Origin of the sequence: Shewanella xiamenensis (assembly GCF_014647135.1) — a bacterium.
Taxonomy (GTDB): Bacteria; Pseudomonadota; Gammaproteobacteria; order Enterobacterales; family Shewanellaceae; genus Shewanella; species Shewanella xiamenensis.
Genome location: NZ_BMOP01000018.1, coordinates 1 through 84746 on the forward strand (window position 1 = coordinate 1; position 84746 = coordinate 84746).

General features: G+C 49.9%; 60 protein-coding genes. 21 read left to right on the plus strand and 39 right to left on the minus strand.

The window, feature by feature from the left end:
* Positions 1-564: 564 nt before the first annotated feature.
* The 12 genes from hemB to rraA all read right to left on the minus strand — a co-directional run bounded on the left by hemB (position 565) and on the right by rraA (position 11281).
* A complete protein-coding gene (hemB, locus tag IEY09_RS14665) occupies positions 565-1575 on the minus strand; it encodes a porphobilinogen synthase (protein WP_037422636.1) in 1011 nt (336 codons plus the stop codon).
* 9 nt (positions 1576-1584) lie between these two features.
* Positions 1585-3462: a sensor domain-containing diguanylate cyclase gene (locus IEY09_RS14670; protein ID WP_037422639.1), complete on the minus strand. Its 1878-nt coding sequence runs from the start codon at positions 3460-3462 to the stop codon at positions 1585-1587.
* Positions 3455-4258 (minus strand): TatD family hydrolase, encoded by an 804-nt coding sequence (locus IEY09_RS14675; protein WP_037430960.1) that lies wholly within the window; start codon positions 4256-4258, stop codon positions 3455-3457. The genes IEY09_RS14670 and IEY09_RS14675 overlap by 8 nt, the downstream gene beginning before the upstream one ends.
* A complete protein-coding gene (locus IEY09_RS14680) occupies positions 4258-4788 on the minus strand; it encodes a hypothetical protein (RefSeq protein WP_188871633.1) in 531 nt (176 codons plus the stop codon). The genes IEY09_RS14675 and IEY09_RS14680 overlap by 1 nt, the downstream gene beginning before the upstream one ends.
* Before the next feature lie 44 nt (positions 4789-4832).
* Positions 4833-5582 carry a twin-arginine translocase subunit TatC gene (gene tatC, locus IEY09_RS14685; protein WP_037422645.1) on the minus strand — a complete coding sequence of 250 codons (750 nt, stop codon included), beginning with the start codon at positions 5580-5582 and terminating at the stop codon, positions 4833-4835.
* 3 nt (positions 5583-5585) lie between these two features.
* Entirely contained in the window at positions 5586-6035 is a 450-nt protein-coding gene (gene tatB, locus IEY09_RS14690) for a Sec-independent protein translocase protein TatB (RefSeq protein WP_037422648.1), read from the minus strand.
* A gap of 6 nt (positions 6036-6041) precedes the next feature.
* The gene (gene tatA / locus IEY09_RS14695) at positions 6042-6290 is read right to left on the minus strand and encodes a Sec-independent protein translocase subunit TatA (protein ID WP_188871635.1); all 249 of its coding nucleotides are present in this window, start codon (positions 6288-6290) and stop codon (positions 6042-6044) included.
* A gap of 59 nt (positions 6291-6349) precedes the next feature.
* A complete protein-coding gene (ubiB, locus tag IEY09_RS14700) occupies positions 6350-7999 on the minus strand; it encodes a ubiquinone biosynthesis regulatory protein kinase UbiB (RefSeq protein WP_037422654.1) in 1650 nt (549 codons plus the stop codon).
* Positions 7996-8616, minus strand: a complete 621-nt coding sequence (locus IEY09_RS14705) for a ubiquinone biosynthesis accessory factor UbiJ (RefSeq protein WP_088586589.1) — start codon at positions 8614-8616, stop codon at positions 7996-7998. Before IEY09_RS14705 ends, ubiB begins: the two co-directional genes overlap by 4 nt.
* The gene (gene ubiE / locus IEY09_RS14710) at positions 8616-9371 is read right to left on the minus strand and encodes a bifunctional demethylmenaquinone methyltransferase/2-methoxy-6-polyprenyl-1,4-benzoquinol methylase UbiE (RefSeq protein WP_037422660.1); all 756 of its coding nucleotides are present in this window, start codon (positions 9369-9371) and stop codon (positions 8616-8618) included. The genes IEY09_RS14705 and ubiE overlap by 1 nt, the downstream gene beginning before the upstream one ends.
* A gap of 241 nt (positions 9372-9612) precedes the next feature.
* A complete protein-coding gene (locus tag IEY09_RS14715) occupies positions 9613-10665 on the minus strand; it encodes a formimidoylglutamase (protein WP_188871637.1) in 1053 nt (350 codons plus the stop codon).
* A gap of 130 nt (positions 10666-10795) precedes the next feature.
* Entirely contained in the window at positions 10796-11281 is a 486-nt protein-coding gene (gene rraA, locus IEY09_RS14720) for a ribonuclease E activity regulator RraA (RefSeq protein ID WP_037422666.1), read from the minus strand.
* 323 nt (positions 11282-11604) lie between these two features.
* On the opposite strand from rraA, the gene IEY09_RS14725 reads away from it, so the two are divergent.
* The 4 genes from IEY09_RS14725 to IEY09_RS14740 all read left to right on the plus strand — a co-directional run bounded on the left by IEY09_RS14725 (position 11605) and on the right by IEY09_RS14740 (position 15414).
* Positions 11605-11853, plus strand: a complete 249-nt coding sequence (locus IEY09_RS14725) for a YgjV family protein (protein ID WP_011073879.1) — start codon at positions 11605-11607, stop codon at positions 11851-11853.
* A 351-nt stretch (positions 11854-12204) separates the two neighbouring features.
* Positions 12205-12717 carry a phosphatase PAP2 family protein gene (locus IEY09_RS14730; protein ID WP_188871639.1) on the plus strand — a complete coding sequence of 171 codons (513 nt, stop codon included), beginning with the start codon at positions 12205-12207 and terminating at the stop codon, positions 12715-12717.
* A gap of 73 nt (positions 12718-12790) precedes the next feature.
* A complete protein-coding gene (locus tag IEY09_RS14735; protein ID WP_188871641.1) occupies positions 12791-13831 on the plus strand; it encodes an MJ1255/VC2487 family glycosyltransferase in 1041 nt (346 codons plus the stop codon).
* A 140-nt stretch (positions 13832-13971) separates the two neighbouring features.
* Complete coding sequence (locus IEY09_RS14740) at positions 13972-15414, plus strand: thioesterase (protein WP_144376563.1); 1443 nt, start codon at positions 13972-13974, stop codon at positions 15412-15414.
* A gap of 63 nt (positions 15415-15477) precedes the next feature.
* Here IEY09_RS14740 and IEY09_RS14745 read toward each other — a convergent pair whose 3' ends face one another.
* The 4 genes from IEY09_RS14745 to IEY09_RS14760 form a co-directional block, all read right to left on the minus strand.
* Positions 15478-16089 carry a DedA family protein gene (locus tag IEY09_RS14745; protein ID WP_069454161.1) on the minus strand — a complete coding sequence of 204 codons (612 nt, stop codon included), beginning with the start codon at positions 16087-16089 and terminating at the stop codon, positions 15478-15480.
* A 168-nt stretch (positions 16090-16257) separates the two neighbouring features.
* Entirely contained in the window at positions 16258-17178 is a 921-nt protein-coding gene (locus tag IEY09_RS14750) for a manganese-dependent inorganic pyrophosphatase (protein WP_188871642.1), read from the minus strand.
* Positions 17179-17308: 130 nt separating this feature from the next.
* The gene (locus IEY09_RS14755) at positions 17309-17770 is read right to left on the minus strand and encodes a NanQ anomerase/TabA/YiaL family protein (RefSeq protein ID WP_188871644.1); all 462 of its coding nucleotides are present in this window, start codon (positions 17768-17770) and stop codon (positions 17309-17311) included.
* Between the two features lie 127 nt (positions 17771-17897).
* Entirely contained in the window at positions 17898-20291 is a 2394-nt protein-coding gene (locus IEY09_RS14760) for a TonB-dependent receptor plug domain-containing protein (protein WP_188871647.1), read from the minus strand.
* A gap of 306 nt (positions 20292-20597) precedes the next feature.
* Here IEY09_RS14760 and IEY09_RS14765 point away from each other — a divergent pair, with 306 nt between their 5' ends.
* From IEY09_RS14765 to IEY09_RS14780, 4 genes are all read left to right on the plus strand, one after another.
* Entirely contained in the window at positions 20598-21653 is a 1056-nt protein-coding gene (locus IEY09_RS14765; protein ID WP_188871649.1) for an alpha/beta hydrolase, read from the plus strand.
* 141 nt (positions 21654-21794) lie between these two features.
* Positions 21795-22370, plus strand: coding sequence for an LON peptidase substrate-binding domain-containing protein (locus IEY09_RS14770; RefSeq protein WP_188871650.1), 576 nt, complete (start codon positions 21795-21797; stop codon positions 22368-22370).
* Between the two features lie 52 nt (positions 22371-22422).
* Positions 22423-23340, plus strand: coding sequence for a pseudouridine synthase (locus IEY09_RS14775; RefSeq protein WP_188871652.1), 918 nt, complete (start codon positions 22423-22425; stop codon positions 23338-23340).
* Positions 23341-23487: 147 nt separating this feature from the next.
* Positions 23488-23844, plus strand: coding sequence for a hypothetical protein (locus IEY09_RS14780; protein WP_188871654.1), 357 nt, complete (start codon positions 23488-23490; stop codon positions 23842-23844).
* A gap of 1 nt (position 23845) precedes the next feature.
* Here the strand turns inward: IEY09_RS14780 and IEY09_RS14785 are convergent, their stop codons facing one another.
* A complete protein-coding gene (locus tag IEY09_RS14785; RefSeq protein WP_188871675.1) occupies positions 23846-25693 on the minus strand; it encodes an alkaline phosphatase D family protein in 1848 nt (615 codons plus the stop codon).
* Positions 25694-25873: 180 nt separating this feature from the next.
* Here IEY09_RS14785 and IEY09_RS14790 point away from each other — a divergent pair, with 180 nt between their 5' ends.
* The 4 genes from IEY09_RS14790 to IEY09_RS14805 are packed head-to-tail and all read left to right on the plus strand — an operon-like array spanning position 25874 to position 29135.
* The gene (locus IEY09_RS14790) at positions 25874-26794 is read left to right on the plus strand and encodes a dTDP-4-dehydrorhamnose reductase family protein (protein WP_188871656.1); all 921 of its coding nucleotides are present in this window, start codon (positions 25874-25876) and stop codon (positions 26792-26794) included.
* A gap of 2 nt (positions 26795-26796) precedes the next feature.
* Complete coding sequence (locus IEY09_RS14795) at positions 26797-28080, plus strand: sensor histidine kinase (protein ID WP_088586598.1); 1284 nt, start codon at positions 26797-26799, stop codon at positions 28078-28080.
* Positions 28077-28622: a response regulator transcription factor gene (locus tag IEY09_RS14800; RefSeq protein ID WP_037422708.1), complete on the plus strand. Its 546-nt coding sequence runs from the start codon at positions 28077-28079 to the stop codon at positions 28620-28622. The genes IEY09_RS14795 and IEY09_RS14800 overlap by 4 nt, the downstream gene beginning before the upstream one ends.
* Positions 28623-28658: 36 nt before the next feature.
* Positions 28659-29135 (plus strand): hypothetical protein, encoded by a 477-nt coding sequence (locus IEY09_RS14805; protein ID WP_037422711.1) that lies wholly within the window; start codon positions 28659-28661, stop codon positions 29133-29135.
* A 44-nt stretch (positions 29136-29179) separates the two neighbouring features.
* Here IEY09_RS14805 and IEY09_RS14810 read toward each other — a convergent pair whose 3' ends face one another.
* From IEY09_RS14810 to IEY09_RS14850, 9 genes are all read right to left on the minus strand, one after another.
* The gene (locus tag IEY09_RS14810; protein ID WP_099457368.1) at positions 29180-29890 is read right to left on the minus strand and encodes an SDR family oxidoreductase; all 711 of its coding nucleotides are present in this window, start codon (positions 29888-29890) and stop codon (positions 29180-29182) included.
* A gap of 25 nt (positions 29891-29915) precedes the next feature.
* Positions 29916-31481, minus strand: coding sequence for a cryptochrome/photolyase family protein (locus IEY09_RS14815; RefSeq protein WP_188871657.1), 1566 nt, complete (start codon positions 31479-31481; stop codon positions 29916-29918).
* Positions 31482-32175: 694 nt separating this feature from the next.
* Positions 32176-32943 (minus strand): hypothetical protein, encoded by a 768-nt coding sequence (locus IEY09_RS14820; RefSeq protein WP_188871659.1) that lies wholly within the window; start codon positions 32941-32943, stop codon positions 32176-32178.
* 531 nt (positions 32944-33474) lie between these two features.
* On the minus strand, positions 33475-34062 hold the full coding sequence (locus tag IEY09_RS14825; protein ID WP_037428954.1) for a DMP19 family protein: 588 nt from the start codon (positions 34060-34062) through the stop codon (positions 33475-33477).
* A 79-nt stretch (positions 34063-34141) separates the two neighbouring features.
* A complete protein-coding gene (locus IEY09_RS14830) occupies positions 34142-34528 on the minus strand; it encodes a gamma-butyrobetaine hydroxylase family protein (RefSeq protein ID WP_011073858.1) in 387 nt (128 codons plus the stop codon).
* 154 nt (positions 34529-34682) lie between these two features.
* Positions 34683-36011 (minus strand): ATP-dependent protease ATPase subunit HslU, encoded by a 1329-nt coding sequence (gene hslU / locus IEY09_RS14835; RefSeq protein WP_055648059.1) that lies wholly within the window; start codon positions 36009-36011, stop codon positions 34683-34685.
* 18 nt (positions 36012-36029) lie between these two features.
* Positions 36030-36554, minus strand: coding sequence for an ATP-dependent protease subunit HslV (gene hslV / locus IEY09_RS14840; protein WP_011073856.1), 525 nt, complete (start codon positions 36552-36554; stop codon positions 36030-36032).
* 152 nt (positions 36555-36706) lie between these two features.
* Complete coding sequence (locus IEY09_RS14845) at positions 36707-37294, minus strand: type II secretion system protein (RefSeq protein ID WP_047540133.1); 588 nt, start codon at positions 37292-37294, stop codon at positions 36707-36709.
* 424 nt (positions 37295-37718) lie between these two features.
* On the minus strand, positions 37719-38321 hold the full coding sequence (locus IEY09_RS14850) for a response regulator transcription factor (RefSeq protein ID WP_037422732.1): 603 nt from the start codon (positions 38319-38321) through the stop codon (positions 37719-37721).
* Between the two features lie 208 nt (positions 38322-38529).
* On the opposite strand from IEY09_RS14850, the gene IEY09_RS14855 reads away from it, so the two are divergent.
* Positions 38530-40335, plus strand: a complete 1806-nt coding sequence (locus IEY09_RS14855) for a sensor histidine kinase (protein ID WP_086902265.1) — start codon at positions 38530-38532, stop codon at positions 40333-40335.
* Between the two features lie 78 nt (positions 40336-40413).
* Here the strand turns inward: IEY09_RS14855 and IEY09_RS14860 are convergent, their stop codons facing one another.
* Positions 40414-41325 carry a LysR family transcriptional regulator gene (locus IEY09_RS14860; protein WP_055648056.1) on the minus strand — a complete coding sequence of 304 codons (912 nt, stop codon included), beginning with the start codon at positions 41323-41325 and terminating at the stop codon, positions 40414-40416.
* 111 nt (positions 41326-41436) lie between these two features.
* Here IEY09_RS14860 and IEY09_RS14865 point away from each other — a divergent pair, with 111 nt between their 5' ends.
* The 3 genes from IEY09_RS14865 to IEY09_RS14875 are packed head-to-tail and all read left to right on the plus strand — an operon-like array spanning position 41437 to position 44218.
* Complete coding sequence (locus tag IEY09_RS14865) at positions 41437-42573, plus strand: alkene reductase (RefSeq protein WP_047534577.1); 1137 nt, start codon at positions 41437-41439, stop codon at positions 42571-42573.
* Positions 42573-43217 (plus strand): ester cyclase, encoded by a 645-nt coding sequence (locus tag IEY09_RS14870; protein WP_188871661.1) that lies wholly within the window; start codon positions 42573-42575, stop codon positions 43215-43217. Before IEY09_RS14865 ends, IEY09_RS14870 begins: the two co-directional genes overlap by 1 nt.
* The gene (locus IEY09_RS14875) at positions 43214-44218 is read left to right on the plus strand and encodes a polysaccharide deacetylase family protein (protein WP_037422742.1); all 1005 of its coding nucleotides are present in this window, start codon (positions 43214-43216) and stop codon (positions 44216-44218) included. Before IEY09_RS14870 ends, IEY09_RS14875 begins: the two co-directional genes overlap by 4 nt.
* A gap of 60 nt (positions 44219-44278) precedes the next feature.
* On the opposite strand, the gene IEY09_RS14880 is transcribed toward IEY09_RS14875, so the two are convergent.
* The 10 genes from IEY09_RS14880 to IEY09_RS14925 form a co-directional block, all read right to left on the minus strand.
* Positions 44279-45439: a putative sulfate/molybdate transporter gene (locus IEY09_RS14880; RefSeq protein WP_188871677.1), complete on the minus strand. Its 1161-nt coding sequence runs from the start codon at positions 45437-45439 to the stop codon at positions 44279-44281.
* Positions 45440-45698: 259 nt separating this feature from the next.
* A complete protein-coding gene (locus tag IEY09_RS14885; RefSeq protein ID WP_188871663.1) occupies positions 45699-56576 on the minus strand; it encodes a VCBS domain-containing protein in 10878 nt (3625 codons plus the stop codon).
* Entirely contained in the window at positions 56548-67224 is a 10677-nt protein-coding gene (locus IEY09_RS14890) for a VCBS domain-containing protein (RefSeq protein ID WP_188871665.1), read from the minus strand. The genes IEY09_RS14885 and IEY09_RS14890 overlap by 29 nt, the downstream gene beginning before the upstream one ends.
* A gap of 12 nt (positions 67225-67236) precedes the next feature.
* Positions 67237-68562: an HlyD family type I secretion periplasmic adaptor subunit gene (locus tag IEY09_RS14895; RefSeq protein WP_050991409.1), complete on the minus strand. Its 1326-nt coding sequence runs from the start codon at positions 68560-68562 to the stop codon at positions 67237-67239.
* A complete protein-coding gene (locus IEY09_RS14900; protein ID WP_144344806.1) occupies positions 68555-70639 on the minus strand; it encodes a peptidase domain-containing ABC transporter in 2085 nt (694 codons plus the stop codon). The genes IEY09_RS14895 and IEY09_RS14900 overlap by 8 nt, the downstream gene beginning before the upstream one ends.
* Before the next feature lie 2 nt (positions 70640-70641).
* Positions 70642-72291, minus strand: coding sequence for an ABC transporter transmembrane domain-containing protein (locus IEY09_RS14905; RefSeq protein WP_188871667.1), 1650 nt, complete (start codon positions 72289-72291; stop codon positions 70642-70644).
* An 814-nt stretch (positions 72292-73105) separates the two neighbouring features.
* Complete coding sequence (locus tag IEY09_RS14910; RefSeq protein ID WP_037422350.1) at positions 73106-74494, minus strand: tetrathionate reductase family octaheme c-type cytochrome; 1389 nt, start codon at positions 74492-74494, stop codon at positions 73106-73108.
* Positions 74495-74541: 47 nt separating this feature from the next.
* Positions 74542-76272, minus strand: coding sequence for a DUF3373 domain-containing protein (locus tag IEY09_RS14915; RefSeq protein WP_188871669.1), 1731 nt, complete (start codon positions 76270-76272; stop codon positions 74542-74544).
* A gap of 179 nt (positions 76273-76451) precedes the next feature.
* Positions 76452-76781 (minus strand): c-type cytochrome, encoded by a 330-nt coding sequence (locus tag IEY09_RS14920; protein ID WP_011718452.1) that lies wholly within the window; start codon positions 76779-76781, stop codon positions 76452-76454.
* 493 nt (positions 76782-77274) lie between these two features.
* Complete coding sequence (locus IEY09_RS14925) at positions 77275-78006, minus strand: SDR family oxidoreductase (RefSeq protein ID WP_069454180.1); 732 nt, start codon at positions 78004-78006, stop codon at positions 77275-77277.
* A 159-nt stretch (positions 78007-78165) separates the two neighbouring features.
* Here IEY09_RS14925 and IEY09_RS14930 point away from each other — a divergent pair, with 159 nt between their 5' ends.
* A complete protein-coding gene (locus tag IEY09_RS14930) occupies positions 78166-79005 on the plus strand; it encodes a LysR family transcriptional regulator (RefSeq protein ID WP_188871671.1) in 840 nt (279 codons plus the stop codon).
* Between the two features lie 64 nt (positions 79006-79069).
* On the opposite strand, the gene IEY09_RS14935 is transcribed toward IEY09_RS14930, so the two are convergent.
* The gene (locus IEY09_RS14935) at positions 79070-80608 is read right to left on the minus strand and encodes a tetratricopeptide repeat protein (RefSeq protein WP_188871673.1); all 1539 of its coding nucleotides are present in this window, start codon (positions 80606-80608) and stop codon (positions 79070-79072) included.
* A gap of 236 nt (positions 80609-80844) precedes the next feature.
* Here IEY09_RS14935 and IEY09_RS14940 point away from each other — a divergent pair, with 236 nt between their 5' ends.
* On the plus strand, positions 80845-81327 hold the full coding sequence (locus IEY09_RS14940; RefSeq protein WP_037422362.1) for a hypothetical protein: 483 nt from the start codon (positions 80845-80847) through the stop codon (positions 81325-81327).
* A 415-nt stretch (positions 81328-81742) separates the two neighbouring features.
* Positions 81743-82918, plus strand: coding sequence for a type III PLP-dependent enzyme (locus IEY09_RS14945; RefSeq protein ID WP_037422364.1), 1176 nt, complete (start codon positions 81743-81745; stop codon positions 82916-82918).
* Positions 82919-82980: 62 nt separating this feature from the next.
* Here the strand turns inward: IEY09_RS14945 and IEY09_RS14950 are convergent, their stop codons facing one another.
* Positions 82981-83193: an HP1242/YdcH family protein gene (locus tag IEY09_RS14950; RefSeq protein ID WP_037428200.1), complete on the minus strand. Its 213-nt coding sequence runs from the start codon at positions 83191-83193 to the stop codon at positions 82981-82983.
* A gap of 413 nt (positions 83194-83606) precedes the next feature.
* Between IEY09_RS14950 and udp the strand changes: the two genes are divergently transcribed.
* Both udp and IEY09_RS14960 read left to right on the plus strand, forming a co-directional pair.
* On the plus strand, positions 83607-84365 hold the full coding sequence (gene udp, locus IEY09_RS14955; RefSeq protein WP_037422367.1) for a uridine phosphorylase: 759 nt from the start codon (positions 83607-83609) through the stop codon (positions 84363-84365).
* A 146-nt stretch (positions 84366-84511) separates the two neighbouring features.
* On the plus strand, positions 84512-84746 hold a 235-nt coding region (locus tag IEY09_RS14960; protein ID WP_186293712.1), incomplete at its 3' end, for a transposase domain-containing protein.

Consider the following 84746-nt stretch of genomic DNA (forward strand, 5'->3'; position numbering starts at 1 on the left):
AGGTCAGGTGTGTAAGCGTTGTGAGGCGTTGAGCTAACTGATACTAATGACTCGAGAGGCTTAACCATACAACCCAGATGGGTTTTGCTAAGTAGCACTTAGCTTGAATATGAACACTTAAGAAGTGTGAACTCAAAACAGCTTTCTAAATTAACAAATAAAGGTTAATTACGCAGGTAATTGTACGGCAGACAAAGCCGTGACGAGCGAAGGGCGGAGTGTACGGTAGTACATGAGTACTGGAGTGAGGAAACAATGCCGTCAGACGTAGAATTAACCAGTAAGAATTTGCTTGGTGACAATAGCATTTCATCGCCAAGCGCCTAATTAAACAATGAAGCCAGCTGAATAAGCTGGCTTTTTTGTTTTAGCCGTTTGTAATTTCATTCTCTCTATTACTACTTCCTATTCATTACTTCCTTTTATTCACTTCTGCGATGACGATAGTTATTACCTACATATCGATTTGACCGACAGAGCAATAGTTTCAAAGGCTTTCTTCGAGCTAATAAAAAGGGCAGCGTTTGGCTGCCCTTTATGCTTAGAATTGGTTTCTAATCTCGATTATTTAGCTTCTTTTAGCCACTGTGCTGCACGTTTGGCGAAGTAGGTAAGGATGCCATCGGCACCGGCACGTTTGAAGCATAGTAGCGATTCCATGACGATAGCCTTTTCAGCTAACCAGCCATTTTGGATCGCGGCCATGTGCATGGCATATTCACCACTCACTTGGTAAGCAAAAGTAGGAACAGCTAACTCAGTTTTAACACGATGAACGATGTCGAGATATGGCATACCTGGTTTTACCATCACCATATCAGCACCTTCTTGGATATCGAGCGCCACTTCGTGTAGTGCTTCATCACTGTTAGCTGGGTCCATTTGATAGCTATGCTTATTGCCACCTTTTAGGTTGCCTGCTGAGCCAACTGCATCACGGAATGGGCCATAGTAGCTCGAAGAGTATTTGGCTGAATAGGCCATGATCTGGGTATTAACATGGCCAGCTGCTTCCAGTGCTTGACGGATCGCGCCGATGCGGCCATCCATCATATCCGATGGCGCAACAATATCAGCGCCTGCTTCGGCATGGGACAAGGCTTGTTTAACTAAAATTTCTGTAGTGATGTCATTCAGGATATAGCCTGTTTCATCAATAATGCCGTCTTGACCATGGGTCGTGAAAGGATCGAGAGCCACGTCCGTCATAATGCCAAGTTGTGGGAAGGCTTTTTTGAGTTCACGTACAGCACGTTGCACTAGTGCGTCAGCATTGTAAGCTTCTTCTGCCATGAGAGACTTTTTCTCTGCAGGCGTGACAGGAAAGAGGGCAATTAAGGGGATGCCTAATTCAACAAGTTCTTCTGCTTCTTTGAGCAGTAAGTCGATTGAATAACGCTCCACACCTGGCATTGAAGCGACTTTTTCGCTGCGATTACTGCCTTCGAGCACAAACATAGGATAGATTAGGTCATTCACTGTTAGGTGATTCTCTGCCATCAGGCGACGGCTAAAATCATGTTTGCGCATGCGGCGCATTCTGCGCTGTGGGAAGGCACTGGTAATGATATTCACATTAGACTCCTAATTAGGTTCTGTTTGCGCTGGCGCATACAATTTCACTTGATTGCGTCCGCTATTTTTTGCTTGATAGAGGGCTTTATCTGCCTGCTCTAATAATTCGGTACTGTGTTGTTCATTTAAGATTACGTCGGCACTCACGCCGATACTGACGGTGAGTGGTATGGGTTTTCCTTCCCATTCAAGGCCGATACTAGTCACTGCATCTCTTATATTTTCAGCGACTTGAAGCGCACCATCCGCGTTGGTATTGGGGAGAATAATAGCAAACTCTTCTCCACCAAAACGTGATACTAGATCCGTTGGTCGTTTTAAATGCTGCTGCAATGTCTTCGTGATAAGTTTTAGGGCTTGATCACCCGCTAAATGGCCAAATTGATCATTGATAGATTTAAATCGATCGATATCGATCATTAATAGTGCTATTGGCGTTTCTTGACGACGACTTATACGGCTTTCTGCTAATAGGCGTTTATCGAAGGCACTGCGGTTTTTAGCCCCCGTTAAGCTGTCTATAGTGCTTTGTTCTGTGAGCTTTTGATTAACTTCATGCAATTCGCGCAGGGTAATTTCAAGTTCCAAAGTGCGCTCTTGCACCATTTGTTCCAGTCTTTCGTTAGTTTCTGCTTCTACTTTTAATGCATCTTCACGTGCGCTACGAATTTTTTGTGCTTGTTTTAGTGCTTCTTGTTGAATGCGTTGTTTGGCTTTACGTTCGTCGTTATAGCGGATAGCAAGCACGAGTGACATAAAGATGATTTCAAAGGTTAACCCCAGCATTACAGGTGTCTGAGGTTTGATATTCAGCTCGATAACGCCTAAATACAGTAAGCTACTCAGGCACGCACCTGTCAGCATACTCACCCAGCCAACAGTATAAAGTTTGGCTAATTTTTGCCCTCTAGCGGCTTGAATAATTGCGAGTATCATCATAATGATACTGAGCACGACAACCGAGATAATCTCAATATAAAGTACAGTGCCATAACGCAAAAAGGGAACTAATAAACAGATTAAAAGGATATAAACGGCACTATAACGGCACATCAATAGCATGCGGCGATTATAGTATTTTAATTGTAAAATTTTTTCGGTAAACATTAAGGCGAAAGCCATAACCAAAGGGAGTAGCACAGGAACCATTAGTTGCTGCAATGTTGGCCAATTAGGCCAGAGGAAGCGGAATGCGAAACCATTAATCGTGGCAACTAAGAGAGTCATGCTAAGGACGTAGCCGGAGTAATAGCTGTAACTGAATGAACCAGAAGCTAACGCGATAAATAGACTGAATATACCGATGGCGGCGAGTACCCCAAGCTGAAATCCATGTTCGACAGCTGTTGATTCCGCTATTTGTGCCAAATCGTTGGCTGACCATAAATTTAAAGGAACGGCCGCATTGCCTTCGGTTTCAATATGTATATAAAAGGTATGTTGTTCATTGGTGTTAATTTTAAAAGGGTATAGAAAAATATTACTCAGCAGTGGACGCTGTTTATAGGGAAGTGTATCTCCCATATACGTTGTGTTGACGAGTTGGTTATCTACAAGATGGTAAATAGTTACTTTATCTAATAAGGGATTATCTAAGGCAAGAATGCGTGAAAGGCTTTCGTTGTTACTACTAAGATTAACAGACAGCCAAAAATTATGCAGGCTAAGACGTTGAATATCCTTACTGGTAAACTTATGCCATTGTGCCTTGGGAAGTGCTTCAATGTCCGCTAACTGACTTTCAGAATGGGGATGAGTCACCATTAGCCAAGGTGTTAGACTGAGCGGCGTCGGAGTGTGTTCATTGATGTTGATTATGCTTGCGAAGCTGCCCGATGATATGAGCATGCTGATAAGCAAAACCAATAAGCAACTTAATTTAGCCATTCTGTTGACTCAAATTAAAAAACGCTAGGCTATTTTGATAGCATTGTTTTGCAAATTCAGCCGGATCTTCTCCGCGTAGATTGGCAATATACCGAGCAATATAAGGCAAATATTCGGGTTTATTTTTACTGGATTTAGGCTTAGGACGCATGCTACGCGGCAGTAGATAAGGACTATCTGTTTCGATCAATAAGCGATCTTTTGGAATAAATGGCACTAGCGCTGCTAATTCTTGGCCGCGTCTTTCATCACAAACCCAACCTGTAATTCCTAAGTGTAAATCGAGATCGATATAAGCTTCCATTTGTGCTTGGCTGCCAGTAAAGCAGTGTAACAATGCGCCGCGAAGATGTGGGCGGTACTCACTAACGATGCTTAAAAAATCACTATGGGCATCTCGCTCATGCATCAGAACGGGTTTTTGAAGGTCAATCGCCTGTTCTAATTGGGCGATAAATGCTTGGCGCTGAGCCGGACGGGGGGAAAAGTCTCTATTGTAGTCTAGCCCGCACTCGCCTACAGCAACAACCTGTGGTGCTTCACATAAATTTGCGTGAATTTGTTTGGAATCAGTTTGCCATTCGCTAGCATGGTGGGGATGCACGCCTGCGGTGCAATAAAGCTGGTTAGGGTAGTTTTGGCATAATTGAATTGCTGCCGCGCTTTCACTTAAATCACTGCCAATAACAATTAACGGCGAAACCCCTTGGTCCGCCGCCGCTTGTATGATTTGCGCTATGTCTGGTTCGAGTGCGCTGCCAAGCAAGTTGACAGCGATATCTATATAAGATGACATTATTTTAGGCGTTTTACCCTCACCTTAGCATTACGACTTTCTGTGCCCATTAAGAAAGAGCCAAGCGCAGCTTTTTCGATAAATACTTTTTCACCGACTTTGAGATTGAATTTACGGTTTTCGGTTTGTTTCCAAACTTGGCCATTGGTAAAGGTAATTTTTAAAGCACCGTAGGCATCTTCTGCTATTGACCCCACATCGAGATAAATTTTATCAGTCGTATTCTCTTGAACGCGTTTAACTTCCATACCGAAATTATCTTCGACATTGGTCGCGGCGGCAGCAACAGGAGCTGCAGTCGCCACAGCTGCAGGGGCCGCTACGGGAGTGACAACGGGGGCGACAGCTATCGGTGCCGTGGTGTTATTGGTCACTGTGGTGACTTGAATGCTTGCTGCGAGGTTGTCATAGCATACCAAGCGCTCGAGCTTGTCCGTTATCCCTGCACATTGAGTTAATTGCTGCTCAATACCGGCATTAGCCTGTGCAGATACCAGTAACACTGCACCAGTCAGTAGAGTTAAACGCATCCCAGTTTCCTTATTATTATTTTCCTCTAATGCCGATTGAGGCATTAGTCATTCGTTGGTTGTTCTTCGTCGGTCTCGTCATCAGGTTTACTGTAAAAACGAGCCGCAAATAATCCGCCTTCGAACAATAACAGCATTGGCACGGCAAGCATAGTTTGGGAAATAACATCAGGTGGTGTGAGCAGCATACCCACCACGAATGCGCCGACAATAATATAGGGGCGTTTTTGCTTGAGATCTTCAGGTGTTGTCACACCGGCCCAGCAGAGTAAAACAACGGCAATCGGGATCTCAAAGGATAAGCCGAATGCAAAAAATAATTTCAGTACAAAATCAAGATAGCTGCTGATATCGGTTGCAACTTGTACTCCCTCTGGAGCAGTGTTGGCAAAAAAGCCAAATACAACTGGGAATACAACGTAATAAGCGAAGGCTATACCTAAGTAAAATAGCACTGTGCTGCTAAAAAGTAGCGGCATAACTAAGCGTTTTTCATGCTTATACAAACCCGGTGCTACGAAGGACCAAATTTGAAAGAGCACATAGGGTACGGCCACAAAAAATGACAGAACTAATGTCAGTTTAAAAGGGGCGAAGAAAGGTGCGGCCACATCGGTCGCAATCATACTGCCACCTAAGGGCAAAGACTGCATTAAAGGGATTGCCATGTAATGGTAAATATCATTTGCCCAATACACACTACAAATAAATACAATCAATACACTGGCAATGGATTTAAGCAGCTTGGACCTAAGTTCAAGCAAATGGCTGATAAGTGGCTGCTGTTGCGACATGAATTATCCGTTAGCTTTCGGGTTAGAACGGGTATCCTCGCCCTGAATGGACTCACTATGTGGGGCGGAGGAAGCCGAAGTTGGACTCGCCTCGGTAGAAACCGTTTGGCTTGCAGGATTGTGGATCTGGTTTTCCTGTGCACTGGGAATATCTTGCACTTGGTAAGGACGATTCACTGACTGCGCGGCTTGCTTCAATTGATCGATTGACTCTTGCAGCTCGGGAGAGAGGTTAGATAAACCTTTGCTCTCCGCTTTTTTGAGGTCGGCGTGCAACTGCTCGATCTTTAGCTCTTGCTCAAGTTCTTCTTTGACTGAGTTGGCCATGCGTTTCATCGCGCGGATCCAACTGGTTACTGAACGTACTGCAACCGGTAGACGTTCGGGGCCAAGAACGACCAGCCCCAGAACACCGATCAGCAGCAGCTCCATAAAGCCGATACCGTCAAACATAAAGAGTTACGCCTGTTCTTTGTGAGACTCAGGTTTCTTTTCAGTCGCCTGTTGAGTTGGTTGTGCGGTTTGCACTGGTTTTGCCGCTTCAGTGTCTTCTAGCGCCTTTTTATCTTCTTCTGAAGACATGGCGTTTTTGAAGCCCTTAACAGCACCACCTAAGTCACCACCCAAAGAGCGTAATTTCTTAGTTCCAAACAATAAGACAACGATTAACGCGATGATAAGAAGTTGCCAAATACTAATGCCACCCATGAAGGTATCCTCTTAATTGATATCGGTTCTATTATGAACCTCTGATTAATTAGTGCTAGCTAAAATTTACGATTCTTTGGCCTAGATCGCCATCCGATAATCCACAGTACCGTACCTGAAATCAGGCACACGTAAGGGCTCAACAGTGTAGCGTCTTGGTTGAACAATAACGTGCCACAGATCAATAAAATTGCAGAAGTGATGAGTAAGTAATTACTCTTATGTGCTTGCTGCTGGTATTTCAAATACTTATCTAGCATTTGTTGCTGAGAACTCAGCAATTTCCTACCTAATTTAAGGTTGTCATAAATTAGTTCAGGGAATTCCGGAAGTTTATCAGACCAATATGGCAGTTTTGTGGATACCTTTTTAAACATGGCTTTAGGTCCCACTTGCTCGGCCATCCACTGCTCTAAAAAGGGTTTAGCGGTCTGCCAGAGATCCAGCTGCGGATAGAGCTGACGGCCTAAACCTTCAATATACAGCAAAGTCTTTTCGAGCAGCACGAGCTGAGGCTGCACGACGATATCAAAATGCCGTGCGGTACGGAACAGCTCTAACAACACATGCCCAAAGGATATTTCATCTAAGGGCTTGTTAAACATGGGTTCACACACGACCTTGATGGCTTGTTCAAAAGCTTGCAGATCGGTTTTTTCCGACACCCAGCCCGACTCAATATACAGTTGCGCGATGCGGTGATAATCACGATTGAAAAACGCGAGGAAGTTTTCCGCGAGATAGCGCTTATCGACCTCGCTGAGCGTGCCCATAATGCCGCAATCAAGGCCGATGTAGTAAGGATTTTCGGGATGTTCGCGGGAGATAAAAATATTTCCCGGATGCATATCCGCGTGGAAAAAGTTATCGCGGAACACTTGGGTGAAAAATAGCTCTACGCCCCGTTCGGCTAGCAGTTTAAAGTTTGTGCCTTGTGCCTTAAGTGCAGCGATATCCGATACTGGAATACCGTAAATCCGTTCCATCACCATCAAACGTGGATAACAAAACTCTTCATATACATAAGGAATATAGAGCGCGTCTGAGTCGAGGAAGTTATTACGTAGCTTAATGGCATTGAGGGCCTCAAGCTTAAGGTTGAGCTCCCCTAAAATGGTGACGCGGTAATCTTCAATTACCTCGGCTGGGCGTAGTCGGTTACCTTCGCCAAGAAGATAATCGATGACCTTCGCCGTTTGCGACATCAGCAGGAGATCAGCCTGGATTTTAGTTTCTACGTTCGGGCGCAGCACTTTTAATACCACGGCCTTGCCATTGGATTTAAGCGTGGCGGTATGCACCTGAGAAATCGAAGCCGAGGCTAATGGCGTTTCATTAAAGTCATCAAAGAAGGTCTCGATTGGTGCTTTAAGCTCAGCTTCTATCGCGAGTCGGGCGAGTGCGCCATCGAAGGGAGGGACTTTATCCTGCAACATGGCAAGCTCTGTCGCCCATTCATCACTCAGTAAGTCACGGCGGGTGGAGAGCATTTGCCCTAGCTTGATATACACAGGGCCAAGCTCTTGCATTGCTAGCTTTAAGCGCTCGCCACCGGATTTACCTTTGTGTTTATTACGGATCCAAAACAGACTATTGCGGGCGAGTTTAAAGTACCAAGGGGTCATCTTTGGCGGTAAAACATCATCTAACCCATATTGCAATAGGGTCTTAATCACATGATAACCGCGGCGGATACTGGCAAGGGTCATGGCTTAATTGAGTCTCTTAATTGGGCAATCCGTTGTTCGAGCGCGCGAGTGTCGGTAACTAAGTCATTTATTTGATCGCACAAATGAATAAGCTCAATCCGATGGGGCGCAAGCCGATACTCTTCGATAGCGAGTTGCCCCAAATGGGAGCGGGTTTTACGCAATACTTCAAGTGCAAAACCTTTTGCCTGATGGCTTGTACTGATGAGCTTGTGAGTGGGGCCGTCACCCAAATAACGCGAAATGGGCTCGGCAAAATCAAACTCTATGCTACGTAGATATTGGCTAAAGCTTTGCAATAAGTTCAGATCGCCTTCGAGCTTGAGCTTATCTTGCTTGATAAGTTCAGTCAGGTTGGCACCTTCGGACACGCGATAAAGTGTGGTTGCATCAGCGTGCAGACTGACATCGACATCACCTTCATAGCGACTCAGTACTTGGATTTCTTTGGCAAAGACCAAGTAAATTGGCCAGTTGAGTTGCGTTAATTGAATACGAAATACTTTGCCATGTAGCTGGCGCTGGCGCGCATAGGCGTCGCCCGCTTGGGTCTGAAGTTGTTTCAGACCCATCTCAATAGCGGCGCAGGCAAGTAACACCACTTCTTGCGGCATCATTAGAATTTATAACCACGGTGCAGGGCGACAATGCCATCGGTCATATTGGTGTAATCGACCTGTTCAAAGCCCGCATCCACCATCATTTGCTTAAGAGTGTCTTGATCTGGATGCATCCGAATGGATTCGGCCAAGTACTCATAGCTGTCAGCGTCTTTAGTAATGAGTTCACCCATCTTTGGTAAGACTTTGAAGCTATATAAATCATACACTTTACGCATGATTTCATGCTGGGGCTTAGAAAACTCTAATACCAATAACTTACCACCAGGCTTAAGTACGCGGTTCATAGAACGAAGCGCTGCGTCTTTGTCTGTTACGTTACGCAGACCAAAGGCGATGGTGATGATATCGAAGTGATTATCGGGGAAGGGCAGTGCTTCAGCATTGGCTTGCACGTAGCTGACATTGTTGACAATGCCTTTGTCACGTAGCTTAGTGCGGCCCACTTTTAGCATAGAATCGTTGATATCAGCTAAAACCACTTCGCCTTTATCGCCCACTAAGTGAGAGAATTTAGCGGTTAAATCGCCCGTACCACCGGCAAGGTCAAGCACCTTCATACCCGGACGAGCGCCAGATACTTCAATGGTGTAGCGTTTCCAAAAACGGTGAATACCGAAGGACATAACGTCATTCATGATATCGTACTTGGCGGCAACCGAATGGAACACGCCAGCAACGAGATCGGCCTTTTTATCCGCCTCTACGGTTTTATAACCAAAGTGGGTATTTTTAGATTCACCCTCAGACATCAATGTATTCCTATTGTTTTGCAAAGTATTAGTGGCGAGTGTAAGCCATCGCCTGCATTTGCTGAATCTTTGATCTATCACTCTGTGATCGAGCTAGTAAACTCTCCTCAAGGCGTTAGCTTAAAGAGTTTGGCTTTTGCCAGTGTTTAGTGTGCCGACCCGATAAAATGGACTGGCATTAGACCACAATATCAGGATTTGGTGAATAGCTTCGCGCCCGTAAGGACACAAGCAAACGAGGCTATCGGGCTAAAAATTGGCATCTTGCTTGTACATAGGCATAAATTAACTCGCTGATACTTTGACCCACGTCCCTAAAGCCCGCCTCTATGCCGGCCTCATGACAGCTTGGGGCGGCTTCGGCTAAATGTAAATAAGCACAGGGACATCGGCTGGCGATATAGCTAATGTAGTGGGCGGCATCGAGTAGGGGAATTCCCGCAGCTGTAGAGGCACTGCTCGGCATTTTTGCGATGGCATCGACATCCAATTCTAGCGCTACTGGGAGCGCTGTTTGGTTAAGTTTGTTAGCAATATCCTGTAGCGCCTGCGTCAGGCTAATCTCTCGGCGAATCCAAATTTGTTGCAGACTATGCCAAGTGCCACCAAACTCAGTGAGTTGTTGTAAATTGGCCTCGCTGTTTTTGAGCTCGTGCAAACCTAGCACATGGTAATAACCCAGCGCGCCGCGATTGGCGGCGTAACTAAAGCCATTACCGCTGTGACGCCCTTCGAGCAGGCGAAAATCACTGTGCGGATCTAAATTCACTGCGGCAACTTGGTGTTGATAATGGGCCGAGGTCGCCATTAACAGGCCATAGGCATTGTTGTGGCCGCCACCAATCACTATGGGTTCAAGCCCTGCCGCTTGTATGGCGCTGACTAGTTTAATCACCCGTTCATCGAGCCGCTCAACTGCTTGGCGTAGATGGGTTAGGCTCGCGCCTTCGCCATCCTGTGCCTGTAATTGCAGATCCGCCGTATGAACTTGCCCTAAAATCAGGCATTCGGCGCCCGAAAGAAAACGATTCGACTGTAAATTCAACCACTGGCGCATGCTGGTGGTAAAGGCGTCGGTGGCACCGCCTCTGCCTAGGTTAGCCCGTGGGCCGATATCTTCACCCACTCCGACAATGGCAAATTGTGCACCATGGGCTTTAGCGGTGGTGAGTATCGTTTCTAATGGATGTTCATGGTTAGCCAAGTGTACGCATTGGCCTATTTTGGTCTCACCGGCTCGCGGGCTAACGAGACTGGCGATATCGGCTTGGGTAAATGGGATAAATTCAGACATAGATTAGTATTCTTATCGGGTAGGGACAGGGATATTGTGGCGTACCCAAGGACGAATATTCAATGGTACTTAATGGTATCTGCCAATAAAAAAGCCAGCTTAGCTGGCTTTCTTTCGATGTTATTTAGCATTACTCGATATCGAGTGGTTCTGGCGATAGAATGACGCCAGTGTTATCGGCATAGATATGATCGCCTGGGAGGAAGGTCACGCCGCCAAAGTTGACCGGGATATCGACTTCACCCACTGAATTGCCATCGGCGCCCACAGGAATTGAAGCAAGGGCTTGAATGCCGATGTCTAATTCTTCCAGCGCATCCACATCGCGTACTGAACCGTAAACGATAATGCCTTCCCAGTTGTTGTTGACTGCGATTTCTGCGATAGATGCATCGATCAGGGCGCGGCGTAATGAACCACCACCGTCAACCAGCAAGACTTTACCTTGGCCATCTTCTTGTAAGACCTCGGTGATTAGGCCGTTGTCTTCAAAGCACTTAATGGTGCTGATAGAACCGCCAAAAGAGCTACAACCACCGTAGTTACTGAACATGGGCTCGACTACATCTACGACATCTAAGTACATGTCACATAGTTCTGAGGTGTTGTATTCCATATTTACACTCCTATTGATCCGCGTTGCGTACAGTTTAGCGAGTTTACGCCAGTATAAAAGGGATTCCTGAAAAGAAAAGTGTTATCAATCACGGTATTGTTGCACTTGGACGTTAACACTTATGTTGTAAACTTTCGTCACTTAACAGGTGTTTATCCTCAAAACTTGATATCGGTCATTAAATAACGGTTTTTTATTACAACTCTGTTGCGCGTTTTGGTATTATATCCCAAGTTTAAATTAACTTACTTAACTTAATTTGCTTTAGGGGCAAGGACCCCCCGTTACGCTTATGGACGGTAGAGGGCCTTCGAGAGGTGCCTATGGAAGCTGTAAACACGATTGAAATTATTGGTTATTTTGCCTCAGTAATGGTGGCAATTTCACTTATGATGAAGAATATCATCTGGTTAAGATGGTTAAACTTTGTCGGTTGTACCTTGTTTGTTATCTATGGCGTATTTATTTCAGCCTGGCCTGTTGCGGGGATGAACGCCTTTGTTGCCTGTATCAATATTTACCATTTGACGAAAATTTACCGCGCTAAAGCGCTGGAACAAGCTGTCGCTTGAAGGTTTTCTGACAGTGCTGCCCGTTCATAGCAACTGGGCAGCACTGTATTCTCCCCGTACGTTTTCCCTCTTGCTCCAATTGATCGCTTCATTCCTCGCCATTTTCGCCACAGGTGTCATAAAACTTTAGGCCTGATGTCACTTTACCGTCATCGGCAGTTCTTAGTCTCACCTTAACACTGAGCACTTAAGCCATCTCTGTTTAAGTTGTCGTAGGTTTAGCGTGGGGTTCTATCGTGAAATAGTCGTCTGACAGGGCGTTAACACATGCAGACGCTAACGGCTGTCGAGAGAATGCACTCATTAACATCGCCATGATACTCGCTGGCATGCCAGCAAGGAGCCTGTTTTATGTTGAGTTACATTACAGACTTAGATAAGCGCATGTTTTATCGCATTGTAGGTTTGAGCCAACGTCACGGTGTTTATGACTGGGCGAAGCGGATATCGGCAACTGGAGATGGGCATGTGTATCTGTACCTTGCCGTCGGGTTGATGCTGACACACGCCCAAGGACAGAACCTATTCAATCTGCTGTTAGCGAGTTTTTTGATTGAATTGCCGCTGTACTTATTACTCAAAAATAGCATTCGCCGCACTCGACCCTGTCATGCCTTGGTTGGGTTTGAAAGCGGCTTTGAACCCTCAGATCGTTTTAGCCTACCTTCGGGACACACGGCGGCCGCCTTTGTGATGGCCACAAGTGTGGCGCAGGTGTATCCCGTGGCTGCGCCTTTTGCTTACGTATGGGCGCTCTGTATTGGTGCCTCACGTATTGTGCTTGGGGTGCATTACCCCTCAGATATTGTCGCCGGTGTTCTGTTAGGTACGGGTGCTGTGCTGCTGGTACATCCCGTGATTTAACCCAAATCAGGCGCTTATTCGTTGGGTATCTCCTTGATTCACAAATATTTCATTCACAGTTAAAGGATAAGTAATGCGAATACTCTACGGAGTTCAAGGCACAGGGAATGGCCACCTAAGTCGTGCTCGAGTGATGGCAAAAGCCTTAATTGAACACAATATTCAAGTCGACTTTTTGTTTTCGGGGCGTAAGCCTGAGCATTTTTTCGATATGGAATGTTTTGGGGAGTATCGCGTACAGGCGGGAATGACCTTTGCAACCCACTCTGGGCGGGTGAATGTGCCGCAAACGGTAAGACAAAATTGCTCCTTATCGTTGCTTAAGGATATTCAAGCACTAGATTTGAGTTGCTACGACCTAGTACTGAATGATTTTGAACCCGTATCCGCATGGGCGGCGAGGCGTCAAGGCGTCCCCTCCATTGGGATAAGCCATCAAGCGGCCTTGACGCATCCTGTGCCTAAGTTGGGGAGCACTTGGTTTAATGAGTTACTACTCAACTACTTTGCGCCGGTGGATGTGGCACTGGGGTGTCATTGGCATCATTTTGGTTTTCCGATCTTACCTCCTTTTGTCGAAGTCGATGCCAGTCCCATTGAACATACCCATCAAATTTTGGTGTATTTACCCTTCGAAGAGGCGGATGCGATCGCCGCATTTTTTAAGCCATTTACGGATTATCAATTCTTGGTGTACCACGCTAAGCAGCCGACTGCACCGCTTGCCGACCATATTCTATGGCATGGTTTTAACCGTGACGGATTTAAACAGCACTTAGCGACTTGCGGCGGTGTGATTGGTAATGCGGGATTTGAGCTGGCGAGCGAGGCGCTGACCTTAGGGAAAAAGTTGTTGGTCAAGCCGCTGATTGGTCAATTTGAACAGTTGTCGAACGTGGCAGCGCTCCAATTATTGGGCGCGGGTGACAGTATGATGAGTCTGGATACGGGCGTGGTCAAACGTTGGCTCAAGGCGGCATCGCCAAATCCCATCGCCTATCCACAGGTGGGCGATGCCTTAGTGAAATGGATAGGGAGTGGTCAGTGGCAGAATACTACACCATTGTGCGCCGATCTTTGGAGCCAAGTGAAATTGCCAGACACATGGCGCTAAGATTGATGTGAGCACTGTGATAAAAGGTTATTTCCGCTCTAGCTGGGAATCTGGGGTTAGCGTATAATTTGGCCAATTTGCTGTTAGCCCCAGCAGCGTGTCTTTATTGGCCTAGTCTGGCCACAATTTAGTTGTCATAAATGAGCCTTAAGAAGTTTACTCAGTACAAGTTACTGTTTTTAATGTTGTTGTCCCTCGGTATTTTGCTTCCTTTTATTCCCGACCAAGCCTACCACATGCCCGGCCCTGATACAGCCAAGCAAAATCTGCATGTGATTGAATTTAACGATCAAGGCCAGCCCCACAATGATGGACAATGGCAAGCGCTTAAGGCGCGGATTTTACAACCCAATAATGGCACTGCGCCTGAGTTGCTGATTTTTGTCCATGGCTGGCACCACAGTGCCAATCCCAAGGATGAAAACTTTGTCGCTTTCGAACAGTTTTATCAGCAAATGGCGGCCTCTGATTCTCAACGAAACTTGCTCGGCTTATACATCGGCTGGCGGGGAGATAAGTACGATCCTTTCTGGCTCGATGGTTCAGATGATGCTACTAGTTGGATTGAACCATTGGATTTCCCGACTATTTTGCAGCGTAAAGCCGTAGCAAAACGCATAGGGCAAACGGGTTTATCGCAGTTACTGGATAAATTGGATGGATTGGTCGCTGAGCATCAGCTACTGCGTTATACCGTTATCGGTCATAGTCTTGGTGGCTTAGTCGTGTTGCACGCCAGCAAAGATAGAATTAAGGCGGCTATCGATACTGAGCAAGATAACCCGAATCTATTCTTACTGTTAAACCCCGCCGCGCCAGCGCAGGATTTTAAGCCGCTCGATACTTTGATGAGCTTAGATAGGCAAAAACCGAGTATGGTGGTGTTGCAATCTAAGGGCGATTTTGCGGTAAAAGAGGCGTTTAATTACATAAAAGATGGCGAACGGGCACTGGGTAACTCTTGGGCAATAACCCATGATATCGATAAATGTTCAGGCGGTAACTGTGCTACGCCGATGAAAATGCCTTCAGCATTAATGGCTCACGATCAGCTTCCCGGTTGTATGATGACGTTGCCGCATTCGGGCTGGAAAATTCGAGCCCGCTTACAGGCAAGGCGCAGTGTGCAGACCTGTCCCGATGCCAATATGCAGGCGGTTTGGGTGCTCGCTGTGTCCGATGAAATTGTCTCTGGGCATAATGGGATCTTAACGTCGGATCACGCTAAGGCGCTGTCCGAGGTGATGGGTATGATTGATTTATATCGAAATCAATTGCCTAAACATGCGGTTGAAAGCCCAGCGAATGAAGATTTAGCCACCCTTGCGCCAGAGCCTGAAGCCACAAATACAACCAGTGGCCAAACGAGTACTCCAGACGAGCCTGTGGTTATTGTTGAACCTGTTGCTGAAGCTGAAAACCCATCACAGCAACCAGAGCCTCCAGTACCGATTAAGGCAGAATCAACCTTGGAATTGCCACAGCGGGAAGGTGTAAAGGAAGAATCGCCACAGGCTAATCCAGCGAATGAGCATCAACCGCTAGAGGAAACGCCACCTCGACCTAAAGTTGAGAATGAGTAACTCATTACTACAATTGGGTTACCACAATCTCGGCGGTAAAATGAGCATATGGAAGTGCGCACTTTATTGATTTTTCATTTGCCATTTACGCCAACTTAGCAGCAGTAACGAGATTAGCAACAGGCTAACGATCGCCCATGTAGGGTATTTATGTTGATGATAAAACGCGAGTATTGGGGCGATTTCATCGCGGATTAACACTGGCCCTAGACTAAAAAGAGTCACCCAAATGCTGGTGGCGAGTAGGTTGCCCATCACAAATTGTTTAAAAGGCATCTTGGCCAGCCCACAACCTATAAACATAAATTGCTTAAGCCCTTCGACAAAGCGGCTGAGCACTAAGGCTGCAATGCCATATTGGCCAATCACATCATGAATTTTGTCTTCTAGTTTGGGTTTTATCCAACCTTTTCGCAGCAATACCTCGCCAAAGCGTCGACCAATAAAATAACCCAATGTATTGCCACACAGGGCTGCACCGCTGGCTACGATCAAAACTAATGAAAGTGACATTTGCCCCGTAGCCGCCAGTAAACTGGCAACAATGAGTAAGGATTGTCCTGGGGCTGGAATGCCAAATCCCTCGACGGCAATAGCGATAAACAGAAGCAGATAACCGTATTGCTGCAACCAAGGGGTCATTTCGGTAATAAGGTGTTGTAAGACTTCTGGCATGATGAAAACAGGGAGCAGGAATGAATAATCCCATCTTACTCGGCACTGCCAAATTTAGGGTAGCTTTATGAGCAAAGTTTCATACTGATTTTATGGAATGGAGCATATCGAAGGCACAAAAAAGCCGAACTGAGTTCGGCTTTTTAGGCATTACGACTTAATGGTCGCCTAAGCGAAAGCGGCCTGCAGTTGTGGTACAACTTGCTTCTTACGGCTTAATACACCGTCTAACCACACTTTGCCATCAACTGGAGTTTTACCGTAGGCGCGGTTAATCAGATCGGTATCGTCAGAAACCACTAACAGTTCTGAGCCTTCTTTCATAATGTCGGTCAGCAGTAACAGTACGCTGTGGCGGTTACCTTCAACCTTCAGTGCTTTGATATCGGCTTCTAGTTCGGCTTTGATTGCATCAAATACTGACAGATCAATTACTTCTAATTGGCCGATACCCACTAAGTTACCGTTCATGTTGAAGTCTTTAAAGTCGCGCATCACGAGGTCGCGTGCTGGCGTGCCTTCAACAGCCGATTTTACCTTGAACATTTCCATGCCCAGGGCTTTAAAGTCTTCAACGCCAGCGATTTCAGCTAAGGCTTCAACACAGCGAATGTCCGCTGTGGTGCAGGTAGGGGATTTGAAGATCACTGTGTCGCTCAGGATGGCGCACATCATGATGCCAGCGATATTTTTAGGGATGGCGACTTGGTAAAAGTCGTACATCATCTTGATGACTGTGTTGCTGCAACCAACAGGGCGGATCCAGCACTCTAAAGGCGTATCAGTGGTCAGATCGCCTAATTTGTGGTGATCCACAATACCTACGATGGTCGCTTGAGCGATATCGTCCGGTGCTTGAGTCAGTTCTGAGTGGTCAACAATGTAGACCTGCTCGCCAGCATAGCTGGTTTTGTATTCTGGCGCTTCAAAGCCAAAACGCTCCAGAATGAAAGCGGTTTCGGGTGATAATTCACCTAAACGTGCGGCAACGGCTTCTTCACCGATTTGGTTTTTTAGATAAGCTAACGCGATAGCACCACAGATTGAATCAGAATCGGGGATTTTGTGACCGACAACGTACATAGGCATTTCAGGGACTCTCCTTTAAATTTGTGGCAATTTTAACAATATTTCGTCCGATTCGGAAATAGCCAAAGCGCATATCACTGCGCCTTAAGCGGCTATTTCTGTCAAAACTTAGGCATTGTTGACTCAGATTTTAGATTTTCACTTTTATCACGACTTTACGCACCGCTGTCGGTGTATCACTCGTGCCGGGCATATGCATATCGCCGGGGAAAAATAATGCGAACATACCTGCCTTTAGTTGAATGTAGGAGGCGTTGGCTTTATTCGACTCGTAATCGAACTCGGCGTAATCGTGCTTTTCGAAATAAGGTTTTGATGGGGTTTGGTCGACCAATGGTAGATAGCCAAACTCTTCTTCGCCACTGACCACATACTGCACATCGATGTATTTTTGATGTACTTCAAAGGGTTCGGTCGATTGTGGTTTGGTGTGGTAATCGTTGACTATCACGAAAATATCTTCGCCATCGAGGGGATAATTGCCAACGGGCAGTTGGCTAAAGTCAGTGCTGGCAAGATGCGCTAATGCCGTGGCAATGCGCGGGCTGAGTGATTGATAAATATGGCGATTAGCTAAGGTATCGACAATCATGGGGTACTCGATATGGCGTAAGTAAATGAGTGAATTGTAAAGATTATAATCAGTTCACCGCCGTTAGAACATAAGCGATAGACATAAAAAAACAGGCCATAAATGGCCTGTTTTCATTGTTTGCGGCTTAGTAAGTGTACTTGGCCTCGAGGAAGTAGTATCCCCCATTAAATCCAAACGGTGTATTGGTTAACGGATAGACGAAAATACCATTGAAGTTATTGTCATCTGGGCGTTTTTCAGGATACACATCAAACAAGTTTTGCACGCCAGCGGTGAAGCTTAAAGCATCGGTTGCGGCGTAGCGCACGGATAAATCCATCACCCATTGGTCGCTGTAATTCACATCACCCGTTGAGTAACCCACAGTGTAATCGCCGAAATAGCTGAGGCGAATATTAGTCTTAAAGTTACCTAATTCATGGGTCAGACCTAGGTTACCCGTATTGTGCGGCGTGGCCGAGGTCATGCGGGTTTGTTCGATATTATCGAAGAGTTTAGGGCCGAGTCCGTCCAAAATTTCAGGGAAATGAATATCTTGGATTTCAGTTTTGTTATAGGCGTACGCCAAGTTAGCGCGTAAATCGCCCCAGTTGCCGAGATCAAAATCTTGGCTCACCACTAGATCGACGCCGCGAGTTCGGGTATCGACGGCGTTAATAAAGAAGCGCGCCGATTCCGCATTGGTATTGGCCAGCGCCGCTGCAACTGCGGGCGAGTCGTTTGGCGTCACTGAGCTTGAGAGGATAATCCTGTCATCGATTGAAATCTGATAGGCATCCAAGGTCAGGGCTAGACCCGTATCATTGGTGTAGACCAAGCCTAAACTGAAGGATTGCGACAGCTCTGGGTCGAGCTCGTTAATGCCTAGCGCCTTAGTCACAGGTGATAAGGTGTTGAAAGTGCCTGATTCTGTTGGCACTAACTGGCCCGTAGTCGGATCAGGATTAAACAGGGTCGAGATATTGCTGAAGTACAGTTGTTGTACGCTCGGCGCTCTAAAGCCTGTGTTCACTGTGCCGCGCAGGGCTAAATGGTTGGTGAAGTCGTAACGGCCTGCGAGCTTCCAACTGGTGTTGCCACCAAAGTCAGAATAGTTTTCGTAACGAAGCGCCGCCGCCCAATAAAACTCTGTGGTTAATTGGTTTTCAAGTTCGACATAAACACCGGTATTGTCGCGAGTCTCATCGACTTCTGATTCAGGCGTAAAGCCAGTGAAGCCTTGGCTGCCCGCGGCACGGTTATCATAACCGCCATTGATATAAGAACCCGGTTCGCCCGCCTCAATCTGATAACCGTTTTGGCGCCAAGAGACACCCGTTGCCACTAAGATCTCTGAGTCATTGGCAAAGTTATAGTAGCGCGAGATATCGATGTTCAGGTTTGCTTCGCTGGTGGACAGGGTGCCCGCATCGAATTCCGTCGGGCTATCTGGGCCGAGTGATGCGTTTAGGGTGTTTACAATGTTGTATTCGAACGAGTTTCCGCCATAGCCCGCTGAAGTATCGATATTCCACTCGCCGAGATTGAACTCATAGCCCAGCACGAATGATGAGTCGATGATCTTAGGATTGATCTGCGGTAAAAAGCCGTCGGGATAAAGCTCGGTCAAGTTACGGGCATCGAGCGCGCGGCGATAAAATGCGCCAGATTTGGTTTCACGTTGGCTAATGCCACCAAAGGCATAGAGTTTACTGTCGTTTGAGAAAGGCTGGGCCGCGTTGATAAATAAGCCTAAGTTATCGTATTCGGCGTCGCCCACTTGGTGGCTCTTACGGTTGAAAGTCGCTTCGCGTGGATCAGCAGAACCATCTGGCAGCTTAGGATATTGTTGGCGTGGATCTAAGCCTGCGCGGTTGGTGCTGTCTTTATGGTGAGCTTCAACGCCAATATTCACAAAACCGTCGTTGTTTAAACTGATCCCGTGGTTCACACCTACGCGCCATTGTTCACCGTCACCCAGATAGGTTTGGCCCGCTTGAGCCGAGACGCTACCGCCTTGGTCGTTGTCTTTTAAGACTACGTTGATAACACCAGCAATCGCATCTGAGCCGTATTGTGCCGAGGCGCCATCACGCAGGATTTCAATGCGTTTAATGGATGTCATCGGGATTGCGTTCAAATCGACGTTAGATGAGCCCTTGCCGACAGTGCCGCTTAAATGCACCAGCGCCGAACCATGGCGGCGTTTACCGTTTACCAGTACTAGCGTGTGGTCTGGCGACAGGCCGCGTAAGCTGGCAGGACGAACCGCATCTGAGCCATCGGTCACCGATGAGAAGGGGAAACTGTAACTTGGCGCGGCAAATTGCAGCGCCTTAGCGGTTTCGGTCATACCTGTGGATTCGAGTTGCTCCGCGGTAATGATATCGACGGGGGCAACGCTGTCGGTTGCGGTGCGCAGAGCGATCCGCGAGCCGACGACTTCAATTTTCTCAACGTTGCTGGCCTGTTCTTCTGCGTGTACGACAGGAAAAACCAAAGTTGAAGATACTGCTAATGCGATAACGGCTGGACGCATAAAACCTCTCAATGTGGATTAACCTTAAGCTGGAACGAAAACATTGAACCAACGAAAGTAACAATTCGATAGGGCGAAGGTTATCACTGTAACAATTGTTACATCTAGACAGAAAAGAACTAACTCAGAGCTTACTGTTCTAGATAATCATTTAAAGCTAGTCGAATATGTCGCCACAGCTCATGTGATTGGCTAAGTGAATAAAATCATCTAGATCCATTAGGTTTGCTGAAGGTTTATCGCGCTTGGCGGCTGTGTTTTAATGGCCGTAAACCTCAGGTTTGAGGCACTTTAAGGAGTTAAGTTTTGCCCGCATTACGCTTTCTTGCAGGTCCTACGGCCTTTAACATTATCAGGGAGCAAGGTCTGCATCCCGATGCTTTTACACAACTATTGGCGGCATCCGGTGGACCCAAATGGTTAGGGATTGCGGGTCTTGATAAGTATCTTTTTGCTGAATTTTTTAAAGATAGGCAAACGCCGCTATACACCTTAGGGGCATCCTCTGGCGCCTGGCGTTTAGCCTGTCTAGCGCAGCAGGATCCACTACAAGCCTACGCACGTTTAGAGGATTACTACATTGGCCAACGGTATGAAACGATACCGACACCGCATGAGGTGAGCGAGCAGGTAAAGGATATAGTCCAAGGTATTCTCGGCGAGACGGGTGGGTGCGAGATAGTCAATCATCCCTTTATTCACAGTCACTTAATTGCCTGCCGCGCTAAACACATCAATCGTCTTAGCCATAAATTGCCATTAGCCGCTGGGCTGGCGATGGCGGCTGCGACCAACCTCATTAGCCGCAAAACCTTGGGCTGGCATTTCGAGCGGGTGGTGTTTAGCCAGCAAGTGGCAGCATCACCTTTTAAGCAACTTGACGATTTACCCAGCCAGCAGGCGAGGCTCACCGAGGCCAATATGGATGCTGTGATGTTGGCAACGGGATCTATTCCATTAGTGCTTGCGTCAGTCTCACGGATTGATGGCGCGCCCGCGGGGCAATACTATGATGGCGGCATCACCGACTATCACTTCGATTTGCCCTTATCCCATACTACGGGATTGACCCTGTACCCGCATTTTTATCCCCATATGAGCCCTGGATGGTTCGATAAATTGTTAACCTGGCGCCGTGCTCAAGGTAATTATCATAATGCCTTAATACTTGCGCCTTCGGCGGAGTTTGTGGCGTCACTGCCTTTTGGTAAGGTGCCCGACCGTGAAGACTTTAAACAACTGGATACGGCGCAGCGGATGCAGTATTGGCGCAGTGCCGTTGCCTTAAGCGAGCGCCTTGCTGACGAATTTGCCGAAGTGTATGCAAAGGGCAATGTCGCAGCACACTTAACGCCGCTGTAGGGTGAGAGGGGTAAACTCGGCCTAAATGCTTTTTACCGTCAGCGACTTTAGGAAGGAAATTATTTCTCCTGCTACACTCTAAATTAATAAGGTGTGGCTGATTTTTGAGCACATTCTTGTATCAGTGGGCAGGAGGTTGCTATGCAAACACGAGAAATGGCGTTAATTATGCGCGATGCCTTGTTGCTGCCACAGGGAAGGATTGAGGTCCGCGTGGTCGAGCCGGGCCAATTGCGCATGGTCGCAGATGTGTTAAAAGGCAAATACGATTTAGCGTTTGCGGCGAGTAAGCCCAGCGGCAATCCGCCCTGTTATCCGACTGCGACACAGTGCGAGATTATCGATTTTAATCAGTTAGAAGATGATACCCTCAGCATAGTGTTAGAGGGGCGCCAAAGGGTTAGTATTCTCTCCGCGGCGCAAGCAAAAGATAAGCAGTGGATGTCCCGCACTTTGCCTTGCCAAAATTGGCAAGAAGAGCCGATAAAAGGGGAGTTCGAACTGATCAGTGCTGCCCTTGAACAATTCTATGAGGTGAACCCTGACTTACTGGAGTTGTATTCCCAAGTGCATTTAGAGGATGCGGCTTGGGTGAGCCAACGTTGGTTAGAAGTGCTGCCCATGTATAACCGCGATAAGCTGGTGCTGGTGAATCAACCCGATTGCCACAAAACCATGGATTTTGTATTACAACTTATCAAGTCCCATGTGGACTGAAAAACCACACCAAGGCTAAAATAGCGGCTCATTATCGCCGCTAGTTGTTTCTATGACTCAAACCGCCCGTGCCGCCCAACCTTCTTTTGTGGTTCTCCCCCTAGAAGTGGTTGATAAACCAACCGTATTTTCTTTTTTGATCGAGCATTATGCCCATATTGGCGAAGCAGTTTGGCGTCAGCGCATCCTCGATGGCAAAGTGCATTGGCAAGACGGCAGCTTAATTGGATTAGATACCGCCTATCGCCCGACGGCGAGGGCATATTACTACCGTGAAGTCACAGTGGAAGCGAAAGTCCCCTTCGAGTCGCCGATTTTGTTTCAAGATGACAACCTTATCTTAGCCTACAAACCGCATTTTTTACCCGTCACCCCCAGCGGTGATTATGTGAATGAGTGCCTAGTGCACCGTTTACGCTTAAGCACTGGGATAGACACTATCGCCCCTGCCCACAGGTTAGACCGGGAAACCGCTGGCGTAATCCTGATGACGACTCGCCCAGAGACGCGGCATATTTATCATCAGCTATTTATCGATGATGCGATCCGTAAAGATTATCAAGCGATTGCCAAACTCACTCCTGGACTTTTGGCACAATATGCCAGTGGCGAATTAACTTTGCCAAAGCATTGGACGGTCAAAAATCGCATGCAACGCAGCGAACCCAGTTTTACCATGAAAATAGTTGAAGGCATGGCAAATACTCACTCGGAGATAAGCTTGATTGCGATAAAAGGCGAGTTTGGTTTATTTCATTTAAGCCCTATTACCGGTAAAACTCACCAATTGCGGGTGCATATGCAAAGTCTTGGTATGCCATTATTAAATGATCGCTTTTATCCGACATTATTACCTAAAGGGCCGGATGATTTTACCAAGCCACTACAACTCTTAGCGCAGCGATTACGTTTTGTCGATCCAATCAGTGGACGCACGCACGATATTCAATGTGATGGATTAACGCTTTAGTCAGCGGAAAGCATTATTGCCACAATGAAAAAAGTGGGCTAGTGCAATATGATTGTGTGGTTTTCTCAGCGATGATAAGAATACAGACGGAATTACGCTCGCTAGCAGTAAGGAGTCTTGTATTGGTTGTTTGAGGGAAGTAATAGCATGACCAAATCTGCAATCATTTCAATTTTGCTCTGTCTCGCAGTGCTTTTAGGCGCCATGTATGTTGGTAACTGGACGAAACATCCTTATGTTCATGAGTTGACAACAGAGATCCGTAAAGCGAGTGCGGTAATCGAACCCAAAAAGCCAAGTGCAGAGATCATGCAGGAGGATGAGAGTAAAGCCGAATCGTCATCCTCACCAAAGGTCATTTGGGATCAGATGTTAGATAATACCTCGCCGCTAAAGCGTCCCGAGTCACAGCTATTTAATCAGAGCTTACCCAAGCAAGAAGATAGCGCGGTAACGCCAGCTAATTCGGCCGTGGTTGAAAAGCGTGGTGAACCGTTGCAATAAGCTATTCTTGCCTCGGTGGTTCGAACCGAGTTTCGCTCATATCCCCATGTAATACGGCAATTTTAGTGGGCTCACCATTATCCGCTAATACCAAAATGCCGATGCCGCTGCGGTTGACTAAACGCTTGCTCCGTTCGCCATTTGGCCGCCTGCCCCGTAATGACATTCGCTTTCGCTTAGTCAATAGATTCAATGGTGAGAAGTGGCCGTAAAGCCAACCATTGAGCTTGTCGAAAAGTGGCAGCAGTTTTTCGGGGAACTGGTTTTTAATCCCGCTACAGGTAATTTGGTAAATCTTTGGGCTGCTACGGCGAAAGCGAATGCTGATGTCATAGGCAAAGGAATAGTGCACATCCCCCGAGAGGATCACAAATTGCTCTGGGGTCTTGCGGTGCATAAAGATGCTTAGCAAAGCATTGGCTGCGCCCGGATGTGCCATCCAGTTTTCCGCATCAACCAGCAGCGAAGCGCCCATAAAAGTGGCCATGCGTTGCACTGCCTCAATCACTTTGACCCCAAACATCGGCGCGGGCGAGACGATAATGACCTTAGATTGACCCAGTAGCGCCTGCTGTAAATCCATTAAGGCTTCCCAATCCATCAAGCCCGAGGGTTTGGCGAGATTCGATTCACTGCGCCAACGGCGGGTGCGAGTATCGAGTACAACCAGCTTGGGTGAGGTGTCTAAGCTGTAATGCCATTGCTCAAATGTCAGTAAGAGATCAATCAAGGCATCCTGAGTGTTAGGGTCGGGGCGATTGAAAAACGCATCTAACTTTGGGCGAACCTCGGCATTAAATTTATCCGGTGCATTACCTAATCCTTGGAATAGGGTATAGGCAATCAAGGCATTACCAATGATTCGTTTAGAAAATGCATGACCGTAGGCGGCTTGTTCCCACTTGGCGGTGAGATTCCAATCATCGGTAATATCATGGTCATCAAACATCATATACACGGGAATATGCGCCATAAGGCGCCTAACCTGAGTGAGTCCCGCTTTAAAGGCCAGTAAGTTTTGCCATTCTTTTTGCCACCGCAGCTTGTTGGCGGCAGAGAGACCGTCGACATCCTTGGGTAAATCAACCAACTCCCATAGTTCGGGCGACCAAGTGAGTAGGTATAGGGCGATCATTTCACTCAGGCTAACTAAATGGTTTTCTGCGATGGATGAGGTAAATATCGGATGGTTGACATACCAGCGCCAAAGCGCAGTTTTGGCGGGATATTCGGTACGTGGCAGCAGCGTTTTATGGCGTAAGTACAAGCTATCGGCTTGATAACGGATTGCCTCGCTTCCCGCAATAGTGGCGCCGTGAAAGGCTTCATGGTGCAGGCCGAGTTTTTCAATCACCTGACCAATGGCGCATAACATGGGGCCAGCCACATCATCCACATAAACTTGATCGCCACTGAGCATTAACAGGGCTGGGCGCTGCTGCGAATCCTTATCGATAAGCTGTGCTAGCCTGGTATCGGCGGCGACTAAGGCATCCTCGCTATGGTGGTGGGGGTTGCGGCATGAGCCATGCCATACCTGTTTGAGTTCGGTGCAAAAGTAAACCTGGGGTGAGTCGGCACCGCTATAGTGCAATCCGTTGACACCATTGAAAATATCGCCAATCCCCTTAGCCGAAACGCGGTATGGAATAGCCGTTTCAGGCGTAAGCAGTGTAGGTCGCGACACACTAATCAAATACTGAAAGGCGTGCTTGCCGAGTGGTATGCAATGCACTTCTTCCTCTGTTAACCCATAACTTTGCTCCCCTAAGGCCAGTTGTAACTCAGTCAATGGCTCGCGGCTCACAAACCAGAGGGTAAAGTGCGAGGCATCGCAGTGGCGCAGCATCGGGCCTGCGAGGATAAGGGGAAGTGCTTGAGTCAAATTCAGCCTTTTGTTGTTAATCAGGTCGAGTGGGATAAACCCAAATCAGCTTAAGTACGGGCAAATAAGAGTAAACAAGTGCGTTGAATATGAAAAGCTTTTAGAATTATCCGCCAAATGGGTGGCTAAGGAGTTTGGGACAATATGGCAAATATTATGGTGACGGGCGCAACCGGATTACTCGGCAGGGCGGTCGTTAAACAGTTAACTGCCGCAGGGCATCGGGTGATTGCCACCGGCTTTAGCCGCGCCGAAGCGAATATCCATAAACTCGATTTAACCCAAACTGTTGCAGTAGAAGCCTTTATTGCCCACGAACGGCCAGAGGTTATCGTGCACTGCGCCGCTGAGCGTCGCCCCGATGTGTCCGAGCACTCGCCTGAGCAGGCTTTGGCGCTGAATTTGAGCGCTAGCCAAACCCTTGCTAAGGCCGCTAAACAGCATGGAGCTTGGCTGCTGTATATCTCAACCGACTATGTGTTTGATGGCACAACGCCGCCCTATGCCGAAGATGCCGCACCCAATCCGGTTAACTTTTATGGTGAGTCTAAATTACAGGGTGAAACCTGTGTGCTGAATACCGACAGCGGTTTTGCGGTGTTACGTTTACCGATCCTCTACGGCGAAGTGACTCAACTGAGCGAATCTGCGGTATTAGTGTTAATCAATCAATTGTTAGATAGCAGGCCACAGCGGGTAGATGCTTGGGCCATTCGCTCGCCGACCTCGACGGCGGATATTGCTGGCGCCATCGCTAAGTTGATCAAGCGGCAGTTACATGCTGCCGATGTGTCAGGGATTTATCATTTTAGTGCGCCGCAAACCATGACTAAGTACCAAATGCTACTGAGCTTAGGTGAGTTATTGGCGATTGACACCGCGCATTTAATCCCTGAACTCACACCGATGGATAGCGCTAAAAGGCCGCAGAACTGCACCTTAAGTTGCGGGCGTTTAGCGGCGCTGGGCATTTATTCTGAGTTGGAATTTAGCGCAGGGCTTAATCAGGCGCTCGCTCAATCCAGTGCAGCACTTGCAGCTGTTGGCCTTAAGCTTAAGGAATAATGATGGTTAAAATTTTAGGAGCGAATCTGCAAGCGGCCGACCAAGTCGCGCTGCTGCGCACCTTAGGGTTATTGCTGCAAATTGGTTTGACGTTGTTTGCCGCCGATACCTTTGGCCTGAGTTTGCAAATGGAGCCACTCATGCATGTTTTTGTGCTGGAGGTGCTCTATCTTTCGCTCACATTAGCATTACGTAAACCCTTGTTTGCCAAAGAGCGTGGTCTGTTTATCGCCCTAAGTCTGGATACTTTGTTTTGGATATCTTGGCTGTATTTTTCGGGCGGGGCGACCAATGCGTTTATCTCCTTACTGCTATTGCCCATAGCGCTCGCCGCCGTGACTCTGCCCATTTGGGCCCCTTGGAGCCTGACCGCGATATCAACCCTTGCCTATAGCCTGATGATTTTTACCGTGCCTGAGTCGCAAATGCAGCACCACGGCATGGATATGAGTTCCCACTATTTAGGCATGTGGTTTAACTTTGTGATTTCAGCTTTAGTGCTTACCACCAGTGTGGCGCTGATCGCCAAACGCATGCGCCGTCAGGATGCGCAGCTTGCCTATATGCGCGAAGGACAACTGCGGCAGGAGCAGTTAGTGGCGCTCGGCACTGTGTCGGCGCAAATGGCCCATCAATTAGCGACGCCACTCTCAACATTGCATTTATTGCTCGATGAATTAAGGGAAGAAACCCCCGAACCCTCAATAACCTTAGTTGAAATGGAAACCGCACTGGGGCGTTGTGAGCACACCTTGGCGGAGCTGCGATTGGCAACGGAGTCGATTCGTGACCGTCGTCAGCGGCCTCAAAATCTCACTGAGCTGGTGGCTGGATTAAAGCAGAAAACCCAGTTATTGATGCCGCAAACAGAACTCAATTGGTTGATAACCTGTGAGCCTAAGCTGCTAGAAGAAAAGCAGATCTTAACCGATATGAGCTTAACCCCCGCGATTATGGCCTTGATTGAAAATGCCGCCCGCGCCAGTGTCGAAACCATAGGTACTTCGCAGGTGGATATTAGCGTCGATTGTTCGCCAAGCGAGGGGCAGGCTTATTTGCAGATCCGTGATTATGGCGCGGGTATCGCCCCTTCATTATTGCCACAATTAGGCACCTTATTAATCGAAAGCCCTAAAGGCTTAGGCGTGGCCTTGTTACTGAGCCATGCTAGCTTGGAGCGTTTAGGGGCGGAGCTTATTCTGGCAAATCATCCCCAAGGCGGCACAGTGGCGCAAATTCGTTTTACACTCTTGGCGCCTAAAGTACCAACTGGAGAAACAGTATGAAACGGCTATTGATTATTGAAGATGATCAAGCGCTTGCAGGTATTTTAGCGCGGCGTTTGACCCGCCATGGGTTTGAATGTCGTTTAAGTCACGATGCCAGTAGTGCCCTGCTGGTGGCGCGGGAGTGTTGCCCAACCCATATCCTGCTGGATATGAAATTGGCCGAGGCCAACGGCCTGAGTTTAATTGTGCCGCTGCGTAATTTGTTACCCAAAGTGGTGATGGTGCTACTGACGGGCTACGCCAGCATTGCTACCGCGGTGGAGGCGATTCGTCTTGGTGCCGATAACTATCTGGCTAAACCCGTCGATACCCAAACCCTGCTAGCTGCCTTTGAGCTGGATGCTTACCCTAATACCTTGCAAGAAGATGATATTGACGACTCACCGCTTAATCCTAAACGGCTGGAGTGGGAACATATTCAGCAGGTGCTCAATGCTAATCAGGGCAATGTGTCGGCTACCGCTCGGCAACTGGGTATGCACCGCCGCACCTTGCAGCGTAAGTTATTAAAGAAACCGGTGAGTGAAACGGGCCGCTAAAGTAAACGAGTATTTGCTCAAGGAAGGAGGCGTGGAATGCGTGAGTATGATGGTGTTGAGGTGCGTTATCGCAGGCCCGATGCCGATTTAGATAAAAGCTTACAAGTGGTTGAAAATCTATTGGGCTTTGCCCCCGAACCGCAGCAGTTAGACTTTGATTTATCCTTTTGGGCGGGCGGTGCTGGGGTGCTTGATAAGCTGGCGATCTCCTGCAATGTTTCGCCCGAGCAGTGGCAAACACTCAAGCAAAAGCTGGACTTATATTCCCCCGAAGAGATGGTTGCGAGGGATGATTGCCGTGAGGACTTTATTTGGTTAGTCGCCGACGATGAGGAGTGCTGTGATATTTTGGCGGCTTCGGCGCAGTTTATTAACGACAATAAAGCGCCGTTTCAAGAGGCATGCGATACATCACAGTCAATCCACTTTGGCTATATGAGCGATGTGAATACTTGGACGGCAGTATGGGGGCAGGGCAGCCGGATCAATTATGCCTACTTTTGTCAGGGTTAAGAGTTGCCAAGGTTTATCTGTATCAGTGCTAAACGCTTGTGTCGCTACCAAGGCAGTTCTACCCCATCGTAGGCCAAAAATTGCCCTGTTTGAGTTGGAGTGGCATTGGCAATAATACCCACTAAACATTGGGCAACGTATTGCGGTGTAAACAATTTATCTTTGGGTACACTCTGCTGAAAAGGTTTGGATAGTGGCGTATCCGTGGTGCCGGGATGCAGTGACAGCACCACGCAGTGTTTGATGCTTCTTTGCCATTCAATCGATAGCGTTTTAAGAAACATATTCAGCGCCGCTTTCGAGGCGCGATAGCTATACCAGCCACCCAAGCGGTTATCGCTAATGCTGCCGACTCTCGCCGAAATCACCGCAAATCTTGCTGAGTTACTTTGTTTTAAGACATGGCAGAAGTGTTTTGCCAGCATCATGCTGGGAAGGGTATTTAGCTTGATATTATCCATGAAAAAATCCACATCGAGGGTCTGTAAGCTTTTTTCTGGCCCCTTATCCTCGGTGTGCAGCATGCCAATACAGTTAATCAGCCAATCTAACTGGGGGATATTTTGACTCAGTTGCTTAATTTCCTCCTCAAGAGTGATATCCAACTGATGCCAGATAACGCCATCGTCTCGCCCAGTATCGGGCCTATGATGTTTATAGGTCGCATGAATATTGGCCTCGGGATAGGTTTCGTGCAGCTTATTGACCATCGCTTGACCTATACCACCGCTACCGCCCAGTACTAGAATATGCATGGCTTTTCTCCTCAATACTCAGTCGTTATAGCCATTCAAGTTGCGCGAGATGTTGCTCGGCCGTTGCCAGAATGGCCTGCCTTGCTGCCTCATCGGTTTTATCCCAAGTGCGGTACAGCATGGCGATGCGTGGATTATGGGTGAGCTGTGCGCGGTGTTTATCCATAAAGCGCCAATACAGGCTGTTCAATGGGCAGGCTGATTCGCCGCTACGTTCTTTTATCTTGTAATGACAACTGCCGCAGTAATCACTCATTTTATTGATATAACTGCCGCTTGCGGCATAGGGTTTAGTGCCAACGATGCCGCCATCGGCGAATAGCGCCATGCCACGAGTGTTGGGCATTTCGACCCATTCAATCGCATCCACATACACGCCTAAGTACCATTTATCCACTTCATCGGGGGCGATTTCGGTCAATAAACAGAAGTTGCCAATCACCATTAAGCGTTGAATATGATGGGCATAGGCATAATCCAGTGACTGAGATAAGGCATGGCGCAGGCAGTTCATTTGAGTCTTGCCATGCCAAAAGTAGTCGGGCAGCTTGCGCGTGGCCTCGAGGGCATTAATGTTGGCGTAGTTGGGCATATTCGCCCAATAGATGCCGCGCACATATTCACGCCAGCCGATGATTTGCCGAACAAAGCCTTCGACCTGAGCTATCTCAATAAAAGGATTGGCATGATAGTGCTCAATCACCGCATTGATCACTTCTAATGGGCTGATAAGCTTGGCGTTTAAGCTAAAGGACAGCCGACTATGGTACAGGCTCCACTGCGCCGGATGTTGCTGGGTCATCGCATCTTGAAAGCGGCCAAAGGCGGGCAGGCAATACTCACAAAAATATTTTAGTAATTCGAGGCTTTGTGCGCGGTTTATCGGCCAGAGTAAATGCGTATCCGCCTTGCCCATAGTATTAATCCCATGGCGTTGAAGACGCTCGAGAATGTCTTGCACATTGTGGCCAAACATCAAGGGTGTTGGGAGCGATTTGATATCTTGGGATTTAAGCTTTTGCCTGTTGCTCGCATCAAAGTTCCACTGTCCGCCAACGGGCTTGCCATCTGTCATTAAGATATTGAATCTTTTGCGCATTCGCCGATAAAAATGCTCCATCAGCCTGTGTTGCCCTTGGGGGAATTCCCTATCAATTTCGGCAAAGGGGAATAAAAAGTGCTCGGTATCGACGCAATTCACCACGGCATTGGCCAACTTCAACTGGCTTAATTGCGCGAGGAGTCGATATTCGTCAGGCCGTTGATATTCAAACTTAATTGCCCCTGTTTCGGCAACATAGTGTTGGAGTAAGGCATTAAGATCGGCAAAGTCTTGGGTATCGTCGAGGGTGAGGTAACGCACTTGATGCCCCGCCGCGCCAAGCTCGCTGGCAAACTGCGCCATGGCGCTGAAAAATGCACAAATTTTTTGCACATGGTGCGTCACATAGGTGTTTTCTTGATGCAATTCTGCGATTAAATACAGCACCTTGGGATCGACTTGCTGATACCAAGTATGCTGGGCGTTAAGCTGATCGCCCAAAATCAGCCTAACCGTATGGAAGTGCTGTAATTGCTGCTGTGATTGCATTAGCTGGACTCTGGTGGATGGTATTTGCAATTGAGGATTACGATGATATGGGTGGTTGGGATCAGCTAAAAAGGTATTTTAGCTGTCATTACTGCAATGCGTTGAGTGCAAACCATGCTTAGGCTATCTACAGTTTGGCAATTTAGAGCCACTCATAATTTTGAGGGATAAAACTCCGACCCTTATCTTTAATCGGGAGATTTATTAAAGAAAAGTCGTGGGGCTTCACCCCACACCCGACCAAGAGGGGATCAACAGCAATTCCCTCTTGGATCTCCCTTGCCGCCCCTAGCGAAATTACATGCATTGGTTAGTGGTCTCATACTCCAATAAAAATTGCCTAACGGCTCAGATGGGACATCCTTGTCCCCCCGAGCCTGCGCCATCATCCATGATGTCGCCACGGCATTTTTATTTACGTATTTCGACAACTTCGCAGGGGAAGGTGAACTTCTGTAGCAACTGTGCAAGCTATTAATCCCCAAAGAACGATGCCTGTCCTGTCTTTTTTACGATTTTCTTCAACGCCCTTCAGCAACTTCGCAGGGGAGGGTGAACTCCTTCAGCTTTTGCGTTGTTTGCAAGTCATAGAAAGCAAACCGAGTAATACTTACTGCCACATTTAGAAATTTAACAATGGGTGCCTTGATAAACTTTTAACGCATCTATTATTTGACTCGTTACCTTTACGGTTTTATGAGTAACTTTTTGCATACTCATAGCTATTCCATATAATTAATGAAACATGCTTAAGTTTATCTTTTGGAATGGTAATTCCTGCTGGAACGGTTAGTGCTTTTTTTATATCAGTGATATTTAAAGATGCAAACTTAGCGCAAATCTCTTTAACCATTTTTTTTCCAGTTGAAGAAGGGGTTTTATCATGATTGAACCACCAATTTAGAGTGTTAAATTTATGGTGATTTGTTGAAAACATTTGTTCCGAATCGATGATTACTAATTCATGGTTTTTTGTGAATAACCTATCAGATAACTCATTAGCACCTAAGAGGTACGCGAGAAATTCGCTCTTAGGCCAATCTAAAATATTCGGTATGTTAATTAGATATAAGTCCTCTATGGTAAATATTGGGGTGTGCTTCAATTGATGATAAGGGCAGCTATCACTACATGGTTCAATTGAATGTTCCTCTATAAACCAATGAGCACTATGTACATCACCAGCTTGCCCACCAAGAATAGTTGCGCTTTCAGAGTCTAGGATAATATATGTAGAGGACTGGCAGGATATTCCCATTGATTGAGCTATGTGAGTAAAAACGATTTCACGGTAAGCATAGAAAGAGCCTCTAAGCTTTGTAAGCCAGCGATTTCCATTCAAATCAGTTCCAATCCAAAACTCTTTTAAATCTTGAATATCTGGACTGAAAGTTTCCCAGTTCCATCCTACTGTAGAAATAACTTTTGGTAACTCAACGATTAATGGGAATGCATTTGTCATGAATGCCTCTGTTGGAGGTTTTGTTGATTAGGTGTTGTTCAATTATGAGTGCTAATCACATAATTCAACGAGTTATATCATAAATTAGTGTTACTCGGGTTGAGCGATTTATCGCAGAACTGCAATTGCATCTGTAACGGAATGAATCGAGACACCCATTGTTAAATTTTGCAATACCGATGACTCTCTTGAGGTTAACGGCCAACACCGAAGTTACAGAATACACATCCCCTCGGAGTTGCCGCAGGGCGAATAGACAAATTGCGTGAGTCTTGCCATGGATGGCAAGCTAGCTTTCGCAGGTGCAGGGACGCATCCTTCGGAAGCGATAGCAAATTTGGCAATGAGCACAAGGGGCTTTCAACTCCGTCGGGGACGCCGGGCCATGTTTAATAAATAAGCCAAAAGGGGAACAGGCGCTTTTCCCCTTTTGGTCGGGTGTGGGGTGAAGCCCCACGACTTTAAACTTAAAAAGACTACTGAAACGTATTGCTTAATTACTTGCGTAAAGTACTCACAATCAACCCGCAATCATTCGATTGCGTTAACCAATCCCGTTTGTATCGCATAGCTCTCTAGCTTGATATCAAGATTATCCAAATCTTTATAAAACTCATCATCGAGTTGATTGAGTCGGGCTTCGGCTACTGGATTATCGGTTGCGGCGAGGCGTTGGTCTCTGTCGGTAGGGACGGGATGGTCACCAAACACCGCCTGTTTAGCCTGTTGTAATAGGGCTAACGAGTGCAAAGCGCCAATTTGCTGAAGGCCGCGCTCGGCAACAGCATAATGCTCGCCCGATGAGTTATCGAAGTATTGGATAAAGCCGCCGTTGTAGACTTCGCCAGAGAGACAATTGACGGCGTAATAGTGCTGCGCTGCTTCGCTTAGCGTGTGAAAGCCTTGATTATCATCGTGCACCCGCACCACAATATCTCGCCACAGCGCTCTAAAAGGGCAGGTTTTATCTAATTCCCGCTCCTTTTGGTAATAGGCTTTTGCCTGTTCGATATTTTCACGATTGCCGTTTTTGCAGGGCATACATAAGCCTGCGTTTCGCTCGGCGGTGCTTGGCATAATTAAGGTTTTGCAGGCTGTGCAGGGGACTTTTTCCGACATTATCTTTCCTTAGACTCGTCAGCGGGTAAGCACTCAAGGAGAGTCTTGAGCGCTCTCCTTGAACAATGGCGTTAACTGATTAGTTGTACTTAATATTCATCGCGATCAAGGGTTCGCGTGAGGCCTTCTCAGCTCGTAGGCGTGCGAGGTACTTTTCCCATAGTTCCACTTGGTGAGTAGCGAGATCGTAAAGCACTTGCCAGGAGAATAGCCCGGTATCGTGGCCATCGTCGAAGACGATTTTAACTGCGTAGTTACCTACGGGTTCGATGCGGGTGATATTCACATTTTTCTTATGGGTGACCAGCTTAGGGTTACCGTGACCATGCACTTCGGCGGAGGGAGAATAGACGCGTAACATCTCACAGGTGAGTTGATACTGCTCGCCGTTATCGAAGCTGATTTCTAAAATGCGCGATTTACGCTTGAGCTTAAGATCGGTGACATTGGGTGTGCTAGTGGTCATAGATAGTGCCAAGAAAATACGGGGAATGGACAAGCTGTAACATAACAATTTGTGGCTAAGGTTACAAAGTGTAAGCCTTAGCCCCAGTCACAATTTTGCACGAATGTTCGGTATCTTGGATACCGAACATTGCAGGCTTGGATAACAGCCCTAGTTACAGGATAAAGCGGCTTAGGTCTTCGTCTTGAACCAGATTATCTAAGTGAGCACTCACATAATCGGCATCAATCACAAATGAGCTGCCAGACTTGTCGGACGCCTCATAGGAGATATCTTCCATCAGCTTTTCCATCACGGTATGCAGACGACGGGCACCAATGTTTTCGGTGCGCTCGTTCACCTGCCATGCCGCCTTGGCAATGCTCTCAATACCTGATTCGGTAAACTCAATGGTCACGCCTTCGGTCGCCATCAGCGCGATATATTGCTCAGTCAGTGAGGCATGTGGCTCAGTTAAAATGCGTTTAAAATCATCGGCTGATAGCGCATCTAGCTCAACGCGGATCGGTAAACGGCCTTGTAGCTCGGGGATTAAATCCGATGGTTTTGACATCTGGAATGCGCCCGACGCAATAAACAGAATATGGTCGGTTTTCACCATGCCGTGTTTAGTGGTTACCGTGCAGCCTTCGACTAAAGGTAATAGGTCGCGCTGTACCCCTTCGCGGGAAACGTCTGGGCCTGAGGTTTCGCCACGCTTACAGATTTTGTCGATTTCGTCGAGAAACACGATACCGTGCTGCTCAACCAATTCAATGGCTTGCTCTTTTAAATCTTCTTGATTTACCAGTTTAGCCGCTTCTTCTTCGATCAACAGCTTAAAGGCTTCTTTGATCTTCATTTTGCGACGTTTAGCCGGTGCTTGGCCCATGTTTTTAAACAGGCTTTGCAGTTGGTTAGTCATTTCTTCCATGCCGGGCGGTGACATGATTTCAATACCAATTTGTGGCTGGGCTACATCGATATCGATTTCTTTGTCATCTAATTGGCCTTCGCGCAGCTTCTTACGGAAGATTTGACGGGTATTGGAGCTGGTATCGCTTTCCGTGTTATCCCAGTCATTTTTCGGCTTGGGCAGCAGGGCATCGAGAATGCGCTCTTCAGCGTGTTCTTCGGCGCGTTGGCGGCATTTGCCCATTTGCTGCTCGCGGGTCAGCTTGATGGCGATGTCGGTTAAATCACGGATGATTTGCTCGACTTCTTTACCCACGTAACCCACTTCGGTGAACTTAGTGGCTTCAACCTTGATAAATGGCGCATTGGCGAGCTTTGCCAAACGGCGGGCGATTTCAGTTTTACCTACGCCGGTTGGGCCAATCATCAGAATGTTTTTTGGGGTAACTTCTTGACGGAAATCGGCATCTAGCTGCATGCGGCGCCAACGGTTACGCAGGGCGACGGCGACGGAACGTTTGGCCTTTTTCTGGCCGATAATGTGGGCATCCAGCTCGTGGACAATCTCACGGGGGGTCATTTCAGACATAATATTCCTCACGCCCTGTTAGTAATTAAGTTCTTCAATTGTCTTGAATTGATTGGTGAATACGCAGATATCGCCGGCAATAGTCAATGACTTTTCAGCAATTTCCAGCGCCGATAATTCGGTATTTTGCAGTAGTGCTAACGCCGCCGCTTGGGCATAGTTACCGCCCGAGCCAATGGCGACTAAATCATGCTCTGGCTGCACTACGTCACCATTACCTGTGATGATCAGTGAGGCTTCGGCATCGGCGACCACAAGCATGGCCTCGAGTTTGCGCAGCATGCGGTCGGTACGCCAATCTTTGGCAAGTTCAACAGCCGAGCGTAACAGGTGACCTTGGTGCATCTCGAGCTTGGACTCGAAACGCTCAAATAGGGTAAAAGCGTCGGCGGTGCCGCCAGCAAAACCTGCCAACACTTTGTTGTGATACAAGCGACGCACTTTTTTGGCGTTACCTTTCATGACGGTATTGCCTAGGGAGACTTGGCCATCGCCAGCGATGACAACTTGGTTATTACGGCGTACTGATACGATAGTGGTCACAATGAATCCTCTTCTCTTGCCCGCAATGAAAATTCTGCGGTGGATGATGGACTAAATATGGGGATGGATAGTCAGAATTCAAGTTATTGCAGAAAAAGCCACAGGACTTTGTTGATTTTTGTCCTGTGGCGAAAGCGGATATGCTGGATGGATTAAGGTGCAGATAACGAGGAGCGGCCGACAACAGTTCGTCCATCGAGGGGATAGTATTTTAGCTCCCAATTCTCGCTGCCAAGGCGGCGATCATCCGACACATAGTTAAAGTAACAATAAGTATTTGGGTCACTTATCGCGCCGCCGCTATACCAGTAGACGATGTCTATATTGGGTGCTTGTTGCGTTTCCCAATCCGTGTGTGTGGTAAGGACAAAGTCCTGATTATCGAGTAACGATTGCCACAGTTCTCCGCAGTAAGCGCCTTGTAATTGAGTGCCTTGGCTGCTGCTTTGAGCCGTGTCTTTTCCGAGTGGAAAGCCCGTGGTGGTCGAGTCGATAGTGCCATCACCATAGCAAGCGAGATTTTGGGTATATCCCGAGTGTCCGCCCGCAAGCCAACAACTGTGATACAGCTTGACGCCAGAGGTAAAAGCAGCAAAAGCAGCTTTTGCCCGAGTATCGTGGGCATCTTGACTTAGATTCATAAAGCGCGGGGCTGCGACTACGGCAAGAATGCCTAAAATGATGATAACTACCACTAGTTCGATTAGGGTGAATCCCTTAGATGTGTGTAAACGACTCATACTGCTCACCTGTTGCCAAGATAGTCGCATTCTAACTTCATTTTGAAAAATTATCATTAAGCTATTGATAGATATTAATTTGATTAACAATAGTGCTACATTGATTGTTCGGGTTTTGGGCGGCGAGGCGGGGTTTGTAGGGATAAAAAAATCCCCGAGAACACTGGCCGTACTCGGGGAAAGGTTCAAAAGCAGTGGATCGTTAATGCCTACGGAGCATAAATGACAGAACCTAACTTAAGTGTGGCAGTGAATGGTGTTTGATACAAAGCCAAAGATGCAAACTGCGACAGCTTGTCGCAGTTTGGATGAAAACGCCGCCATCAGCGCATTCTAAATGGTCTGAGTTATATGGAATTAGCGGTTTAATCGTGACAAGCGTGGCGAGAATATATTGCGATTGTTTAGCGTGCTGGTCACTGATTTATAAAACAGAATTTAGATTTCCTAAGTGTTGTACTAACTCTGCCATATTGTTCACTTCAAGCTTTTTCATAATCTTTGCGCGATGCACTTCGATGGTTCTTAAGGATAAATACATGGCTTCGGAGATCTGTTTGTTGGTCATGCCTTGAACCACATGGGCTAATACTTGTTGTTCGCGCTCAGTCAGTTGGGCAAATTTCTGCTGCAGACTCTGTTGCTCAAAGCTGGATTGGCTTTCTTTATGTGCTTTTTCAATCGCTTGTACAAGGGCTTTACCCGACACAGGTTTTTGAAAAAAGTCGCATGCGCCTTTACGAAAAGCGCTTAATGCCATGGGTAAATCACCGTGGCCAGTGAGAAAAATCACTCCTAATGGACTTTGGGTTTCAAGCAGCTTTTGCTGCACTTCTTGGCCAGTGATCTCCGGCATTCGGCTATCTAAGATCACGCATCCCGCTTGAGTTAACGGGCATTGGGCTAAAAAATCCCGCCCACTGCTAAAGGTTTGTACTTGGTAGCCAAATTGTCCGAGCATAAACCCTAAGGAGTCGAGAATCGCTTCATCATCATCGACTAAATACAGTGGCAGCATAGTGGACATGGTTTTCCTTTTGGTGGTGGGACTCTTTATCAGCTTAAGCCTGCCTTGTCGTAGGCTCAATTTTAAGCCTAGGTCTTGGGAGGTTTATCACTAAATTAGTCAAATCACTTTAGGGGGAATGCCAGAGTTTGGTGTTATTCACAGCATCATTTTGGCCTTGCGTATAAAGTACTCCGAATACAAAAGCATACAAGACAAGGCGATAGCAATGAGAACTTGGTGTAGGGCAATACTCGTGAGCTGCATATTGAGCGTAATGATGCTTAATTTGTCCTATGCCGATGAAGATATTCCCGTTCATGAATTTAAAGTGGGAGTGCTGGCGAATCATGGGGTGTTGCAGGCAAAACAGCGCTGGCAGCCTATGATGGATTACCTTAGCGAAAACGTCCCTAATAGCCGTTTTGAAGTGGTGCCCGTCGACTTTAATGGTATGCGTAGCCAGTTACTGAGCAATGAATTGCAGTTTATTGTGACTAACCCCGGCCAGTATCTGCACTTGAGTAATAATTTCCCCCTCTCTTGGCTCGCGACCATGAAAAGCCGTAAACATCAGGGCAGCACGTTTACCATAGGCGCGACCATTATTGTGCGTGCCGATAGCCCTATACGTAGCTTGCAGGATTTACGCGGTAAGAATGTGGTTGCTAGCGATCCGCAGGCACTTGGCGGCTATCAGGCTGCGATGGGATTACTGCATAAAATGGGTTATTTACCGGAGCAATTCTTTGGCCAAGTGCGATTTTTAGGATTTCCCCTCGCGCCGCTGATCTATCAAGTGCGCGATGGGAGTGCCGATGCCGCCATTGCGCCTTTTTGTACCTTAGAGGAAATGATTGAAACTGGGCTTATCAATAAGGCGGACTATCGTGTCATTCATCCAACCCATCCTCCTGGATATGACTGCGAGGTGAGCACTCAACTCTATCCTAATTGGTCATTTGCGGCGGCGGATACGGTTTCGCCACGGATCACCATGCAAATCACCCGCGCCTTGTTTGACCTGCCCCCAGACCATGTAGCAGCCATTACCGCCGATACTTTAGGTTGGACTGCGCCGGTAAGTCAGCTAAAGGTGATTGAATTATTTAAAGAATTACAGCTGCAAGGTGCATCACCTCCCTTATATCAAACCGTGTATAAATGGATGGAGAAAAACAAAGAGTGGGGTGGGGTATTACTGCTGATCTTTATTGTATCGACCATTTATCACCTGTGGCTCGAATATAAATTCCGCCAAAAGAGCGAGTTTTTAGTCAGTACTGAGCGGCAATTAAAAGACAAGGCATTGCAGTTAGAACGCTTACAAAGTGCGGCGATTCTCGGGGAGATTGGTGCTGGGTTGGCCCATGAGCTAAATCAACCGATTGCGGCGATAACCCAATACAGTGAGGGCGCCATGATACAGCTAGAAAGGCTGGGACAGGACAACCCAGAGCTTTATGATATTTTGGGTAAAATCAACGCACAATCGATACGGGCCGGGGCGGTAGTACACCGTATTCGTGGCTTGCTTAAACGCCGTCAGTCGAAGGCCGAACCGCTGGATGTGACGTTAGTCGTCAAAGAGGCTTTGGCCTTATTACGCCGAGAATTAGACCGAGCGGGGGTACAAGTTGACGTACAGGTGCAAGGTCGTCCCTATGAATTGATGGGCGATAGTGTTGGCTTAAGTCAAATGTGGGTCAATTTGGTGAAAAATAGCCTCGATGCGCTGGAAGCATGTGAGGATAACCGTGCACGTAAGTTAAGGATTGAGATCCACTATCAACCCACTGAAATCAAAGTCTTGGTGATTGATAATGGCCAAGGTTTACAGGGACAAGCTAATGAGTTGATGGCCTCTTTTGCCTCGACTAAAGATGCAGGGCTCGGATTAGGTTTAGCGATCTGTAAGGATGTCGTCAGCCGTCACCACGGCAGTATTGAGATTGAAAACTGCAAGCAATCGACACAAACGCCATTGCCTTGGCAGCAAGGCTGTGTGGTGACGGTGATATTACCTCGGGGCTAGAATGAATCGCCGCAGAGTTTTTAAGTATCTATCTTCAGTTGCGGGTGCATGCTGCTTTTTATCAGGCCCAATTATCGTTTAAGGCGCTGGATATTCTTGGCTAAATTGCAGCAGTTTTTGGGCTAAAAATTCAATAGTGCGGCGAATTTTATGGCTAGGATAGTCGGTTTGTAGATAGACTAATTGCAGTGGCACCGCAGGCGCGAGTTTATCGGCTAGGATAAGCTGTAGTCTGCCTTCGGTGACATCCTGCGCCACATCGAGCCAGCTCTTATAGGCGATACCTCGCCCCGCCAGTGCCCAATCGCGCACAACGGCGCCATCATTGCAGAAGCGTTTGCCTCTTACTTCAATTTCTACGGTTTCACCATTATGGCTAAATTTCCACTTCTGCCATGGTTCGCCGCCACGATTTAAGATCAACACTTGGTGTTGGCTCAGCTCGTTCAGTGTTTGCGGTTCACCATATTGCGCAAGATAAGCGGGGGAGGCGACGAGTACTCTTGGCGTCATCGACAGTTGGCGCCGTTTTAGATTGGAATCTTCCAGTTGGCCATAACGCAGGGCTAAATGGATATTTTGATCGATGAGATCCGTCATATGGTCGCCAAAGTACAGCTGAATCGACAGCTCAGGCGCGCTATCCATCAGCTCATCTAGCCAATTGCGGATCCGACTGCGGCCAATGTCCGAGGGCAGAGCGATGCGCACTTCGCCCTTTAGCTCGCCCCTATGCTCGGCCAAATTAGCGGAAGCGGTTTCGAGTAACGCAAGGGCAGGTTTAGCTGCATCGAGAAATATTCGCCCTTCTTCCGTGAGTTGCAACCGCCGAGTTGATCGCGCAAATAGCTGACAACCTAACTTTTTTTCAAGTCGTTGCAGGGCCGCGCTCGCGGCGGCGGGCGTCATGCCGACTTCTTTACTGGCGGCGGACAGGCTTTCTAGTGCAGCAATACGCAGGGCGAGTTGCAGATCGTTTATATGATACATATCAAATTATTTTTGAAAATGATTTAAATAATAGGCTGATTATCAATATAGATTAACTAATGCACAATTGCACTCAGATATTCAATCATCATTTATGGTTCGGGAGTGCATATGAGTTTATTTACAGCCTATGAGTCAGCGGCACTGACACTGCAAAATCGTATTGTTATGGCGCCGATGACACGGGCGCGTACCACGCAACCGGGTAATATCCCTAATGATTTAATGGCGCAATATTATGCCCAGCGTGCGTCGGCAGGGCTTATCATCAGTGAAGCGACCCAAATTTCCGATGACAGCCAAGGCTACTCATTTACCCCCGGCGTCTATACCGAGGCGCAAATTGATGGCTGGAAAAAGGTTACTGCGGCGGTGCATCAAGCGGGTGGAAAAATCTTTAATCAAATCTGGCATGTAGGCCGAGTGTCCCATCCGATTTTTCAGCAGGGTGCAGCGCCGATTGCACCTTCAGCGATTGCTCCTGTCGGTACTAAGGTATGGATCGTTGATGAGGAGCATCCCGAGGGACAAATGGTAGATTGCCCCGAGCCGAGGGAAATGACCCAAGCGGATATCGACCGCGTGGTGGCCGACTTTGCCAACGCAGGGGCAAATGCCGTTGCCGCGGGTTTTGATGGCATCGAAATCCATGGCGGCAATGGTTATCTCATTGACCAATTCCTGCGGACTAATTCTAACCATAGAACCGACGCCTACGGCGGCACGCCTGAAAAACGTATTCGGTTTTTATTGGAAGTCGTTAAAGCGGTAAGTGCCCAGATTGGTGCCGATAAAGTGGGCGTTCGCCTTGCACCCTATGTGACCTTTAAGGACATGGCTTGCCCTGAGATTGTCGATACTATCCTGTTGGCCGCCAAACACTTATCGGCGTTGGGCGTAGCGTATTTGCACTTGTCGGAAGCCGATTGGGACGATGCGCCACAGGTGCCTGAGTCTTTCAGAATCGAGCTTCGCAAAGTGTTTAAAGGCAGCATTATTGTGGCGGGGCGTTACGATGTCGAGCGTGCCAATGAGGTTATCGAAAAAGGTTATGCCGACTTAGTGGCCTTTGGCCGTGCCTTTATTGCTAACCCCGATCTGCCCTATCGATTAGCCAATCAATTACCCCTATCGCCCTTCGATAAGGGGCCATTATTTGGCGGCAGTGCGGCGGGCTATACCGATTATCCTAGTTATCAAGCGGCACTGCGCGCCGTCATCCGCTCTAGTGATGATGAGGTGGCATAATGCAAAACCGTATTTATTGCCCTGTTTCTCCTTGGATAAAAGTAGGTTTGTGGAGCTCAGGATTACTCGGCTTAGCCATTATAGGCTTTGCGCTTGCGAGTCTAAGTATGACGGCGTTTGCCGCTCAAGGTGGTTCAACCCAAGCCAGTGTTGATGTCAAAACTGCCCTTACCCCTAAGGTAACGGCAATGGAGCTGATCAGCGATGGTTCACCACAGGCTGAATCGATTGCCCACGCTGCCTTGCTATACGCTAGTTTTTGGGATACCGGTGATCCGACATTTGCCCGCTGGGCATTAGCGACCAATTTTATTGATCGCACCTTGCCCGAAGGTCGTGCACAGGGGATTAGCGGACCGCTCGACGCCTCTAAAACCTTTAGGGCGGCGGTGCCAGATCTCTCGGTAACCGTTGAGCACTTGCTGGTGGTCGGTGACCGTGCGGTTGTGCGCCTCCGTTTTAATGGCCACTTTACGGGGACCTTTGGTGAACAGCGTGGTCAAGGGCAAAAAATTGATTTTCGCGCCGTAGATATGTACCGCGTGCGTGAGGGGTTTATTACCGATAACTGGCACCTTGAGGATTATCACACACTATTTAGCCAGCTTGCCTCTAACGCTGTGACCACAGGAGCGAAGTCATGAATCAACGTCGACAATTTTTAAAGACCAGTTTACAGGCGGGCGGCGCTTTGATTGCAGGGGTAGGGCTGAGTCAGTCAGCCTTTTCAATGGGAGTTCCGAGCTTAGTGGCGGTCGATGATCAAACTCAAACTTCGGTAGGAGGCAGTATGAATAAGCGTTTTTGGCCTAATGGCGAGCAACTAGTGATCTCTATATCCATGCAGTTTGAGGCTGGCGCGCAGGATAAAAACGCTGAAGGGCCGTTTCCACCAATGGAGAAAGGCTACCCAGATACGATTACTCCCAGTTGGTACGACTACGGGATGAATGAAGGGATACCGCGTTTGCTGCGTATATGGCGTAAGCACAATATTCACGTGACATCCCATATGGTGGGCCGCGCCGCCGAATTACATCCACAACTTGCTAAACAAGTGGCGGATGAAGGCCATGAGATTTCAGGCCATGGGCAGACGTGGACGCCGCAATACAGTATGTCGCCAGCGCAGGAACGTGATTCTTATATCCAGAGTATCAATACCTTAGAAAAGATCACTGGTCAGCGTCCCGTCGGGTTTAATGCGTTTTGGATGCGCCACAGCACCCAAACCTTAAATATCCTACAGGACTTAGGTTTTATCTATCACATTGATGATTTATCAAGGGATGAACCTTCAATTATCCCTGTGCAGGGTAAACCGTTTGCCGTGGTGCCTTATACCTTGCGCAACAATGATATAGGTCGCTTTGGTGGTAACACTGCGATGACGGCTGCCGCCTTCTTACAGGAGCTTAAAGACGAATTCGATATGCTCTATCAGGAAGGAGCATCGCAGCGGCGGATGATGTCGATTAGTGTGCATGACCGTATCGGGGGCACGCCAGGTCTTGCCAATGCCTTAGACAAGTTTATTCAATACGCGAAAGAACACTCAAAAGTGGGTTTTATGCGTAAGGATGCGATTGCTAAATGGGCGCTGGCGCAAAAGGATACGCCAACCAATCCTGCAAGAACATTTTAAGAGATAAAAACACAGCACAGGGATGTGCTGTGTTTTTTACTTTCTTGGGGATATTGGTGCTTAACGCATCGCGAGCATGGCCCAAGTGCGGCGACCTTGCTCAAGAAGAATCCCCACGGCAAGCCCTGCCGCGGCGTTAATGGCTAGGCAGGTCACAGCGGTAGATAAGATCACAAAGATACAGAAGGGCTTACCATCGATAAGGCGTTTTGACCACGCTAGTTGCAAACCGCCGATGGACAGCAAACTGCCGAGAATTGCTACAGGAATAAGCCCGAGCAACCATGCCATTTGGCTATCCCAAAACAGGGCGATAACCACACAAGTACCGCCGAAGATTAATGGTGCGAGATGGGTGCGTGCGCCAAAGTGATACTGCACCGCAAGTCCTCCTGCGCCATGGCACATGGCCGCTGCACCAAAAGGCGCGAGTAACAAATTGGCCAGCCCAGAGCTAATGGCCAAGTTTTTAGGCGTGAGTTTAGCGGCGTCTTCAGGGAATTTTTCCTGCGCCATGGCTGAAGTTGCTATTACCGCATTGGTTAAGGTGAGGGCGAGCTGGGGCAACACCAGTAAAATCGCCGCCGAGCTCCACTCATTAAGGCTCGGCCAAGCCAAATGCAGTGAGGCGCTCAAAGCGGGAATCGTCAGGCTACTAGTTATTTCGGTTTGGCTGTTGGCTTGCCACAACATACCCGCTGCGATAACGAGTGGCATGGCAAGGTAGCGTAATGGTAAGAATTTACTCACAAACAGCAAGGCAAACGCGCCGAGTCCGAGCAACCAAAAGTCACTCATCATCTTAGTGCCCATCCACATCAATTGCAGACCAATCGCTAATTGAATCCCCACACTCACTGCTTGGGATAATTGCTTGGCAAGCCAAGTAATGGCGCCGCTAAACGCCAAGATTAACAGAATAATACCCATCAGCATGGCACTGGCTTGGAGCATCCCAGGCGTTAAGCCTTGGGCGATCACAAGGGCGGCGATGACCTTCATGGGCTGGACGGGGATCGGACGGCGATAAAATAAGGCGCTAAAGATGGCGAATAGGCCAAAGCCTAAAAATATCCCTTGGGGCGAAAATTGGTTTAGGGCAATTAAGCCCAAGACTAAAGGTAAAAATGTGCCTAAGTCAGCAAAGGCGCCGCTGGTTTCACCGAGTAAACGGTTGAGCGGTTGAGTAGGGTGCTGTGTTGGGGTTTTGCCCGCGGTCATAGAGGTTGCCACAATTGAACATTGCCTACTTAGGCAAAATAAATGCCAGATATTTAAGGAGTTAAAGGGGATATAGGGAGTAATTTTCTGAGGTTTTTTTAAGCCGAGAGACATTTTGGCTGTCGAGCGGATGGTGCCTTGGCCTAAATGTCAGCGATGCACTTTTAGCCTAATAGACCCTAGGTACCTGCCTAGGGTCTATTGCGGATAAGTTATGGTCAGCGAAGAGAACAAGATAAATATTTGTTCTTCCCTTTGACTACATTTGGTTATGCATGTCGTTTAGAGCGGAATGTAAGAGATCATCATCGTTTGGATTCACCTCTAATTGTGCATGTTCTCCCTGAAAGCCATACTGGTCCAAATGAGGTGTTTTGTGTTCCTCAATCAGTGGATTTTCAAAATGGTTAATCGTAACCATATCTAACATATCAGTATCCATATCTTGGAATGTTGATGATGGTGTGTTTAACGTTGCCAGTTCAATCGGTGTAGTTGGTTGTTGCTCAATAGAATCGGGCATCAGTCCCACCATTTGCAGATAGTGATCGATAGGGGATGTGGTTGCTTGCGCGGAAAAATTGCCTCCCTCAAAAAGGGTTGTATCGACAGATTTATCCTGCGCTGGGTTAGTTTGAGCAGTCTGTTCGTCTACAGATCCCATTAGGAGACTGGCATCATAGTTAACACTGCTGACATTCAAGTGGCCACTTGACGCCGAATCAAGGTCATGTGCCGAAGTGGCTAGAGTAGCCGGCTCTGCAACATCAAGATTAACGCTGTCTATTGTTTCAAAGTTTGCTTCATCACTTGATTGTGATGATGTTTGCGCATGGAGTTGCAACTCTCCAAAAGTATATGGCCCGAGGTAGTCTGCCAATGGCGAGACCGCAGTGCCATCCGCCGCACCGCCAAGATCGACGTGTTGCGATGTGTCCGCAAAGTGCAGGTAATCAGCGAGCGGTGAGCCGGTACCACCCTGCTCGTTGGTTACAATTTTAGTGAATACCGGCACCGAGTCGTGACTCTCATCTGTACTATCAGTTGAGGAAGGCAAAGTACTCGCTGCATGGTTCGACAAATCTGATTGACCAGCCTGATGATGCGCGTCCTCCACAATTCCAGCATGCTGTTCAGCGTCAGTGCTTGGTGCCTGTGGCGCCGGAGGAGCAGGTCTGGTAGAGCGCACCGCACTGTCGTCGATACCAGTGATTTCAAGGTGAAGTACTCGCTGATCACTGGTGCCATGCTTATCCGTTGCTACCACCGGAATATCTAGAGAAAGTTTATGCCCTTGAGCAAGGTGATGATAGGCAGCATCGGCAGGGTTGAAACTGAAACTACCGTCTGAGTTAAGCGTAAATCCAGCAACGTGTGCACTGGTACTGAAGGTTCTAGTATCGCCTGAATCCACATCCGAGGCTTGTATGTGACCAGTCAGACGAGGGCCTCCCTCTACAACTGTCAAAACTCCATTCAGATTAGGCATGGCAACTTCCGATGTGGTTTTCTGCACAGAAGATTTGCCGCTGTAGCTGGTGCCATCACCAAAAATAATATCTTCTATATTGTTGGCGGTCCCCCAGCTTTTTCCGGTGGCTATCTCCGTAACCTGTACGTTTCCATAGTTGGTGCCTGAATCGACATGATTAGCAGACGAGGTAATCCGATAAGCACTAGCAGGTTTATCCAGCACAATATAATCCTTTGGATCTCTCCCAACACTGCCACCGCCATCGGCACCGTGAACAGTGGCCGCATCACTGAAGACGAAAATATCTCCAACAGAATTGCTCCCATGTGCGTTATGACTCAGAGCTGCGTAATCTGAGGCTTGCCAAACCCGCTGATGGGCGCCTGCGTGTACGACGCCGTCAACAATGGAGAATCCACCTCCTGACGCACCACCATCAATATTGATTACGGTATGCGGAGTTGTGACGCCTGTGATTTGGGGGCGATCATTCGTTCCCGTAATCTGGATGGTCAGATTATTTGTAGCAGTTGCACCGGAGCCATCCCGCACCTCGACAGGGATCGTAAGCGTTTGCGTCTGTCCCTGAGCGAGATGTTGGTAGGCAGCATCACTGGGGTCAAAGGTATAACTGCCGTCAGCGTGCAATGTGAAACCGGAGATTTTCGCGGTGGTGCTGAACGCTTGAGTGTCGCCTGTATCAACGTCGGTAGCGACCATCCTGCCGCTCAACTGTGCACCATTCTCAGCGACACTCTTGCTTTGTGCCGCAAGCGTAGGTGCGTCGTTCGTACCGTTGATCGTTACGGTAATGGTGTGCGCCGTGCCGTCCACAGAATGCACGGTTATCGTGTCCTGAAGAGCGTCATGTCGCCCCAGTGCCTGGATGCGAGGATCAGCGTTATTGGCAACGAAATTCCAGTGACCGTTTGCGCCGACCTCAAATTGCCCCAATCCCTTGTCGCCTGATATCAGGCTGCCTGCGGTCGTGCCAGTCGGAATCAGCCGGGACTCGGCAGCACCATCCGGGTCGGTCACACTCAGGGTGCCACCCGTACTCAACTTGCCACGCAACACATGCTGGTCTTCGGTGACGGAGCCACTGTCTTGTCCGGAAATGCTTGCCGCATCGGACACTGCAGATAGCATCATGGTTGCCGTTTGGCTCACATGCCCCCCGTGCCCATCGACAAGATCGTAGTGGAACGTCACCTGGCCGTTGTAGTTTGCAGCTGGCGTGAATGTATAGCTGCCGTCTCGGTGGCTCACCAAGCTGCCGTGATCAGATGAAATATTGGTGATGCTCAGGTTGTCGCCATCCACATCGCTGACATGTGCCAAAAGCTGCGCCTTGCTCAGGACAAGCACAGCGTCCTCTCGGCCAGCCGTTAGCACCTCGATTTGGGATACTTTCGGGACGTCATTCCTGCCAGTGATGGTAATGATGAGATTTTTTGTGTCGCTCGCCCCTTCGCCGTCGGTCACGGTGATCGGAATGGTGAGCTTCTGGGTCTGGCCGGCGGCCAGATGCTGGTAAGCAGTATTAGCCGGATCAAAGGTGTAGCTGCCATCGTCATGGAGCACAAAGCCTGCAGTGGTGGAACTGGTGCTGAAGTTCAGGGCATCGCCATGGTCTACATCTTGCGCCACCATCTGTCCGCGTAGCACGCTGCCGTCTTCAGTCACTGACTGACTCTGCGCCTGCAGCACAGGCGCGTCATTGCTGCCCTGCACGGTGATGTGCAGCTCATGGCTGCTACCATCGGCGCTGTGCACCATCAGGGTGTCGGTCAGCGTCTCACCGGCCTTGAGCGCCTGCACGGCGGGGTCGGTGTTATCCAGGCGGTACTGCCAGGCGCCCTGCTCGTCGAGGCTGAAGTGGCCGTGCCGCCCTTTCGCGTCGGCCAGGGCGATGAAGTGCGCTTCGCCGGCATCAGGGTCGACCACGCTCAGCTGGCCGCTAACCTGCGCCTGCGCGGTATCCTCGGTGAGTGTTCCGCTGTCCACCCCGCTGATGGTGGCGGCGGTGCGCTGGGAACTGCCGAACAGCTGCACGGTGACGGTGTGACTCGTGCCATCAGCGCTGGTGACGGTGAAGTTTTCGCTCAGGGATTTGCCTGCCGCCAGCAACAGCAAGGCGCTCTGATGACCATCGGCTTGGTAATGCCAGAGGCCCTGCGCGTCGATGCTGAACTGGCCGTACTGACCCTTGACATCTTGCTGGGCGGTAAAGTGCGCTTGGTCACCATCGGCGTCGAGCACAGTCAAGTGACCCTGAGTCTGCAGTTGAGCGTCACCATCGACGAGCACGCTGCCACCGTCGGCACCGGCCAGTACTGCGGCCGATCCGTGCGGGTTGAGTAGGCTATGGTTGGGCACACTGCCAAGCGTTCTGATGGCAACGTCGTATTTGGCGGAGCCCGCATAATCCAGCTGCTGCGGATTGCCACTGTTGTTCACATAGAACGAACTGCTAGCGCCCGGCGTTCCCTCGAGAATCAGTTGTGAGCCAGGATGGCTCTTGATCAGTTCGACTAGATGCCCCAGTGGTATATGTGTGCCAAAGGAATCTTGATGAGTGAAGCTCTCCAATACATGGCCATCGGCGGCCACTACTGTGGGTGTGCCGCCCGTAAAGGACAGCTCAAGGCCACTCAGGTTAGCGATATTGCCCGAACTGATTGCGCCCCCTATCGCGGGCCAAGGATCCAACTGGTTGAATAGTGAGTTTGCCACATGGGCCATCACATCCAGGTATGCATCATCCGCCCCCTGAAGAGCAACGCTGATGGTATGTGCCGTGCCATCGAAGCTGTGCACAACAAAGCTGTCACTGACGGTCTGCCCCTTGACCAGCGCCTGCACGGCCCTGCTGTTGTTATCTGCCTGGTAAACCCAGGCACCGTTCTTGTCCAGGCTCAGATGGCCGTAATGGCCCGCAAGATCCTGAATTGGTTGGAAGACCGCCTGGCCGGCATCGGCATCGGTCACCTGCAACTGGCCGCGAGCCTCCAACTGATGGGCGGCATTGAGATTCTGATCCTCGGTGACTGTGCCGCTGTCAGTGCCGCTGATCACCGCATCCTCGGCCGTGCCCTGGATGCTTAGGGTGATCTGATGGGTCGTGCCCTCGGCACTGATGACGCTCACCACCTCGCTGAGCACTCCCGGCAACGGCGGCGTCTGCCATGCTAGGGCCAGGTGCACCGCAGCGTTCTCCGGGTCGGTGAGCATGGTAGCGCCGGAGAGCGGCAGGCCATGCAGCACCCCCATATCGCCGCGATCGTGGACGAAGAATTGTACATCGCTCTGCGAGCCTTGCAGGTGCACTTCATAGCCTGTGCCCTGATGTAGCCAGCTCAGCAGCTCGTCCACCCCGAGCGTGCTACGGCCTTGGGCGTCCATCGCATAGACCACAGGCGTTGTGCCCGATGGGCCACTGAGCACAATGGCTGCGCCCTGCACCGTCAGGTCCAGCACGCCGGCTAGGGCGCCAGATTGCCCTTGTGTCAGCGCCTCGCCCACTGCATGAAAGCCCTCCATCGTGGATTGCACCAAAGCTTGCCCTAGCGCCTGGGCCATATTGCCGGTCTCGCCCGGCGTGCCGCCCGGTTTGAGCGCCTGCACCTCAGGCTTGTTGTTGTCCACTGTGTAGCTCCAGGCACCTTGGGCATCGATGCTGAAATGGCCATACTGAGTAGCTACGCCATTTTGCGCGACAAAGTTGGACTGGCCTGCATCGGCATCCTGGATCTGTAATTGCCCCGAAGCATGCAGTAGACCTTGGGCATCGACGTTCTGATCTTCAATCACTCGGCCTGTGTCGCCGCCGCTGATGGTGGCACCATCGTTGGTGCCAGTGAGCGTAATCGTCAAATTCGCAGTGCTAGTTGCGCCAGTGCTGTCGGTAACTGTGATGGGGATAGTGAGCGTATCAGTCTGGCCTTGGGCTAGATGTTGGTAAGCCGCACTGGCTGGGTCGAAGCTGTAGCTGCCATCGGTGTTGAGCGTGAAGCCATCGACCGCATTGGTGAGACTGAAGGTAAGTGTGTCACCGGTATCCACATCCGTGGCCACCATCTGCCCGGTGAGTTTGGCGCCATCTTCGGTGACCGATTGGCTTTGCGCCGTGAGCACTGGCGCATCGTTGCTGCCAGTGAGGGTCACTGTGACGGCATGGTTAGTGCCATCGGCGCTGGTAACGGTGAAGCTGTCGGTGAGGGTTTCGCCCGCCTTGAGCTGCTGAATGGCGCTTTGGCTGTTATCGGCGCTGTAGCGCCACTGACCGTTGGCGTCGAGGCTGAACGTGCCATAACTGCCCGCCACATTGGTTTGTGCGGTGAAGTGATCCTGGCCTGCATCCGGGTCGCTGATTGTGAGTTGTCCATGGGTTTCGAGCTGGCCTGCCGTCAGGTTGGCGTCTTCAGTGACGGTGCCGCTATCGACACCCGCAATCACGGCGCCGTCATCATGGCCGTTGATGGTGATGGTCACTGTGTGGGTCGTGCCGCCCACAGACTGGACGGTGATACTGTCGGTGAGGGTTTCGCCCGCCTTGAGTTGTTGAACCGCGCTCTGACTGTTGTCGGCGCTGTAGTGCCACTGGCCGTCGGCGTCGAGGCTGAACGTGCCGTAACTGCCCGCCACATTGGTTTGTGCGGTGAAGTGGTCCTGGCCCGTATCCGGGTCGGTGATTGTCAGTTTTCCATGGGTTTCGAGCTGGTCTGCCGTCAGGTTGGCGTCTTCAGTGACGGTGCCGCTGTCCACTCCCGCAATCACTGCGCCATCATCATGGCCGTTGATGGTAACGGTGATCTGGTGAGTGGTGCCGTCGACCGACTGAACAGTGAGGCTGTCGGTCAGTGTGCCGGTCTGTGAGAGCGCTTGAACAGTCGGGTTGGTATTGTCCAGCGTGTAGGTCCAGTGGCCGTCCGCCGCGAGCGTGAAGCTGCCATAGCTGCCAGCGGCCTTCGTCTGCGCCGTGAAGGCGGCTTCCTGATCATCGATGTCGGTGACGGTGAGCTGGCCCGCCGTGGTGAGCTGGGTGTCTTCGGTGACCGAGCCAGCATCTATGCCGCTGATGACGGCGCCATCGTTGCTGCCGCTGACGGTGATAACCAGCTGCTGGGTGGAGGTTGCGCCTGCACTGTCGGTCACGCTGACCGGAATGGTCAGTGTCTCAGTCTGGCCTTGAGCCAGATGTTGGTAGGCCGCGTCAATTGGCTCGAAGCTGTAGCTGCCATCGGCGTTGAGCGTAAAGCCATCTACCGAATTAGCGAGGCTGAAGGTGAGTGTGTCACCGGTATCCACATCTGTGGCAACCATCTGGCCCGTGAGCAACGAGCCATCTTCGGTTACCGATTGGCTTTGTGCCGTGAGCAGTGGCGCATCGTTCGTGCCGACGATATCGACGGAAATCGTGTGAGTGGTGCCGTCGGCGCTATGTACGGTGAAGCTGTCGTGCAGGAGCTGGCCTTCGCCAAGCTGCTGGATCTCAGTCTTGCTGTTGTCGACGCTGTAGCGCCAATAGGCCTGGCCGTTGGCCTGCGGGGTCAGGGTAAAGCCGCCGTAGCCGCTCAGGCCCGCGCCCTGCTGGGCCGGGAAGAGGCCTTCGCCGCTGTCCACATCGCCCACGCTGAGGTGGCCTTCGATGGCGGTGTGCTGGTCTTCCTTGATCTGGCCGGGCGTGCCGTGGTCAGTGATGGTGGCGCCGTCGTTGGTGCCGGTGAGCGTAATCGTCAGGTTCTGAGTGCTGCTGGCCCCGGCGCCGTCAGTCACGGTGACCGGGATGGTCTGCGTCTCGGTCCGGCCGGCGGCCAGGTGCTGGTAGGCCGCGTTGGACGGGTCGAAGCTGTAGCTGCCGTCGGCGTTCAGGGTGAGGCCGGCCACCGGCTGGTCGATGTGGAAGCTCAGGGTGTCGCCCGCATCCGCGTCGCTGGCCTGCATCTGGCCGCTGAGCAGGGCGCCGTCTTCACTCACCGACTGGGTTTGCGCGAACAGCACCGGGGCGTCGTTCTTGCCGTAGACCGCCACCGAAACCACATGGCTGGTGCCATCGGCACTGGTCACCAGGAAGCTGTCGGTCAGTTGGGCGCCGGCCTGCAGGTTCTGCACCGCCGACTGGCCGTTGTCCACGCTGTAGACCCAGTGGCCGCTGGCATCGATGCTGAAGCTGCCATAGGTGCCGGCCACCTCCTGCTGCGCGTTGAAGTGGCTCTCGCCGGCATCGGCGTCGCTGATGCCGAGCTGGCCGCTGGTCTGCAGCTGGCCGGCGTGATCGACGCGGATGTCGGTGACCGAGATGGTCAGCGAGTCGCTGGCATCGGGCACGGCTCCCGCTGCGCTCAAGGGGGTGGGCAGGCCGTCGATGGGCACACTGCCCAAGGTGTTTTGATGCACGTTGTAGCGCGCATTGCCGGCGAAGTGCAGCTGCCCTTGGTCACCGCTGTCATGCAAGTAGAAGGCACCGGAGCCGCCCACCGGCCCGTCCAACACCAGCCGCGCACCCGGATGGCTCTTCAGCAAGTCCACCACCTGACCGAGGCCGATGTCGTAGCCGAACATGCCCCTGTTACTGCCACTGGCCAGCACATGGCCATCCGCATCCACCACGTGGGGGTTGCCGCCGTAGAAGCTGAGAACCACGTTGCCCAGACTGCCCGCATCCTTGGCGTCGATCGCGTTGCCGATCTGTTTGAACAGGAACACGTTGCTCTTGAGCGTGCTGACGATGCTGGACAAGAGGTCGTGCTGGATCTCGTCGGCGCCCTGGATGCTCAGGCTCAGGGTGTGGGCCGTACCGTCGGCGCTGTGCACGGTGAAGCTCTCGGTGGCGCTCTGTCCCGCGCCCAAGGCCTGCACGGCGGGGCTGTTGTTGTCGGCCTTGTAGACCCAATGGCCATCCGCACCCAGCGAGAGATGGCCGAACTTGCCGGCCAGGTCTGAGAGGGGCGTGAACTGGTCGCCACCGGCGTCCGGCGTGCTGGCGTGCAGCTGGCCTTGGGCGATGAGCTGGCCGCCGCTGACGTTCTGGTCTTCGGTCAGGGTCTGGTGATCCTCCCCGGTGATGACCGCGGCATCGTTCTTGCCGGTAATCGTGACGGTCACCTGATGCAGGCCGCCATCGGCGCTGGTCACGGTGAAGGTGTCTGTCACCTGCTGGCCGTCCTTGAGCGCTTGTACCTCGTGCTTGCTGTTGTCGAGCTGATAGCTCCACTGGCCATTGTCCAGCAGCGTGAAGCTGCCATAAGTACCGGCGGTATTGCTTTGCGCCACGAAGTGCGCTTCGCCGTCATCGACATCCGTGATGGTCAGTCGGCCTCTGGTCGCCTGTGTTGAGTCCTCCGTGGTCGCGGCGCTAATGTCACCGCCAATCACCGCGCCGTCGTTGGTACCAGTCAGGTTCAGGCTGAGGTTCTGCGTGCTGCTCGCGCCCGCGCTGTCGGTCACCGTGATCGGAATCGTCAGGTTCAGGGTCTGGCCTTGGGCTAGGTGTTGGTAGGCCGCATTGGACGGATCGAAGCTGTAGCTGCCATCGGCGTTGAGCGTAAAGCCATCTACCGAATTGGCGAGACTGAAGGTGAGTGTGTCACCGGTATCCACATCCGTGGCCACCATCTGGCCAGTGAGCAACGAGCCATCTTCGGTTACAGATTGGCTTTGCGCGGTAAGCACTGGGGCATCGTTGCTGCCAGTCAAGGTGATGGTCACTGTGTGGGTCGTACCGCCGACTGATTGGACGGTAAGGCTGTCGGTGAGGGTTTCGCCCGCCTTGAGTTGCTGGATAGCGGTTTGGCTGTTGTCGGCGCTGTAGTGCCACTGGCCGTCGGCGTCGAGGCTGAACGTACCATAACTGCCCGCCACATTGGTTTGTGCGGTGAAATGGTCCTGACCCGCATCCGGGTCACTGATTGTCAGTTGCCCATGGGTTTCGAGCTGGCCTGCCGTCAGGTTGGCGTCTTCAGTGACGGTGCCGCTGTCCACGCCAGCAATCACTGCACCATCATCATGGCCGTTGATGGTGACGGTGACGGTGTGTGTCGTGCCGTCCACCGACTGCACAGTAAGGCTGTCGGTCAGGGTGGCGTTCTGGCCAAGGGCCTGAACTGCACTGTTCTTGTTGTCCAGCGTGTAGGTCCAGTGGCCATCGGCCGCCAGCGTGAAGCTGCCGTAGCTGCCTGCGGTGTTCGCTTGCGCCGTGAAGGCAGACTCTTGGTCGTCGATGTCGGTGACCGTGAGTTGGCCACCAGTCGTGAGCTGCATGTCTTCGGTGACGGCGCCAGCATCTGTGCCGCTGATGACGGCGCCATCGTTGCTGCCTGTGACGGTGATAACCAACTGCTGGGTGGCGGTCGCCCCCGCACTGTCGGTCACGCTGACCGGAATGGTCAGCGTCTGCGTCTGGCCAGCAGCCAAGTGTTGATAAGCCGCATCAGTTGGGTCAAAGCTGTAGCTGCCATCGGCGTTTAGCGTAAAGCCAGCAGTCTGGGCGGTGGTGCTAAAGGTTTGGCTGTCGCCGATATCCACATCCGTAGCCACCATCTGGCCCGAGAGCTTGGAGCCATCTTCTGTGATGGATTGGCTTTGCGCGGTAAGTACCGGCGCATCGTTGCTGCCAGTCAAGGTGATTGTCACTGTGTGTGTCGTACCGCCCACTGATTGGACGGTGATACTGTCGGTCAGGGTTTCGCCTGCCTTGAGTTGCTGAACCGCGCTCTGACTGTTGTCGGCGCTGTAGCGCCACTGACCGTCGGCGTCGAGGCTGAACGTGCCATAACTGCCCGCCACATGGGTTTGTGCAGTGAAATGGTCCTGGCCCGCATCCGGGTCGCTGATTGTCAGTTGTCCATGGGTTTCGAGCTGGCCAGCTGTCAGGTTAGCGTCTTCAGTGACGGTGCCGCTATCGACCCCCGCAATCACGGCGCCATCATCATGACCGTTGATGGTGACGGTGATGGTGTGGGTCGTGCCATCCACCGACTGCACGGTCAGGCTGTCGGTCAGCGTGGCGTTCTGGCCAAGGGCCTGGACTGTTGGGAGACTATTATCGAGCGTGTAGGTCCAGTGGCCATCGGCTGCCAGCGTGAAGCTGCCGTAGCTGCCCGCGGTCTTGGCCTGCGCAGTGAAGGCTGACTCCTGGTCGTCGATGTCGGTGACCGTAAGTTGGCCACTGGTCGTGAGCTGGGTGTCTTCGGTGACCGCACTGGCATCTGTGCCGCTGATGATGGCGCCATCGTTGCTGCCTGTGAGTGTAATCGTCAGGTTCGCAGTGCTAGTTGCGCCAGCGCTGTCGGTGACTGTGATGGGAATAGAGAGCGTCTCAGTCTGGCCTTGGACTAGATGCTGGTAAGCCGCATTGGATGGATCGAAGCTGTAGCTGCCATCGGCATTGAGCGTAAAGCCATCTACCGAATTAGCGAGGCTGAAGGTGAGTGTGTCACCGGTATCCATATCCGTAGCGACCATCTGGCCCGTGAGCAACGAGCCATCTTCGGTTACAGATTGGCTTTGCGCGGTGAGTACTGGCACATCGTTCGTGCCGACGATATCGACGGAAATCGTGTGAGTGGTGCCGTCGGCGCTATGTACGGTGAAGCTGTCGTGCAGGAGCTGGCCTTCGCCAAGCTGCTGGATCTCAGTCTTGCTGTTGTCGACGCTNAACAAAGCTGCCGTAACCGCTCAGGCCCGCGCCTTGCTGGGCAGGGAAGAGGCCTTCGCCACTGTCCACATCGCGCACGCTGAGATGGCCTTCGATGGCGGTGTGCAGATCTTCCTTGATCTGGCCGGGCGTGCCGTGATCGGTGAGGGTTGCGCCGTCGTTGGTGCCGGTGAGCGTAATCGTCAGGTTCGCAGTGCTAGTTGCGCCAGTGCTGTCGGTCACGCTGACCGGAATGGTGAGCGTCTGCGTCTGGCCTTGGGCCAAGTATTGGTAGGCCGCGTTACTGGGGTCAAAGCTGTAGCTGCCATCGGCGTTCAGGGTGAAGCCCGCGACGCGGGTGCCAATGCTGAAGTGCAAGGTGTCGCCCTGATCCACATCGGTGGCGACCATCTGACCGCTGAGGCGGCTGCCGTCTTCCGTCACGGATTGGCTTTGCGCGGTGAGCACTGGCGCGTCGTTGCTGCCAGTGAGGGTCACTGTGACGGTATGATTGGTGCCATCGGCGCTGGTAACGGTGAAGCTGTCGGTGAGCGTGGCACCGGCTTTGAGTTGCTGGATAGCGGTTTGGCTGTTGTCAGCGCTGTAGCGCCACTGACCGTCGGCGTTGAGGCTGAACGTGCCATAACTGCCCGCCACATTGGTTTGTGCGGTGAAATGGTCTTGGCCTGCATCCGGATCGCTGATTGTCAGTTGTCCAGACGTGGTGATTTTTCCGGTAGCCACGTTACTGTCTTCTGTGACTGTGCCGCTATCGACACCTGCAATCAGGGCGCCGTCATCATGGCCGTTGATGGTTACTGTGATGGCGTGGGTCGTGCCGTCTACCGACTGCACGGTCAGGCTGTCGGTCAGCGTGGCGTTTTGGCCAAGGGCCTGAACCGCACTGTTCTTGTTGTCCAGCGTGTAGGTCCAGTGACCATCGGCCGCCAGCGTGAAGCTGCCGTAGCTGCCTGCGGTGTTCGCTTGTGCCGTGAAGGCAGACTCCTGGTCGTCGATGTCGGTGACCGTGAGTTGGCCTTGGGTTGTGAGCTGGGTGTCTTCGGTGACTGTACTGGCATCTGTGCCGCTGATGATGGCGCCATCGTTGCTGCCTGTGACGGTGATAACCAACTGCTGGGTGGCGGTCGCCCCCGCACTGTCGGTCACGCTGACCGGAATGGTGAGCGTCTGCGTCTGGCCAGCGGCCAGATGTTGATAAGCCGCATTGGCTGGGTCAAAGCTGTAGCTGCCATCGGCGTTGAGCGTAAAGCCAGCCGTCTGGGCTGTGGTGCTAAAGGTTTGGCTGTCGCTGGTATCCACATCAGTAGCCACCATCTGCCCACTGAGTTTGGTGCCGTCTTCCGTGACCGATTGGCGCTGCGCGGTAAGTACCGGCGCATCGTTGCTGCCGGTGATTGTGACGGTGACGGTGTGCTGACTTCCATCGGCGCTGTGGAAAGTGTATGTCTCAACCAGAGTCTGGCCCGCTTTTAGCTGTTGAATTTCCGGCAGGTTGTTGTCGACGCTGTAACCCCAGCCCCCAGTCGGTGCGAGCAAGAAGTTGCCTAGGCCGAGGCTGCCAGCACCCTGTTGTAGCGGAAAGCGGGCTTCGCCAGTATCAATGTCGCTCACGGTCAATGTGCTGGAGAACGAAATCAGACCGCTGATTTTGACGTTACTGTCTTCAGTGACGGTGCCGCTATCGACACCTGCAATCACAGCGCCATCATCATGACCGTTGATGGTGACGGTGACTTTGTGTGTCGTGCCGTCCACCGACTGCACGGTCAGGCTGTCGGTCAGTGTGGCGTTCTGGCCAAGGGCCTGAACCGCTGGGAGACTGTTATCGAGCGTGTAGGTCCAATGGCCATCGGCCACCAGCGTGAAGCTGCCGTAGCTGCCCGCGGTGTTCGCTTGCGCCGTGAAGGCTGACTCCTGGTCGTCGATATCGGTGACCGTGAGTTGGCCTTGGGTCGTGAGCTGGGTGTCTTCGGTTACCGCGCCAGTATCTGTGCCGCTGATGAGGGCGCCATCGTTGCTGCCTGTGAGCGTAATCGTCAAATTCGCAGTGCTAGTTGCGCCAGCGCTGTCGGTCACGCTGACCGGAATGGTGAGCGTCTGCGTCTGGCCTGCGGCTAGATGTTGATAAGCCGCATTGGATGGATCGAAGCTGTAGCTGCCATCGGCGTTGAGCGTAAAGCCATTGACCGCATTGGCGAGACTAAAGGTGAATGTATCACCCGTATCCACATCCGTAGCCACCATCTGGCCTGTGAGCAACGAACCATCTTCGGTTACAGATTGGCTTTGCGCCGTGAGCACTGGCACATCGTTGCTGCCAGTCAGGGTGACGGTCACTGTGTGGGTCGTACCGCCCACTGATTGGACGGTAAGGCTGTCGGTGAGGGTTTCGCCCGCCTTGAGTTGCTGGATAGCGGTTTGGCTGTTATCGCTGACGTAAGTCCAGTGTCCTGCTTGATCGAGGCTGAACGTGCCGTAACTGCCCGCCACATGGGGTTGTGCGGTGAAGTGGTCCTGGCCCGCATCCGGGTCGCTGATCGTCAGTTGTCCACGGGTTTCGAGCTGGCCAGCCGTCAGGTTGGCGTCTTCCGTGACTGCGCCGCTGTCCACGCCAGCAATCACGGCGCCATCATCATGGCCGTTGATGGTGACGGTGACGGTGTGGGTTGTGCCGTCCACCGACTGCGCGGTAAGGCTGTCGGTCAGCGTGCCGTTCTGGCCAAGGGCCTGGACTGCACTGTTCTTGTTGTCCAGCGTGTAGGTCCAGTGGCCATCGGCTGCCAGCGTGAAGCTGCCGTAGCTGCCTGCGGTGTTCGCTTGTGCCGTGAAGGCTGACTCCTGGTCGTCGATGTCGGTGACCGTGAGTTGGCCTTGGGTCGTGAGCTGGGTGTCTTCGGTGACCGCACTAGCATCTGTGCCGCTGATGATGGCGCCATCGTTGCTGCCTGTGAGCGTAATCGTCAAATTCGCAGTGCTAGTTGCGCCAGTGCTGTCGGTGACTGTGATGGGGATTGTGAGCGTCTCAGTCTGGCCAGCGGCAAGGTGTTGGTAAGCCGCATTGGCTGGGGCGAAGCTGTAGCTGCCATCGGCGTTGAGCGTAAAGCCAGCCGTCTGGGCGCTGGTGCTAAAGCTTTGGCTGTCACCGGTATCCATATCGGTGGCAACCATCTGTCCGCTGAGTTTGGTGCCGTCTTCCGTGACCGATTGGCTTTGCGCGGTGAGTACCGGCGTATCATTGCTGCCAGTCAAGGTGATGGTCACTGTGTGGGTCGTACCACCCACCGACTGGACGGTGAGGCTGTCGGTGAGGGTTTCGCCCGCCTTGAGTTGTTGAACCGCGCTCTGACTGTTGTCGGCGCTGTAGTGCCACTGGCCGTCGGCGTCGAGGCTGAACGTGCCATAACTGCCCGCCACATTGGGTTGTGCAGTGAAGTGGTCCTGGCCCGCATCTGGGTCGGTGATTGTCAGTTGTCCACGGGTTTCGAGCTGGCCAGCCGTCAGGTTGGCGTCTTCAGTGACTGTGCCGCTATCGACACCTGCAATCACAGCGCCGTCATCATGACCGTTGATGGTCACTGTGATGGTGTGGGTCGTGCCGTCCACCGATTGCACGGTCAGGCTGTCGGTCAGCGTGGCGTTTTGGCCAAGGGCCTGAACTGCTGGGAGACTGTTATCGAGCGTGTAGGTCCAGCGGCCATCGGCCGCCAGCGTGAAGCTGCCGTAGCTGCCCGCGGTCTTGGCCTGCGCCGTGAAGGCCGACTCCTGGTCGTCGATGTCGGTGACCGTGAGTTGGCCTTGGGTCGTGAGCTGGGTGTCTTCGGTGACCGTACCGGCATCTGTGCCGCTAATGACGGCGCCATCGTTGCTGCCTGTGAGCGTAATCGTCAAATTCGCAGTGCTAGTTGCGCCAGTGCTGTCGGTCACGCTGACCGGAATGGTGAGCGTCTGCGTTTGGCCAGCGGCAAGGTGTTGATAAGCCGCATTGGCTGGGTCAAAGCTGTAGCTGCCATCGGCGTTAAGCGTAAAGCCAGCCGTCTGGGCGCTGGTGCTAAAGCTTTGGCAGTCACCCGTATCCACATCCGTAGCCACCATCTGGCCCATGAGCTTGGAGCCATCTTCTGTGATGGATTGGCTTTGCGCGGTAAGCACTGGCGCGTCGTTCGTGCCAGCCAAGGTGATGGTCACTGTGTGGGTCGTGCCGCCCACTGATTGGACGGTAAGGCTGTCGGTGAGGGTTTCGCCCGCCTTGAGTTGCTGAATGGCACTTTGGCTGTTATCGCTGACGTAAGTCCAGTGTCCTGCTTGATCGAGGCTGAACGTACCGTAACTGCCCGCCACATTGGTTTGTGCGGTAAAATGGTTCTGCCCCGCATCCGGGTCACTGATTGTCAGTTGTCCATGGGTTTCGAGCTGGCCTGCCGTCAGGTTGGCGTCTTCAGTGACTGTGCCGCTATCGACACCTGCAATCACTGCGCCGTCATCATGGCCGTTGATGGTCACTGTGACGGTGTGGGTCGTGCCGTCCACCGACTGCACAGTAAGGCTGTCGGTCAGCGTGGCGTTCTGGCCAAGGGCCTGGACTGCACTGTTCTTGTTGTCCAGCGTGTAGGTCCAGTGGCCATCGGCTGCCAGCGTGAAGCTGCCGTAGCTGCCCGCGGTGTTCGCTTGCGCCGTGAAGGCCGACTCCTGGTCGTCGATGTCGGTGACCGTGAGTTGGCCTTGGGTTGTGAGAAGGGTGTCTTCGGTGACCGCGCCAGCATCTGTGCCGCTGATGAGGGCGCCATCGTTGCTGCCTGTGAGCGTAATCGTCAAATTCGCAGTACTAGTTGCGCCAGCGCTGTCGGTGACTGTGATGGGAATAGAGAGCGTCTCAGTCTGGCCTTGGGCTAGGTGTTGGTAGGCCGCGTTACTGGGGTTAAAGCTATAGCTGCCATCGGCGTTGAGCGTAAAGCCATCGACCGCATTGGCGAGGCTGAAAGAGAGTGTGTCACCCGTATCCACATCCGTGGCGACCATCTGTCCGCTGAGTTTGTTGCCATCTTCGCTGACCGATTGGCTTTGCACGGTGAGCACTGGCGCATCATTGCTGCCGGTGATTGTGATAGTGACGGTGTGTGGCGTACCGCCCACTGATTGGACGGTAAGGCTGTCGGTGAGGGTTTCGCCCGCCTTGAGTTGCTGGATAGCGGTTTGGCTGTTGTCGGCGCTGTAGTGCCACTGGCCATCGGCGTCGAGGCTGAACGTGCCATAACTGCCCGCCATATTGGTTTGTGCAGTGAAATGGTCTTGGCCCGCATCCGGATCGCTGATCGTCAGTTGTCCATGGGTTTCGAGCTGGCCTGCTGTCAGGTTGGCGTCTTCAGTGACGGTGCCGTTATCGACACCTGCAATCACGGCGCCATCATCATGGCCGTTGATAGTGACGGTGATGGTGTGGGTTGTGCCGTCCACCGATTGCACGGTCAGGCTGTCGGTCAGTGTGGCGTTTTGGCCAAGGGCCTGGACTGCTGGGAGACTATTATTTAACGTGTAGGTCCATTGGCCATCGGCCGCCAGCGTGAAGCTGCCGTAGCTGCCTGCGGTCTTGGCCTGCGCCGTGAAGGCCGACTCCTGGTCGTCGATATCGGTGACCGTGAGTTGGCCTTGTGTCGTGAGCTGGGAGTCTTCGGTGACCGCACCGGCATCTGTGCCGCTGATGATGGCGCCATCGTTGCTGCCTGTGACGGTGATAACCAACTGCTGGGTGGCGGTCGCCCCCGCACTGTCGGTCACGCTGACCGGAATGGTGAGCGTCTGCGTCTGGCCAGCGGCCAGATGTTGATAAGCCGCATTGGCTGGGTCAAAGCTGTAGCTGCCATCGGCGTTGAGCGTAAAGCCAGCCGTCTGGGCGGTGGAGCTAAAGGTTTGGCTGTCACCCGTATCCACATCCTTAGCCACCATCTGCCCGGTTAGTTTGGCCCCATCTTCTGTGATGGATTGGCTTTGCGCGGTGAGTACTGGCACATCGTTGCTGCCTGTGACGGTGATAACCAACTGCTGGGTGGCGGTCGCCCCCGCACTGTCTGTCACGCTGACCGGAATGGTGAGCGTCTCAGTCTGGCCAGCGGCAAGGTGTTGGTAAGCCGCATTGGCTGGGTCAAAGCTGTAGCTGCCATCGGCGTTGAGCGTAAAGCCATTGACCGCATTGGCGAGACTAAAGGTGAATGTATCACCCGTATCCACATCCGTAGCCACCATCTGGCCTGTGAGCAACGAACCATCTTCGGTTACAGATTGGCTTTGCGTGGTAAATACTGGCGCATCGTTGCTGCCGGTGATTGTGACGGTGACGGTGTGGGTCGTGCCACCCACTGATTGGACGGTAAGGCTGTCGGTGAGGGTTTCGCCCGCCTTGAGTTGCTGAATAGCGGTTTGGCTGTTATCGCTGACGTAAGTCCAGTGTCCTGCTTGATCGAGGCTGAACGTGCCATAACTGCCCGCCACATGGGTTTGTGCGGTGAAGTGGTCCTGACCTGCATCCGGGTCGGTGATTGTCAGTTGTCCACGGGTTTCGAGCTGGCCTGCCGACAGGTTGGCGTCTTCAGTGACGGTGCCAGTATCGACGCCCGCAATCACAGCGCCATCATCATGGCCGTTGATGGTGACGGTGACGGTGTGGGTCGTGCCGTCCACCGATTGCACGGTCAGGCTGTCGGTCAGTGTGGCGTTTTGGCCAAGGGCCTGAACCGCACTGTTCTTGTTGTCCAGCGTGTAGGTCCAGTGGCCATCGGCCGCCAGCGTGAAGCTGCCGTAGCTGCCTGCGGTGTTTGCTTGCGCCGTGAAGGCAGACTCCTGGTCGTCGATGTCGGTGGCCAGGAGTTGGCCACCGGTCGTGAGCTGGGTGTCTTCGGTGACTGCACCGGTATCTGTGCCGCTAATGACTGCGCCATCGTTGCTGCCTGTGAGTGTAATCGTCAAATTCGTAGTGCTAGTTGCGCCAGAACTGTCGGTGACTGTGATGGGAATAGAGAGCGTCTCAGTCTGGCCAGCGGGCAGATGTTGATAAGCCGCATTACTGGGGTCAAAGCTGTAGCTGCCATCGGCGTTGAGCGTAAAGCCATCGACCGCATTGGCGAGGCTGAAGATAAGTGTGTCACCGGTATCCATATCGGTGGCAACCATCTGTCCGCTGAGTTTGTTGCCATCTTCGCTGACCGATTGGCGTTGCGCCGTGAGCACTGGCGCATCGTTCGTGCCGACGATATCGACGGAAATCGTGTGAGTCGTGCCATCGGCGCTATGTACGTTGAAGTTTTCGTGCAGCATCACTCCTTCGCTGAGCTGCTGGATTTCTGGCTTACTGTTGTCGAGCTGGTAGCTCCATCGGCCGTCGGCACTCAGGCTAAAGTGGCCGTAAGTGCCAGCCGTGTCGGTCTGCGCTACGAAGTGTGCTTCACCATCGTCCACATCGGCCACACTGAGCTGGCCGGTGGTGATCTGGGCGTTGTCTTCTTTGGCACTGCCAGTGCTGATTCCGCCGATAGTCGCGCCATCGTTGCTGCCGTTAAGCTTAATTACTAAGTCCTGGGAGCCGGTCGCGCCAGCGGCATCGGTCACTGTAACTGGAATGGTGAGCGTCAGCGTCTGGCCGGCTGCCAGATGCTGGTAGCTGGCATGACTGGGGTCGAAGCGCCAACTGCCGTCGGTGTTGACGGAGAGACCATCCACTGGCTGCGCGATACTGAAGGTGAGCGTATCGCCACTGTCGGGATCCGTCGCGGTGAACTGCCCGGTGACCTGTGCGCCATCTTCTGTTGCGTGCACGGTCGCAATGGGGGTGAGCGAGGGGGCGTCGTTAGTGTTGTCCACATTCAGCACGAAGATGGTACTGACTTGTGCGCCGCTACCATCGGTGGCTGTGATAGTCACTTGTAAGGTGCCGACGTCGCCATTGGTGGGCGTACCCGAGAAGGTGCCTGTAGCCGCATCGAAGTGCAGCCAGGCCGGCAAGCTGCCAGTGCTCAAAATCAATGTATCGCCGGTATCGATATCGGCAAAGGTGCCCGCAGGAATGCTGAAGCTGAAGGCAGTATCTTCCGTTGCAGTCGTTGTGACCAAGCTTTGAGCCACTACTGGTGCATCGTTGCTGCCCGTTATCGTCACTTTTAGTGTGTGGTTTGTGCCGTCTGCACTCGATATTGTCAGGCTATCAGTGAGGTGCTCACCGGTATTGAGCTGCTGAATAGCTGTTAGTGTGTTATCTACTGTGTAGGTCCAGTTACCGGTAGCGTCTATGCTGAAATGTCCGTAGCCTGCACTGCCGGCGACATCGGTTAGTGCACTGAACTGGGCTTGGCCTGCATCGGGATCGGTTATGGTTAATGTGCCGTGTGCCTGTAATTGCCCATGCTGGGGAGATTGATCCTCGACAAGCGTTGCAGTGTCGGTTCCACCGATAATTGCTTTATCATCAGCGCCTTTGATCAAAATCTCGATCTTTTGGCTCGTTCCATCCAACGCTTTTACAAACAGGGTTTCAGTTACGAATTCGCCATGTTTGAGAGCTTGTATGCTGGGATTGTTGTTGTCTGCTATGTAGGTCCAATGACCATCGCTACTGATGGATAATACGCCGAATTGACCTTGGCGCTGTTCGGCTGCAAATCCTGCTCGTCCGGTATCTGGATTGCTGACCCAGAGTTGACCATCTGTATGGAGTTGTCCTTGAGAAAGGCGTTTGTCTTCAAACACTCTCACCACTGATGTGCCCCTAATCACAGAGTGATCATCGGTACCATGAATGGTGATGGAGATGGTTTGCTGTGTGCCATCTTGGGTTTGTACCACAAGGGTATCAGTGATGGATTCTCCGGTTTTGAGTGCTTGAATTTCTGTTTGCGAGTTATCTGCGATGTAGGTCCAGTGGCCCAATTCATCAATGGTGAAGGTGCCAAACTGACCAGATTGCTCGGTCGCTGTAAATAAGTGTGGTCCGTGGTCGTTATCTGTAATGGTAAGGTTGCCATTAGCCCTAAGCATACCTTGGTATGTGTCACTATCTTCAGTGAGTGAGGCCGAGGTTGTACCTGATATTTCGGCCTTATCATCGGTCCCGTTAATCGTGACTGTGATGTTTTGCGCGGTACCATCGGCGCTGTGGATGATAAAAGTATCGGTTAGATGTTCACCCGATCTAAGGCTTTGAATGGTTGCTTGGGTGTTATCAGCGTTATAGATCCAATGGCCGTTTACATCGATCGTGAGATAGCCAAATTGTCCTTGCAATGAATCTGCCGAAAAATGCGCTTGATCCTTATCTGGATCTTGGATGCTTAATTGGCCTGATACCGTTAATTGACCATTGATCGCCTGAGTATCTTCGGTCACTAAACCTGTCATCTCGCCTTGAATGATAGCGGCATCATCAGCGCCATTCACTTGAATACTGACTTGTTGGCTTACTGGATGGCCTGATTGATCGGTTGCGGTGACGGTAAAGGTTTCCGTTACCTGTTGACCAGAGACTAGAGCAAGCGTGGCGTTTGCATGGTTATTTAGTTGGTATTGCCATTGGCCCGTGAGTGGATTGATGCTCAGTTGGCCATATTGACCTTGTCCATCAAGCACAGCCCAAGTGATTACATCGTTATGATCGGGATCGACACTGCGTAGTTGCCCCATCACTGTCTGCAAGGAGTCCGCCGCATTAATGCTAGCAAGGTGCGATCCTAAAATTTGGGGCAGATCGTTACTGCCTTCGACATCGATGACGATGACAGTACTGACTTGTTCGCCATTGGGACCGCTGACAGTAACCGTAAATTGTTCGGTTTGATGCTCACCTTCGGCTAATGCATCAGTGTTAGGCGCATTGTTATCGAGTTGGTAATGCCACTCGCCAGTGATTGGATCGATATCAAGGCGACCAAATTGACCTTGATGTTCTGCAACTGTCCATTGGAGTGACATTATTGTTTCACCATGGGCATGCAGTTTGCCTGAGATGCTCGCCGCTGGGGCATCTTCTTTAATAGATTGATGGGTGACTTGTTCGTCAATGCTCAGTGGTGTGTGGTGTTGCTCAGTGCTAATAATCGGAGGACGCACACTTTGAGTCAATGTGGTTCTCGCCATTGATACCGTTAATGCTGTCGGTTCAATCTGCTGCTTAATATCTCTAATTTCAGGGAGTTGACTGAGGGTAACAAGGAGAGGCTGTGTATCGTCAACATGCAGTCCTTGCCCTAAATGGGTTGATTCACTCGAGCCATAATCTTGGAACTTAGGGAGGGTTGCGGTTTGCGTTTCAGCTGCATTTGCTTGCTGCTGTTGTTCTAGCAAGGTTTTTTCTGAATCAGTACTCGCAGACTGTGTAGTTGAATGACGGTTATCAATATCTGCCGTAGTCGATTGCGAATTCGATTTTTGCTCTGTCGATTGTTCGGTATTAGCAAGCTGCGTTGTAGCATGCGTGGCTAAGCGCCAAGACTGAGTTGCCACAATATCTGGGGTTGCAGAGTTTTTGACTTCGCTCTCTCTAAATTCCTTCGCCTTGAGCTTGGCGACATCTTTATCAAGTTTTTTAGCGGCAATTTCAGACTTTTTGGCGAGTTTTGCTGAAATTCGACTTTTACGTTTTGCGGTTGAGAGCGTTAATGGTTTTTTTGGGCTCATAGTTAGTGCTTCCTAGCGTTCACCAAAGGCTTCAGTCACATTGGTAAATACGGGTTTCCACAGGTATTGGAAGACGGTTTTATCCCCAGTGATAATATCCGCTTCACCTGTCATACCGGGGATCAGTTCCAACTTATCGGGTCGTTCGCCAAAGTAGGGCTTATCAATCGAGATTTGTACTTTGTAAAAGACGCCGCCTTTTTCATCTGCATCTGTGCTTGGGGAGATACGTTTGACGATCCCATCGAGTGCCCCGTAGCGACTGTAATCAAAAGCATCAATTTTTATGCGTGCTTTTTGTCCAACACTGACAAAGCCAATATCCCGAGGGGAGAGTTTGGCCTCTAGGAGAGCTGTTGGCGTGGTGGGAACGATCACCGCAACGGTGCCTCCAGGTTGAATCACACTCCCTGATGAGGTGTTAGGAATCGATTGAATAATGCCATCAACGGGGGAGGTGATGGTGTTTTGTTGCACCTGCGAATCGGAGGATTTTAAACGTGCCGTAATCCCCAATAATTCAGCCTGTGCATCTGTGCGTGCTTCACCCACTTCTTTAAATAATGTGGCTTCCTTTTGCTCCAACTGTCGTTGAAGATTTTCAATATCCCGCGCCAATACTTGCTGTTTACCTTCCATACCTTTTAGCTCACGTATATAGGAGTCTAATTTTTGTTGAGATTCCAACATCGTGAGCTTAGAGACTGCCTGCGATTCTTTGATGGACTCCATCATATTGATGGTTTGTTGGGCCGAATTTATTTGATGTTTCAGTGGCGGAATTTCTTGCTCAAGACTTGCTAGCTCAGCCTGAGATTTAGCGATTTCAGCGAGAGAAGATTGAATGATGGCTTGTTTTTCATTATTCATCCGTTCGAGATCACTAATATGTCCTTTCACAAGATTGGGATGACTTTCAACATAGGCATCAAAGTTGGCTTCTCTTGACTCGATAAAAGCACTGTAACGCTCAATTTTGAGCACTAGATTAGCTTGTTTACTTTCCAGCTCTTCAGCGGCAGCTTGGCTATCAATAGCGATAAAGTTGGCGAGAACATCACCTTTTTTCACTAAATCTCCTTCAGAAACCAAGATAGAGGCTAAGGTTCCTCCAGAAAAACTTTGAATTACTTGTTGATGTCCAAGGGGGATAACTTGGCCTTTCGCTTTGGCAATTTCTTCAATATCGGTGAGCAGTGACCAAACAAACATAACGAACACTGAACCCGCAATAAAATAAGTGATTTGTTTGACGATGCGTTTTTCAGCTGGTGTTTCAATGGCTTGAGTGAACTCATGTTCTGGCAAAGAACGATGGTTAAGTTGACGATCATTCATTGAGAGTTATCTCCATACTAGCCATTGATTGGGTTTCATCGCTTGCTGTGGGTTTGTTTGGAATAGGGCCGGCATAAACCACTGTGCCTTTATTTAAGATAACGACCTTATCAGCGTGCTGGATCAGTTCTTGATCATGGCTAGTAAACAAAATCGTCGTTTTGCCCTTTAACTTGGTTAAGGTTTCGATAAAGGTTTTTTTCGCAAAAGGATTGCGATTGGCTATGGGTTCATCCATGACAAGCAAAGGTGATTTTTTTAACAGAGCTCGAGCCAGGCTGATATAGCCGCTACCAACCACCGAAAACATATTGGCCCCCTGTGCGGATAAACTGCGATGTAAATCGCCACCGAGCACCTCTTTTAGAGCGTCGCCTCCAGCCTCATATAGGGCTTGGCATAACTCCTCATCGGTGGCATCGGGTTTCGCCAAACGTAAGTTGTCTGCTAACGATCCTGGTAGTAGCTCGGTGTGGGTTGGGCTGAATGCGGCCCATTGGCGTAAGGCTTCGGGGTCAAATTGTTTCAGGTTTTTGCCATCTAAAGTCACAAAGCCGGCCTGTGTATCTATCACGCCTATAGCTGCCAGCAATAAGGTCGTTTTACCACTGCCATTCGGGCCGATAATGGCGACGGTCTCTCCTGCTTCTACATCAAATGTGACGCCAGAGAGTGCAGGCTCTGCTTCTGCAGTGTAGCGAAGGGTGACATGTTTAAAGCTTAGTGATGGCGCTTTATTTAAGTTGGGTCCATCGAGTCGGAGTTGATTAAATTCGGTCGTTACTTCCATAAAACGATCAAACTGGGTGATAGTGTTGGTTATCATGTTAATTTTAGGCATTGAAGAAAATGCTAATTGAGCAGGGCCTGTAATGCGCCAAATTAACATACCACAGGCGATTAACGCGCCGGGTGATATGCTTTGATTTAACACTAAAAAAATGCCACAAAACACGGTAACTAAGGCTGTCATTAGCCCCATAGCATGGGCAACTGCCGCATTAAGTCCATTACGTTTGGCATATATAAACTGTTGACGGCAGTGCTCGCGGCAGCGACGGATAAAATCCGCGTACCAGCCTTCGGTTTCCCCTGCGGTTTTGAGCTCTAATACATTCTTGGCTAGTTCATTGAGGCTGTTTTGGTAGTCACTGCTGATGGTTGGGCTGGCGGCTTGGGTAAAACGGTTTAGGGCTTTCATGACGAGGTAAAACAGAATTAGCATACAAAGTGGCACTAATACTAACCAACCACTGAGAACGGTGATGGCAATTAGCGCCACTATCGTAAAGGGCAAATCAATCAGCCCGGCTCCGCTGGGGCCAGACAGCAATCCTCTCACCTTTTCGGCATTACGAAGTCGTGCCAAATGATTCGATAGTCCCACTCGGGATAACATCATCAAGGGCATACTGAGGAGTTGATTAAAGGATACGGCTGACAGATCTCGCGCTAATTTATTGCTTGCACTGGCCAGCACTTTGGCGCGCAGCAATCGGCTTGCAATAAAAATGCTTAAGGCAAGCAATGCACCTATTGCGATCCCCGGCAAAATATCAGGGGCTTGTCCTCCTATCACTCTGTCGTATACCGCCATTGTAAAAAGCGGTATCGCTAATCCGGTTAAGCTGGAGATAAGGCTTAATAAAAAAACGGGTTTGAACCACTTTTTTTGCTGCTTAAACTGGCTGGCAAAGCGACTCCTTTTTTGATTGATAGATGGCAGGCTATTAATAATAAAAACTTTCCCATCAGAAGGGAGTGTGAGTGGCTGCCATTGTTGGTGTGGACCTAAATACTCAAAGGTATGATGGTTGCGCCGTCCTATCTGCGGTTCTCCCTCTTCAGGTAGGAGCAGGAAAGGATAGATTGTATGGCTGAGCATTTCAGGATCAATAGAGCGTAGGTCGGCCACAACATGATGTTTTTTAAATAAAACATACGCATCTAAGTAACTCGCATCATCGACTAACGCGCTGCGTTCAATATTCTTAGCTTGGGCATTAAGTCCAAGTTGATTAAATAGTGTGACTAATAGGGATTTTAAATTTGGGACAGACTGCGCTTGGTTATGCATTGCTAAAGTTCCCCATTTGACGACATAGTTGCATCCCCTTGCGATGAAATATGGATACGATAGTCACTGATCGCCGTAATTTCCGTAAAATAGGAGGCCACAATGAGGGTTATGTGGTTTTTGAGTTCGAGTAACAAAGCGAGTAGGCGTTGCTGGGAGTCTGCATCGAGGGAGACCATAGGCTCGTCGAGTAACAGTATCGAAGGGGATTGTGCAAGCGCTCTGACAATGGTGATGAGTTTGATAGCCCCTTGATTGAGCATTTGGTTGTCATTATTACCCACTAAGGTTTGATAACCCGCAGGTAACTGCGCAATCGTGGCAGATAAGCCCAGTTTGTCTGCGAGAACCATGGCATAGGCTTCTCGCTCATGACGAAACAGAGTCAGGTTATCCAAAATCGATCCTGCAAATAACGTTGCCCATGGCGGCACATAGCTAATAGATTGACGATACTCAAGCGGGTCATGTTCAGTCAGTGGTATGGAATCAATCCTAATGGCACCCTCTGTCACCTGATGATAGCCGCCCACGGTACTTAATAATAAACTGGCATGTGTGAGTGGATTTGAGGTTACAGTGACAAGGCTACCCGCGGGGATTGTTAGGTTAATTTGCTTAAGTGTTGCCCCCGTTTGCTGTGCTGATACCTGTTCAAATTCAATAGGGCCTGAGGGTAATTTTTGGTGGTAAACCTGAGTGCCATTCAAGGATTCTGGCGGCGAGGCTATGATTTCATTAACATCCTGCATCGCAGACTGAGCGGTAACAAACTTTGCTTTTAAACTGCCGATTGCACTTAAGGGCGCTACGGCTCTGCCTGCAAGGATTGAACATGCCGCTAATCCCCCTGTTGTTAGATCGCCATTTAAGACTTCAAAACAGCCAATCAGCACCAGTGCCAGTGTGGTGGCCTGCGAGGCCCCCTGGATCCATTCTTGTAACTTGGATGATAGCCAATCAACCTCATTTTGCTGTGCTAACCTTTGGTAGTTGATTTTTTTGTAGGCATAAGTAATTCGCGATTCTAATGCTAGGGACTTTGCAGTCGTTAAGCCTGATAAGACTAAAATGAGTAAACGGGTTCGTTCATCATCGCTGATGGCGAGTTCTCGGGTGGCGACGGAGAGTTTTTTGCCTATTTGCCACACGCCAATGCCTGCTATCCCCCAAACCAGTATGGGGATAAAGACTAAAGGCCCACCAATATAGGCAACTAAGGCTAAAAATATGATAACAAATGGAAAATCCATTAAGGCAACAGCAGCTTGCCCTGAGTAAATCTCCCGCATGGTTGCAATACTGGTGATACCTTGGAGTATTTTGCCTGATCCTAATTGCTCAATGTGATGGTAATCCGCCTTCATTAGTCGGTCGACAAATTGAGTGGTGGTTTGCAGTTCATAATTTGAAGCATTGAGAGCAAGCAACCAACTGCGTGTATAGCGCAACAACAGCTCTAGTAGTATGGCGATCCCAACGCCAATTGCTAATACACTGGCAGTGCCATAGGCTTCATTGGGTAAAATCCGGTCATAGATTTGTAGCATGGTGAATGGTAATGCCAGTGACAGCACATTAATCAGGGTGGATGAAAGCAAAAGCTCGGAAAATGATTTGTGCTGTGCCAATAGACGTAAAGACTCGATCATGTTTCATACACCTTAATATAGCATTACATTCATCACGAAAATCAGAACCGCAACTACATCCTAATTAACACTATCATTAACAATTTGTTGTGTACAACATCAAGTAAGTGAATTTTATTACTTATTTAGCTTAGTCTTAATATGTTGATTTTGAATAATTGTTAATGTTTTGTTTTTCTCGTGTTTACTGTTGTTGTGGTGTTTTCAGTGATGTTAGACAGTTTCATCATGGTTTGTAGTGATAGTGGGGGATGAACAAGTCATGGTACAAAATAAAGTAGGCGATTATTTTTCTCGTCGGGTTTGCATTCGGATTGGTGCTAGCAAAAGGCGGGGATTGCATCATCGCTAATAGAGCGTTATCGCGCTAGATTAGAAGAGGCTCGCAACTCAATTTCAAAGGTATATGACTTAATCAACTCGACAACGACTGGAAATGCCTCGTTTAGACACTATTGTGACTTCTACCGCTGAATGAGAACGTCTCTTTAAATAGAAAACCTTTGACTCTAGTTTTGTCCACTGACCGCAATTTATAAAGATAACCAATTCATCTAGCCGTATGTCGTAACACTCCAGGATTCAACGGTCTTGAACGCAGTAGGGTGAGATAAAATGTAAGTCTGGCGGTGGTGACATCATACTCACTCAGGCAAGTCACGAATTTGTTGGTTGCATCTACTCATCTATTAGCTCGAATTAAGGCGATGTTGTGAGGTAAAAAGAGAGCTTAGCCAACGGCATCAGCTCTCGAAGGTTGCAGGGGAGCGATAATCGCTTTAGCCTCGGATAGGCTTTCAGCGAGTCAGTACAATTATTGTTGTTTGTGTTTAGGGCCTTGTTTGTTTTTCATCGGGTCGCCTTGATAGCCCAAGGCTTGCCAATCGAGGCGAGTGCCTTTGTTGTGGCAGTCATTACAATTAAGTGCTTGTTCTTTTGGTGAGACCATGTGGTTGATCCGCCACCACATTTCGGTGGCAGCAAAGTCATATTCACCACTGTATTTGATGCCTTTTTCAATCATGGTGGTGTTAACCTCCATGCCCAGTTTCGCCGCTAAATTCCAATCAAACTCGCTCCAATATCCGCCTTTGCCGTAGGTTTTCGGGGTGATAAAGATATTGAGTTTTTTGTCGTAAATCTGCTTACCTGTATGTACCTTAAAGGGATAAATCTTGGCTTTAGCGTCGTTAATGTCGCCCATAGGGTAGGTCAGCTTGGTGACGACTTTCGGGTCCATCTTGTCCCCCGCCATATAAGCGTTTGCGGTGCCGTTGTACCAAGCGTACTGTGGCTTGACCATTTTTTCCCACACAAAGTCACCCTTTTTCTTCTGATAGGTGTGTTTGCCGTATTGATCTACGGTCTCAGGTTTATCATCGCCCGCAGTTGACCAATCCCAGTGCATCTTGGTGGGCTCATTCTTAGCGAAGAATGGAATATGGCAGGTTTGGCAGGCCACGGTTGCGGTATGGGTATTGAGCTTTTTGTTGCTGTGCGGCGCGCTCTCGTGGCAGTTCTCACAACCTATATGGTCGATACCGCCTGGAGATACCCCCATAGCATTACCCGAAATTTTATGTTTTTCAGTGGTATGACAGTTTTGGCATTGGAAGTTATTGCCGTCGCTGTCCATGTGCACATCGGTGGCTTTATCGGGATAGGCCATAGAAGAGTCGAGATCCCCGTGCTTGACCGCATCACCACCGCCACCATAGAAATGGCAGCTACCGCAGTTATCCCGCACGGGTTCACCCACGTTTTGCGCGATCTTCACCAGATCGAGTTTAGCCATAGGCTCGCCAGCACCAGCGGGGTCTTTCACATAGGTGCCTGTGGTGTCGTGGCAGACAAGACAGTCCACTTTAGTTTTGTCTTTAAAGTCAAAAGTGTTGTCCTTCCAGCCATAGCCTGCGTGACAGCTAGTGCAGCGAGGCTCGTTGCTGGAAATTGACACACAGAAGTTATTAATACTGTTTTTCTTACCGCGTAATACGGTTCTATCGGGGAGCTTTTGTTCTAACTCCCATGTCCAGTGGGAGGTTTTCATCATATCTGTGGCTTGTTCTTCGTGGCAGGTTAAGCACTGCGTCGTGACTTCAGAACCTGTGGCGAAGGGGCCTTTAAGGACGTCTTTATGGGGATTAGCGGCCTGCGCATGCAACGCCATACCCGCCAAGGCAATAACAATGAGTTTTTTCATTCTGTACTCCTGCCCTCGGTGATACCGAGGGCTGAATGGCGTCTAGGTTAGAAGTTAATAGTCAGTGAGGCGTTCACATCGAAGGCCTTATCGACCACAGGCAGCATTGAGTAGGCTGAGCCCGCTAACACGTCATCGATTTTTTGTGGTGCGCCCACAGGCGTGCCGCTACCTGTGTATTCGTAGTCGTAGTAGAGCCCTGCTAGCTTGATAAACATTTTTGGATTGATATCAAAGATGTAATAGGCTTCGCCGACATGGCCACGGGTGGCTAACTTGCTACCGATTGGGTCGTCTTGGGCTTGGGTGAAAGGCGTCCAATACTTAGAACCATAGTTATATTCCAAGCCAAACTTGCCGTAGGGCGCGGGGATTTGAATACCCACATAGATGCCATAACCATCTTTAGTATCGGTATCATCGCTGGTTTTCGGCACCATGATGATTTCGGTCCCTGTGCTGTTGAGCTCAGCTTCAAACACCGCATCGGATAACATGCCGCCGAACATGCCGGCATTGCCATTTGGCTCTGCGCGCGTCCAGCCTAGTGACGCAAACCATTTGATATCGTTAGCTTCTTCCCGTGCAAAGCCAATGCCGCCAAGGTACATATCACCAATGACGCCGCTAGGTTGCACTCGGGTGACAAAGTTAAAGTTGTCAAACTTTTGCATATCTTGGTACATGGTGGGGGCAAAAATGCCTGCCAGTTGGGTCGGGAAGGCCATTGTGCCTTTAAAGCCATCGTTGACGTCTTTGGCACCAAACAGGGTGAATTGCAGGAAGTTAGTACCATCGTTAATAGCATCGATATTAAAGCCACCGAGATGAGTATCTTTGGTAACGATATCGCCAAACATTTCGCCATTACCCCATTGGGATTCAAAGCCTTGGCCATAACAGAAGCGAACCACTTGCCCCTCAACGCCAGTGATTTCCCCTAGGTTGTAGCCTAAGGTGGCACCGTCGAAGTTAAAGTTAACTAAATGGCCTGAAGGCGTACCGCCACGCAGTTCGTTTTCACGGTAGTGGCTTGGTGGGCCATAGGTAGATGGGCGGCGGCCAATGGAGAGGTAAAACTCGGAGCCGTTGATGTTTTTCCAGTCGAAATAGGCGCGCTCGACCCGCAGCCAGTCACCACTGGTGTTGCCGCTGCTGGTGCCATCCATTGTGAATGAGCGCCAAGAGTCGAACACTTGCACGCCGGTGGAGTCGCCCCAGTTTTTGTACATGCTCAGACGACCGGCAAAACTGACGTTATCCCATACCTTTGCCTTAAGATTTAACCGCAGGCGAGTGGTGTAAAAGATATCGTTATCAATATCTTGGATATGTTGCTGCGCGAGGACGTAGGGCATCACGCCCTGTAACATGCCATTTTGAAAGGCGGCGGCAAGGTCTGGGTTGGCTTGCATCATCTGGCCGAGTGGTGAGTTAGGATCGTTTGGCATCCCAAAGGCGCCGGACATGGCCTTGGCGCCAAAGTCATTAAAGTCCACCTTAATGGCAGGGTTCCAAACAACATCGCGGTAATGCAGTGAGTGGGCCTTGGTTCTAAAGTCGCCGGTGATTTCTAGGCGGTCTAACGAGGTGTGGCGTTCGGTTTTATCGACGCGGCTATTGAGTTCATCGAGCTGTTCGGTGATATCGGCCAGTTGTTGTTTCAGCTCGGCCATTTTTTGGGTGTCGGCTGCTGTTTCGTTGGCTGCGGCAAAGGTTTGGCCGGACATAAACAGCGCATTAGCAACCAATATCGAAATGAGTGTACGTGTACGCATAGGGTTTCTCCCTGAGTGTTCCGCTGGCACTGGCTCAAGGCTCTGTGCCAAATTTACCCAACAGGAGTCCCTAGGGTGTGCTCCCCATGTTGCTCTTATTGGGCTTTAATTTTTATATCAATGGGTTAACTTGCAGTTGCAGGCCTGCGGTTATCCCTTTGCTTTAGGCTTGGCAGCGATTAACCGCAGGTTTGCGGCTGCTCCGAGTCGGCGGCATGGTCATACAGAAATTGCTGTATATCTTTGAGATCTTGCTCGGTGAGGCCGTTGAATACCTCAGGTTTGAGTTTGTGTTTATCTTTGTCGAAGAAGCGATCCCATTGGCTCATGGTTTTGCTCATTGGGGTTAGCTCGCCACCTTCACCACCTTGGCTATGGCAGGCTTTACATTCTTTTTTATAGAGGTGTTTCCCTTTTTTAGGATTACCCCCTTCGGCGGCATAGGCTTGAAGGCCTAAGCTGCTAATTAGTGCGACGGCAATTGCGATCTTAGTTGAAGTTTTCATCATCTCATCCTTTCTTAATTGTCATTCACATGACTTTGTTGGTGGAATGTGGCTATTGCTTCCACCTTGTGAATAAATTTATCAAAGGTGATGGGATGTTTATTTGAGGTATATCACTTTCATTAAAAAAATCTAATTGATAAAAATTTCATTGATAAAAATCTAATTGACTGAAGAGGGAGTGACTTTGACAGATATTTACATTTTCAAAAACAACAGGTTGTTTTTACAGCTAAATTAGTGTTTTGTGTAATAGAGTGGATTTAAGGTTGTAAAGGTCTGAAAATGGATAGTGATCGAGTTAACACTTTGTAAAATTTGCAATATCTAAAGTAGTTATTCGAAATGATTTAGCTCCATTTTCGCTGTATGGAGGGGGAGATTTTGTCTACTAGGTGTTGATAACGCTTGACTGAGTTTTAAATTTTTTAACGCAGCTGCACTCGCACACTGCGTTTCACCCATGATTCTGGCGAGGTCGCGCCAAGTAAGTCGCTTAAGGTTGCTGGCGTGTTGGCGCTAACACTATCTCACGCACACAGACATTTTGTGGTTGTTGCCAGGCAAAGAGTGCCGCTGCGGCAACGTTTTCGGGGGCGATCACCCCGCCCATTTGTGTTTTCCAATCATGGTAACCCGCTTTGATAGCGTCATCCGTGGTGTGGCTTAAGAGTTCTGTTTCTACCGCGCCAGGGGCGATGGTGATCAGGCGCACGTCATCCATTGCCACTTCTTCACGAATATTTTCGGTTAAGGCATGCACGGCAAATTTAGTGGCGCAATAAGCCGCATGGTTGGGAAAGGTTTTACGCCCTGCAACCGAGCTGATGTTGATAATGGTGCCCGTTTTGCGCACCTTCATTCCGGCTAAAACCGCATGGATACCATTGAGTACGCCCATTACATTGATATTGAGCATACGGCTCCACTCGTTAGGATCTTGGGTATCGATTTGCCCAAGCAACATGACGCCTGCGTTGTTGATTAGGCAACCCACGGGGCCAAACTGTGCTTCCGCTTGGTTAATCGCCGCCTTGATAGCGTCTGCATCGGTTACATCAACGCTGATGGATAAACTGTTTGGTAAAGCAAGGGCTTGCATTGCCTCGACTCGGCGCGCTAACAGTAAGAGTGGGTGTCCGGCAGCACTAAAGCTTTTAGCGATAGCTGCGCCAATACCAGATGAAGCGCCTGTGATCACAACGAGGGATTTATTGGGCTTTGTCATTTGAGTTTCCTATCTTTATCTGCGAAGAATATGGTTAATTGAGCAATATCTAGCTTGTTCATCAGTATAGATGGGGATTTTTAGGCTGGAAAATACTTATTCCCACTGGATATGATAGGATTTTCCTATGACATATGCTGGGCAGACTGGTGAAGGCTGATGGTAGATTTACGCTTATTACGCTTTTTTATCGCAATTTATGAAGAAAACAATATTACCGCGGCGGCAACACGTTGTTATGTCAGTCAACCCTCGCTTTCCGCTGGGCTTAAACAGTTAGAGGAAGAGCTTGGCGGCGCCTTATTCGAGCGCAGTAAAAAGGGCGTAAAAGCCTTGGATAGCGCTCACTATCTGTATCCGCTGGCGGTTAAGTTGGTGGAGGAGGCCAGTAAATTGCCTGCTCTATTTATGGCAAAAGCAAGTCGGCAAAAGTTGCGCTTAGCCGTGATGCCCGATCTGAGTCAGCGTCGTCTTGCAGGATTATTAACTCAAATCAATCAGGCAATTAGTCATTTAGATTTAGAACTGCTGGATTATCAAAGCCCTGCGGATTGCCGATTAACCTTAGACAGTTTACGCCATGAGGATGAAGTGTTTTTTCCGCTTTGGGAGGAGGATTATGTGCTATGCGTGCCGATTGAGCATCCGCTTGCACAGCTCAGCAGTATTCGTCCCGAAGAGTTAAGTCAGTACGATTTTATTGAGTGCCCACCCTGCGAGGCGCATCAGCAAACCATAGGCTTACTCGCATGCAGTAATTTGTCGCTCAATTTGGTGGCGAAGGCGGAATCTAAGTCTTTGGTTATGTCGCTGGTATTGGCGGGATTTGGGGTGAGTTTTCTCCCCGATGGATTAATCGAAGACGAGCCTCGGCTTAAACAGATTAAATTCGATGGGCCTCGGATGTTTCGCCGTATTGGTTTGTGTTATCCATCCCATCAAACCGTTGCGCCTACGTTGGCAACATTGCTGCGGCATTTGAGCAAAACCACGGCTTAAGCCGTGGTTTTTAATAATAGGGTTTGGCCAAACGGCTAAACCCTAGTAATCAGCAATTTAATCCTTATTCATTACTCTGTAAGTAAGGTGCTAGCTGAGTTTCAATCCTCTCGATTTCATCTTGGGCATACAACAACTCGGACTCTGTTAAGCGGGATTGAGCCTGTTGCTGATACAAAAGCTGATCGCTATTCATCCCGTATTTGCCAAAGTTGCGCAGTAATATGCTCGACCAAATATATGTCTGAACCGGTTTATCAATCGACTCATGGCGGTTGATATCAACGAGGGCTTGCATGCCATCTTGGCTGCCCAAGTCGGCAGCTTTACGGTACCAAGTCTCTGCGGTTTGCAGCGCTTCGCGGCTCGGATGCTCACCCTTGCGGTAGATTTCTGCTTGGTTAAGGTAGTAATAAGCTTGCTGCTCATTGGGGATAGGATGTTGATGCAGAAAGTTATTACACAGGCTTTGGGCTTCGCGGATCTCTAGGGTACCTAAGCGCTTACTGAGCTTCTCATATGCGTCTTGATAGTCACTGATATGGCTCATCGCTGCTAGTTGGTAATACATTAAGGCTTTAATCGGTTGGCGCGAGACACCTAAGCCTTCTTCATAGATTTTACCTAGACCGAATAGGGCTTCCTCTTGCCACTGGGACGCCAGCGTCTCGAATTCTGTTCTTGCCTGCTGGTAGTCATTATCCGTTTGTGGGTCGAGTAGTTTCAGGTGTGCCAGCGCTAACTTGGCAAAAACATTGTCAGCGGCGCAGGATTTTTCTAACCAATAGCGAGCCTTGCCATAGTCGACGGCAAAATCTTCACCATAGAGGAAACGTTTGCCTAGGTAATACTGGCGAAAATCATTTTCTACGGCATATTCGCTGAGTAAAGCTTCGGCGCGGACGAGGTCCTTAGGGCCGCCTTGGCCTGCGGCAAGCATATGGCCTAAGTTATCTTTTGCGAGTTCATCACCGGCGGCGACGGCTTTCTCAAAGTATTCCCGCGCTTTGCTATAGTCGGGCGTGACACGTTCATCGTGCCAGTAGAGTGTACCTAAGTGGTAATAGGCATCTTGGTTTCCTTGGGCGGCCGCCTTTTCGAACCAGTAAATGGCTTGGCTTGCATCGGGATCGAGAAAGGGTTGTCTGAGATACAAATAGGCGAGCTCATATTGAAACTCGACTTGCCCCGCTTCAGCACTAGTTTTGAGCTGTTCTACCTGTTCGCGTAACTGCTCGGGTGTTTGTGCCTCTGTGGCGACCAAGCTAGTTAGGGTGAGCATGGGTAAATATTGCGGATCGATCTCGGCGGCTTTTCGATACCAATATTCAGATGCCTTGGGATCGGCGGGGACTTGTAGGAATCGACCCGAATACAGCTCGGCCATGGCAATGGCGGCCACGGCAAATCCCTTATCAACGGCTTGCTGAATATAGTTTAGGCCTGAGTTGACTTCGCCCTGATTGATTAATGTGAGTCCATGATTGAGTAGCGCCGAGGGTTCCCCTGCGGCAAGCGCTTCGGCTTGAATCTTCTTTTTTTGGTACTTTGCGAAAAAAACAAAGAGTACGATAAAGGCTATAATGATAAGTATCAACAACATAGTATTCCGTCACTATCGATATTTTGGCAGCACAGTAAACTTGTAACAGACTAAAATTGCAAGTGTAGTGTTTGAAGTTAGGTCGCTAAGTCTGATATATCCCATGTGAGTGGACGTCTTTTAAAGACGTATTCGTGATGCATTGTGAAGCGTATCATGTAATAGCTCGGATTAAATGAGCGGCTTACCAGACTCGGGTATGCTATTGCCCGTATCTAAAATGGAGCTAAGTGTTTATGAGAAAGCTGTTGTTGTGCCTGTCCTTCCTTTTCACTCCCATGATGGCGTTGGCTACAAGTTATGTAGCGGGAGACGCGATAAGTCCTATTTCATTGCAAGATCAAAATGATAAGGCGGTCAGTGTTACCGAACAAACCAAAGTAGTGCTCTTTAGTCGTAGCATGAAAGGTGGCGATATCATTAAAGAAACTCTAACGCCTTTAACGGGGGATAAGTTTCCTGCGCATTTAGTTTATGTGGCTGATATCAGTGGTATGCCATCGCTGATAGCCAAATTTGTGGCTGTACCACAAATGCAGGAACTGCCTTTTGCCATTGGTTTAGACAGGGAAGGGCAGATTAGCCGCCTATTGCCCGATACCAAAGATATGGCAACCATGATTTTATTGGATAATCTCAATATTCAAGATATTGCTTACTTTGACTCCAGCGAAGCCCTAGGCCAAGCCTTAGTCAAATTAAATGAGTCACAGCAGTAAAGTCGTACTACGCCCTATCTGAGGGGGAGAGATTTCCCCCTCTTTTATATCTGACTAATCCCTATATAACACTACAGATGTGTTTTCTCGCTCGGTATCACTACACCGTGGAACTTAAGGTTCATCCTATCGTTTTCTCCCTGATAATCTGCCTTTAGCTAAAGTGGCTGCCATATTAAAAAATTCATTTTTAGCGCTAATAAAGCTTAAGATTCTTTGCTGAACTCTTATGCATAATTATTTGTTTTAAAAATAGTTTTTTTAGGTCCAACTCGGCTTAATATTTGTTGGAATAAAAAGTTAGTTATTAAGCATAAAAATTCGTTGCGTTAACTAAAAAAATAGCGTTTACTGCGCACGTTTTTAAGACACATAACGACTTTTTATCATCTGACCCAAAGGAGACTCTGGCCCAATGAGCCAATTTCAATCTATTGATGTTGCTGACTATTATGATGCTCAAACCTTCAAACGTATTGAAGAGTTTGCGAAGGATAAAGCGACCCCGTTCGTAGTGATTGATACCAGTATCATTGCGAAACAATACGATGACATGGTTAATAGTTTTCCTTATGCCAATGTTTATTATGCAGTTAAGGCAAACCCAGCGGCTGAGATCCTTACATTACTAAAAAATAAAGGGTCAAACTTTGATATTGCCTCGATTTATGAGCTAGATATGGTTATGAATGTCGGCGTTACAGCTGACCGTGTTAGCTATGGCAATACCATTAAAAAGCGCCAAGATGTACGTGCTTTTTATGAGCGTGGCGTGCGTATGTATGCATCGGATTCTGAAGCTGACTTACGTATGATCGCCGAAGAAGCACCAGGTTCACGCATCTATGTGCGTATCCTGACCGAAGGCACAGACACCGCCGATTGGCCACTGTCTCGTAAGTTTGGTTGCCAAAATGAGATGGCTTATGAGCTGTTAGTGTTGGCGAAGGAACTCGGCTTAGAACCCTACGGTATTTCATTCCACGTGGGTTCACAGCAGCGTGATATCGGTGCTTGGGATTCGGCGATTGGTAAAGTGAAAAGTATCTTCGATCGTTTGCGCGATGAGCACAATATTGTATTGAAGATGATCAACATGGGTGGCGGTTTCCCTGCGAATTATATCGACAAAACCAATCAACTCGGTGTCTATGCTGAGCAAATCACTCACTTCCTGAAGGAAGATTTTGGTGATGATCTTCCCCAAATTATTTTGGAGCCGGGTCGTTCGCTGATCTCTAACGCTGGGGTGCTGGTGTCTGAGGTGGTGTTGATCAGTAAGAAATCCTACACCGCATTAGAGCGTTGGGTGTTTACCGATGTGGGTAAGTTCTCTGGTTTAATCGAAACCATGGATGAGGCAATTAAATTCCCAATCTACACCCATAAACAGGGGGAGCTGGATAAGTGCGTGATTGCTGGCCCAACCTGCGACAGCGCCGACATTATGTATGAGCACTACAGCTATGGTTTACCGAATGACCTAGCGATTGGAGACCGTATGTACTGGTTAACCGCCGGTGCTTACACCACGACTTATTCAGCGGTGTGTTTTAATGGCTTCCCACCCCTGAAAGATTACTATCTGTAATCCGTCTTCGATAGCAACAAAAAGGGCGCTGCGGCGCCCTTAGTTTTTCCCGTGATAGCAGCTTAGCTGTGGGATTTGAGAATTTGATAGATCTCTTCTTTTAAGTGGAGTTTTTTGCTCTTGAGCTCTTTCACTGCGGGATTGAAATCACTACCGACACGTTTTTCCAGTTGTTTGATTTCCTCATCTAATTGATTGTGCTCGTTGAATTTACGTTGAAAATGAGCATCTTGGGTCTTTAAGGTGGTAATCAGATCTCGGTACTCTGGAAACATTGGCGTTCTCCTTGTCGTCTTTCTACTGTGCTTTGGTCTCGTCTTAACCCTAACCTTAGGCATAATGAATAAACGTGATATGGATCAATATTTGTCCTTCTACAGGTTAATACTAAAGCGTGATTTCAGCAAATCAGCTATAAATCAATGATCTATATCTTTTATATTGCTTGATGTGGCGATTGAGTCAGATCTGACTCACACTTTATTCCACGTAATTGATACAAGCTCACAGAAGCATCACAGATTTGCTATCTTTGTGATCAAGCTGTAATAGATTTGGTAATTACATTACGGATGAACAATTCTTCTTGCCGATAATTCTGTGATCAAGTTAACCTTCACCGCTTCGATACTAGGTTAAAGTCGATTATATAAGAATTTTACTATCAAAAATGAAAGGGGTTTTCACGATGGCTGATGTATTTCATTTAGGTTTGACCAAAGCGATGCTCGATGGCGCTACGTTGGCGATTGTGCCAGGCGATCCTGAGCGTGTAAAACGTATTGCTGAGTTAATGGATAATCCAACGTTTCTTGCAAGCCACCGCGAGTACACCAGCTACCTAGCGTATGCTGATGGTAAGCCAGTGGTGATTTGTTCTACCGGTATCGGTGGTCCATCAACATCGATTGCGGTAGAAGAGTTAGCGCAATTAGGCGTGAATACCTTCTTACGTGTTGGTACTACAGGTGCGATTCAACCCCATGTGAATGTGGGTGATGTGATTGTGACTCAAGCGTCAGTACGTTTAGATGGCGCGAGCTTACATTTTGCACCAATGGAGTTCCCAGCAGTGGCTAACTTTGAATGTACCACAGCTATGGTTGCTGCGTGCCGCGATGCGGGCGTAGAGCCACATATTGGTGTTACCGCATCTTCAGATACCTTCTATCCAGGTCAAGAGCGTTACGACACTGTCACTGGCCGTGTGACCCGCCGTTTTGCTGGTTCAATGAAAGAGTGGCAAGAAATGGGCGTGCTGAACTATGAAATGGAATCAGCTACCCTATTTACTATGTGTGCGACTCAAGGTTGGCGCGCTGCCTGTGTGGCGGGTGTGATCGTAAACCGTACTCAACAAGAAATTCCTGATGAAGCAACAATGAAGAAAACCGAAGTCAGTGCGGTTTCTATCGTGGTTGCAGCGGCTAAGAAGTTACTCGCGTAATCTTGGTTAAATATCACTCCCCTGCAAAGCGAGTGGCTCAATAACAAAAAAGGTGCCTTGGGCTAATGCCGATCAGTTAAGACAGATCGCTTGACGATCTCGCTGAAAAGATCAAAATCCGATGACCTCATGTCATCGGATTTTTTATGCAACTCTCGGAAGCACTCGCCCGTACCCATATTACCCGCCTAACCGAATTCACCTGCTTAGCTGATGTGTTAGAACCTGAGTTAATTCAATCTTGCCTAGACTCCCAGGGCGTTGCGACGTTAAGACGGCGTAAATTGCCGATGGACGCGATGATTTGGGCCGTTATCGGAATGGCTTTGTTCCGAGGGGAGTCTGTTCGGTCACTCATCAACAAACTCGACATTGTTTTGC

Excerpts from the sequence above, each read along its gene's own strand:
- IEY09_RS14670 (WP_037422639.1), bottom strand. The coding sequence starts at position 3,462 with ATGGCTAAATTAAGTTGCTTATTGGTTTTGCTTATCAGCATGCTCATA.
- IEY09_RS14675 (WP_037430960.1), bottom strand. The coding sequence starts at position 4,258 with ATGTCATCTTATATAGATATCGCTGTCAACTTGCTTGGCAGCGCACTC.
- IEY09_RS14680 (WP_188871633.1), bottom strand. The coding sequence starts at position 4,788 with ATGCGTTTAACTCTACTGACTGGTGCAGTGTTACTGGTATCTGCACAG.
- tatC (WP_037422645.1), bottom strand. The coding sequence starts at position 5,582 with ATGTCGCAACAGCAGCCACTTATCAGCCATTTGCTTGAACTTAGGTCC.
- tatB (WP_037422648.1), bottom strand. The coding sequence starts at position 6,035 with ATGTTTGACGGTATCGGCTTTATGGAGCTGCTGCTGATCGGTGTTCTG.
- tatA (WP_188871635.1), bottom strand. The coding sequence starts at position 6,290 with ATGGGTGGCATTAGTATTTGGCAACTTCTTATCATCGCGTTAATCGTT.
- ubiB (WP_037422654.1), bottom strand. The coding sequence starts at position 7,999 with ATGACCCTTGCCAGTATCCGCCGCGGTTATCATGTGATTAAGACCCTA.
- IEY09_RS14705 (WP_088586589.1), bottom strand. The coding sequence starts at position 8,616 with ATGATGCCGCAAGAAGTGGTGTTACTTGCCTGCGCCGCTATTGAGATG.
- ubiE (WP_037422660.1), bottom strand. The coding sequence starts at position 9,371 with ATGTCTGAGGGTGAATCTAAAAATACCCACTTTGGTTATAAAACCGTA.
- IEY09_RS14715 (WP_188871637.1), bottom strand. The coding sequence starts at position 10,665 with ATGTCTGAATTTATCCCATTTACCCAAGCCGATATCGCCAGTCTCGTT.
- rraA (WP_037422666.1), bottom strand. The coding sequence starts at position 11,281 with ATGGAATACAACACCTCAGAACTATGTGACATGTACTTAGATGTCGTA.
- IEY09_RS14725 (WP_011073879.1), top strand. The coding sequence starts at position 11,605 with ATGGAAGCTGTAAACACGATTGAAATTATTGGTTATTTTGCCTCAGTA.
- IEY09_RS14730 (WP_188871639.1), top strand. The coding sequence starts at position 12,205 with ATGTTGAGTTACATTACAGACTTAGATAAGCGCATGTTTTATCGCATT.
- IEY09_RS14735 (WP_188871641.1), top strand. The coding sequence starts at position 12,791 with ATGCGAATACTCTACGGAGTTCAAGGCACAGGGAATGGCCACCTAAGT.
- IEY09_RS14740 (WP_144376563.1), top strand. The coding sequence starts at position 13,972 with ATGAGCCTTAAGAAGTTTACTCAGTACAAGTTACTGTTTTTAATGTTG.
- IEY09_RS14745 (WP_069454161.1), bottom strand. The coding sequence starts at position 16,089 with ATGCCAGAAGTCTTACAACACCTTATTACCGAAATGACCCCTTGGTTG.
- IEY09_RS14750 (WP_188871642.1), bottom strand. The coding sequence starts at position 17,178 with ATGCCTATGTACGTTGTCGGTCACAAAATCCCCGATTCTGATTCAATC.
- IEY09_RS14755 (WP_188871644.1), bottom strand. The coding sequence starts at position 17,770 with ATGATTGTCGATACCTTAGCTAATCGCCATATTTATCAATCACTCAGC.
- IEY09_RS14760 (WP_188871647.1), bottom strand. The coding sequence starts at position 20,291 with ATGCGTCCAGCCGTTATCGCATTAGCAGTATCTTCAACTTTGGTTTTT.
- IEY09_RS14770 (WP_188871650.1), top strand. The coding sequence starts at position 21,795 with ATGCAAACACGAGAAATGGCGTTAATTATGCGCGATGCCTTGTTGCTG.
- IEY09_RS14775 (WP_188871652.1), top strand. The coding sequence starts at position 22,423 with ATGACTCAAACCGCCCGTGCCGCCCAACCTTCTTTTGTGGTTCTCCCC.
- IEY09_RS14780 (WP_188871654.1), top strand. The coding sequence starts at position 23,488 with ATGACCAAATCTGCAATCATTTCAATTTTGCTCTGTCTCGCAGTGCTT.
- IEY09_RS14785 (WP_188871675.1), bottom strand. The coding sequence starts at position 25,693 with ATGCTGCGCCACTGCGATGCCTCGCACTTTACCCTCTGGTTTGTGAGC.
- IEY09_RS14790 (WP_188871656.1), top strand. The coding sequence starts at position 25,874 with ATGGCAAATATTATGGTGACGGGCGCAACCGGATTACTCGGCAGGGCG.
- IEY09_RS14795 (WP_088586598.1), top strand. The coding sequence starts at position 26,797 with ATGGTTAAAATTTTAGGAGCGAATCTGCAAGCGGCCGACCAAGTCGCG.
- IEY09_RS14800 (WP_037422708.1), top strand. The coding sequence starts at position 28,077 with ATGAAACGGCTATTGATTATTGAAGATGATCAAGCGCTTGCAGGTATT.
- IEY09_RS14805 (WP_037422711.1), top strand. The coding sequence starts at position 28,659 with ATGCGTGAGTATGATGGTGTTGAGGTGCGTTATCGCAGGCCCGATGCC.
- IEY09_RS14810 (WP_099457368.1), bottom strand. The coding sequence starts at position 29,890 with ATGCATATTCTAGTACTGGGCGGTAGCGGTGGTATAGGTCAAGCGATG.
- IEY09_RS14815 (WP_188871657.1), bottom strand. The coding sequence starts at position 31,481 with ATGCAATCACAGCAGCAATTACAGCACTTCCATACGGTTAGGCTGATT.
- IEY09_RS14820 (WP_188871659.1), bottom strand. The coding sequence starts at position 32,943 with ATGACAAATGCATTCCCATTAATCGTTGAGTTACCAAAAGTTATTTCT.
- IEY09_RS14825 (WP_037428954.1), bottom strand. The coding sequence starts at position 34,062 with ATGTCGGAAAAAGTCCCCTGCACAGCCTGCAAAACCTTAATTATGCCA.
- IEY09_RS14830 (WP_011073858.1), bottom strand. The coding sequence starts at position 34,528 with ATGACCACTAGCACACCCAATGTCACCGATCTTAAGCTCAAGCGTAAA.
- hslU (WP_055648059.1), bottom strand. The coding sequence starts at position 36,011 with ATGTCTGAAATGACCCCCCGTGAGATTGTCCACGAGCTGGATGCCCAC.
- IEY09_RS14845 (WP_047540133.1), bottom strand. The coding sequence starts at position 37,294 with ATGAGTCGTTTACACACATCTAAGGGATTCACCCTAATCGAACTAGTG.
- IEY09_RS14850 (WP_037422732.1), bottom strand. The coding sequence starts at position 38,321 with ATGTCCACTATGCTGCCACTGTATTTAGTCGATGATGATGAAGCGATT.
- IEY09_RS14855 (WP_086902265.1), top strand. The coding sequence starts at position 38,530 with ATGAGAACTTGGTGTAGGGCAATACTCGTGAGCTGCATATTGAGCGTA.
- IEY09_RS14860 (WP_055648056.1), bottom strand. The coding sequence starts at position 41,325 with ATGTATCATATAAACGATCTGCAACTCGCCCTGCGTATTGCTGCACTA.
- IEY09_RS14865 (WP_047534577.1), top strand. The coding sequence starts at position 41,437 with ATGAGTTTATTTACAGCCTATGAGTCAGCGGCACTGACACTGCAAAAT.
- IEY09_RS14870 (WP_188871661.1), top strand. The coding sequence starts at position 42,573 with ATGCAAAACCGTATTTATTGCCCTGTTTCTCCTTGGATAAAAGTAGGT.
- IEY09_RS14875 (WP_037422742.1), top strand. The coding sequence starts at position 43,214 with ATGAATCAACGTCGACAATTTTTAAAGACCAGTTTACAGGCGGGCGGC.
- IEY09_RS14880 (WP_188871677.1), bottom strand. The coding sequence starts at position 45,439 with ATGACCGCGGGCAAAACCCCAACACAGCACCCTACTCAACCGCTCAAC.
- IEY09_RS14895 (WP_050991409.1), bottom strand. The coding sequence starts at position 68,562 with ATGAATGATCGTCAACTTAACCATCGTTCTTTGCCAGAACATGAGTTC.
- IEY09_RS14900 (WP_144344806.1), bottom strand. The coding sequence starts at position 70,639 with ATGCATAACCAAGCGCAGTCTGTCCCAAATTTAAAATCCCTATTAGTC.
- IEY09_RS14905 (WP_188871667.1), bottom strand. The coding sequence starts at position 72,291 with ATGATCGAGTCTTTACGTCTATTGGCACAGCACAAATCATTTTCCGAG.
- IEY09_RS14910 (WP_037422350.1), bottom strand. The coding sequence starts at position 74,494 with ATGAAAAAACTCATTGTTATTGCCTTGGCGGGTATGGCGTTGCATGCG.
- IEY09_RS14915 (WP_188871669.1), bottom strand. The coding sequence starts at position 76,272 with ATGCGTACACGTACACTCATTTCGATATTGGTTGCTAATGCGCTGTTT.
- IEY09_RS14920 (WP_011718452.1), bottom strand. The coding sequence starts at position 76,781 with ATGATGAAAACTTCAACTAAGATCGCAATTGCCGTCGCACTAATTAGC.
- IEY09_RS14925 (WP_069454180.1), bottom strand. The coding sequence starts at position 78,006 with ATGACAAAGCCCAATAAATCCCTCGTTGTGATCACAGGCGCTTCATCT.
- IEY09_RS14930 (WP_188871671.1), top strand. The coding sequence starts at position 78,166 with ATGGTAGATTTACGCTTATTACGCTTTTTTATCGCAATTTATGAAGAA.
- IEY09_RS14935 (WP_188871673.1), bottom strand. The coding sequence starts at position 80,608 with ATGTTGTTGATACTTATCATTATAGCCTTTATCGTACTCTTTGTTTTT.
- IEY09_RS14940 (WP_037422362.1), top strand. The coding sequence starts at position 80,845 with ATGAGAAAGCTGTTGTTGTGCCTGTCCTTCCTTTTCACTCCCATGATG.
- IEY09_RS14945 (WP_037422364.1), top strand. The coding sequence starts at position 81,743 with ATGAGCCAATTTCAATCTATTGATGTTGCTGACTATTATGATGCTCAA.
- IEY09_RS14950 (WP_037428200.1), bottom strand. The coding sequence starts at position 83,193 with ATGTTTCCAGAGTACCGAGATCTGATTACCACCTTAAAGACCCAAGAT.
- udp (WP_037422367.1), top strand. The coding sequence starts at position 83,607 with ATGGCTGATGTATTTCATTTAGGTTTGACCAAAGCGATGCTCGATGGC.